Below are 111,034 nucleotides of genomic sequence, written 5' to 3'. Positions count from 1 at the left end.
TCGAGAACCCCTTCGACTCCGCGCCGGAGGACTACGCCGGCCCCGGGGTCGACCCGGTGCAGGTGGAGATCCCCGAGGGCGCGACCGGTGCGATGATGGGCGAGGAGCTCGTCGAGGCCGACGTCGTGGCGTCGGTGGGTGCCTTCAACGCGGCGTTCGAGGCGACGCCGGGTGCCGCCGGCATCCAGCCGGGCACGTACGAGCTGCTCACCCAGATGAACGCCGCCGACGCCGTCGAGGCCCTGGTGGCGAACGAGAAGGTGGAGATCTCGGTGACCATCCCCGAGGGGTTCACCGTCGAGCAGGTCGTCGACAAGGTCGCCTCGGTCACCTCGATCACCCGGGAGGACATGGAGGCGGCGCTGAAGTCGCCGAAGAAGATCGGGTTGCCCGGGGCGGCGGACGGGAACGCCGAGGGCTGGCTCTTCCCGAAGACGTACGCCGTCCAGCCGGGCGACACCGCCGAGGACCTCCTGAAGACGATGGTCGACCAGACGAAGGCTGAGCTGGACTCGCTCGGCGTGTCGGGCGGCGACCGCCAGGACGTGCTGAACAAGGCCTCGATGGTCGAGCGTGAGGCCCAGAACGACGAGGACCGCGGCAAGGTGGCCCGCGTCCTGGAGAACCGCCTCGAGGTCGGCGACGCCCTCGGGATCGACGCCACGCTGGCCTACGGCCTGGGCAAGCCCGCGCACGAGATCACCGTCTCGGAGTGGGAGGACGCCAGCCTGCCGTACAACACGCGCGCCAACGTCGGTCTGCCGCCGACCCCGATCGCGAACCCGGGTGCGGCGTCCGTCGAGGCGGTCGCGAACCCGCCGGAGGGTGACTGGCTCTGGTACGTGACGGTGAACCTGGAGACCGGGGAGACGAAGTTCACGGACAACTACCAGGAGTTCCTCGGTTTCCGGAACGAGTACCAGGAGTGGGCCGCGGAGAACGGCTACTGATGGGCGCTCCTCGTCGCGCGGCCGTCCTCGGACACCCGGTCGCGCACTCCCTGTCGCCCACGCTGCACGGCGCCGCCTACGAGGCCCTGGGCCTGGAGGGCTGGCGGTACACGGCGATCGACACGACGGTCGAGCAGCTGCCCGACGTGGTCCGTGACCTGGACCTCGGCTGGGCGGGGCTGAGTGTCACGATGCCGCTCAAGCACGCCGTGATGGAGCTCGTCGACCACGTCGACCCGCTCGCGGTCGCGGTGGGCGCCGTGAACACGGTGCTGGTCTCCCCGTCGCGGTGCGGGGTGACCCTGACGGGCACCAACACCGACGTCTACGGCCTGGTCACGGCGATCCGGGAGGGCCTGGCGCAGCGGCACGGCACGCACGACGTCGAGGTGGGCCGCGCCGTCGTCCTCGGTGGGGGAGCGACGGCGGCTTCCACGCTGGCCGCGCTCGGTGAGCTCGGCTGCACGACGCCGCGGGTGCTGGCGCGCAACCTCGCCCGGACGGCTCCGCTGCAGGAGGCGGCCGCGCGGATGGGGGTCACGCCCCGCTTCGACGTGCTGGACGTCGCGGCGACGCCCGAGGTGCTGGCCGGGGCCGACGTGGTGGTCTCCACGATGCCGGCGTACGCCGCCGACCCGATCGCCGACGCCCTGCGGGGCCGGGGTGCCGGCACCGCGGGCGTGCTGCTGGACGCGGTCTACGACCCCCGTCCGACCGCGCTGTCGCGGGCCTGGGCCGACACCGGAGGGACCGTCGTCGGCGGTGAGCGGATGCTGCTGCACCAGGCGGTCGAGCAGGTGCGGCTGATGACGGGCCGGACGGCGCCGGTGGCGGCGATGGACGCCGCCCTGCAGTCGGCACTGGTGACCGAGGCCGCCTGAGGCCGGCACCTGTCCGGGATCCGGCCGCCGTGCCGCCGGCAGGCGTGGGCGTGACAGAATCGCAGGCATGCTGCGCTGGTTGACCTCGGGAGAGTCGCACGGTCAGGCCCTGGTGGGCCTCATGGAGGGGCTGCCCGCGGGCGTCGAGCTCGTCACCTCCGACATCCAGGACGCCCTGGCCCGCCGTCGCCTCGGCTACGGCCGCGGCGCGCGGATGAAGTTCGAGAAGGACGAGGTGCGGGTCCTGGGCGGGCTGCGCCACGGCGTCACCCAGGGCGGGCCGCTGGCCATCGAGATCGGCAACACCGAGTGGCCGAAGTGGACCGACGTCATGTCGGCGGACCCGGTGGATCCGGAGGCGCTGCTGGTCGACGCCGGCACCGGCGACGAGCGCGAGATCGCCCGCAACCGTCCGCTGACGCGACCGCGGCCGGGGCACGCCGACCTGGTGGGCATGCGCAAGTACGGCTTCGACGACGCCCGGCCGGTCCTGGAGCGTGCGAGCGCCCGCGAGACGGCGACGCGTGTGGCGCTCGGGACGGCGGCGGCGAAGTTCCTGGAGCAGGCGCTCGGGATCCGGCTGGTCAGCCACGTGACGGCGATCGGCACGGTCGAGGTGCCGCAGGACGCCGACCTGCCGGCACCCGAGGACCTCGCCGCGCTGGACGCGGACCCGGTGCGGTGCTTCCACGGGCCGACGAGCGAGGCGATGGTCGCCGAGATCGACGCGTGCCGCAAGGACGGCGACACCCTCGGTGGTGTCGTGGAGGTGCTCGCCTACGACGTGCCGACGGGCCTGGGCACCTACGCCCACTCCGACCGGCGCCTCGACGCCCGGCTCGCCGGCGCCCTGATGGGCATCCAGGCGATCAAGGGTGTCGGTGTCGGCGACGGGTTCCGCACGGCGCAGCGACGTGGCTCGGCCGCGCACGACGAGATCGCCCGGGACGCCGACGGGCGCATCGTGCGCCGCTCGAACCGGGCCGGCGGCATCGAGGGCGGCATGACCAACGGCGAGGTGCTGCGCGTCTCGGCGGCGATGAAGCCCATCTCCACGGTGCCGCGTGCCCTGGCGACCGTCGACGTCGCCACGGGCGAGGAGGTCACCGCCCACCACCAGCGTTCCGACGTGTGCGCGGTGCCGCCCGCGGCCGTCGTCGCGGAGGCGATGGTCGCCCTCGAGCTCGCGCAGGCCGTCCTGGAGAAGTTCGGCGGCGACTCGGTGGCGGAGGTGCGGCGCAACGCCGAGGCGTACCTGGCCTCGATCCCCGAGCTGCTGCGATGAGCGCGACGCGTCCCCGGGCGGTCCTGACGGGCCCGCCCGGCAGCGGCAAGACGACGGTGGGCCGGCTGCTGGCCGAGCACCTCGGGGTCGCGTTCCGCGACACGGACGCCGACGTCGAGGAGCTCGCCGGCAAGGCGGTGCCCGACATCTTCGTCGAGGACGGCGAACCGCACTTTCGTGACCTGGAGCGTGAGGCCGTCACCACCGCCCTGGCCACCCATGACGGGATCCTCGCCCTCGGCGGGGGCGCCGTGATGGACGCCCACACCCAGCGCGCGCTGACCGGGTACGCGGCCGACGGCGGCACCGTGGTCTTCCTCGACGTCTCCCTGGTCCACGCCGCACCCCGGGTCGGGTTCAACCAGTCCCGCCCGCTGCTGGTCGGCAACCCGCGGGCGCGCTGGGCCGAGCTCATGCAGGCCCGCCGCCCCACGTACGAACGACTGGCGACCCTGCGGGTGCACTCCGACGAGCGCACCGCCGCGCAGGTCGCCTCCCAGATCCTCGAGGAGGTCCGCCCATGACGGTCCGCGTGACCGTGTCCGGTGACACGCCCTACGACGTCGTGATCGGCCGCCACTTGCTCGGCGAGATCCCCTCGCTGCTGGGCGACGGCGTGCGGCGCGTGCTGGTCATGCACCCGGCGTCCCTGCAGGCGACCGGCGACGCCGTGCGCGAGGACCTCGCCGCCCAGGGCTTCGAGGCGTTCGCCGCCGAGCTGCCCGACGCCGAGGAGCAGAAGACCGCCCAGGTCGCGGCGTTCTGCTGGCAGGTCATGGGGCAGGCCGACTTCACGCGGTCCGACGCGATCGTGGCCGTCGGCGGCGGTGCGACGACGGACCTGGCCGGGTTCGTCGCCGCCACCTGGCTGCGCGGCATCCGGGTCGTGCACGTGCCGACCACGCTGCTGGCGATGGTAGACGCCGCCGTGGGTGGCAAGACGGGCATCAACACCGCCGAGGGCAAGAACCTGGTGGGCGCGTTCCACCCGCCCGCGGGGGTGCTGTGCGACCTGGCGGCCCTCGAGTCCCTGGAGCGCTGGGACCTCGTGGCCGGGATGGCCGAGGTGATCAAGACGGGCTTCATCGCGGACGAACGCATCCTGGAGCTCGTCGAGGCCCACGCGGAGCGGATCCGCGAGTGGGCTGGCGCGGACGCCACCGAGGACACCTGGGCGGTGCTGACCGAGCTCATCGAACGGTCGGTGCGCGTCAAGGCGCGCGTCGTGGGGGAGGACCTCACCGAGCAGGGTATGCGCGAGATCCTCAACTACGGGCACACCCTCGGCCACGCCATCGAGCTCGTCGAGCGCTACCAGCTGCGCCACGGCGCGGCGGTCGCCGTCGGCATGGTGTTCGCCGCGGAGCTCGGCCGGCTCGGCGGGAAGCTGGACGACGCCGTCGTGGACCGGCACCGCGAGATCCTGACGGCCGTCGGCCTGCCGACCACCTACCGCGGCGACCGGTGGGACCAGCTGCTGGCCGCGATGCGCCGCGACAAGAAGGCCCGCGGCGACCTGCTGCGGTTCGTCGTCCTGGACGACGTCGCCAAGCCGGTGCGGCTCGAGGGTCCCGACCCGACCGTGCTCGCCGCGGCGTACGCGGAGATCTCCAAGGAGCCGCCGTCGGGCAACCCGGGCGTCACCGTCCAGCTCACCCCCTGATCCTCTCGCCCGACCGCCCGCCGTCCCGTTGTGGGCATGAAATGTGCGGCTCCGAGAGTGTTCCGGGCCGCAGATTTCATGCCCACAACGGGACGGTTCGGGTCAGTGCCAGAGTCCGCGCTCGCGCAGCACGTCGCGCAGCAGGTCGGCGCGGTCGGTGACGATCCCGTCGACGCCGAGGTCGAGCAGCCGGCGCATCTCGTCCGGCTCGTCGACGGTCCACACGTGCACGTGGCGACCGGCCCGGTGCGCCGCGGCCACCGTCGCCGCGTCGACCACGGTCAGCACGCCCTGGGAACGGGGGACCTGCAGGGCGTCGACGTCGCGCAGCGCGCGCCGCACCAGCCCCGGCACCCGCAGCCGGGCACCGGCGAGGAACCCGACCACCTCGCCGATCCCGGCGCTCGTCGCCGTGGGGCGGGACAACCGGGCCAGCGTCGCCCGGCGTCGGCGCGGGGAGAACGACGTGACGCACACCCGGTCGTGGCTGGCCGTGCGCTCGATCGCCGCCGCGGTCGGATCGACGCCGGAGTCACCCTTGACGTCGATGTTGACCCGCAGGTCGGGCCAGGCGTCGAGGAGCTCGTCCAGTCGCGGCACCGGTTCCGTGCCACCGATCCGAGCCCGGGACACCTCCGCCCAGGACAGGTCGGCCACGGCACCGTGACCGTCGGTCGTCCGGTCCAGGTCGGAGTCGTGCAGGGCGACCGCCACGCCGTCGCGCGTCCCGTGCGAGTCGGTCTCGACGTACCGGTACCCCAGGTCCACCGCGGCGGCGAACGCCGCCATGGAGTTCTCCAGGTTCTCCGCGCCGTGGGAGAACCCGCGGTGCGCCAGCGCCGCCACCTCGCCGCGAGCGCCGAAGTACGGGTGCCCGTCCGTCATGTGTCTCCTCCGAGTCGTGCCGACAGAAATTCCGTGACCGCCGTCAGGTACGCCTCCCGCGCGGGCGGCGCCGACAGCAGCAGGTCGTGCACCCCGCCGTCGACGACCGCCTCGGCCACGTCGGGACCGAGGCGCGGCACCAGCGCCGCGATGCGGCGGGTGTCCAGCACGGTGTCCTGAGCGTCCAGGCGGGGGTTGGCGGGGCTGTCCACTCCGCTGGCGGCCGAGCGTCCCACGAGCACCGGGCAGGCGATCGCCAGCCCGCGGGCCAGCCGCAGCTGGGCGCGCCGCACGGCCCGCAGCCAGGCCGCCCGCACCGGCTGACCCTCGGGCTTCTTCAGCCGGGTGTCGAACTCCCAGCGCCCGCCCGCATCGACGTGCTGGTACGTGGCGTACACCGACGGATGCGTGCTGAGCACCGCCAGCGGGCGCATCCGGCCGAGCACGCCCAGCACGCCGGAGCTGACCTGCCGCGACAGCCACGACCCGGTCAGGTCCAGGAACGGCGAGTCCAGCACCAGGGCGTCCGGCCCGCGGACGCCGCGCGCGTGCGTCCACATCGCCGCCGTCAGCCCACCGGTGGAGTGCGCGTGCACCGCGACGGGTGCGCCCCCCGCCCGCGCCCGCAGCACCGCCAGCGCGGCGTCCAGGTCCGCGCCGAACTCCCGCAGCGACGCCGCGAAGTGCGGCGGGGCCCCCGCGGCCGGACCGCCGTCGTCGCGCAGCAGCGACCGCCCGGCGCGGCGCAGGTCCACCGCCCAGCACTCCAGGCCCACCTGCGCGAGGGCGTCGACCAGCTGGGTCTGGAAGAAGTAGTCGTTGTACCCGTGCACGTGCAGCACGTAGCCGCGCGGCGCCGACAGCCCGTCCGCACGCCGCACCAGGGTCGCCGGGCCCACCGGCGCCGACACGAAGCCGTCGAGCAGCCGGTCGGGAACCCAGTCCGTCGTCGGACGGTGCGCATCGACAGTCGGCACCCCCGTACCGTACGACGCCGCACACGTCCCGCGCAGCGCCGGCCCGCGCCGGGCCGGACCATCCCCACCCGGGGCGCACAATGGACCCATGCCGCACCCCGTGCGAAGCCTCCAGCGACGCGCCGGACGAACCCTCTTCGAGAAGGTCTCCGGCGGCGCCGCCGGACGTGTCGAACGCGAACGCATCCACACCAGCCCCGGGCCCCGCTGGTTCGACGACGACTCCGCCGTCGCCCGCGTCCACGGCGACGCCTCCATGTTCCCCGGCGGGCTGCGCGCCCTGCTGCTGCAGTCCCTGCACCCCGCCGCGATGGCCGCCGTCGCCTCCCACTCCGGCTACCGCGGCGACCCCTGGGGCCGCCTGGGCCGCACCTCCACGTTCCTCGCCCGCACCACCTTCGCGACCGCCACCGACGCCCAGGAAGCCGTCGACGTCGTCCGCGCCGTGCACTCCCGCATCCGCGGCACCACCCCCGAGGGCCTCGCCTACGCCGCCGACGACCCCTGGTTGCTGCGCTGGGTCCACACCGCCGAGGTCGACAGCTTCCTCACCGCGCACCAACGCTTCGGCGCCCGACCGCTCGACGCCGCCGGCTGCGACGCCTACCTCGCCCAGGCCGCCACCGTCGCCGACCGGCTCGGCGCCGCTGACCCGCCCCGCACCGTCGCCGCGCTGCACGCCGCCCTCGAGGAGTTCCGGCCCGAGCTCGCCGCCACCCCCGCCTCCGACGACGTCGCCCGGTTCCTGCTCGGCGAACCACCGCTGCCCCGGATCGCCCGCGCCCCCTACGCCCTCCTCGCCGCCGGCGCCTACGGCACCCTGCCCCCCTGGGCGCAGGACCTGCTCCCCGCCCCCTGGCCCCTGCACGGCGACCCCGCCCCCGTCCGCGCCGGCGGACGACTGGCCACCCGGGCCATCCGCTGGGCGCTCGCGGGCGACCCCCCGCCCGTGCGCGACCCGGACGCGGACCCCGACCGGGTGCGCTGAGCGGCGCGCAGCGCGGCGCCACCTCCCGTTCACCCAGGTGCGGCAGACTCGTCCGACATGAGCGACACCACCCCGACGACGCCGTCCGGTGCCGAGTCCGTACCGTTCGACTCCCTGCCCGCTGCCGAACGACGTCGCCGGGTGCGGTCGTGGGCGCTGTGGGACTGGGCCACCCAGCCGTACAACACCGTGATCCTGACGTTCGTCTTCACGGCGCTGTACCTCAACAGCGACGCCTTCCTGGACCCGGCCGTGGCGGCCCTGGGGGAGAACGACCCCGTGCGCGAGCGGGCCCTGGCGGACCTGTCCAGCGGTCTGGGTGCCTGGATCACCGTCGGCGGCGTCCTGGTGGCGCTGCTCGCACCGGTGCTCGGGCGCCGCGCCGACGTGGCCGGCCGGCGCAAGGCGTGGCTCGCCGCGGGCACGGTCGTGCTGGTCGTGGCGATGTTCGGTCTCGGGTTCGTCCGGGCCGACCCGGCGTACTTCGCGCTCGGTGCCGCGCTGGTGTCCCTCGGCAGCGTGGCCTCGGAGATCGCGGGCGTGAACTACAACGCGATGCTGACCCAGGTCTCGACGCCGCGCACGGTCGGTCGCGTCTCGGGCCTGGGGTGGGGCCTGGGGTACGTCGGGGGCATCGTCGCCCTCCTGGCGGTCGTCGTGGCGACCGAGCTCGACTTCTTCGGCATGGACACCTCCGACGGCATGGGCTACCGCGTGATCGCGGTCGGGTGCGGGCTGTGGGCGCTCGCGTTCGCCTGGCCGCTGTTCCGCCACGTGCCCGAGGCCCCGCCCGCCGCCGACCGGCCCCGTGTGGGCTTCTTCGCCGGGTACGCCCAGCTGTGGCGCGACGTCGTCGCGCTGTGGCGGGACGCCCGCACCACGTTCTGGTTCCTGCTCGCCAGCGCCGTCTACCGCGACGGGCTCGCGGGCGTCTTCACCTTCGGGGCGATCGTCGCCGCCGTGTCGTACCGGTTCACCGACCAGGAGGTCCTGATCTTCGGCGTGCTCGCCAACCTGCTGGCCGGCGTGACCACGATCCTGGCCGGCCGCCTGGACGACCGTCTCGGGCCGCGGTCGGTCATCCTGTGGTCCCTGGTGGCCCTGATCACGTGCATCGTCGTGGTCGTCGCGCTCCTCCCGGCGGGCAAGACGGCCTTCTGGGTCGCCGGCCTGACCCTGACCCTGTTCGTCGGTCCCGCGCAGGCGGCGTCCCGGTCCTTCCTGGCCCGCGTGACCCCGGCCGGTCACGAGTCGGAGATCTTCGGTCTGTACGCCACCACCGGGCGGGCGGTGTCGTTCCTGACCCCGGCGCTGTGGACCGCGATCATCGCGCTGACGGGCGCCACGATCTGGGGTGCGCTCGGCATCGCCGCGGTGCTCCTGGCCGGGCTGGTCCTCATGCTGGCTGTCACCGACCCCCTCGAACGCTGAGCCGAGCGGCATCCCGTCCGGCCGTCGCGCGGGGCGCCCGCGCGGCAGGCATGATGCCTCTGTGGGTGAGGTGAGCGACTACGTCGCGTCGTTGCAGGAGCCAGCACGCAGCGCGGTCGGGCGCGTGGTCGACCGCGCCCGCGCCGTCGTGCCCGACGCCGAGGAGGGCGCCAGCTACGGGATGCCGGCCCTGCGCTACCGCGGCAGCCCGCTGATCAGCGTGGTCCGCACCGCGAAGCACGTCGGCGTCTACCCGTTCAGCCCGGCGGTGGTCACGGCCGTGTCCGCCGACCTCGCGGGTTTCCGGGTGACCAAGGGTTCGATCGGCTTCCGCCACGACCACCCCCTGCCCGACGACGTGATCGACCGTCTCGTGGTGCTGCGGCGCGACGAGATCGACGCAGCGGCACGCTGACGTGCCGCGGCTCGACCCGGACGAGTGCCGCCGCCGCTTCGCCGCCGCACGGCACGCCTACCTGGCCACGGCCGACCTCGCCGCCGTGCCGCACCTGGTGCCGATCACCTTCGCGGTGCTCGACACCGCCGACGGCGACGCCGTGGTCTGGGCCGTCGACCACAAGCCCAAGGCGACCCACGCCCTGCGCCGGCTGCGCAACGTGACCGCCAACCCGCGCGTCGCGCTGCTCGCCGACGCCTACGACGACGACTGGGACCGCCTGTGGTGGGTGCGGGCGGACGGCACGGCCACGATCGACGACGGCGGCACGCAGCGCTGCGAGGCCCTCGAGGCGCTGGCCGCCCGCTACGGGCCCTACCGGGACCGTCCACCGGCGGGACCGGTGGTGCGTGTCCGGGTGAGCCGGTGGAGCGGTTGGGCGGCCCGGTCCGTCTAGGCTCGGGGCATGGCTGACACGCGCGTCCTCGTCCTGAACGGTCCCAACCTCGGACGGCTCGGCGTCCGCGAGCCCGAGATCTACGGCCACGCCTCGATGGCCGATCTGGAGGTGCAGGCGGGTGCGTGGGGGAGCGGGCTCGGGATGAGCGTGGAGGTCCGCCAGACCGACGACGAGTCGGAGCTGGTGGGTTGGCTGCACGAGGCGGTGGACACCCGGGCGCACGTGGTCCTCAACCCGGCAGCCTTCACCCACTACAGCTACGCCCTGCGGGACGCGGCGGCGCAGGTGACGACGTCGGGCCTGCTGCTGGTCGAGGTGCACCTGTCCAACCCGGCGGCGCGGGAGTCCTTCCGCCACTACTCGGTCGTGGCCGGGATCGCCACGGGCACGGTCGCCGGGTTCGGGTTCGACTCGTACCGGCTGGCGCTGCAGGCGTTGGCGGGCAAGCTCAAGGGCTAGATCTCGGGTGATCAAGCCTTCAGCCTAGATTGTGTTTGATCAGCCCTCTATACTTGATTCATGATCGTCCTGACGGTGGACCAGCGAGCGAGCACCACCCGCGGCGACCTCGTGCCCGTGGTGCTCGACGTCCTGCACGCCTGCACCCACGGCCCGGACGGGCCCGTGGACGGCCTCGTGCTCCCGTTCGAGCGCACGGTGGGGGACGAGGTGCAGGGGGTGCTGGCGGCGGACCAGGACGGGGCCGAGCTCGCCGTCGAGCTCGTCGAAGAGCTGGTGCGCGACGGCGGCTGGTCCGTCGGCGTGGGGGTGGGTGCGGTCGACGAGCCGCTGCCCGACGCCTCCCGGGCCGCCTCGGGTCCGGCGTTCGTCCGAGCCCGCGCCGCGGTCGAGCAGGCCAAGCGCAAGGGTCTGTCCGTCCCCCTGGCGCTCAGCGGCGCCGAGGGCGAGCCCGCCGCGACGGTCGCCGCCGACGCCGAGGCGCTGCTGCGGCTGTGCGGCGCGGTCACGGCGCGTCGGTCCGTCGCGGGGTGGGAGGCCGTCGATACGCTCGGCGAGCACCCGACGTCGGACGGCCCGCAGCGGGCCGCCGCCGAGGCGCTCGGCATCAGCGAGCAGGCGGTCAGCCAGCGGCTGCGCACGGCGCTGTGGCACGAGACCGAGGCGGTGCGCCCGCTGGTGGTCCGCCTGGTGGCCGCCGCCGACACCGCGGCGACCGCCGCGGACGTCGGGGCGGACGTCGACGACGAAGGGTGACGAGAGTGTCCGAACCGTGGGTGGTCGTGCTGGTCGCCGTCGGAGCGCTGGCCGTGAGCGTGGCCGCCGGCTCGTGGCTGGTCCCGCTGGTGCTGCGGCACGCCGAGTCCACCGAGGTCTCGGCGCGGGCCGAGGCGCTGGCCGTGCTCGGCAACGGCACCTGGATCGGTCTGCTCGAACGCTTCGCGATCACCGGCACCATCCTCGTGGGCTACCCCGAGGGGGTCGCGGTCGTCGTCGCCGTCAAGGCGCTGGGTCGGTTGCCCGAGCTGCGGGAGCACCCCGTGGCCGGCGAGCGGTTCGTCGTCGGCAGCCTGGCCTCGCTGGTCTGGTCGGCCGGGGTGGGCCTCGCGGGCCGGGCGCTGCTGGGCGGCCTGTAGAATGACCCGGGCCGTTCTGCGGCCCCGACCCGAGCGGCGCTCGTCGCCACGGGTCGTCAGGACCTCCCCATCCCCGAGACTCGCCGAGGACGATCAATCACCGTGGCTACCTCCAATGACATCAAGAACGGCACCGTGCTGCGCATCGACGGGCAGCTGTGGTCGATCCTCGAGTTCCAGCACGTCAAGCCGGGCAAGGGTGGCGCGTTCGTCCGGACCAAGATGAAGAACGTGCTCTCGGGCAAGGTCGTCGACAAGACGTTCAACGCCGGCGCCAAGGTCGAGACGGCGAACGTCGACCGCCGTGACTACCAGTACCTGTACATGGACGGCGAGGACTTCGTCTTCATGGACACCGACACCTACGACCAGATCCCGGTCTCCACGGCCGTCGTCGGCGACGCCAAGGACTACATGCTCGAGGGCATGAGCGTCATGGTCGCGATGAACGAGGGCGTGCCGCTCTACGTCGAGCTGCCGTCGTCCGTCGTCCTCGAGATCACCTACGCCGAGCCCGGCCTGCAGGGCGACCGGTCCACCGGCGGCACCAAGCCCGCCACGCTGGAGACCGGTGCCCAGATCCAGGTCCCGCTGTTCCTCGAGCAGGGCACCAAGGTCAAGGTGGACACCCGCGACGGCTCCTACCTGGGCCGTGTGAACGACTGACGTGGGCGCACGCACCAAGGCGCGCAAGCGCGCCGCGGACATCCTCTTCGAGTCCGAGCAGCGCACGGTCGACCCGCTCGTCCTGCTGCAGGACAGGGTGATCGAGCCGCACACCGAGGCGTCCGTGCCGCAGTACGCCGTCGACCTGGTCGAGGGCGTGGTGGCGCACCGCGAGCGCATCGACGAGCTGCTCGAGACGTACTCGCGCGACTGGACCCTGGCCCGCATGCCCGCCGTCGACCGGGCGCTGCTGCGCATCGGCGTCTTCGAGATCCTCTACTGCGCCGACGTGCCGGACGCGGTCGCCGTCGACGAGGCGGTCGACCTCGCACGCCGGCTGTCCACCGACGAGTCCCCGGGGTTCGTCAACGGGCTGCTCGGCCGCGTGCTGGAGATCAAGCCGACGCTGCTCGACTGAGCCGCGCGCCCGCCGGCGACGCGTCGAGCCGGTTGTGACGCAGCCGACGTCCGAGGAGCGGACGTCGGCTGCGTGCGTTCCCGCCCGCCCGGGTACGCTGAGGCCGACAGACACCCTTTAAACCCGTCCCGTGAGGCGGAGAAGGAGTCCCGTTGAGCACTGGACCTGCCCTGCCCGCAGACGGTGGCACCACCGTGCTGGGCGCCGGCGACGTCGCCCGCGCCCTGACCCGCATCGCCCACGAGATCGTCGAACGGTCCAAGGGGGCCGACGACGTCGTCCTGCTGGGCATCCAGACCCGGGGTGTGCCGCTCGCCCGCCGGCTCGCCGAGCGTCTGGCCCAGATCGAGCCCGGCTTCGACCCCGAGGCGGCCACCGGCGAGCTCGACGTCACGATGTACCGCGACGACCTGCACCGGCACCCCACCCGCGCCGTGGGCGTCACCCGCCTGCCCGACGCCGGGATCACCGGACGCACCGTGGTGCTCGTCGACGACGTGCTGTTCTCCGGACGCACGATCCGCGCCGCGCTGGACGCCCTGGGCGACCTCGGCCGCCCCCGCGCCGTCCGGCTCGCCTGCCTCGTCGACCGCGGTCACCGCGAGCTGCCGATCCGTCCGGACTTCGTGGGCAAGAACCTGCCCACCGCGCAGGCGGAGCGCGTGCGGGTGCTGCTGACCGAGGTCGACGGCGGTCCGGACGCCGTCGTGATCGCGGGCCGGGACGCGCCCGACGACGCCGCGGGGGGTGCGCGATGAGGCACCTGCTGTCCACGGCGGACCTGAGCAAGGACGAGGCGGTGCTCCTGCTGGACACCGCCGCCCAGATGGCCGCCACGCAGTCGCGCGAGATCAAGAAGCTGCCCACGCTGCGCGGCCGGACCGTGGTCAACCTGTTCTTCGAGGACTCCACGCGCACACGCATCTCGTTCGAGACGGCGGCCAAGCGCCTGTCCGCGGACGTCATCAACTTCTCCGCGAAGGGCTCCAGCGTCTCCAAGGGCGAGTCCCTCAAGGACACCGCGCTGACCCTGCACGCCATGGGGGCCGACGCCGTCGTCGTGCGGCACTGGGCGTCCGGAGCCGCCTACCAGCTGGCCAACGCGGGCTGGCTGGACGCCGCCGTGCTCAACGCCGGCGACGGCACCCACCAGCACCCCACCCAGGCCCTGCTGGACGCCTACACGATCCGTCGCCACCTGGCCGCGCGGTCCGACCGGCTGCCCGACGGCGCGGTCGACGGCGTCGGTGCCGACCTGGCCGGGCTGAAGGTCGCGATCGTCGGCGACGTGCTGCACTCCCGGGTGGCACGCGCGAACGTCGCGCTGCTGCACACCCTCGGCGCGCAGGTGACGCTCGTCGCGCCGCCCACGCTCGTCCCGGTCGGGGTGGGGGTGTGGCCGTGCGAGGTCTCCTACGACCTGGACGCCACGCTCGACGGGTGGCGGCCGGACGCGGTGATGATGCTGCGCGTCCAGCGCGAGCGCATGTCCGGCGGCGCGGGGGCGTTCTTCCCCAGCACGCTGGAGTACACCCGCTACTACGGGCTGGACGCCCGGCGTCTCGCCCTGCTGGACGACCACGCCATCGTCCTGCACCCGGGACCCATGAACCGCGGGCTGGAGATCTCCGCCGAGGCCGCCGACTCCGAGCGCGCCGTCATCGTCGAGCAGGTCGCCAACGGCGTGGCCGTGCGGATGGCCGCCCTCTACCTGCTGATGGCCGGGGAGGACTCGGCAGAAGGGAACGACCTGTGAGCACCGAGACCTACGTCCTGCGCGCCGCGCGACCGCTGGGGGGCGACCCCGTCGACGTCGTGCTGCGTGGCGGCGTCGTCGCCGAGATCACCGCCCCGGGGGTCGCCGACGCCGCCGACGCCACCGTCGTGGAGGCCGCCGACCACGTCCTGCTGCCCGGGTTGGTCGACCTGCACACCCACCTGCGCGAGCCGGGACGCGAGGACGCCGAGACCGTCGCGTCCGGGACGCGCGCCGCCGCGGCCGGCGGCTTCACCGCGGTGCACGCCATGGCCAACACCTCGCCCGTGGCGGACACCGCCGGCGTCGTCGAGCAGGTGTACCGGCTCGGCGAGCAGGCCGGGTGGGTCGACGTGCACCCGGTCGGCGCCGTCACGGTGGGACTGGCCGGGGAACGGCTCGCCGAGCTGGGCGCGATGGCCGACTCGGCCGCCCGGGTGCGGGTGTTCTCCGACGACGGCAAGTGCGTGTCCGACCCCGTGCTGATGCGCCGCGCCCTGGAGTACGTCAAGGCGTTCGACGGCGTCGTAGCCCAGCACGCCCAGGAGCCGCGCCTGACCGAGGGCGCGCAGATGAACGAGGGCGTCGTCTCGGCCGAGGTCGGGCTGACCGGCTGGCCCGCCGTCGCCGAGGAGGCGATCATCGCCCGCGACGTGCTCCTCGCCGAGCACGTGGGCTCGCGGCTGCACGTCTGCCACCTGTCCACGGCCGGGTCCGTCGAGATCGTGCGCTGGGCGAAGTCGCGCGGCATCGACGTCACCGCCGAGGTCACCCCGCACCACCTGGTCCTGACCGACGAGCTGGCCCGCACCTACGACCCGGCCTTCAAGGTCAACCCGCCGCTGCGGACCGCGGCCGACGTCGAGGCCGTGCGCGAGGGACTCGCCGACGGCACGATCGACATCGTCGCCACCGACCACGCGCCCCACACCCGCGAGGACAAGGACTGCGAGTGGGGTGCGGCCGCGTTCGGCATGACGGGCCTGGAGACCGCGCTGAGCGTCGTGCAGCAGACCATGGTCGACACCGGCCGGCTCAGCTGGTCCGACGTCGCGCGCGTGCTGTCCTCGGCCCCGGCCCGCATCGGGCGCGTCGACGCCGGTCCGCACGCCCAGGGCCGTCCCGTCGCGGTGGGGGAGCCCGCCAACCTGACCCTGGTCGACCCGGCCGCCGTGCGGTCCGTCGACGGCACCCGGCAGGTCACGGCCAGCGGCAACACCCCGTTCGCCGGCGTCGAGCTGCCGGGCCGCGTCGTGGCGACGTTCCTGCGCGGGCGCGCCACCGTGCTGGACGGCGCCCCCGTCGGGGAGGTGGTCCGGTGAACCTGCCGCTGCCCGTGGCCGTCGGCATCTGGATCGTCGTCGGGGTCGCCCTGCTGCTGCTCGTGCTGTGGGGCCGGCGCCGGCTGGCCACCCGCTCGCGCGACGTCGTGCCGGTGCCGCCCGCCGTGCCCGTCGAGGACGGCGCCCTGGGCGAGAGCCTCCTGGGGCCGCTCGAGGCCACCTACGTCTCGACCACGGCGTCGGGCGACTGGCTCGCCCGCATCGGTGCCCACAGCCTGGGCGACCGCGCCCGCGCCGAGGTCACCGTCTACCGCGGGGGAGTCGTCGTCGACCGCGACGGCACCGCCGCGGTCCTCGTGCCCGCCACCTGCCTGCGCGGCGTCGGCACGGCCCCGGGGATGGCCGGCAAGTTCGTCGGTCGCGACGGCCTGGTCGTGCTGACCTGGGAGATCCCCACCGACGGCGCCGTCGACGCGGTGACGGTCGACACCGGCCTGCGCCTGCGCCACCAGGCCGACAACGCCCGCCTCCTGACGGCCGCGGGCGCCCTGATCACCCCCTCGTCCCCCTCCACGCCGAGCGCGAAGGACCCGCAGTGAGCACACCCACCAGCACCGAACCGGCGATCCTCGTCCTCGAGGACGGCACCGTCGCCCGCGGCACCGCCTACGGCGCCCGCGGCGCCACCCTCGGCGAGATCGTCTTCTCCACCGGCATGACCGGCTACCAGGAGACCCTGACCGACCCGTCCTACCACCGCCAGATCGTGGTCATGACGGCCCCGCACGTGGGCAACACCGGCGTCAACACCGACGACCCGGAGTCCGGGCGCATCTGGGTCGCCGGCTACGTCCTGCGCGACCCGGCGCGCCGCTCGTCCAACTGGCGTGCCACCGGCGACCTGGGCGACGAGCTCGCCGCGCACGACGTCGTCGGCATCGCCGGGGTCGACACGCGCTTCCTCACGCGCCACCTGCGCGAGCTCGGCGTGATGCGCGCGGGCATCTTCTCGGGCGAGGCGCTCGCCCCCGACGGCGTCGAGCGCAGCGTCGAGGACCTGGTGGCCGAGGTCAAGGGCGCCCCGCCGATGGCCGGCGCCGACCTGGCCCGCGAGGTCTCCACGACCGAGGCCTACACCGTCGAGCCGGCCGGCGAGCACGCGGGTGCCGAGCCCGTCGCCACGGTCGTCGCCGTCGACCTGGGCATCAAGGCCATGACCCCGGCCCGCCTGGCCGAGCGCGGCGTGCGCGTGCACGTGGTGCCCCAGTCCGCCACCTTCGAGGAGATCGCCGCGCTGCTGCCCGCCGAGGGCCCCGCCGGGGTGTTCTTCTCCAACGGTCCCGGCGACCCGTCGGCGGCCACCGCGGAGGTCGACCTCCTGCGCCGCGTGCTGGACGCCCGCATCCCGTTCTTCGGGATCTGCTTCGGCAACCAGCTCCTGGGCCGCGCCCTCGGCTACGGCACCTACAAGCTCGGCTACGGCCACCGCGGCATCAACCAGCCCGTCATGGACCGCACGACGAGCAAGGTCGAGGTCACCGCGCACAACCACGGGTTCGCCGTCGACGCCCCCGTCGACGCCGTCAGCACGGCGCCCCACGACGACGCCCGCGACGACGACGTGCGATACGGCCGCGTCATCGTGTCCCACCTGGGCCTCAACGACCGCGTCGTCGAGGGCCTCACCGCCCTCGACCTGCCGGCGTTCTCGGTGCAGTACCACCCCGAGGCGGCCGCCGGCCCGCACGACAGCGCCTACCTGTTCGACCGCTTCGTCGAGCTCATGACCACCCGCCAGCCCGTGACCGTCCCCGACAGCGCCCTCGCCGCGCTCGGCGGCACCACCGGCGAGAAGGAGAACTGATGCCCCGCCGTTCCGACCTCTCCTCCGTCCTGGTCATCGGGTCCGGCCCGATCGTCATCGGCCAGGCCTGCGAGTTCGACTACTCGGGCACCCAGGCGTGCCGGGTGCTCAAGGAGGAGGGCCTGCGCGTGGTGCTGGTCAACTCCAACCCGGCCACCATCATGACCGACCCGGAGTTCGCCGACGCCACCTACGTCGAGCCCATCACCCGCGAGGTGCTGACCTCGATCATCGCCAAGGAGCGGCCCGACGCGCTGCTGCCCACCCTGGGCGGACAGACGGCGCTGAACGCCGCCATCGAGCTGCACGAGGCCGGCGTCCTGGACGAGTACGGCGTCGAGCTCATCGGCGCCAACATCCCCGCCATCCGCAAGGGTGAGGACCGCGAGCAGTTCAAGGAGGTCGTCGACGTCTGCGGCGGCGAGTCCGCCCGCTCGCGCATCATCCACTCGATCGACGGCGCCCTCGAGGCGGCCGACGACCTGGGCTACCCGATGGTGGTCCGCCCCTCGTTCACCATGGGCGGTCTGGGTTCCGGGCTCGCCTACGACGAGACGGACCTGCGGCGCATCGTCGGCCAGGGCCTGCACTACTCGCCGGTCACGGAGGTGCTCCTGGAGGAGTCCATCCTGGGCTGGAAGGAGTACGAGCTCGAGCTCATGCGCGACAAGGACGACAACGTCGTGGTCGTGTGCTCCATCGAGAACGTCGACCCGGTCGGCGTGCACACCGGTGACTCGGTGACCGTGGCGCCGGCGATGACGCTGACCGACCGCGAGTACCAGACGCTGCGCGACATCGGCATCGCCGTCATCCGGGAGGTCGGCGTCGACACCGGCGGCTGCAACATCCAGTTCGCCGTCGAGCCGGACACCGGCCGCGTGGTCGTCATCGAGATGAACCCGCGCGTGTCCCGGTCCTCGGCGCTGGCCTCGAAGGCCACGGGCTTCCCGATCGCGAAGATCGCCGCCAAGCTCGCCGTGGGCTACACCCTGGACGAGATCCCCAACGACATCACCCAGGTGACGCCCGCCAGCTTCGAGCCGACGCTCGACTACGTCGTGGTCAAGGTCCCGCGGTTCGCGTTCGAGAAGTTCCCCGCCGCCGACGACACGCTCACGACCACGATGAAGTCCGTCGGCGAGGCGATGGCCCTGGGCCGCAACTTCACCGAGGCGCTCGGCAAGGCCCTGCGCAGCATCGACAAGGGCGGCGTCGACTTCCACTGGGCCGGCGAGGCCCCGGCGGGCGAGGAGCTGACCGCCCTGCTCGAGTCGCTGCGGCGGCCCACCGAGCAGCGGCTCGTGGGCGTGCAGCAGGCGCTGCGCTCCGTCGTCGCCGGTCACGGGACCCTCGAGCAGGTCTTCGACGCCACGAAGATCGACCCCTGGTTCCTGGACCAGATCCTGCTGATGAACGAGGTCGCCGCCGAGGTGGAGGCGTCCGAGACGCTCACCGCCGAGGTGCTGCGCCGCGCCAAGCGGCACGGGCTGTCCGACGCCCAGGTGGCCGCGCTGCGCGGCATGGGACCCGGCGGGGAGTCGGCGGTGCGCGAGGCACGGCACGCGCTCGGTGTGCGCCCGGTCTACAAGACGGTCGACACCTGCGCCGCGGAGTTCGCCGCCCGCACCCCGTACCACTACTCGTCCTACGACACGGAGACCGAGGTGGCCCCCCGCGAGCGCGAGGCGGTCATCATCCTGGGCTCGGGGCCGAACCGCATCGGGCAGGGCATCGAGTTCGACTACTCGTGCGTGCACGCGGCCCTGACGCTCAAGGACCGGTACGAGACGGTCATGGTCAACTGCAACCCGGAGACGGTCTCGACCGACTACGACACGTCCGACCGGCTCTACTTCGAGCCGCTGACGTTCGAGGACGTGCTCGAGGTCTACCAGGCCGAGCTCGCGGCCGGGCCGGTCAAGGGCATCATCGTCCAGCTCGGCGGCCAGACGCCGCTGTCGCTGGCGCAGCGTCTCGCCGACGCCGGGCTGCCGATCCTGGGCACGCCGCCGGAGGCGATCGACGCCGCCGAGGACCGCGGCCTGTTCGGCCAGGTGCTCGCCGACTCCGGGCTGCCGGCGCCCGCCTTCGGCACCGCCCGGTCGCTGGGGGAGGCGCGCGACATCGCCGAGCGCATCGGCTACCCGGTGCTCGTGCGGCCCTCGTACGTCCTCGGCGGGCGCGGCATGGAGATCGTCTACTCCGCCGACCAGCTCACCGGGTACGTCGAGCGCGCCCTGGAGGCGGCCGCGGCCCACGCGGTGACGTCGCGGGCGCCCGGGGTGCTGCCGGCGCCGCTGCTGATCGACCGGTTCCTGGACGACGCGATGGAGATCGACGTCGACGCCCTCTTCGACGGCGACGAGCTGTTCCTGGGCGGGGTCATGGAGCACATCGAGGAGGCCGGGATCCACTCCGGCGACTCGGCGTGCGTGCTGCCGCCGGTCTCGCTGAGCCAGGCCGAGATCGAGCGGATCCGCCGCTCCACCGAGGCCATCGCGCGCGGCGTGGGGGTGCGCGGCCTGCTGAACGTGCAGTACGCGCTCGTCTCGGACGTGCTGTACGTGCTGGAGGCCAACCCGCGCGCCTCGCGCACGGTGCCGTTCGTGTCCAAGGCGACCGGCGCCTCGCTGGCCAAGGCAGCGGCGCGCGTGATGGTGGGCGAGTCGATCGCCGACCTGCGCGGCACGGGGATCCTGCCCGCCGAGGGCGACGGCGGCACGCTCGACCTGGGTGCGCCCCTGGCCGTCAAGGAGGCCGTGCTGCCGTTCAAGCGGTTCCGCACCGCCGAGGGCCATGTCGTGGACACCGTGCTGGGTCCGGAGATGCGGTCCACCGGTGAGGTCATGGGCTTCGACAAGGACTTCCCGCACGCGTTCGCCAAGTCCCAGGCCGCGGCGTTCGGCGGGCTGCCGACGTCGGGCACGGTGTTCGTCTCGGTCGCGGACCGCGACAAGCGCTCGATCGTGTTCCCGGTCAAGCGCCTGGCGGACATCGGGTTCGAGATCCTGGCGACGTCGGGCACGGCGCAGGTCCTGGCCCGCAACGGCATCGCGGCCACGACGGTGCGCAAGTACTCCGACGGCGCGGGCGCGGCCGGCGAGCCGACCGTCGTCGACCTCATCAGCGCCGGCGAGGTGGACCTCGTGGTCAACTCCCCGTCGGGTCAGGGGGCGCGCGCCGACGGCTACGAGATCCGGGCGGCGACGACCGCGGCGGACAAGCCGATGGTGACCACCGTGGACCAGCTCGCGGCGGCCGTGCAGGCGATCGAGGCTGTCCGCGGCGGGCCGTTCGCCGTCGGCAGCCTGCAGGAGCACACGGCGGCGACCGTGGCCCGGCGCGAGGCGCAGGTGGGCGTGTGAGCGCCCCGGCGCCGTTCGGGGCGCGGCTGGCCGCGGCGATGGACGCCGTGGGCCCGCTGTGCGTCGGGATCGACCCCCACGCCGCCCTGCTGGCGGCGTGGGGCCTGCCGGACGACGTCGGGGGCCTGCGGGAGTTCTCCCTGCGGGTCGTCGACGCGCTGGGCGGCGCCGTGGCCGCGCTCAAGCCGCAGGCCGCGTTCTTCGAGCGGCACGGCTCGCGCGGGCTCGCCGTCCTGGAGGAGGTCCTCGCGGCCTCGCGCGCGGCCGGGACGCTGACGATCGTGGACGCCAAGCGCGGCGACATCGGGTCGACGATGGCCGGCTACGGCGACGCGTTCCTCGCGGACGGCTCCCCGCTGGCGGGCGACGCCGTGACGGTGTCGCCGTACCTGGGGTTCGGTTCGCTCGCGCCGGCCCTGGAGCGGGCGAGCGCCTCGGGGCGCGGCGTGTTCGTGCTGTGCCTGACGTCGAACCCGGAGGGTCGCCAGGTGCAGCACGCGGCGGGCGCCGACGGCGTGAGCGTGGCGGCCTCGGTCGCCGCGCAGGCCGCGGCGCTCAACGAGGGTGCCTCACCGATGGGCTCGGTGGGTCTCGTGGTGGGCGCGACGGTGGGGGACGCGGTGCGGGACACCGGCACCGACCTGGACGCGGTCAACGGCCCGCTGCTGGCTCCCGGCGTGGGGGCCCAGGGCGCCGGACCCGCGGAGCTGGCGCAGGTCTTCGGCGCGGCCCGCGGCTCGGTGCTGGCCTCGAGCTCGCGCGGCGTGCTCGGCGCGGGCCCGGACGCCGCCGACCTGCGGCGGGCCGCCGCGGCCGCCGCCGGGGAGGCCCGTGCGGCCCTGCGCCCCGGGGCCTGACGAGGTCGCGTCGCTCACACCGTGCGCCCGGTTCGCCGCCCTTGACCTCCTTTGTCGGGGCGGCGCCGGGTGACGCGGGCCCGCAGAGCCCGTCTCCGATTGCCGCTCGTGCAGGTCGTGGCTACTTTCGAGGGAGCAGTACCCCCTATCGGCTCGACAGAGTAGGTGACTTGCGTGGCTCTTCCTCCCCTCACCCCGGAACAGCGAGCGGCGGCCCTCGAGAAGGCTGCCGAGGCGCGGCGCGTCCGGGCAGAGATCAAGAACCGGTTGAAGTACTCCCAGGGTTCGCTGCAGGAAGTGATCGAGCAGGGCCAGACGGACGACGTCGTGGGCAAGCTCAAGGTCGTCTCCCTGCTCGAGTCCCTCCCCGGTGTCGGTAAGGTGAAGGCCCGGGCGATCATGGAAGAGATCGGGATCGCCGAGACCCGCCGGGTCCGCGGACTCGGTCCGCACCAGGCCCAGGCGCTGATCGAGAGGTTTGGCTGAGATTTCCGCACCACAGGCCGGCGTGCCGGCACCGCAGGAGAACGTCACCGGCGGACCGGCACGCCTGACCGTGCTGGCCGGGCCCACCGCGGTGGGCAAGGGCACGGTCTCGGCCGACATCCGCACCCGCTACCCGCACGTGTGGTTGTCGGTGTCGGCCACCACCCGGCCGCCGCGACCGGGTGAGGTGCACGGCGTGCACTACCTGTTCGTCCAGCCCGAGGAGTTCGACCGCATGGTCGCGGACGGCGAGATGCTGGAGTGGGCGGTGGTGCACGGCCGGCACCGCTACGGCACGCCCCGGGGGCCCGTCGTCGAGCACCTGGCGGCCGGGTGTCCCACCTTGCTGGAGATCGACCTGCAGGGCGCGCGCCAGGTGCGCGACGCCGTCCGGGCCAGCGGCCTGGACGCGCAGTTCGTCTTCCTGGCGCCGCCGAGCTTCGACGAGCTCGTGCGCCGTCTGGTGGGACGCGGCACCGAGGACGCCGAGGAGCGCGAGCGCCGGCTGCGCACCGCCCGCGTCGAGATGGCGGCCGAGGCGGAGTTCGACGTGACGATCGTCAACGACGACGTCACCCGCGCCACCGACGAGCTCGCCCGGCTGCTGCAGGCCGGCCAGGCCGGGGCCGCGGCGTCGGCCTCACCACCGGCGTCGTCCGGGCGGGTAGAATGACCCGCTGAACCCCTGAATCTCCCGGTGACCTGCCGTCACCGGTTCGTCCGTCTGCTTGGAGTGAGACACATGGCCGGAACCACGCCCCAGCCGATCGGGATCACCGACCCGCCCATCGACGACCTGCTGACGCGCAGCGAGTCGAAGTACGGCCTGGTGCTCTACGCGGCCAAGCGTGCCCGTCAGATCAACGCCTACTACGCCCAGCTCAACGAGGGCCTCCTGGAGAACGTCGGCCCGCTGGTCGAGACGCGCAACCAGGAGAAGCCCCTGTCGATCGCGATGCGCGAGATCAACGAGGGCCTGTTGACCGCCGAGCCCGCCGCGGAGCCGGTGGACGTCCCGGCGCGCCTGTCGGCCGACGAGGCCGCGGGCGAGGAGCCCTCGGCCCAGGCGCACGTCGCGGGCGACGAGATCGTCTGAGTCCTGCCCGCCCGACGATGAGGATCCTGCTGGGGGTCAGCGGCGGCATCGCCGCGTACAAGGCCGTCCTGGTGCTGCGCCTCCTGCGTGAGCAGGGCCACGCGGTGCGCGTCGTGCCCACGGCGGCCGCGCTGCGGTTCGTCGGTGCGCCGACGTTCGAGGCGCTGTCCGGCGAGCCGGTGTCGTCCGAGGTGTTCGACGACGTCCCCGGCGTGGCGCACGTGGCCCTCGGCCAGGGCGCCGACCTGGTCGTGGTGGCCCCCGCGACGGCGGACCTGCTGGCCCGCGCGGCGTCCGGTCGCGCCGACGACCTGCTCACCTCGACGCTGCTGACGGCGCGCTGCCCGGTGGTGATGGCCCCGGCGATGCACACCGAGATGTGGGAGCACCCGGCCACCCGCGCCAACGTCGCCACGCTGCGCGAGCGCGGGGTGCACGTCGTCGAGCCGGCGAGCGGGCGGCTCACCGGTGCCGACACCGGTCCGGGGCGCCTGCCCGAGCCCGAGGAGATCGTGCGGGCGGCGCTGGCGGCCGTCGGCGACGTGACGGTCGGCGACGCGGAGGCCGGTGACACGACGGCCGAGGCCGCGGCCGGTGGGCGGCAGCCGGCACCCGACCTCGCGGGTCGGCGAGTGGTCGTCTCGGCCGGGGGCACGCGCGAGCCGGTGGACCCGGTGCGCTTCCTCGGCAACCGCTCCAGCGGCCGCCAGGGCGTCGCGCTGGCCGAGGCCGCGGCCGCCCGCGGGGCCCAGGTGACCCTGGTGGCCGCGAACCTGGAGACGGCGCTGACCGCGCCGCTGGTGGAGGCCGGCGTGCGTGTGGTGGACGTGGGCAGCACCGCCGAGCTGCGGACGGCCGTGCGCGAGGCCGCCACCGCGGCGGACGTCGTCGTGATGGCCGCGGCCGTCGCGGACTTCCGTCCGTCGCGGACCCCCGGGGCGAAGATCAAGAAGACGCAGGGCGAGCCCCCGCCGGTCATCGAGCTGGTGGAGAACCCGGACGTGCTGGCGGAGCTGGCCCGCGACCGGCTGTCACCGGGGCAGGTGGTGGTGGGCTTCGCGGCCGAGACCGGTGACGCGGCGGGCTCGGTGCTGGAGCACGGCCGGGCGAAGGCGCGCCGCAAGGGCGCCGACCTGCTGGCGGTCAACGCCGTCGGGGACGGGCGAGGTTTCGGCGCCGTGGACAACGAGGTGACGGTGCTGGACGCCGCGGGCGACGTGGTCGCCGAGGTCGCGGGGTCGAAGCGCCAGGTGGCGGACGGCCTGTGGGACGCCGTGACGAAGCACCTGTCCGTCATGTGAGAACGTCTCGCGATCCGAGACGATCTGGGTCCGATGATGGCCCGGACCGGGCCTGCGGGCCGTAGGCTGGCCCCATGACCGATGCGCTGCGCCTGTTCACGTCCGAGTCCGTGACCGAGGGCCACCCGGACAAGGTGTGCGACCAGATCTCCGACGCGATCCTGGACGCCCTGCTCGCCCAGGACCCGCACTCGCGCGTGGCGGTGGAGACCATGGTGACCACAGGCCTGGTGCACGTCGCGGGTGAGGTCACCACCGAGGCGTACGTGGAGATCCCGCAGATCGTGCGCGAGGTCGTGCGGGGCATCGGGTACACGTCCTCGGCGATCGGCTTCGACGGCGACTCGTGCGGGGTGTCGGTCTCGATCGGGCAGCAGTCCCCGGACATCGCCCAGGGGGTGGACACCGCCCTGGAGCGCCGCACCCGCGCCGACGACGTCGACCCGCTGGACGTCCAGGGCGCCGGCGACCAGGGGCTGATGTTCGGCTACGCCACCGACGAGACGCCGACGCTGATGCCGCTGCCGGTGTTCCTGGCCCACCGGCTGGCCGAGCGCCTGTCGCTGGTGCGCCGCTCGGGCGAGATCGTGGGGCTGCGCCCGGACGGCAAGACCCAGGTGACCGTCGGCTACGACGGCGACCGCCCGGTCCGGCTGGACACGGTGGTGCTCTCCACCCAGCACGACGCCGACCTGGACCAGGACAAGCTGGCCCGCCAGGTGGCCGACCACGTCGTGGACCCGGTGGTCGAGCGGCTCGCGGCGGACAGCGGCCTGGACGTGGCCGGGCGCGAGCTGATCGTCAACCCGACCGGCAAGTTCGTGGTCGGCGGTCCGCAGGGCGACGCCGGGCTGACGGGCCGCAAGATCATCGTGGACACCTACGGCGGGATGTCGCGGCACGGCGGCGGGGCGTTCTCCGGCAAGGACCCCTCGAAGGTGGACCGTTCGGCCGCGTACGCGATGCGCTGGGTCGCCAAGAACGTGGTCGCGGCGGGTCTGGCGCGACGCTGCGAGGTCCAGGTCGCCTACGCCATCGGCCGCGCTCACCCGGTGGGCCTGTACGTGGAGACGTTCGGCACCGCGACGGTCGACCCGGCGCGCATCGAGGCCGCCATCCGGGAGGTGTTCGACCTGCGCCCGGCCGCGATCATCCGCGACCTGGACCTGCTGCGCCCGGTCTACGCCGCCACGGCCGCCTACGGGCACTTCGGGCGCGAGCTGGACGCGTTCACCTGGGAGCGCACGGACCGTGTCGAGGCGCTGCGTGCGGCGGTGTGAGCACGGCGCGGCGTCGGCGGCTCGTGATCTCATAGGCCCGTGACCTCCCGTGACGAGCCCGAGCAGGGCGCCCTGCTCGGGCTCGACGACGTCGGGGGGCGGCGTCGTGCACCACGCAGCTCCGCGGTGGAGGTCGCCGACGTCGACCCGGTGGCCCGGGTGGTGCTCGACCTGCAGCCGGCGCACCTGGACCGTGAGTACGACTACCTGGTGCCCGCCGCGATGGCGGACGACGCCGTGCCCGGGGCCCGGGTGCGGGCCCGGTTCGGCCCGCAGGACGTGGCGGGGTACGTGGTGGCGCGAGCGGCCACCTCGGACCACGACGGACGGCTGCAGCCGCTGCGCCGGGTCGTCTCGGCCGACCCGGTGCTGACGCCGGCGGTGCTGGACCTGGCCCGGCGGGTGGCCGCGCGCTACGCCGGCACCGTCGCGGACGTCCTGCGCCTGGCGGTGCCCCCGCGGCACGCCCGCGTCGAGGCCGAGGTGCTCGCCCGGCTCGCCGAGTGGGCCGAGGCCGACGGAGCGGCCCGCCCGGCTGCTGACGGCTCCGCGGACCGTGCCGCGCCGGGTGCGGCACCTCGTCCGGCGGCGCCCGGCGGGGACGGCTGGCCCGAGGTGTGGACCCCGTACGGCACCGGGGAGGCCTTCTGCCGGCACCTGCTCGCCGGGCAGGCGCCGCGCGGGGTGTGGAGCCCGCTGCCGGGCCTACAGGCTGCTGCGGACGACGCGCCCGCCCGGGTGCCGCACTGGGCGGCGGCGATCGCGCAGGCCGCGAGGGTGACCCTGGCCGGTGGACGGCGAGCCCTGGTGGTCGTCCCGGACGCCCGCGACGTGGACCGGGTGTGCACGGCGCTGGGCGTGGCCGGCGTCGAGGAGGTGGAGCGGCTCCAGGCGGACGACGGCCCGGCGCCGCGCTACCGGGCGTTCCTGCACGCCCGCCACGGTCTGGCGTCGGTGGTGGTCGGCACCCGCGCGGCGATGTTCGCTCCGGTGCCGGACCTGGGCCTGGTGGTCCTGTGGGGGGACGGCGAGGAGACCCTCGACGAGCCGCACGCCCCCTACCCGGCGGCGCGCGAGGTCCTGGCGATGCGTTCCGAGGCGGAGGGCGCCGGGTTCCTGCTGGGCTCTCCTGGCCGGACCGTGCAGGCGCAGGCGATGCTGGCGCGCGGCTGGGCCGCCGAGATCGCCGCCGCCCGCGCCGTGGTGCGCGCCCGGTCACCGCGGGTGCGTGCCCTGACGTCCGTCGAGCTCGCTCACGAGGGTCCGGGTGCGGCCGCCCGGCTGCCCACGGCGGCGTGGCGCACCGCGCGGACCGCCCTGGACCGGGGGCCGGTGCTGGTCCAGGTGCCGCGCACGGGGTACCTGCCCGTCGTGGCGTGCGCCGCCTGCCGCACCGCGGCGCGCTGCACCCACTGCCACGGCCCGCTCGGGCTCGGCGGGGCGCGGGCGACCCCGCAGTGCACCTGGTGCGGTCGGCTGGCCGGCACCTGGCGCTGCGAGGAGTGCGGTCACGACCGGGTGCGGGCCGTGCGGGTGGGCTCCGAACGCACGGCCGAGGAGCTCGGACGCGCGTTCACGGGGGTGCCCGTGCGGGTCTCGGCGTCCTCGGCCCCGGGCGGGATCCTCGCGAGCGTCGCCGCCGACCCGGCCCTCGTGGTGGCCACCCCGGGCGCCGAGCCCGTGGCCGAGGGCGGGTACGCCGCCGCGCTGCTGCTGGACGCCGCGACCGCCACGGCGGGCACGGACCTGGCGATGGCGACCCGTGCCCTGCACCGGTGGATCGCGGCGGCCGCGCTCGTGCGTCCGGGCCCGGACGGCCAGGTGCTGCTGGTGGGCGACGCCGCCCCGGCACCCACGGGCGCGCTGGTGCGGTTCGACCCGGCCGGGCTGGCCGAGCGCGAGCTGGACGAGCGTCGCGAGCTCGACCTGCCGCCCGCGGTGCGCGTCGCCGCCGTGACCGGCGACCCCGACGCCGTGCGCGCCGTCGTCGACCGCGTCGAGCTGGCCACGCCCGAGACGGTCCTCGGCCCCGTCGACCTGCCCGGCGACGACCGGCTCGAGGCACGCGTGCGGACGGTGCTGCGCGTACCCCTGAGCGACGGCGCCGAGCTCGCCAACCAGCTGCGCGCCTCGCTGGCCGTGCGTTCGGCCCGCCGCGAGGGCGGCACCGCCCGAGTCCAGATCGACCCCCAGGAGATGCTCTGATGGCCACGACGCCCGACCCTGCCGTGGACCCTGCTGTGGACGCCGTCGTCTACGACTTCGGCAACGTGCTCGTCGGCTGGGACCCCTACGGCGCGTTCGCCGGACTCGACCGCGCCGAGGTCGACCGCTGGATGGACGCCGTCGACTTCGGCGCGTTCAACCTCGCCCAGGACGCCGGGCGCACCTGGGCCGAGGCCGTCGCCCACCTGGAGGCCACCCGACCCGAGCTCGCCCCGCTGGCCGCCCGCTACGCCCGCGACTACGCCGGCACGCTCACCGGCGAGGTCCCGGGCTCGGCCGCCCTGGTGCGCGAGCTGCACGCCGCCGGCGTGCCCCTGTACGGGCTGACCAACTGGGCCGCGGACACCTTCCACGCCGCGCAGCCCGCGGCCCCGGTCATCGGGTTGCTGCGCGACGTGATCGTCTCCGGCCGCGTGGGACTGGCCAAGCCCGATCCCGCCGTCTTCCGTCTTGCCGCGCAGCGCTTCGACGTCGACCCCGCCCGCACCGTGTTCGTCGACGACACCGTCCGCAACGTCGAGGCCGCCCGCGCGGTCGGCTTCCACGCCGTGCACTTCACCGGCACGCCCGCGCTGCGGTCGGCGCTCGCGGACCTGGGGCTGCCCGTCGCGCGCTGAGGACCGTCAGGACTCGCCGACGGTGATCGTCCGCGGTCCGGCCGCGGCGGCACGGCGCAGCGCGTCCAGGTCGGCGACGTCGTCGCGCAGGTCGAGGTCGCGACCGGCGGCCTCGAGCACGGGCCAGGTGAGGTCGCCGTCGTCGAGGTCGCCGAGCAGCACCCCGTGCTGGGCGATCCACCACTCGTCCTCGTGCTGGCCAGGACCGCGGGAGGCGAGCACGACGACGTCACCGAGCGCGGCCAGCGCGTCGCCCGCGGCGTCGGCGTCAGCGTCCCCGCCCAGTGTGGCCACCACGTCGATCGAGTCCCCGGGCGCGACGTCGACGCCTTCCCCGGCCGCCACGACCTCGTCGACGTCGACGGTCAGGACGACGTGGCGGGTGTCGGCGTCGCCGGACCAGGCGACCTCGCGCCCGGCGTCGGTGGACCAGTCGGTGGCCTCGCCGCGCTGCCAGCCGGTGATCGCGCCGGCCACGACGAGGTCCGAGTACGCCATCTCGTAAGGCCCGTCGACGTAGGTCACGTGGGGGAGGGTGGCGGTGAGGGACGCCGGGGAGAACGCGACGTCGCCGGACGGGGCGTGCTGCGCCATCGGCTCGGCGAACGCTTCCTCGGGCCCGGCGCACCCGCCCGCCAGGAGCAGGACCGTCGTCCACCCGGCCCCGGCCCGTATCGACCGGGTCGTTCGCGTCGCGCCCTCGCGGCGGTCCACCTCTCGCATGCCCTCTCCCCGTCTCGCCCCGCCCTAGACTTGCACGGTGCGCCTGCTGTTTGCCGGAACCCCCGAACCTGCCGTGCCCGCCCTGAAGGCACTGATCGACTCCGACCACGAGGTCGTCGCCGTGCTGACCCGCGCCGACGCCCGCGCCGGACGCGGGCGCCGGCTGGTGCCCAGCCCGGTGCGCGTCGCCGCCGAGGAGGCCGGCATCGAGGTGATCACCGACGTCCCCCGCGGCGAGGAGTTCGTGTCCCGGCTGGCCGACCTCGACGTCGACGCCGCCCCCGTGGTCGCCTACGGCCACCTGCTGCGCCCCGACGTCCTCGCCGTGCCGCGCCTGGGCTGGGTCAACCTGCACTTCTCGGTGCTGCCCGCCTGGCGCGGCGCCGCGCCGGTTCAGCACGCCGTCCTCGCCGGCGACGAGGTCACCGGCGCCACCACGTTCCTGCTCGACGACGGCATGGACACCGGCCCCGTGCTCGGCACCGCCACCGAGACCGTCCGGCCCCGCGACACCTCCGGCGACCTGCTCGACCGGCTCGCCACCTCCGGCGCCGGGCTGCTCGTTGCCACGCTGGACGCCCTGGAGGCCGGCACCCTGTCCCCGCAGCCCCAGAGCCCCGACGGCGCCTCCTACGCCCCGAAGATCACCTCCCAGGACGCCCTGGTGCGCTGGGACGCCCCGGCGCTCGCGGTCGACCGGCGTATCCGGGCGGTCACCCCGGCCCCCGGGGCGTGGACGACCCTGCCCGACGCCGACGACGGCACCCCGGGGGCGCGGCTCGGCCTCGGCCCGGTGCGCCCGCGCGGCGACGTCGCCGACCTGTCCCCGGGGCAGGTGCGCGCCACCAAGTCCGAGGTGCTGGTGGGCACCGCCACGCACGCCGTCGAGCTCGGCGAGGTACGCCCCGTGGGCAAGAAGCCCATGGCGGCGGCCGACTGGGCCCGCGGCGCCGGACGCGCCGTCGTCGAGACCGGTGCCCCGCTGGGCGGCGCCCGATGAGCGCCGACCGCCCGGGACGCGACCAGCCCCGCGACGACCGCCGCGACGACCGCGGCCGCCAGCGCGGCGCCGCCCGCAGCCGCGGGCAGGGCCACCGCAGCAACCGGGCGCCCTCCCAGCGGCGCCGGTCCACCGACCCGGCCCGCACCGCCGCCTACGACGTGGTGCGCGAGGTGGACGGCTCGGACGCCTACGCCAACCTCGTGCTGCCACCGCTGCTGCGCGAGCGCGGACTGAGCGGCCGCGACGCCGGCTTCGCCACCGAGCTCGCCTACGGCACCCTGCGCCTGCGCGGCCGCTACGACGCGATCCTCGCGCGCTGCGTCAGCCGCCCCCTCGACCAGCTCGACCCCGAGGTGCTCGACGTGCTGCGCCTCGGCGCCCACCAGCTCCTCGGCATGCGGGTGCCCGCCCACGCCGCGGTGTCCGAGACCGTGGGACTGTGCCGCGACCGCGTCGGCGCCGGACCGGCCCAGATGGTCAACGCCGTCCTGCGCGCCGTCGGACGCCGCCCCCTCGAGGACTGGCTCGACGACCTGCGCGCCGACGCCCCCGACGCCGTGACCGGGCTCGCCCGCGCGGGCTCCCACCCCGTGTGGATCACCCGCGCCCTGCGCGAGGCCCTGCACGGCCACGGCCGCGACCCCGGCGAGATCGCCGACCTGCTCGAGGCCGACAACACCCCACCCCGGGTCACGCTCGTCGCCCGGCCAGGCTTCGTCTCCGCGGACACGCTCGACGACGGCGCACCGGACGACGCGCGCCTCGAGCCCGGCGCCTGGGCACCCACCGCCCGCGTGCTCGCCGCCGGCACCGACCCCGCCGACCTGCCCGCCGTCGCCGACGGCCGCGCCGGCGTCCAGGACGAGGGCTCCCAGCTCGTCACCCTCGCCCTGGCCGCCGCACCCCTCGACGGACCCGACGCGCGCTGGCTCGACCTGTGCGCCGGCCCCGGGGGCAAGGCCGCCCTCCTCGCGGCGCTCGCGGGCGAGCGGGACGCCCGCCTCGTGGCCAACGAGCTGCAGCCGCACCGGGCCCGGCTCGTGCGACGCGGGCTGCGTGCCGTCCCCGAGGGAGTCGTGGAGCAGGTACGCACCTCCGACGGGCGCGAGCTCGGCACCGACGAACCCGGCGGCTACGACCGCGTCCTCGTCGACGCCCCCTGCACGGGTCTGGGCGCGCTGCGCCGTCGTCCCGAGTCCCGCTGGCGGCGCACCCCCTCCGACCTCGGGACGCTCACCCGCCTGCAGGGTGAGCTGCTGGGCTCCGCCCTCGACGCCGCCCGGCCCGGGGGAGTGGTCGCCTACGTCACCTGCTCGCCCCACCTGGCCGAGACCCGGCTCGTCGTCGACGACGTGCTGCGCCGCCGCGACGACGCCGAGCGCCTCGACGCCCGCGCGGCCGTGCGCGACGTCCTCGTCCCCGGTGCGGATCTCGACCTCGGGGCCGACGACGGCGGAGCGGAAGGCCTCGACGTCCAGCTCTGGCCGCACGTCCACGGCACCGACGCGATGCACCTGACGCTGCTGCGTCGCACGGCCTGAAGAGCGACGGCTGACAGAAATTCCTTGCGCGAGGTCTGCTGTCGGGATAGTCTGACACTCCATTCGGTCAGAAAAACCTGACAATGGAGGCGGCATGACCACCACCGACCGCTGGACCCACGCCCGCGGCCCCCGCGACCTCGGCCGCTTCGTCCAACAAACCCGCAAGCACCACGGACTCAGTCAGGCGGCGCTCGCGGACGAGCTCGGCCTGACGCGCCAGTACGTCTCCGAGGTCGAGTCCGGCGTCGGCAACCTCTACATCACGCGGCTCTTCGAGATGTTCGACGAGCTGGGGATCGAGGTCCGTCTCGAGCAGCGGGGCAGCGATGATCGCGCCTGAGCTGGACGCCTGGCTCTACGGCGGCCGCGTCGCCCGGTTCTCCGCGCGGGACACCGGGCGCGGGACCCGCCGCGTGGAGCTCGAGTGGGATCCGGGCGCCGTCGACCGCTGGGGGTACGGCTCGCGGGTCCTGTCCCACCTGCTGCCGATGGACCCCGACATCACGCCCGCCCCGGCCCGTGTGAACGCCTGGCTCGACGGGTTGATGCCCGAGGGGCGCGTCCGTGACCACATGGCCATGGACGCCGGCGTCGACCCGGACGATCCGGTCGGCTTCTTCGGCGCCTACGGCGGGGACACCGTCGGTGCGCTGCAGTTCGTCGCGGTGGGTGCCGAGCCGCAGGCCCATGGCCGCGAGGCGGTGCGCCTCGACGACGCCGGCGTGGCCGACCTGCTGCGGGCGAGCATCGCCCGTGCCGGGGGACAGGCGCGCAGCCAGCGGCTCACGAGCTCGTTGCCCGGGATGGAGCCGAAGATCGGGCTCGTGCGCGACGACGGCGCCTGGTGGCGCGCGGCGCCCGACGAGGCGACCACGCACATCCTCAAGGTGGCCCGCGACGCCGACTCGCCGACGGCGGACCTCGTGGACACCGAGGCGGCCGCGATCGACCTCGCGCGCCGGATCGGCCTGACCACCATCCGGGCGCACGTCGAGACGTTCGAGGACGTGCGCTGCCTGGTGGTGTCCCGCTACGACCGCGTCCCCGACGACGGCGCCCCCGGCGGACTGCGTCGCATCCACCAGGAGGACGCCGCCCAGGCGCTCGGGATCAACACCCGCGACCCCGAGCGCAAGTTCCAGCACGGCCGGGCGATCCCGTCGCTGCGGGCGATCGCCCAGGTGCTGCGCGACGACGGCACCCGCCCGGACCGCCTGCTCGCCCTGACGACGCTGAACCTGGCCCTCGGCAACACCGACGCCCACGCCAAGAACGTCTCGATGCTGCGGCGGGCCGACGGGACCGTGTCGCTCGCACCGGCGTACGACATCTCCATGCACCTGCACCACGACCACGCCTCGCGGATCTTCGCCATGGACGTGGCCGGTCTGCGCGACATGGAGGCGATCGCCGGGGCCGACCTCGTGGCCGAGGGGGTCTCGTGGGGCTTGCCCCGACGTCGGGCGGCGCGGGTCGTCTCGACCGCGCTGGACGACCTGCGCGCGGCGCTGGGCGAGATCGACCGGGACGTGCACCCGGGCGTGGGAGCGGCGGCGTGGCGCACTGTGGAGGGACACACCGACGCGCTGCGCCGGGACCTGACCTGACGACCGTTCCGGCACCGCCGGTAGTTCGTACCGGCGGTCAGTGCAGCGTGCGCTGCATCAGCATCGTGCTCACCGAGCGACCGTGCTTGACGCCGACGTCGCGCAGCACGCCGGTGACCTCGAAGCCGAGCCGCCGGTGCAGCGGCACCGATCCTGCGGCGGCCGGGTCGTCCGCGATCACGGCGACCACCTGGCGCACTCCCGCGACCGTGCAGGCGTCCAGCAGCGCCGACAGCAGCCGCGTCCCGACGCCCTCGCCCTGGGTCTGGGGAGCGAGGTAGATCGTGTCCTCGACGGTGTGCCGGTAGGCCGCCTTGGGACGCCACGGGGCGGCATAGGCGTAGCCGACCACCGCACCCTCGAGCTCGGCCACGAGGAACGGCAGCCCGCGCGCGTCCGCGTCGTCGAGGCGTCGCTCCCAGTCCGCGGACGACGGCGGGACCTCGTCGAACGTGACGCAGGTGCCGGTGACGTAGGGCTCGAGGATCGCCGCGACGGCTCCGAGGTCCGCGACGACGGCCCGACGCACGTGCGGGCGCCGCGCGGGACGACCGGCGCCGGGGGAGGGGAGTGCTGCCACGGGGCGAGCGTAGACCGCGTGCGCTCTAGGCTGGCCCCATGCCTGCGCTGATCAACCCCAGCATCCTGTCGGCCGACTTCGCGAATCTCGAGCGCGACCTGCACGCGATCTCGACGGCGGACGCCGCGCACGTCGACGTCATGGACTACCACTTCGTGCCGAACCTGACCCTCGGCCTGCCGGTGTTCGAGCGGCTCGTGGAGGTCTCCCCGGTGCCCGTGGACGGTCACCTGATGATCGCCGACCCGGATCGCTGGGCGCCGGCGTACGCCGAGGCGGGGGCTGCCTCGGTGACGTTCCACGCGGAGGCCGCCCAGGCCCCGGTCCGGCTCGCCCGCGAGCTGCGGCGCCTCGGGGCGCGCGCCGGGGTGGCGCTGCGACCGGCGACGCCCGTGGAGCCGTACCTCGACCTGCTGGCCGAGGTCGACATGATCCTCGTCATGACGGTCGAGCCCGGCTTCGGCGGGCAGTCGTTCATCGACGGCACGCTGCCGAAGATCCGCCGTGCCCGGGCCGCGATCAGCGAGCAGGACCTCGACGTGCACATCCAGGTCGACGGCGGTGTCTCGCGCGACACGATCGAGCGCGCGGCCGACGCCGGGGCGAACGTCTTCGTGGCCGGGTCCGCCGTGTACGGCGCCGACGACGTACCGGCCGAGATCGAGACGCTCAGGGATCTGGCGAGCAGGCACGTGCACTGACGCAGGGCCGCGGTCTCTCGCGCCTGATCTGTCACGGGGGGAGCGGGGCCGCACGCGCACGGTGCTCCGCCGGACGTGGACGGTGCGGGGGAGCCGGGCTCGGACGGCGTCCGCGGTCCCGCCTGACTCGCTGTCCGCCACGACGACAGTCGCTCAGCCGTACCGACGTTCCCATTAAAATAGTGTGCCAAGCGCCAGGGTAAGCCTGTGAGTTCCGTCCCGCACGGCGGAACGAGCCCGGACGACCCCGGGCCCGGCGTCTAGGGTGGTGGCGTGAAGACGTTCGAGTCCCTGTTCGCCGAGCTGACCGAGAAGGCCCGTACCCGCCCCGCCGGGTCGGGGACCGTGGCCCAGCTGGACGCCGGCGTCCATGCGATCGGCAAGAAGATCGTGGAGGAGGCCGCCGAGGTCTGGATGGCCGCCGAGCACGAGTCCGACGAGGCCGCCGCGGAGGAGATCTCCCAGCTGCTGTACCACCTGCAGGTGCTGATGGTCGCCAAGGGGTTCACCCTGGAGGACGTGTACGCGCATCTGTGAGCGCCCGGTGCGTCGTCATCACGACCCGCACCGCAGCGCGCGCTCCGGAACCGCACTCCCGTCGTCGTCCCGTACACCAGAACGAGGTATCCCCGTTGCTCCGCATCGCCGTCCCCAACAAGGGATCGCTGTCCACGCCCGCCACCGACATGCTCCGCGAGGCCGGCTACCGCCAGCGCCGCGACACCCGTGAGCTCGTGCTCACCGACGTCGACAACGACGTCGAGTTCTTCTTCCTGCGCCCGCGCGACGTCGCCGTGTACGTCGGGTCCGGCACCGTCGACGTCGGCATCACCGGACGCGACCTGCTGCTCGACTCCGGAGCCCACGCCGTCGAGCACCTGCCGCTCGGATTCGCCGGCTCGACCTTCCGCTTCGCGGCACCGGCCGGCACCGTGACCACCGTCGAGGAGATCGCGGGCAAGCGGGTCGCGTCGTCCTACACCACGCTCGTCGCCGCGCACCTCGCCGACAAGGGCGTCGAGCCCGCCGCCATCGTGCACCTGGACGGCGCCGTCGAGAGCTCGGTGCGCCTCGGCGTCGCCGACGTCATCGCCGACGTCGTCGAGACGGGCACGACGCTCCGTGCCGCCGGGCTCGACGTCTTCGGCGACCCGATCCTGCGCTCCGAGGCCGTGCTGATCCGCCGTGCGGACACCGACGCCCCGGCAGGCATCGACGTGCTGACCCGGCGCCTGCAGGGCGTCATCACCGCGCGCGAGTACGTGCTGCTCGACTACGACGTGCCGATGGGCCTGCTCGACGCGGCCGTCGCCGTCACGCCCGGCTTCGAGTCGCCGACCGTCTCCCCGCTGCACAACGGCCAGTCCGCCGCCGTGCGGTCGATGGTGCGCCGTGCGGACACCAACCGGGTCATGGACGCGCTCTACGAGGTCGGTGCCCGCGGCATCCTCGTGACCCAGATCCTCGCCAGCCGGTTGTGACGGCGTGACGCACGACGACGGCCCCGGTGCCGCGCTGCGGCCCTTCCGCCCGCTGTGGGCGAGGGTCGCGGTCGCGGTCACCGGGGCCGTCGCCGTCGGGGGGAGCCTGGTGGTCGGGATCGGCGCTCCGGGCGGGGTGCTGCTCGACGCCGGTACCCGCGTGACGTTCGTGGCCTTCGCGGTCGCTGCCGCCTGGTTGCTCTGGCGGCTCGGCGGGGTGCACGCGCGCCCCGACCACGACGGCCTGACGGTGCGCAACGTGATCCGCACCCGACGCGTGGCCTGGCCCGAGATCGTGACCGTCCGAATGACCCCGAACGATCCGTGGGTGCTCCTCGACCTCGCCGACGGCGGCACGCTGGCCGTCATGGGCATCCAGCGCGCCGACGGCGAGCGGGGCATGGCCGAGGCCCGTCGCCTCCAGGAGCTGGTGCGTCAGCTCGGTGAGGCGCCGGACCCCGGCTGAGGGCGGCTCAGCGCCCGCTGTGGGCCGGGCGACGCTCCGTGCGCGGCGCACGCCGCTCCGGGGCCCCCTTGTCCACCGAGATGCGCAGCTGCCGGCCGGCGACGTTCGCCCGCCCGATCTTCGACATGGTCGCGTCGTCGAGCGGCTTGGTGATGTCCACCAGGGAGAAGTTGCCGAAGATGTCGATCTTGCCGATGTCGGCACCGCGCAGGCCGCCCTCGTTCGTCAGGGCGCCGACGATGCCGCGCGGCTGCGCGCCGTGCGTGTGGCCCACCGACACGCGGTAGCGCGTGCCCTCCGCCGCACGGCGGATGCCCCGCGGACGGTCGTCGCGGTCCGCCCGCGGGTGACGACGGGTGCGGTCCCCGTCGCGCTCCCCGCGCTCGGCCCGGTACGTCTCGCGGTTGCGTCCACCCTGCGCCTCGGCACGCTCGCGCTCGTGCTCGGCCTGCGCCGCACGGTGCTGCGGGCCGTCGTCGCCGACCGCGAGCGCCAGGAGCGCTGCGGCGACCTGGGTGGGGTCGGGGGCGGTGCCGTCCTCGGCGGGGGTGAGGTGCTGGGTGAGCAGCTCGGTGTAGAGCTCGAGGCGGCCGGCCTCGAGGCGTGCGGGGACGGTGCCGAGGATGGTGCGGGCCCGGTGGGCGGAGACGTCGCGGGGGGAGGGGATCTCCGCCTCGGTGAGGCGGGTGCGGATGGTGCGCTCGATGTGCTTGAGCTTGCCGCGCTCGGAGGGGGTGACGAAGGAGAGGGCCTTGCCGGTGCGGCCGGCGCGGCCGGTGCGTCCGATGCGGTGGACGTAGGCCTCGGCCTCGCGGGGGAGGTCGAAGTTGACGACGAGGCCGATGCGTTCGACGTCGAGGCCGCGGGCGGCGACGTCGGTGGCGACGAGGACGTCGAGGGAGCCGTTGCGGAGGCGTTCGACGATCTTCTCGCGTTCCTTCTGGGCGACGTCGCCGGAGATGGTGGCGGCGGAGACGCCGCGTTCGACGAGGGCGACCCCGACCTCTTCGGCGGCGGCGCGGGTGCGGGTGAAGACGATGGTGGCGTCGGCGTCGGAGGTGGCCAGGACGCGCACGAGGGAGCCGACCTTGTGGCGGAAGGGCACGACGGCGTACGTCTGCTCGACGGTGGTGACGGTGCTGGACTGCCGGGCGACGGCGATCTGCACGGGGTCGTTGAGGTGGGTGTCGGCGACGGTGCGGATGGCGGGGGGCATGGTCGCGGAGAAGAGGGCGACCTGGCGCTGGGTGGGCGCCTGGCCGAAGATCTTCTCGACGTCCTCGGCGAAGCCCATGCGCAGCATCTCGTCGGCCTCGTCGAGGACGAGGAACTTGACGCCGTCGAGGCGCAGGGCGGAGCGGTCCATGTGGTCCATGACGCGGCCGGGGGTGCCGACGACGACGTGGACGCCGTCGCGCAGGGCACGCTGCTGCGGCTGGTAGGGGGCGCCGCCGTAGACGGGCAGGACGCGCACGCCGGGCAGGTGTGCGGCGAAGGACTCGACGGCGTCGGCGACCTGCATGGCGAGCTCGCGGGTGGGGGCGAGGACGAGGGCCTGGACGTGGCCGCGGGAGACGTCGGCGTCGGGGTCGACGGCGGCGAGCAGGGGGAGGCCGAAGGCGGCGGTCTTGCCGGTGCCGGTCTGGGCGACGCCGGTGATGTCGCGGCCGGCGAGCAGGGCGGGGATGGCCTGGGCCTGGATGGGGGAGGGGGTGGTGAAGCCGAGGCTGTCGACGGCCTGCTGCAGCGGTGTCGGCAGGTTCAGCTCGGTGAAGGTGGGCTGCTCGGCGGCGGGGGCGTCGGTGGGCAGCGTGGAGTCAGGGGTGCTCATGGCGAGTTCGACCGTTCGTCGGGGTGCGGGGGAGTCCTGCGTCGCCGTGGCGGCGAGGCGGTCGCACTGTCCCGGACACACAATCTGCCCCGGCCGCTGGTGGCGGGGCCCTGAACACGCGGGAGGACGACGAACTCCGATGGTGTGTTCCATGGTACGCGGCCTGGGGCGTGGGGCCAGGGTGCGGGCGGTGACCTTGCCCACTGCGTCCGGTGGGTTCGCGGCACTGCGTAGGATGTGCGGGGCAGTGGATCCGGACGCGGGTGGTGGACGTGCAGGCAGGTCGGCAGGTGCGCTCGGCCGTGTGGACGGTCCCGAACGTGCTGAGCATGGCGCGGCTGGCGTTGGTGCCGGTGTTCGCGGTGCTGATCACCACCGGGCAGGACGTGTGGGCGCTGCTGGTGCTGGCGGTCTCGGGTGTGTCGGACTGGTTGGACGGGTACCTGGCGCGTCGCCTGGACCAGGTCACGAAGCTGGGTCAGCTGCTGGACCCGGCGGCGGACCGGTTGTTCATCGTGGTGACGCTGGTCGGGCTGGCGTGGCGGGGCGTGGTGCCGCTGTGGGTGCTGGTGGTCGTGGTGGCGCGGGACGTGATGCTGGCGTGCCTGGTCCCGTACCTGGCGCGGCGCGGGTACGGTCCGCTGCAGGTCGGCTTCGTGGGCAAGGCGGGGACCTTCGCCCTGCTGTACGCGTTCCCGCTGCTGCTGCTGGCGCAGATGCCGGGCGCGGTGGGTCCGGTGGCGCAGGTCGTGGGCTGGGCGTTCACGTGGTGGGGTGTGGGGCTGTACTGGCTGGCCGGCCTGCAGTACGTCGCGCAGGCGCGGCGGCTGGTGCGTGCTGAACCGAGCGAGGACGAAGGGGGTGACGGGTGACCGCCCCGACGAAGCGGCGACCGGACGAGTCGATGACCCTGCTGGTCGAGGTCATGGAACGGCCCCTGGACCCGGGGTACGCGGACGCGGCACGACGGCGGGCCGCGGGTGAGGGGGACCGCCGGGGCGCCGGGGTCCTCCTGCTGGCTCTCGTCGCGGTGCTGCTCGGGCTGATGACCGTCACGGCCGCGCAGCAGCTGCGAGCGCCGGCGGAGGGTGTGTCGGCGCGGACGCTGCTGGAGACGCAGATCGAGGACCGGCAGGCCGAGGTGGACGCGTTGCGGGCGGAGTCGGCGGCGTTGAGCGAGGAGGTCGCGGCGCTGCAGGAACGCGCCCTGGGTGCGGGTGACTCGGAGCTGGTCGAGCAGGTGCGCCTGGACGCGGTGGTGACGGGGGCGGTGCCGGTGTCCGGTCCGGGTCTGGTGGTGACGATGAGCGACGCGACGGAGGTGGCCGAGGGGGTGGCGCCGTCGGACGTGCGGGTGCAGGCCACGGACCTGCAGACGGTGGTCAACGCGTTGTGGGCCTCGGGCGCCGAGGCGATCAGCGTCGGGGGGCAGCGGTTGACGTCGTTGTCCGCCATCCGGCACGCGGGTGCTGCGATCATGGTCGACCTGGTGCCGTTGCCGGGGCCGTCGTACGAGATCGCGGCGATCGGTGACCCGGAGCAGATGCAGACCGAATACGCTCGCACGGGCGTGCCGGCGGACGTGCGGCTGCTGGCAGACCTGTGGGGTATCGAGACCACGATGGAGACGGCGGACGAGCTGGTGCTGCCGAGCGTCGGCAACCAGCTGCGGTACGCCGAACCCGCGGAGGGGGACGAGGAGAACGTGAGCCAGGAGGAGAACCCATGATCGCCGTCGTCGGGCTCGTGATCGGCGTGGTCGCCGGTCTGGTGCTGCAGCCCACCGTGCCGGTGGCGTTGCAGCCGTACCTGCCGATCGCGGTGGTGGCCGCGCTGGACGCCTTGTTCGGGGGGTTGCGGGCGAAGCTGGACGGCCTGTTCGACGACAAGGTGTTCGTCGTGTCGTTCCTGTCGAACGTGCTGGTGGCGGCGTTCATCGTGTTCCTCGGCGACCAGCTGGGTGTCGGTTCGCAGCTGTCGACCGCCGTGGTGGTGGTGCTGGGCATCCGGATCTTCTCGAACGCCGCCGCGATCCGTCGACACCTGTTCAAGGCGTGACGATGGCTGACGAGAAGGACGGTCCCGTGGGCCCGGAGCCCGAGGACGGTGAGCAGCGGCGTCCGTCCGACGAGCTGGCCGGGTCCGCGGGCGGGCAGGACTCGCCGGTCGACCCGCTGGACCTGTCGGTGCCGGTGACCGAGCTGTCGGACCCGGCGACCGGTGCGAGTCCTGGCACGGACGCCGGCGAGGACACCGGTCAGGACGGCGGGTCGACGCCGGAGCCGGTCGACGTCGCCGGGTCGACCACCGTGGATGAGTCGGAGTCCGAGGCGATGCCCGGGGCCGAGGCGTCGGACGCGCCGCCGGCCGACGTCGCGGACGAGCGGGAGCCGGAAGCCCCGGCCCCGCCCGCCACCGGGTGGAGTGCGCTCCGCCGGACCATGCGCCCGCGGCTGAACCGGTCGCAGCTGCTGGCGGCCCTGCTGTGCGCCGCGCTGGGGTTCGCCCTGGTCGTGCAGGTGCAGCAGTCCGCGCAGGACCCGCTGACCTCGGCGCGCCAGGACGACCTGGTCCGGCTGCTGGACGAGGTCACCCAGCGCGCCGAGCAGCTCGAGGACGAGGTCGCCGAGCTGTCCCGCACGCGCGACGAGCTGCAGTCGGGCAGCGGGCAGGCCCAGGCCGCCGTCGACCTCGCGGAGGAGCGGGCGTCGGCCGAGGGGATCCTGTCCGGCCGGCTGCCCGCCGTCGGACCAGGGCTGGAGATCACGATCCGGGACCCGGACGGGTTGCTGGACGCCGCCAAGCTGTTCAACGTGCTCGAGGAGCTGCGCAACGCGGGCGCGGAGGTGGTCGAGCTCAACGACGTCCGGCTGGTGACCTCGACCTGGTTCCTCGACTCCGAGCAGGGCGTGACCGTGGACGGTCAGGCGCTGGACTCGCCGTACCGGTGGACCGTCATCGGGGACCCCGACACGCTCAACCCGGCGCTGGAGATCCCCGGCGGCGCGCTGGCCACGGTGCGGACCGCCGGCGCCCAGGCGACCACGACGGACCACGAGCAGGTCGAGGTGACGGCCGTGCGCGAGCCCGCCGAACCGCAGTACGCGACGCCGCAGCCCCCGGAGGGATGAATCGTCCCGACCACGGTGGTCGTGGCTTCCCGCGGCGGCTGGTCACGGGGTAGGTTGAACGGACGACGGCGCACGTCGAAGGCTCGATCCAGCAGGAGGACTGATGACGGACCCCCGCGCACTCCCGCCGCGCGAGGCAGGAGTCGACACGACGGCGCACCTGGGCAGGGTCGCTGCCTCCGGGGAGGAGCAGACGCCGCGCATCCCGCTGACCGCCGAGGAAGCCGCTGCGGTCTCGGCGCTGCCGCGCCACTCGGCCCTGCTCGTCGTCCAGTACGGATCGGGCGCCGTCGGCGAACGCTTCCTGCTCGACCAGGACCGGACCGTGGCCGGCCGCAGCGAACGGGCCGACATCTTCCTGGACGACGTCACCGTCTCGCGCAAGCACGCCGAGTTCCAGCGCGACGGCGACCGGTTCGTCGTGCGGGACATCGGCTCGCTCAACGGCACCTACGTCAACCGCGACCGCATCGACGCCGTGGTGCTGCACACCGGTGACGAGGTGCAGATCGGCAAGTTCCGCATGTCGTTCCACGCGAGTCCCCAGGCGCCGCAGGACCCGCAGGCACCGGCGTCGTGACCGCCGCATCCGGGGCGGCGCCCGCTCCCGGGCCGGGCGAGACGGCCGAGCCGTGGCCCCGGGGCATCTCCCGGCACCCGTCGATGCGGATCTCCGAGGTGCTGGCCCGTCTGCGGGACGACTTCCCCGCGGTGTCGCACTCCAAGCTGCGCTTCCTCGAGGAGCAGGGGCTGATCACGCCGGTCCGGACCGCCGCCGGCTACCGCCAGTACAGCGCCTCCGACCTGGAGCGTCTCCGGTTCGTCCTGGCCGAGCAGCGCGACTCCTACCTGCCTTTGAAGGTCATCAAGGAACGCCTCGCCGCGATGGACGCCGGCGAGGCCGCCCCCGGGCCCTCGCCGCGCCTCGCCGGAACCGCTTCCGGCCACCCCGGGGCCGGTGAACGACGCCGGTGGACCGTGGACTCCGTGGCCGAGGCGACCTCGACGTCCACCGACCTGGTGCGCGACCTCGTCGCCGCCGGGGTGCTGCGCCCCGTCGACGGCTTCCTCGACGCGTCCGCACCCGACGTCGTCCGCCTCGTCGTGCGCCTGGCCGAGCACGGCATCGAACCGCGGCACCTGCGCCCGTTGCGGTCCGCCGCCGACCGCCACGTCGGGCTGGTCGACCAGGTCGTGGCGCCCTACCGCAGCCAGCAGACCGCCGCCGGCCGGGCGCAGGCCGCCGAGATCGCCGACGACCTGGGAGACCTGCTCGCCCGCCTGCACAGCACCTGGATCCGGCAGGGCACCGCCGAGCTCGGCTGAACTTCCCAGCGCGGGACGGCGGCCGCCGTCGTAGCGTGGATCGCGTGGGAGCCGAGGAGGGGGCGGACGCCCCGATGGTGCCGGTCGACGTCGTCGGGGTGCGCCAGCAGCAGCAGGACCAGGAGATCGTGGTCCTGCTGCTCGACGCCGCCGCCGAGCTCGCCGTCCCGATCGTGATCGGGGCTCGCGAGGCCTCTGCCATCGCCATGGCCCAGGCGGGGGTCGCCACCCCCCGCCCCATGACGCACGACCTCCTGCGCGACCTGCTCGAGGCCGTCGGTGTCGGTCTGGACCGCGTCGAGATCGTCGCCCTGGACGGCGGGGTGTTCTTCGCCGAGCTGGTGCTGTCCACCGGCGTGCGGCTCGACTCGCGCGCCTCGGACGCCATCGCCCTGGCCGTCCGGACCGGCAGCCCGGTCCTGTGCTCGGCGGAGATCGTGGCCGCCGCGGGGGTCGAGGTCGTCGACAACACCCAGCAACGCGAGATGGAACGGTTCCGCGACTTCCTCGACCACGCCACCGCCGAGGACTTCACCGCTCCAGGGGGACCGCACGAGCCCGACGTCGACGACACACCGCCGTGAGCCTCAGGTGAAACCGCACCCCGCGGGCGTACCCTGGAGCGGACCCCTCCACCAGGGGTCAGGGTCGAGATCGCCACGCCCCGGCTCGAGCGCCGGTCCGAGTCGCCGACGCCGCCGTGCGGAACGTCGTCGACGGCCCGCAGGGGCCGACCCAGCGTGGAAGTGACATCTCGGGAGGAACAGTGGACAGCAGGGGCGAGGCAAGCGCCCAGGCCGGGCCGGCACCCGTCGGCGCGCAAGGGCTCCTCTTCGGTGAGGACCTCACCGAGCAGGACTCCGGGACCGGCTACCGCGGGACGACGGCGTGCCGCGTCGTCGGCATCACCTACCGCCAGCTCGACTACTGGGCCCGCACCGGCCTGGTCGAACCGTCCATCCGTGCCGCCACCGGGTCCGGGACGCACCGGCTGTACAGCTTCCGCGACGTACTCGTGCTCAAGATCGTCAAGCGCCTGCTCGACACCGGCGTCTCGTTGCAGCAGATCCGCAGCGCCGTCACCCACCTGCGCGAGCGTGGCGTCGACGACCTCGCGCAGATCACCCTCATGAGCGACGGCGCCTCCGTCTACGAGTGCACCTCGCCCGACGAGGTCGTCGACCTCGTCCAGGGCGGCCAGGGCGTCTTCGGCATCGCCGTGGGCCGCGTCTGGCGCGAGATCGAGGGCACCCTGTCGCAGATGCCCACCGAGTCCCTCGACGACGAGGACGACGAGACGGACACGCTGCGCGCCGGTGACGAGCTCGCGGCCCGTCGCCGCGCACGTCACGCCGGCTGACCGTGCGGCTGACGTCCCACGGGCACGCCTGCGTCCGGCTCGACAGCACCACGACACGCGTCGTCGTCGACCCCGGGGGGTTCTCCGACGTCGCGTCGGCCCTCCACGGCGCCACGGCCGTTCTCCTCACCCATCAGCATCCCGACCACCTCGACGTCGAGCACGTCACCGCGGCGCTGCACGCCGACCCCGACCTCGACGTCTGGGGTCCGGCCGGGGCCCTGGACCTCCTCGACGACGTCGACGCACACCGCAAGCACGCCGTCGAACCCGGCGACATCCTGCGGCTCGGCGCCGCCCAGGTCGAGGTCGGCGGCGGCCGGCACGCGGTGATCCACCCCGACGTCCCCGTCATCGCCAACCGGACCTACACCGTGGAGCTGGACGGCACGACCGTCCACCACCCCGGCGACAGCCTCGACGTCCCCGGCCGGGACCTCGACGTGCTGCTCCTGCCCGTCGCCGCGCCCTGGCTGCGGCTCGCCGACGCCATGGACGCCGCCCGGGCCGCCGGCGCCCGGTCCGTGGTCCCGGTGCACGACGCGATCCTGAGCACCGCGGGTCAGGGGCTGGTGGACCGGCTCCTGGACACGGCGCGCGTGGGTGGCGAGTACGTGTACCGCCGCCCGCGCGTGGGGGAGGCGTGGACCCCGTAGCTCAGAGCAGGGGCTCGAGGGGTTCGAGGACGCGCTCGGCGATCTTGTTGAGCCGCGAGCGTCCCTGCCACTCCTGGTAGGTGAGCTCGCGGGCGTTGGACTCGTCCATGCGGAAGACGTCCTCGAGCTCGGCGGCCAGTCCGGGGTCGACGATCTCGAGGTTGATCTCGTAGTTGCCGGTGAGGCTGAGGCGGTCGATGTTGGCGGTGCCGACCGTGGACCAGCGTCCGTCGATGGTGGCGGTCTTGGCGTGCACCATGGCGCCCTGGTAGAGCATGATCCGCACGCCGCCGCGCAGGAGCTTGGTGTAGCGGCCGCGGGCGAGCCAGTCGGCCAGGGAGTGGTTGGAGCGTTCGGGGACCAGGACGCGGACGTCGACGCCGCGGGCGGCGGCGGCGAGCAGCCCGTTGAGGATGTCGCGGTCGGGGATGAAGTACGCCTGGGTGATGTAGATGTGGCTGGTGGCCCGGTCGATGGCGTCGAGGTAGATGCCGCGGATGGGGAACACCAGGTCGCTGGGGGCGTTGCGTGCGGCGCGCAGGCTGGGCTGCCAGTGCTCGGCACCGACGTCCTGCAGGACGGGCAGCTGGGGGTTGCGCCAGCGGTTCCAGAAGTCGACGAACGCGTTGCGCAGCTCCCACGCCGCCGGCCCCTCGAGCCGCAGGTGGGTGTCGCGCCACTGCGTGGCGTACAGGGCGCCGATGTTGTAGCCGCCGACGAACGCGATCTCGTCGTCGACGACGAGGATCTTGCGGTGGTCCCGGCCGGAGTTGCGGATGCGCAGGGTGAGCAGGCCGGCGCGGAACGCGGGGAAGCGCAGGACCCGTACCTGCGGCGGGAACACGTAGAAGGCCGGGGGGACGACGAGGTTGGCGAACCCATCGTAGATGACGTAGACGTCCACGCCGCGGGCGGCGGCGTCGGCGACGGCCTGCTTGAACCGTTCCCCGGTCTCGTCGGCCTTCCAGATGTAGGACTCGAGGAAGACGGTGTGCTGGGCGCCGTCGATGGCGGCCAGCATGTCCTCGTAGAGGTCCGCGCCGAAGGTGTAGACGGTGGCGCGTGTCTCGTCGACCTCGGTGGTCGAGGGACGGGCGGTGGGGAAGGTCGCGTTGAGCGGGTGGCGCTGGCCGCGGACCTTGTCGGTGATCATCACGGCCGCGCCGGCCGTGAGGGGGACGGCGGCCGCGAGCGCGGCGGCACGCCCGACGAAGCGCCGGACCCGGCGCCAGTCGACCTGGACGGAGACGGGGATGGTGGAGTTTCGTCGTCGCGCGGGCACGCACTCACCGTAGCGACGTCGAGGGCGTCGCGCCTGGCGGCGCGGGTGATTCCGCTCTCAGGGAGCCGCTGAGCGGGTGGGTGCGGATCGCTGCGGCGAGCTCTCCGTCGATGCGGTCGAGGTAGACGCCGGTGGTGGCGATGGAGGTGTGGCCGAGCAGCTCGGCGACGACCTTGACGTCCCAGCCGTCGGCGACGAGGAGGGTGGCGGTGGTGTGCCGCAGGGCGTGGGGGGTGGTGGGGCGCCGGTACGTCTCGGGCATGCGCGCCACGGCTCGGGCCAGCAGGGCACGCACGGCCTGGGTGTCCAGGCGTCGTCCACGCCAGGACAGCAGCAGGGCGCGGCGCGTGTCGGGGTCGTCGGGGCGCCGTGCGGCGAGCTGGGGCCGCAGCGTGGTCAGGTAGTGGTCGACGGCGGCGGCCAGCGGCGGGCTGAGCGCGACGGTGCGTGTGGTGCCCCCCTTGCCGGTGATACGCCACCGGGTCCGGTCGGGTTCGCGCAGCAGGTCGGCGACGTCGGTCCGTACGAGCTCCGAGACGCGGGGGCCGAGCACGACGAGCAGGGCGACGACGAGGCGGTCACGGGCGGCGAGCCGTTGGTCGTGCCGGGTCGGTGTCCGGGTCGGCGTGGTGCCGGCGTCGTGGAGGGTGTCGAGGAGGGCTTCGGCGGCGGCTGCGGACAGCGCCGTGCGCTCGGTGCGCAGCGCCTCACGGACCTTGGCCGGCGGGGCCGCCCACTGCATGGGGTCGGCCTGGACCCAGCAGTGGCGCGTGGCGTGGGCGAAGAACCGGGTGACGGACTGCCGGAACCGGTTGACGGTCGCGGTGCTGCGGCCGGGGCCACGCTTCGCGGCGGGGTCGGCGTAGCGGCCGTCCGGGCCGGCCTGGTAGCGCACCAGCGCGTCGTCGATCTCTTCGCCGGTGACGTCGTCCAGGACACGGTCGGGGCCGAGCAGGTCGGCGAGCTCGGCGACGTCGCGTGCGTAGGACCGTTCGGTGGCGGGGGAGAGGACTGCCCGCACGGTCTCGACGCGCACGGCAGACAGGTAGCGCTCGACGGCCTGGGCGACGGTGATCCGGTCGGGACGAGGGGGTGCGACCATGCGCGGCGTCGCTCCTTTCGCTGGTGACCTGCGACGACGTCGAGAGGATAGTCGGCGCCGCCGACATGCCGGCGAAGGGCGGGCAGGGCGGTGGGCTCTCGACACCCGGCTGATCGGCGAGGTGGGGGAGAGCAGGGTCATGGCGTGACCGGTGGGCGAGGCGTGGAGGCTGGAGCACGGCGCGACGGCGGGGTCGGGGTCGCTGGGGGCGCCGACCGACGTGCGCCTCTGGAGATTCTGAGCGAGAGGTGATGCCGACGGTCGCAAGCATGACGTGGAGCCACCCTGAGACCACTGTGTTGCCCTATACACAATGGTATGACGGCAATATCCGTTTCAGGATAGCCGGAGATCGCGTGATGTGCGAGTGGCTCGGTGAGGCCGCTCATCAGCTTCGTGTCGGCGCCCGGAGCGTGCGAGTCGTCCACGCCAGTGGCTGACGCAGGGCCCACTGGTGGGTCGTCATGGTGCGGGGAGCGCAACGGGCGGCGTCGGGGAGTGCCGGCCACGGCGCGGATCGTTCGTGCCGCATGCGGCGTGCTGGAGGCCGTCCGGGCGGCGCGAGGTCCATCGGCGGTCGGTGCAGCAGCCGCCGTCCGGGCCGGCGTCGGCGTCACGTCAGCCGTCGGCTCCGCGATGCCGACCGGAGCCGAGCCGGTCGTCGTCGTGCGTGCGCTGCGGGTCGGGATGGTCGGTGGCGTCGCCGACACGGAGGTTCCCGGCGGTCAGTGCCTACCGAGGCGCTGCGGGCCACGAGGGGACCGGAGCAGGCATCCCTCAGGGCGCTTCCTTCGCTCGAAATGACATAATGTGCATTATCGGTTTGCGCCATGGTGCATTGATCCTGCGCCGTAACCAGCGTTGTCGTGAGGCTGTCCTGAGGTCTTGACGGACTCCTGACCTGCTTGCGGAGGAACTGATCGGTCCTCGCGCCGACCCTGACGGTTGCCTGAGGTGTGCCGTCGAGGCTCGTGGTCGTCCACAGCACGAGACGACCCTCGGAGCCTCCGATGCACTCCTCGCAGACCAGCGACACCCGGCTCGACCACCCTCGGTCGGTCGCCTCTCACGTCGTCGTGATCGTTCCCGCCCACGACGAGGAAGCCGCTCTTCCCGACACGATCGCTTCGTTGTGGGCGCAGACGTGCCGCCCGGGCCGCGTGTTGGTTGTTTCGGACAACAGCACGGACCAGACCGTCGCTGTGGCCCGCGCCGCTGGCGCCGACGTCATGGAGAGCTCCGGTAACACCGACCGGAAGGCTGGCGCCCTGAACCAGGCCATCGAGACCATCACCGATGAAGAGGTCGTCATGGTCCTGGACGCCGACACCTCCATCGCTCCCACCTTCATCGAGGAAGGGCTGGCGATCCTCGATGCCGAGCCCGCCGTCGCCGCCGTCGGCGGGGTCTTCGAAGGACGCGACCCTGGCGGGTTCCTGGAGCGCTGCCAGGCCAACGAGTATGCCCGCTACGGGGTCCAGATCGAGGTCACCGGTCGGACCGCTGTTCTCACGGGAACCGCGGCGATGGTGCGTCGCGAAGCCCTCGAGGCGGTCGCCTCGGCGCGTGGCACGACGCTGCCCGGACGGTGCGGCGACGTCTACGACCGTCACGCCATCACCGAGGACTCCGAGCTGACTCTCGCGCTGCGTACCCTCGGCCACGAGCTGCGCTCCCCCGCCTTGATGACCTGCACCACGGAGCTCATGCCCACCTGGGGCGACCTCCACCGGCAGCGCGTGCGCTGGTACAAGGGGATGCTCGACAACCTGCTGACCTACGGCCTGACCCGCACCACCGCTCGATATGTGGGTCAGCAGGTCATGCTCGTCCTCGGGACGCTGATGATGGCCTCCTACCTGCTGCTGACCGCACTGACGCTGGTGGCCGGCACCTTCACGGTCTCGGGTCCGTGGGCTGCCGTGGCCCTCGTGTTCCTCGTCGAGCGGCTCGTCACGGTCTGGCCCGCCGGGACACGGGCCCGCCTCCTGGCGGCACCCGTGCTGCCCGAGCTGCTCTACGACCTGGCGCTGCAGCGCGCCTTCGTGCACGCCGTGTGTCTGACCGTGGCGCGTCGTCAGACGACCTGGAACCACGTCGCCGCGGCCGCCTGAGAACCGCTCCCCCGTACCGACCGAACCGCAACACGACCCTCAAGGAGTCCGACATGTACCACTCGACTGTTGCCCAGACCGCTCCCGTGCTGGCTGCCACCGGCGTCTCCGCCGCGTTCCACGTGGTGGCGGCCTGGACGTTGCTCGTGGCTGGACTGGCCTTGATCACCACGGCCCGTGTGCTCCGTCGGCGCCGTCACGGTGCGTCGTCATCGTCGTGACGACGGGCCGGACCGACCGCGGCGTCAGGCGTTCATGGCGGCGATCTGGACCAGGTTGCCGCACGTGTCGTCCAGCACCGCCGTCGTCACAGGCCCCATGGCGACGGGCTCCTGGGTGAATCGCACGCCGAGGGCTCGCAGTCGTTCATGCTCGACACGGACGTTCTCGACGGCGAACTGCGCGGCCGGGATGCCGTCGGCCACCAGCGCGTCCTTGAACGGCGCGACCGCGGGGTGATCGGACGGTTCCAGCAACAGTTCAGGCCCCTCCGGATCGTGCGCGGACACCACGGTCAGCCACCGGTGCTCCCCCATCGGGATGTCGTGCTTGACCACGAATCCGAGCGTGTCGGTGTAGAAGGCGCGGGCGCGCTCCTGGTCGTCGACGAAGATGCTCGTCAGGTGGATCTTCATGAGTGGTCCTCCGGGATGTGAGGTATCGGCCACCGCTCGACGATCCGCCGTAGCGGTGAGGTGTCGAGGCCGTGGAGCTTGTAGCGACCCTCCCGTCGCGTCCTGACCAGCCCGGCTGCCTCCAGGACGGCCAGGTGCTGGGACACGGCCTGGCGTGACATGGACACGTCGTGCCGCACGCTCAGCCGGGTGCAGATCTCGAAGAGTGTCTGCTCGGACTGTTCGGTCAGCTCGTCGAGGATCGCCCGCCGGGTGGGGTCCGCGAGCGCCTTGAACAGGTCGTCGGTCACGATCTTCACTATAGGCAAGTGACTGCTTGCCTGTCTATCAGGAGGGCCCGCCGGGCGTTCCGGTTGCGGGCGGTGGTGCGACGCGCACGATGGGTGCGTCGTCGCCGCTCTCCCGTCGGACAGGAGCCCTCATGGACCTCGGTGCGTTCTCGGTCAGCCTCGCCGTGCAGGACCTGCAGGCCTCACGCACGTTCTACGAGCGTCTCGGGTTCACCGTCTTCGGCGGGAACGCGGACGAGAACTGGCTCATGCTGCGCAACGGCGACCATGTGATCGGGCTGTTCCAGGGCATGTTCGAGCGCAACATCCTGACGTTCAACCCCGGGTGGGACCAGCAGGCGCGTCCCGTGGGCGAGTTCACCGACGTGCGCGAGCTGCAGCGCCAGGTGCGGGGGGCCGGCGCCGAGATCGAGACCGCGGCCGACGAGACGACGACCGGCCCGGCGAGCTTCGTGCTCATCGACCCCGACGGCAACCCGGTGCTCGTCGACCAGCACGTCTGACGCCGCCGGTCACGGCACGCTCCGGCGCAGGGCGCGCTGTGCCCGCGCGACGGTCCGGGCCAGCTCGTGGTCCGATCGCTCCTGGAGCACGGCGAACGCGACGATCTGCAGCGGGATGGTCCCGGCGAAGCCGCGGGCTCGCTGCACGGTGCCCAGGTCCGCGAGTGCCCCGGCGGCCGGCCAGAGGCCGAACGACGTGGCCACGGTGGCGATGTCCTCGGCGGGGTCCTCGTGCGCGGTGAGGTCCCAGTCGAGCAGCGCACCGACTCGGTCGCCGTGCCACAGGACGTTGGTGCTGCCCAGGTCGCCGTGGTTGACGGTGCGGGGAGCGTCGTCGAGGGCGGCGAGCGTGTCGATGCGCCGGTGGGCCTCGTCCTGGACGTCGGCGGGGAGCAGGGGTACGACGCGGTCGCGGAGCGTGGTCTCCCAGTCCTCTCCCCCGCAGAAGGCGCGGCGCGGGGCCAGGTGGGGCTCGAGCGCGGCGGCGTCGATCTGGTGCACGGCGTCGAGCACCTCGCGCAGGGCGCCGGCGTCGGGGCGCGTGGTCGGCTGGGGGCTGCCGTGCAGGCGGCGGGTCGCGACGGCGACGTGGCCGTCGATCTCGACGGGCGCGGCGAGCGACCGGGGCACGTGGAAGGGCACGTCCGGCAAGGCGTCGACGAGGCGTTGCGACCGGAGCACCTCTCCCCCGGCCTGTCGCTGCCGTGCGATGCGGACGGCGGCGTGGTCGCTGAGTGCCACCAGGGTGTTGGACCCGTGCTCGACCCACTCGGTGTGGTGCGGCGGGCGGTGGTCCGCGAGCGCCGTGGTGACGAGGGCGTCCAGCAGGGGCTGGTGGGGGCGGGGGTAGCGGGTCTCGTGGGCCATGTGGTCAGCCGGTCGGGGTGTGCACCATGCGGAGCTCGGTGACACCGTCCTGGACGGTGGTGGTGCCGTCGGGGGTGAAGCCGTGCTTGCGGTAGAAGGCTTGGGCTCGGGGGTTGGGGTCGGCGACCCAGAGTGCCGCGGACTCTCCGGGTTCGATGACGGCCTGCAGCAGGTCGTGCCCGGCGCCGCTGCCGTGGTGGGCGGCGTCGACGTAGAGGTTGAAGAGCTGCCGCGACCAGGTGGCGTCGTCGTCCAGGGGTGGGCCGGACATCGCGAGGCCGACGATGTCGTGGTCGATGACGGCGACGGCGGCGCGGCGGGTGTGGGGCGCGGGGTCGTCGAGGCCTCGGCGCCACTGCTTCTCGCGGGCGTCGACGAGTCCGGGGTCGTCGAGGACGGCGTCGGGCATGAGTCCGCGGTAGGTCTGCTGCCAGCAGCGCACGTGCAGGCGTGCGATGGCGGGTACGTCGTCGAGGACGGGGGCGCGGACCTGGGGCGGGTTCATGCGTCGGCGCCGACGTAGTCGGCCAGGTGCTGCCCGGTGAGGGTGGACCGGTCGGCGACGAGGTCGGCGGGGGTGCCCTCGAAGACGATGCGGCCGCCGTCGTGCCCGGCGCCGGGGCCGAGGTCGACGAGGTGGTCGGCGTGGGCCATGACGGCCTGGTGGTGCTCGATGACGATGACGGTCCTGCCGGCGTCGACGAGCTGGTCGAGCAGGGCGAGGAGTCGTTCGACGTCGGCGAGGTGCAGGCCCGTGGTGGGTTCGTCGAGGACGTAGGTGCCGCCGGGGTCGCCCATGTGCATGGCGAGCTTGAGGCGTTGGCGCTCTCCCCCGGACAGGGTGTTGAGCGGCTGGCCGAGGTGCAGGTAGCCGAGTCCGACGTCGCGCAGGTGCGTCAGGGTGGTGGCGACGGCGGGGACCTTGGCGTCACCGGTGGAGAAGAAGTCGTGGGCGTGGGCGACGGAGAGGTCGAGGACCTCGGCGATGTTCTTGCCGCCGAGGGTGTACTCGAGCACTTCGGCCATGAACCGCTTGCCGCCGCAGTCCTCGCAGGGGGTCTCGACGGTCTCCATGAAGCCGAGCTCGGTGTAGATGCGGCCGTTGCCCTTGCAGGTGGGGCAGGCGCCCTCGGAGTTGGCGCTGAACAGGGCGGGTTTGACGCCGTTGGCCTTGGCGAAGGCCTTGCGGATGGGTTCGAGCATGCCGGTGTAGGTGGCGGGGTTGGAGCGCCGGGAGCCCTTGATGGCGCCCTGGTCGACGACGACGACGCCGTCGCGGTCGGCGAGGTTGCCGTGGATGAGCGAGCTCTTGCCGGAGCCGGCGACGCCGGTGACGACGGTGAGCACGCCGGTGGGGATTTCGACGTCGACCGCCTGCAGGTTGTTCTGGTTCGCGCCGCGGATCTCGAGGGCACCGGTGGGCTGGCGCACGGTCTCCTTGAGGCGGGCGCGGTCGTCGAGGTGGCGGCCGGTGAGGGTGTCGCTGGTGCGCAGCCCGTCGACGGTGCCCTCGTAGCAGATGGTGCCGCCGTCGGACCCGGCGCCGGGGCCGAGGTCGACGACGTGGTCGGCCACGGCGATCGCCTCGGGTTTGTGCTCGACGACGAGCACGGTGTTGCCCTTGTCGCGCAGATCGACCAGCAGGTCGTTCATGCGGGCGATGTCGTGCGGGTGCAGGCCGATGGTGGGTTCGTCGAAGACGTAGGTGACGTCCGTCAGCGCCGAGCCGAGGTGGCGGATCATCTTGACGCGCTGCGCCTCTCCCCCGGACAGGGTGCCGGCCGGCCGGTCCAGCGACAGGTACCCGAGGCCGATCTGGACGAAGGAGTCCAGCAGTGCCGACAGGGTGCTCACCAGGGGTGCGACGTGCGGGTCGTCGATGCCGCGCACCCAGGTGGCGGCGTCGGTGATCTGCAGGCGGCACACGTCGGCGATGTTCTGCCCCGCCACGGTCGCGGACCGTGCGGAGCGGTTGAGGCGGGTGCCGTCGCACGCCGGGCAGGGCCCGAACACGGCGGCGCGCTCGACGAAGCGGCGCACGTGCGGCTGCAGCGACTCCGGGTCCTTGGAGAACACCGACTCGCGCAGCTTCGGGATCAGGCCTTGATACGTCATGTTCATGCCCAGGGCCTTGATCTTGCCCTTGTCGCGGTACAGGAAGTCGTGCCGCTCGGTCTGCGTGTACTCCCCCACGGGCTTGTCCGGGTCGACGAAGCCGGACTCGGCGAACCCCTTGACCATCCAGCCGTCGGCCTTGTACCCGGGCACCAGGATCGCGCCGTCGTTCAGCGACCTCGACTCGTCGACGATCACCGCCAGGTCCAGGTCGGAGACGGTGCCGCGCCCCTCGCACTCGGGGCACATGCCGCCCAGGTAGACCTGCTCGCGCACGACCTTCTTCTCCGTGCCTCCCCCGGCCTTCTCGGTGCTCATCACCCCGGAGGCCTTCGACGTGGGCACGTTGAAGCTGAACGCGGTGGGCGGGCCGACGTACGGCTCGCCGAGGCGGCTGAACAGGTGGCGCAGCATCGCGTGGGCGTCGGTGACGGTGCCGACTGTGGACCGGACGTTGGCCCCCAGGCGCTCCTGGTCGACCAGGATGGCCGTGGTGATGCCGGACAGGTGGTCGACGTCGGGCCGCGGCAGCGAGGGCATGAACCCCTGCAGGAACGTGGAGTAGGTCTCGTCGATGAGCCGGCGCGACTCCGCGGCGATCGTGGCGAACACCAGCGAGCTCTTGCCCGACCCGGACACCCCCGTGAAGACGGTCAGGCGGCGCTTGGGGATCTCGACGCTGACGTCGCGCAGGTTGTTCTCCCGCGCGCCGGCCACGGCGATGACGTCGTGGGCGTCGGCCGGGTGGGTGGATGCGGACGGGCTGGTCGTGGCCATGCGCGGGTCTCCTTCGTCGCGGCGGGGGGCTTCAGGCTAGCGCCGGTCGGTCAGCGGACCTCGTCGATGCGGACCATGTTGCCGGCCGGGTCGCGAAACGCGCAGTCGCGCACACCCCAGGGCTGCTCGGCCGGTTCGGAGACCACCTCGGCGTCCGCGGCCTGCAGCCGGTCGAACGTCCCGTCCAGGTCGGTGGTGGCCAGGATGATCGACTGGAAGCTGCCCTTGGCCATCAGCTCGGTGACGGTGCGACGCTCGGCCTCGGTGACGCCCGGGTCGGCGGCGGGCGGGGTGAGCACGAGCCGCACGTCACGCTGGTCGGGGGCGACGAGGGTCAGCCAGCGCATGGCACCCTCGCCGACGTCCATGGTCAGCTCGAAGCCGAGCAGGTCGCGGTAGAAGGCCAGGGAGGCCTCGGGGTCGGTGTGCGGCAGGAACGTGGTGTGGATGGCGATGTTCATGCCGTCCACGCTAGGCAGGCCGGGGTCGCGACGCTTCTCGATTCCTGATCGGTCGGTCGACCTGCTTGGTCACGCAGGAGGGCAGCTCGGCGGCCCGCGCCGAGCGCGCGCGACGGCGGTACTCCCCCGGCGGCATGCCCACGAGCTCGGTGAACCGGGTCGTGAACGTGCCCAGGGATGACGAGCCGACGGCGAAGCACACCTCGGTCACGCTCAGGTCGCCGCGGCGCAGCAGCGCCATCGCCCGCTCGACCCGGCGGGTCATCAGATAGCTGTACGGCGACTCGCCGTAGGCGGCCTTGAACGTCCGGCTCAGGTGCCCCGCGGACATGCCCACGCCGGCCGCGAGCGCCGGGACGTCGAGGGGTCGGGCGTGGTCGCGGTCGATGCGGTCGCGCACGCGGCGCAGGAGGGCGAGGTCGTGCAGGTGTTGGTCGTGGGCGCTGCGGGCCATGTCTCGATGGTGCCACCGGGTCGGTGGCGGGGGTGGGTCAGTAGCCGGTGTAGCGGCCGGGGCGGTGGTTCATGGCGAGCACGAGGTTGAGCAGGACGGCACCGAGGGCGGACAGCAGCACGGTGGTGACGGGTACGACGGTGAGGGCGACCAGGACGACGGTGGTGTCGAGGGCCATCTGGACGTAGCCGGCGCGCCATCCGAGGCGTTCCTGGGCGATGAGGGCGAGGATGTTGAACCCGCCGAGGCTGGAGCGGTGGCGGAAGAGGATGAGCAGGCCGACGCCGGCGAGGGTGTTGCCGGCGAGGACGCCGTACAGCGGTGGCAGGTCGACGGTGCCGAAGACGGCGGGGTGCAGGACGGAGAAGGCGGACACGAGGGCGATGGCGGCGCCGGTGCGCAGGGTGAAGCTCCAGCCCTTCTTGGTGATGGCCAGCAGGAAGAACGGCAGGTTGACCAGGGCGAAGAGGGCGGCGAAGGGCAGCGGGGCGACGTAGCTGACCAGCAGGGACAGGCCGGCGGTGCCGCCGGTGACGGCGGAGACGGACTCGAGCAGGTACAGGCCGAGGGAGACGACGAAGGTGCCGGTCAGGATGCCGAGGGCGTCTTCGAACCGGGTGTGCTTGACGCCGGTGGTCTCGGGCCCGGTGGGCGCGGGTGGGGTGGAGCTCATGGGTGGTGGCGGTCCTCGTGGGTCCGGGTGCGGGCAGGGGGCACGGGGTGGCCGTGCGGGTGCCATGGTGCCACGGACGACGACGGCCGGACCGGCCCGGTGGGCTGGTCCGGCCGTCGGGCGCGCGCCGGTGGAGGGGAAGGGTGCGGCGCGCGCTGCTGCGCGGGGGTCAGCCGCGCATGTCCATCACGATGCGGCCGTCGATGGCGCCGTCGAGCATCTCGGTGAAGATGTCGTTGATCTCGGCCAGGGGGCGCACGGCGTAGGTGGGGTCGATGAGGCCGCGGGCGAAGAAGTCGAGGGCCTCGGCCATGTCCTTGCGGGTGCCGACGATGGAGCCGCGCACGGTGAGCCCGAACAGGACGGTGGAGAAGATGTCGAGCCCGAACTGCTCGGGGGGCAGGCCCACGAGGGCGACGGTGCCGCCGCGGCGCAGGCCGCCGACGGCCTGGGGGAAGGCCTTGCCGTTGACGGCGGTGACGAGGCCGCCGTGCGCTCCGCCGCCGGTGAGCTCGGCGATGCGGGCGACGACGTCGTCGGTGGTGGCGGCGTTGACGGTGGCTTCGGCGCCGTGCTTGCGGGCCAGGGCGAGCTTGTCCTCGGCGACGTCGACGGCCAGGACGCGCATGCCCATGGCGCGGGCGTACTGCACGGCGATGTGGCCGAGTCCGCCGATGCCGGAGATGAGGACCCACTGGCCGGGCTTGACCTCGGACTCCTTGAGGCCCTTGTAGACGGTGACGCCGGCGCACAGGATGGGGGCGGCGGCGGCGAGGTCGACGCCCTCGGGGATGACGGGGGCGTAGGCGGCGTCGACGAGCATGTACTGGCCGAAGGAGCCGTCGACGCTGTAGCCGCCGTTGGCCTGGTTCGGGCAGAGGGTCTCGCGGCCGGTCTCGCAGAACTCGCACTCGCCGCAGGCGCTCCACAGCCAGGCGTTGCCGACGGTGTCGCCGACGGCCAGGCGGGTGACGCCGTCGCCGACGGCGACGACCTCGCCGACGCCCTCGTGGCCGGGGATGAAGGGCGGGGTGGGCTTGACGGGCCAGTCGCCGTGGGCGGCGTGCAGGTCGGTGTGGCAGACCCCGGAGTAGAGCACCTTGACCAGCGCCTGGCCGGGTCCGGGTTCGGGCAGGGGGACCTCGTCGATGCTCAGCGGGGCGCGGAACTCGGTGACGACGGCTGCCTTCATGCTCATGGTGACCTCCTGGGGTCGGGCGACGACGGTGGACTCGTCGGTGCCGGGCCCGGGCGGGTTCGTCGGCCTGCGGGGGCTCGTCGTCGGCGATACCACCAGTCTATCCCTGTGGTCTGACCACAGCAGGGTGGGTGGCCGTGATCTCGGCCACGCGCCGTCGCGCCGGTCGTCTCCCGGCGCCGAGCGTCCCTACAGGTCCGTGCCCAGGTGGGCGTCGAGGTGGGCCGCCAGGCGCACCGACGCCTCGATCTCGGCCCGGCGGATCGAGACCGACTCGACGTTGAACCCGTACGGGATGGCGTGCCGGCGGCAGAACCGGGCCAGCTCGGCGGCGATCGTGACGCACTGGTCGTAGCTGACCGCCAGCGGGTCGCCGGTGTGGCGCAGGTCGTTGCGCATCCACCCGGGCACGTGCACCCCCAGCCACTCCAGGAACGCCAGGGTGCGGTCCGAGCCGCACACCGACAGGGTGAACACCACCGGCGCCGGCCGTTCGCCGACGTCGCGGCACGCGTAGTGGTAGTCCGAGACCATCGTCTTGGCAGCGCCGACGTCGTAGACCACCTGCGTCACGAAGTAGTCCACCCCGGCCGCCTGCTTGGCGCGCATGCGCTCGTGCTCGTCACCGCGCGAGCCGTGCCGCTCCGGGATCGCCACCGCCCCCAGGTGCAGCCCCGGCGCGTGGGCCGCGCACAGCCGCTGGGCGCGCGACAGGCTCGTGCGCACCGGCGCGTCCGAGGCCGAGGCACCCACCAGCACCGTCGAGACCCGCTCCGGGTCCTGCGCCGCCAGCCATCCGCTGAGCTCGTCCGGGTCGTACTTGCCCACCGACCGGTACACCACCACGGGGCGGTCCCAGCCCGTCAGGTACCGGGTACGGAACTCGTCCGGGTCGATCGTCGGCAGGTACGGGAAAGGTCGCTCGTGCGGGTTGCGGTCCGACTCGTCGTCGATGTCGTACAGCACCAGGGCGTCCAGGTCCAGGCCGCGCAGGCGCTCGCAGGTGCGGTCGGCCACGCGCTGGGCGTCGGCCTCGCTGGTGGCGCGCTTGGGCGGGGTCAGCGCGAACAGCAGCAGCGGGCGTCGGGTGTCCGACGGCGGGACGAACGCGGCCATCGGGTCGCCTCCTCGGGGTGCGGGGCCGGGGTCGGGCTCAGTCTGCCCGGGGTGCCAGGCGCACGGTGACCTCGCCGGCGGCGAGGACGAGCTCCTCCCCCTCGAACGTCAGCGTGGGCGACGAGCCCAGGAACGCCGTGAACCACTCGTCCTGGGCCATCAGGTCCGGCGAGCACGCCATCCGGGTGCCGGCCGGCTCGCCCTCCAGCTCCAGGGTGCCGTCGTCCCAGCGTGCCGGCGCCGTGAAGGCGTTGCAGCCGGGCTGGGTGCCCACCGAGTCCTCGGTGAACGCCAGCACCACGTCCGAGCCGGTCGCCAGCTCGTGCCCGGTCACCTGCACGACGCCGTACGTGGTCCCGGCCGGGTCGGCGTCACCGGCGCAACCGGTCAGCATCCCCGCGAGCGCCAGGACGGCCAGGACGAGCGGGGGGCGTGACGGGCCGGGTCGGCGCAGGGTCGAGGGCACGGGCCCCACCCTACGACCGCGGGCTCACCGGTCGGCCTCGGCCACGGCGCGCACGGCACCGGCCACCGCCTCGGCGACGCGGTGGTCGAACACCCCGGGGATGATGAACGCGCTGTTCAGCTCGTCGTCGGCCACCACGCCCGCGATCGCGAGCGCCGCCACACGCATCAGCTCGTCGGTGATCTCGGTGGCACCGGCGTCCAGCAGGCCGCGGAACAGCCCCGGGAAGGCGAGCACGTTGTTGATCTGGTTGGGGTGGTCGCTGCGCCCGGTGGCCACCACGGCGGCGTGCTCGGCGGCGGCGACCGGGTCGACCTCCGGCGTCGGGTTCGCCAGCGCGAACACGATGGCGTCGTCGGCCATCGTGGCCACGTCCGCACCGGTCAGGATGTCGCCGGCCGAGACGCCGATGAACACGTCCGCGCCCGCGAGGGCCTCGGTGAGGGTGCCGTCGAAGCGTTCGGGGTTGGTGTGCTCGGCGATCCAGTTGCGGTGGGGGTCGTCGTCGAGGGTGCCGGGGTGCAGGGCGCCGGTGCGGCCGTAGGCGATGATGTGCTCGGCGCCCTGGGCGCGCAGCAGGCGGATGATGGCGTTGCCGGCGGCGCCGACGCCGGAGACGACGACGCGCACGTCGCCGATCTTCTTGTGGGTGACCTTCAGGGCGTTGACCAGGGCGGCGAGCACCACGATGGCGGTGCCGTGCTGGTCGTCGTGGAAGACGGGGATGTCGAGCTCGGCGCGCAGGCGGGCCTCGATCTCGAAGCAGCGGGGTGCGGAGATGTCCTCGAGGTTCACTCCCCCGTAGACGGGGGCGATGGCCTTGACGATCGAGATGATCTGCTCGGTGTCGGTGGTGTCGAGGCACACGGGCCAGGCGTCGACGTCGGCGAACTGCTTGAACAGGGCGGCCTTGCCCTCCATGACGGGCAGTGCGGCGGCGGGGCCGATGTCGCCGAGGCCGAGCACGGCGGTGCCGTCGGTGACCACGGCGACGGTGTTGCGCTTGATGGTCAGGCGGCGGGCGTCGTCGGGGTTGTCGGCGATGGCGGTGCACACGCGTGCCACGCCGGGGGTGTAGGCGCGCGACAGGTCGCGGCGGGTCTTGATGGGGGTCTTCAGGGCGATCTCGATCTTGCCGCCGAGGTGCAGCAGGAACGTCGAGTCGGACCACTTGAGCACGTGCACGCCCTCGAGGGCCTCGAGCCGGTCCACGACGCGCTGGGAGTGCTGGGTGTCGACGGTGTCGCAGGTCAGGTCGACGACGAGGCCCTCGGGGGTGGAGTGGGCGACGTCGACGCCGGTGACGGCGGCGCCGGTGTCGGCCACGGCGGTCACCACGGTGCTGGTGGCCTGCTGGGAGGCGGGGACCTGCACGCGCAGGGTGATGGTGTAGCTGGGGCTGGGAAGTGCCACGGTGCCTGCCTCCTGTCGCGGCGCCGGTGCCGCGTGCTCGATGCGTCGGGGCCCCAGTATGGCGCGCACGCCGCCCGGGCGGGACCGTCCGACCGCCGTCGGGCCTGCCGGCGGTGCAGGTGGCGACGTCGTCTCACGAGGCCGGGGGCGGGTAGCGTGCCGGGGTGCCCTCGTCACCCGTCTCGCCCGCCGCCGCGCTGCCCGGCCTGTGCGCGGACCGCAGCGAGGTCGTGACCTCGTGGTTCGGTCACCTGGAGGTGGTCGCCGACCACTCGTGGGGGCTGACGGGCACGCGGGTGCTGCAGCTACGGCTCGACGACGGCACCCAGGTGGCGCTCAAGGCGTTCGGGCCGGCCGACCACCACTTCGCCCGCGAGCTGGCCGCGCACGAGCAGCTGCTGGGGCGCCTGGACGGTGGGCGTGTGCCGCGTCTGCTGCACGCCGACCGCGAGCGCCGCCTCCTGGCGACGGCGTGGCTGCCGGGGGTGCTGGTCGAGGGGCATCGCGCCGAGCGTGCCGCGGACACCTACGCCCAGGCCGGCGGGCTGCTCGCGCGTCTGCACGCGGGCGCCTCACGGGTCGACGGCGATCACGAGGCCGCTGCCGACGCCAAGGCGCTGGGATGGTTGGACGGCGAGCACCGCATCGCCGCCGACGTCGAGGCGCGGCTGCGGGCGGTGATCGCCACGCACGAGCACCCGCCGGTCCGGGTGGTGCCCACGCACGGCGACTTCCAGCCGCGCAACTGGGTGATCGGCCACGACGGGCTGGTGCGCGTCATCGACTTCGGCCGGTTCGCGTGGCGGCCGCCGGCCACCGACCTGGCGCGCCTCGCCGCCCAGCAGTGGATCGGCCGCCCGGACCTGGCGGCGGCGTTCGTCGACGGCTACGGCGCCGACCCGCGCGGCGGACCGGCATGGCGGCGCATCCTCGTGCGTGAGGCGATCGGCACCGCGGTGTGGGCCCACCGCGTCGGGGACGAGGCGTTCGAGGCCCAGGGGCACCGCATGATCGCCGCGGCGCTCGCGGACGCCGAGGCACCCTGAGCAGCCCCGTGACGTCCCGCCGGGGTTCCTAGCGCCAGCCGAGCGCCGGGGCGACGTGGCGCACCACGTTGTCGATGACGTGGGCGTTGTAGTCCACCCCGAGCTGGTTGGGCACCGTCAGCAGCAGCGTGTCGGCGGCCGCGATCGCGGTGTCGCCCGCCAGGGCGTCGACGATCTCGTCGATCTCGCCGGCGTAGGTCTTGCCGAAGCGGGCCCGCCCGCCGTCGAGGACGCCGACCTGGTCGGTGGACTGCGTCTCGAGGCCGAAGTAGGCGCGGTCGCGGTCGTCGGTGATCGGGAAGATCGACCGGGACACCGACACCCGCGGCTGCCAGGGGTGCCCCGCCGCGGCCCAGGCGTCCTGGAACCGTTGGATCTGCTCGGCCTGCAGCGCGTGGAAAGGCACGCCGGTGTCCTCGGTGAGCAGCGTCGAGCTCATCAGGTTCATGCCCTGCGCTGCTGTCCACTCGGCGGTCGCCCGGGAGCCGGCACCCCACCAGACACGTCGGCGCAGGCCGGGCGAGTGCGGTTCGATCCGCAGCAGCCCGGGCGGGTTGGGGAACATGGGGCGCGGGTTCGGCTCGGCGAACCCCTCGCCGTCGAGCAGCTCGAGGAACCGGGCCGTGTGCCGGCGCGCCATGTCGGCGTCGGACTCGCCCGGTGCGGGCACGTGGTCGAAGTGGCGGTAGCCCTCGACCACCTGCTCGGGGCTGCCGCGCGAGATGCCGAGCTGCAGCCGCCCGCCCGCGATGAGGTCGGCCGCGCCGGCGTCCTCGGTCATGTACGCGGGGTTCTCGTAGCGCATGTCGATCACGCCGGTGCCGATCTCGATACGCCGGGTGCGCGCCCCGACCGCCGCCAGCAGCGGGAAGGGGCTGGCCAGCTGCCGGGCGAAGTGGTGCACCCGGAAGTAGGCGCCGTCGGCGCCCAGCTCCTCGGCGGCCTCGGCCAGCTCGATCGACTGGGTCAGCACGTCGGCCGCGCTGCGGGTGGCCGACGACGGATGGTCGGTCCAGTGACCGAACGACAGGAAACCGATGTGCTTCATACGGGCGTCAACCGTGCCCGGCGCGGCGCATTCCCGCTACATCCAGCCGACGCCGTCGACCTCGTGCTCGCGCACGCGGTGCGCGACCATCCGTTCGAGCAGGGCGGCGGGGACCTCGACGTCGTAGGGCAGCTTGACCGACCCCTTGCCCGTGGTCAGACCGGCGCCGGCCAGCTCGGCGGCGAACGACTCCTTCGTGCTCGGGGTGAACACGACGTTCGCGTGCTTAGCGTGTCCCGAGAGCATGAACAGGATCACGCCGTCGGGGTGCACGAACGCCGGCGCACGCCACCGGATCGCCTCGACGGCGTCCGGCGCCGCCCGACGCGCCAGCGTCACCAGCTCGGAGAGCCGGGCGCGGGCCGGGGAGTCGAACTGCTCCAGGTAGGACTCGATGGAGGTCGCCATGCGCCCCAGGCTACGAGCAGGCCCCGGCACGGGCCGGCCCGGCCGGTTCACCGGCGGCCGTGAACGGACGCTGCAGCGTGAACGCGTGCGAGCTCGGGCCGTGGGTCCGCACATGCAGCACCCGGTCCTCGGCCTCGGCGACGTCGGGCAGGTGCCCGGCCGGCACCCACCAGCAGGCCGCGTACGCGGACTGCAGCCGCCACACGAACCCGTCCGCGGCGTCGGCCAGGGCGTTGACCGGGTCGAGGTTCGCCACGAAGTCCGCCAGCTCGACACTGTCCAGCGGGGCCCGCAACTGGGCGACGTTGACCTGGGCGAGCTGCAGCGAAATCGTCACGAAAGTCATCGTGCCACCGCTGCTCCTGCGGACACGGCCTGCTCGCGTGCCGGCGACGCGGGGGGCGGGACGGCGGTCGTGCGACCGAGCCAGCGGGTGCGACGACGGCGCGGCGCTCCTAGCGTGGGCTCATGATCCTCGCCCACGACGTGACCGGATCCGGGCCCGCCGTCGTCCTGCTGCACGCCGGCGTCGCCGACCGGCGCATGTGGGACCCGATCATGGCCGGCCTGACCCAGACGTTCCGCGTGCTGCGCGCCGACCTGCGCGGGTACGGGCAGTCCCCGCTGCCGGCCGAGGACTACGTCGACGCCGACGACGTCGCCGAGACGATGGACGCCGCCCAGTTCACCGACGCCGTCGTAGTGGGCAACAGCCTGGGCGCGCGCGTCGCCTGCGAGCTGACGGCTCGGCATCCGGGACGGGTGCGCGAGCTCGTGCTCATCTCCCCCGACGTCGCCGCCAGCACGCCGGGTGAGGACCTGCGCGCCTTCGCGGCCCGCGAGGAGGCACTGCTCGCCGCCGGCGACGTCGAGGCGGCGGTCGCGCTGAACGTCGCCACGTGGCTGGGACCCGCCGCCGACGACGCCACCCGCGACCTCGTCGCCGACATGCAGCGCGAGATCCTGCACACCCAGCTCGCCGCCGAGGCGGACGCCACCACCCGGGGCGCCCCACCCGCGACGCCCCGGCCCGTCCCCGTCGACCCGAGCGCCATCCACGTGCCCACGCTCGTGGTCACCGGTGCTCACGACCTCGCCCACTGCCGGGCCGCCGCCGACGACCTCGTCGCCGCCGTGCCCGGGGCAGAACGCCTCGACCTGGACTGGGCCGGTCACCTGCCCACCCTGGAGAACCCGGACGCCATCGAGCCGCTGCTGCTGGACGTGCTGCGCGACGACCCCACCGTGCACGCCCCCTGAGCCGGTCACCGCACAGGACGCCACGTGACGGCCAGGACGCAGGCGTCGTCACGGGCGTCACCGTCGGACGCCACCAGCCGCGCCCCCCAGGACGGCGAGGCCGTGTGCGCCACGGCGGCCGAGGCCAGCGCGTTGAGACCCTCGGGCAGCGACTGGTCGCGCCGCTCGACCACCCCGTCGGTGAACAGCACGACCGTGTCCCCCGCGTCCAGGTCGATCGTCCCCTGCGCCCGCACCACCGGCGCGGGGACCCCCAGGGGCGTCGAGCGGCCCTGCCAGCAGTAGGCGCAGCCGCCGAGGGCCTGCACGTGCAGCGGCGGCAGGTGCCCGGCGCACGCGAACGTGAACCGGGACGTCGCCAGGTCCAGCTCGCCGTAGACGAGCGTCGAGCCGAAGCCGACGTGCCGGTCCACGACGAACCCGTGGACCAGGTCGACCACCGCCGCGGGGCCCCGTCCCGGCACCGCGAGCGCCCGCACGGCCGTGCGCAGCTGGCCCATGGCGGTCGCGGCCTGCAGCCCGTGGCCCACCACGTCCCCGACGACGACGGCCAACCGGGTGGGTTTCAGCCAAAACGCGTCGTACCAGTCGCCACCGACCTCCAGGCCCTGCTCCGCGGGCCGGTAGTGCGCCGTGAGCCGCAACCCGGGGTGGCGCGGCAGGTCCACGGTGAGCATCGCGTGCTGCAGCTCGTGGGCGACCGACGCGCTCTGCTCGTGCATCCGGGCGCGGTCCAGGGCGACCCCACCCTGCTGGGCGATGACGTCCAGGGCGTCGACGTCCACCGGCAGGTCGCCGGGACGGTCGTGCACCCGCACCCTCAGCACGCCGTGAGATCCCGCGGCGCCGGCCACGCCCACCTCGAACGTGCTCGCGCCCGTGCGCCGCACCGTCGCGCGGGCCGTGTCCCCCGGGTGCGACAACCGCACCTCGGCGACCGCCGGATGGCGGCTCAACGCGTCGACCAGCGCCCGGCGCACCTGCGCCGTGCCGGCCGCGCGGGACAACCCCGCCGTGGCGTCCTGCAGCCAGTGCAGCCGGTCTGCCCACCGTTCGGCCGCCAGCCGTGCCCGCACCAGCTCCTGGTGGAACTCGGCGCGCTCGCGCACCGCGAGCAACGCCACGTGCACGGTGCCCGCCGCCGTGCCGTCCGCGGTGTCGGTGGCGGCGGTCAGCAGCACCGGCAGCGGGCCCTCCACCGTGCGCACCTCGAGCGCCACCGCCTCGACCGACCCGGCCAGCGCCAGGGCCGGTGCCACGTGCGTGTCCCAGTAGATCCGCCCGCCCACCGTCAGCAGGTCACCGATGCGCCGTCCCGGTACCTCTGCGGGCGACTGCGACCCGGCGCACCGCGGCTGCCATCCCACGAACGTCTCGTTGGCCGCCACGACGTACCCGTCCGCGTCGAGGCGCAGCAACCCCAACGGGGCTCGCTCCCAAGCGTCCCCGCTCACGAACCCGCCGGCGACAACCGTGCCGGACTGAGGAAGTCGTCGACCGCCGCCACCAGCGCCGCCGGCGCGCTCAGCTGCGGACAGTGCCCCACGGCATCGAGCAGCACGAACGACGAACGCGCCAGGTGGGCGTGCACGTACCGGCCAACCGCCAACGGCGCGATCGCGTCCTCACGGCACTGCACCACCAGGCTCGGTTTGCGCACCCGCGCCAGGTCGGCCCGGTTGTCCGACAGGAACGTCGCCCGCGCGAACGCCCGCATCGCCCGCGGATCGGTGCGCACGAACGACGCCGTCAGCTCCTCACCCAGCTCGGGACGCTCCGGGTTCCCCACGATCACCGGAGCCATCGCCCTCGACCAGCCCAGATGGTTCGACTCCATCGTGGCCAGCAGCTCGTCGATCTCCGCCGCGCTGAACCCGCCGACGTAGTCGTCGGTGTCGATGTACCGCGGACTCGGCCCCACCAGCACCAGCCGGTCGACCAGATCCGGCCGCTCGGCCGCCACCAGCAGCACGATCGTCGCGCTGACCGAGTGCCCCACCAGCACCACCGGCCCCAGCGCCAGGTCCTCGAGCAGCTCGACCACGTCCTGCGCGTACCCCTCCAGGGCGGCGTGCCGCGACGGGTCGAACGCCCCCGGGTGCGCCGACCCCGACCCCGCATGGTCGAACAGCACCAACTGGTACCGGTCCACCAGCAACGGCACCACCCGGTGCCACATCGCCTGGTCGCAGCCCAGCCCGTGCGCGAGCACCAGCGTCGGGCCACCGGCACGCCCGAGGACCCGCACGTGGTGCCGCTCGCGAGGACTCACGCGTTCACCCTAGAGCGCCATCCGCACCCCGTGCACGGGTGAACCTCGCCGGTACGGACCGCCGCGCACCAGGCAGGATGGACCCGTGGACATCCTGACCGACTCCCCCACCCGCGCCGACGTGCTCACCCTGCTCGGCGAGCACCTCGACGAGATGCGCGCCACCAGCCCGCCCGAGTCCGTCCACGCCCTCGACGCGGCGGCGCTCGCGGCCGAGCACATCACGTTCGTCACGGCCCGGGACGACGACGGCACGCTGCTCGGGTGCGGTGCGCTCAGCGAGCTGGAGCCCGGTGTCGGCGGGCACGGTGAGCTCAAGTCCATGCGGACCGCGCGCGAGGCCCGCGGCCGCGGCGTGGCCACCGGGCTGCTGGCACACCTGACGGCCGTCGCGGCAGCACGCGGGTACGCCCGCCTCAGCCTGGAGACCGGGGCCGAGGACTTCTTCGCGCCGGCGCGGCGCCTGTACGCCCGCGCCGGCTTCGTCGAGTGCGCGCCGTTCGCCGCCTACGGACCGGACCCCAACAGCGTGTTCCTCACGAGGCGGCTGGCGCAGCCCGCCCGGTCCTGAGGCTTCCCGGCCGGGCACCGGGCCGCTACCGTCGGGCCATGACGACGATCAGCGACCCGGCGGACCGCCGGTTCTCGCCCCTGGTCGGCGGCGAGAAACAGATGCTCCTGAGCTTCCTCGCCTTCCAGCGCGACACGCTGCGCTGGAAGGCCACCGGCCTCGACGCCGCGCAGCTGGCCTTCCGCCACGCCCCGAGCGACCTCTCGCTCGGCGGGCTGCTCAAGCATCTGGCCGTCGTCGAGGCGGGCTGGGTCAACCTGACGTTCGCCGGTGGCGTCGAGGCGCCGTCGTGGCTCCAGCAGTGGCAGCAGGCGGACGACGAGGACTGGACGTTCACCACCGCCGACGCCGACTCCCCCGCACAGCTCTTCGCCTGGCTGGACGAGTCGCAGCGCGTGACCGAGCGGATCGTGGCCGACGCCGACGACCTCGACGCGCTCGCGGTCGACCCGGCCGACGAGGACGGCCCGACCTCGCTGCGTTGGATCCTGCTGCACCTGCTCGAGGAGTACGCCCGACACCTGGGCCACGCCGACCTGCTGCGCGAGGCGATCGACGGCACCGTCGGGGACTGACCGCTCCGGTGGTCGCCGGCGTCGCCGCAGGTCACCGGCTGATCGCTGTCGGCATCGCCCGCTAGGGTCCGGCCATGGCCTACACGGAGAAGCGCGCCTCGGCCGCAGGGACGACGTCGTACGTGGGGCGGTTCCGCGTGGACGGCCGGCTGCGCAGCACCCGGGCGTTCCGCGCCCGTCGCGACGCGCTGGCCGAGGCGCGCCGGGCGGAGGAGGCCGGCAAGCGCGGCGAGTGGATCGACCCGCGTGCCGGCGATCTCACCGTGGCGGCATGGTTCGACGCCTGGCAGTCCGCGCGCGCCGACCGGGCGCCCCGGACCCTGGAGTCCGAGCGCGAACGGTTCCGCTCGCTGGTCGCCCCGACCTTCGGCGGGACCCCGTTGCGTCGCGTCGCCCACGACGACGTCACCCGCTGGGCGGTCGAGATGCGCCCGCCGGGTGGCACGGGAGCCGCCTCTCCGGCGCGGCGCCGTGACGCCGTGCGCCTGCTGGTGGCGCTGCTCGACGCCGCCGTGGACGCCCGGCGGCTGACCACGAACCCGGCGCGCACGCCCTCGGGACGCGTGCCCTCGATGCCCCGGGCTCCGAAGACCAAGCCGCACCGCTACCTGTCCCACGAACAGCTGCGCCGGGTCACCGACGCGATCTCGTCCTCCCAGAGCGCCACCCTGGTGCTGCTGGCCGGTCTCACCGGACTGCGCTGGGGCGAGGTGTCGGCCCTGCGGGTCGGCGACGTCGACCTGCTGCGGCGCCGCATCACGGTCGCGCGGGCCTACACCCGGCTCGACGACGGCCGGCTGCTGCTCGGGGACACCAAGACCCACGCCCGCCGTGAGGTCCCGCTGCCGCGCGTGCTCGAACCCGGGCTCACCGCACTGCTCACCGGCAACGACGCCGCGGCGTTGCTGTTCACGGGGCGCGACGGCGGTCCGTTGCGCCGCGAGTCGTTCGACCGGTACGCCTTCCGCCCCGCGGTGCTGGCGGCCGGCACCGCGGTGGCCACCCTGCAGGACCTGCTCGGCGTCCCCGTGACCGGGGTCCTCGACACCACGACCCTGTCCGCGGTGCACCGGACCCAGGCCGAGCACGGCCTGGACCCCACCGGCGTGGTCGACGCGGCCACCTGGGACGTGCTGGTGAGCGTCGACCGCACACGCCGCGAGGCGATGACCCGCGGGCAGAAGACCGCGCGCACCCGGCGCCTGGCGGCCGTGGCCCGCGTGACGCTGCGAGCCGGCGCCGAGGACTTCGCCACGCTGACCCTGCACGACCTGCGCCACACCGCCGCGTCGCTGGCCATCGCCGGCGGCGCCACGGTCAAGGCCGTCCAGCGCATGCTCGGGCACGAGTCGCCGCTGCTGACCCTGCGTACCTACGCCGGACTGTTCGAGGACGACCTCGACCGGCTGGGCGAGTCGATGTCCGCGCAGTTCACCGCGCAGGACCCGACAGGCGCTGCTCACGATGTGCTCACCGAGGGCATGCACGCGCCGTCCGGCGTCGCCGTCCTGAGCGCTCGCGCAGCCCACTGACCTGCGCTGACGCTTCCTCTCTGCAGCGCAGCGTCGTCGATGCGCACCCGCTTTGGAAAAGCGGGTGTCGGTGGTTCGAAGGCCGGAGTAGTCGTAGTTTGGCGCGATGACGGTGACTACTCCCCCATCCTCGGAACTCGACGGCGAAGATCGCGACATGTCGGCGCCGACCGCCGAGCACGAACCACACGACACCGCCGGGCCGGCCACCGCACGCGAGCGGGTGTTCGCCGCGGCCGACGCCCTGCTCGCCGAGGACGAGCCCGTCACCGTCACGACCGTGCGCGAGCGCGCCGGCTGCTCGAACGCCACCGCCACCAGCCACCTGAGGGCCTGGCGTGCGGCGCGGGCCGCAGCCGAGGCGGAGGCCGCCCGGCTGCCCGACCTGCCGCGCTCGGTCGAGCTGCTCGTGCAGCGTGGAGTGACCGGGCTGTGGGCCGAGGCCGTTCGGCGCGCCCGGCAGGAGCACGCCGAGGAGTCCGCCGGTCTCCGGGCCGACCGGGAGGCAGCCCGCGAGGACGCCGCCCGGCTCGCGCGTGCGGTCGACGACGCCGTCGCCGAGCACGAGGCCGACCGCGACCGCCTGGCGGAGGCGACCCAGCAGGTGCAGCTGCTGACCGGGCGCCTGGAGCAGGCCGATGCTGAGCGTGACCGCGCGGACGGACTGGCCCGCCGCGCCGCCGGTCAGGCCGACGAGCTGCGCGAGGCCCTGCAGCAGGTGCGCGCCGAGGCCGACGTGCTGCGTCGTGATCTCGCGGCCACCACGCAGTCGCGAGCCGAGGCGTCCGAGCAGCGTGCGGCGGCCCGCGCCGACGCCGAGGCCCGGCAGGTGGCCCTGGACGAGGCACGCTCCGCGCTGGAGGCGCTGCGCACCGAGCTGCGCGGCTGCCAGGACGAGCGCGCGGCCGCCGTCGCCGAGCTGGCCGGCGCCCGTGCCGCGGCCGAACGTCGCGACCAGGAGCTGATCACGCTGCGCGACGAACGGGACGAGGCCCGCGCCCGCGCGTCGGAGACGGCGCAGGAGGCCGCGGCGCAGGCTGCGGCGCGGGCCCGCGCCGAGGGCGAGCTGGCCGGGCTGCGCTCCACGCTCTCGAGCACGCCGGAGCCGTGATGGCGGCACCGCTGCTGGAGCGCTCGTTCTCGTGGCGCGGCCGGGAGGTCGCCTGGACCTCCTTCGGTCAGGGACCGCCCCTGGTGTTCTGTCACGGCACGCCGTGGTCGTCGTGGCTCTGGGCGCCGTACGCCCGTGCCCTGGCGGAGGACTTCACCGTCCACCTGTGGGACATGCCGGGCTACGGCGCCTCCTCGCAGCATCGGGAGCACGATGTCCACCTGGGTGTCCAGGGCGAGGTCTTCGCGGACCTGCTGCAGCACTGGGCAGACCTGCGGGGCGGGGCCGGGAGCTGGGAGCCGCACGTGGTCGCCCACGACTACGGCGGAGCGGTCTCGCTGCGCGCGGCGCTGCTGCACGGTGCGCGGTACCGGTCGCTGTGCCTGGTCGACGTCGTGGCGCTGCGACCGTGGGGTTCACCGTTCTTCACGCTGGTCGGTGAGCACGCCGACGTGTTCGCCGCCCTGCCCGCGGCGGTGCACCGGGGTGCGCTGGAGGCGTACGTGCGAGGAGCCGCCCACCGACCGCTGCGCGCGGAGGACCTGGAGGCGCTGGTGGCACCGTGGCTCGACGAGCAGGGTCGGGCCGCCTTCTACCGGCAGGTCGCCCAGGCCGACGAGCGGTGGACCGCGCAGGTCGAGCCGCTGCTCGGCGACCTGGCGATGCCCGTGCACGTCGTGTGGGGCGCCGAGGACGCCTGGATCCCCGTCGACCGCGCACGACGTCTGACCGAGGCGATACCGGGCAGCCGCTTGACGGTGGTGCCCGACGCCGGTCATCTCGTCCAGCTCGACGCTCCCGTCGCCCTGGCCACGGTGCTGGCACGCTGGCTCGCCTCGGTGCGCTGACGGCCCGTGGCGGCGACGGTCAGTACCAACCGCCGCGGGTGTGCTGGAAGATCAGGTTCGTCTCGGTCAGCGCGACTCCCGGGTTGGCCGAGAGGTTCTCGATGACGAAGTCGTTGAGCACGTCCGAGTCGGGTGCGGTGACGTGCACGAAGAAGTCGTGCGCCCCGCCGATGAGGTAGACGTCCAGCACGCCCGGCAGCCGCGCCAGCTCGCGGGCGAACGCCGGCAGGTGCGAGCGGGCGGTGCCCTGCATCCGCACGGCGATGATCGCCTGCAGGGGCCGGCCGGCCAGCGCGGGGTCGACGTCGGCGTGGAAGCCGCGGATCACGCCCTCCTCGCGCAGGCGCCGCACCCGGGTCAGGCACGTCGAGGGCGCGATCCCCACCCGCGCCGCGAGCGCGTTGTTGGGCATGCGGGCGTCCTCGGCCAGCGCGGCGAGGAGGCGGTGGTCGATCCCGTCCAGGTGCACGGTGTCCCGCGCACGCCGCTCCAGACCTGCCCCCCGGTCGGCGCGAGCCCGAACATCCTGCGAATGGGCGGCGCGCCCCGTCCGTGAGATCGAAGATCCTGCGGCCATCGTCACAAAGTACCGAAGATCACGATGACTCGCGCTCTTCCGATGGACGAAGCGGCCAGACTGATGGTGAGCGCCGTCACATCTGGTCGGCGTCGTCGTGCTCCCGACCGAGAGGCCCCCGATGGACGTCGCCGTCCCGAAAGAAGTCAAGAACCACGAGGACCGGGTGGCGATCACCCCCGCCGGTGTCCACGAGCTGACCAGCCGCGGCCACCGCGTGCACGTCCAGGCCGGCGCGGGTCTCGGCGCCGGCATCACCGACGACCAGTACGCCACCGAGGGCGCCCGCATCGTCGACGGCGCCGCCGCGACGTGGGCCGCCGGCGAGATGGTGCTCAAGGTCAAAGAACCCGTGGCCTCCGAGTACGAGCTGCTGCGCTCCGACCAGCTGCTGTTCACCTACCTGCACCTGGCCGCGGACAAGACGCTCACCGAGGAGCTCCTCGCCCGACGCGTCACCGCCGTGGCCTACGAGACGGTCCAGCACACCGACGGGTTCCTGCCCCTGCTCGCGCCGATGTCCGAGGTCGCGGGCCGCCTCGCCACCCAGGTCGGCGCCGCCACGCTGCAGAACGCGGCCGGCGGACGCGGCGTCCTGCTCGGCGGCGTGCCCGGCGTGCCCGCGGCGAACGTGGTGATCATCGGCGCCGGCACCTCGGGCATGAACGCCGCCCGCATCGCCGTCGGCATGGGAGCCCACGTCACCCTGCTCGACACCAACGTCGACGTGCTGCGCGCCGCCGACCGCGAGCTCGCCGGCCGCGTGCAGACCCTCACGTCCAACCGCCTGTCGCTGCGCCAGGCCGTCCTCGAGGCGGACCTGGTGATCGGCGCGGTCCTGCTGCCCGGCGCCAAGGCCCCCGTGCTCGTGCCGAACGAGCTCGTGGCGCAGATGCGGCCCGGTGCGGTGCTCGTCGACATCGCCATCGACCAGGGCGGCTGCTTCGCCGACTCCCGGCCCACCACCCACGACCAGCCCACCTACCCGGTGCACGACACGGTCTTCTACTGCGTCGCCAACATGCCCGGTGCGGTCTCGCGCACCTCCACCTACGCCCTGACGAACGTCACCCTGCCCTACGCCGTGGCGCTCGCCGACGGCGGCTGGCGGGAGGCTCTCGGCGCCGACCCGGCGCTGGCCCGCGGTCTGAACACCCACGACGGCCACGTCACGCACGCGGGTGTCGCCGAGGCGCACGGGCTGGACCACCGTGAGGTCACGGGAGTGCTGTGATCGGGGGACCCGGCCGTGACCGTGTCCGGAGTTACGCCGTGACCCTGCGTCCGTTCGCGGTCCTCGTCGTCACCGTGCTGGCCGGGTGCCAGGCGACGGACGCCGACGACCCGGCAGGTGCGACGTCGGCTGCGGTGGACGAACAGCGCTTCCCCGACGTGCTGGAGGCGACGGTCGAGTGCGAGGGCACGAACTGCGACCTGGAGGTGACGATCAGCTCGCCGTACGACACCCCGGCGCGGTACGCCGACGGCTGGCGCGTGCTCACCACCGACGGCACCGAGCTCGGGGTGCACGACCTGGCCCACGACCACGCCGGCGAGCAGCCGTTCACCCGTACCCAGCGTGACCTCGAGATCCCGTCCCACGTCGAGGTGGTCGTCGTCGAGGCTCGGGACCTCGAGCACGGCTACGGTGGCGGGACCGTCACGGTGACGCTGCCCGACCGGTGAGCTCGCCGGCCGAGGTGCGCGCGACCGTCAGCCCAGGGCGCGCCCGACCGCGCGCAGCAGCCCCGAGGTCCCGACGGCACCGCGCCGGTAGGCGGCCACGGCCGCGCCGAGCGCGACGACGGGGCCACCGTCACCGAGGTCGGCGCGCCACACGTCGCGGTCGAACACCGCGGTGCGCCGGGCCGGACCGCGGTGCAGCCGGCCGGTCGCACGGGTCGGGGTGACCTCGTCGGCGCGGCGACGTGCGGCCGGTGCCAGCAGCGACGCCCGGTAGCGCGCGCCGGGATCCCATCGGGTGGTGCGCACGGGGTCGGCCATGCCCCCATGGTCGCGCCCGCGGCCCGGCCGCGCAACCCTCGTGGCGTCGTCGTGCCTGGTCAGGCGTCCGGGAAGCCCTGCGGGTTGGCCTGCTGCCAGCGCCACGTGTCGGCGCACATGTCGTCGATGGACTTCTCGGCACGCCAGCCCAGCTCGGTGTTGGCGCGCGTGGGGTCCGCCCAGAACGCGGGCAGGTCCCCCGCGCGCCGCGGCCCGACCTCGTAGGCCAGCTCGCGACCCACGGCCCGCTCGAAGGCGTGCAGCATCGCCAGCACCGACGTGCCCGTGCCGGTGCCCAGGTTGAAGGCGCGCACCGGCGTGACCATGGAGTCCAGGTGCTCCAGGGCCGCCACGTGACCGGCCGCGAGGTCCTCGACGTGCAGGTAGTCGCGCTCGCACGTGCCGTCGGCGGTGTCGTAGTCGTCGCCGAACACCGTCAACTTCTCCCGCCGGCCCACCGCCACCTGGGCGATGAACGGCATCAGGTTGTTCGGGATGCCCTGCGGGTCCTCCCCGATCTGCCCCGACGGGTGCGCCCCCACCGGGTTGAAGTAGCGCAGCAGCGCCACCCGCAGCCCCTCGGTGGCGGCGGCGACGTCGGACATGATGCGCTCGATCATGACCTTCGTCTGCCCGTACGGCGAGGACGAGGACAGGTGCTCGTAGTCCTCGGAGTACGGCACCGGGGCGTGCTCGCCGTAGACCGTCGCCGAGGAGGAGAACACCAGCCGCTGCACGTCGTGGCGGCGCATCGCCTCCAGCAGCGACAGCGTCGAGTCCAGGTTGTTGCGGTAGTACGCCAGCGGCTTCGCCACCGACTCCCCCACCGCCTTGAACCCGGCGAAGTGCACCACGGCATCGAACCGCTCGTGGTCGAAGAGGAGCTCGGTCTTCTCCGCGTCCGTCAGGTCGATCGCGTGCACCGGCACGTGCTTGCCGGACAACGCCTCGAGCCGACCGATCACGCTCGGCTTGGCGTTGGAGAAGTCGTCGACCACGACCACGTCGTGACCGGAGGCCAGCAGGGACAGGACCGTGTGGGAACCGATGTAGCCGGCACCGCCGGAGACCAGGACGCGCATGGGCCCGAGCCTACCCGGGCGACCACCGGCCTCCGGCCGCCGCCCGGCTGCCGGACGCCTCAGGCCCCGCCGAGCAGGTCCGCGAAGTCCGGGGTGTCGCCGAACGGGTCGTCCGAACCCCGCGGCGCGGGTCGCGCCGCGACCGCCTCGGCCAGCTCACGGCCCGCCCGGGCCACCCGCCGCTGCAGCGCCTCGTCCTGGCTCGCCCAGTCGTCCGTCGCCGCGAACACCGCCGTCGGGACCACCTGGGTGCGCAGGTAGGTCAGCAGAGGGCGCATCGAGTAGTCCAGCGCCAGCGAGTGCCGCTGGGTGCCGCCCGTCGCGCCCAGCAGCACCGGCATCCCGGACAGCGAGTCCGGGTCCACGATGTCCACGAACGACTTGAACAGCCCCGAGTACGTCGTGGTGAACAGCGGCGAGACGAGGATCAGCCCGTCCGCCCCGGTGACCTTCTCGAGGACCTCCGCCAGGTCGCCCGAGGCGAAACCCGTCAGCATCGCGTCCATGATCGCGTGCGCGTGCTCGCGCAGCTCGACCACCTCGACACGGGTCTCCTGACCGGCCTCCAGCAGGGCGTCGGCGCTCGCCGCGGCCAGCCGGTCGGCCAGCAGCCGCGTCGAGGACGGCTGCGACAGGCCGGCCGTGACCACGACCAGGGTGCGGGTGGTGGTGCTCATCGCGCGACCTCCTCGGCCCGGGTGCCGGTGACGTCGTCGAACCCGTCGCCGACGTGCGTGGCACCGGCGGCGCTCGCGGCACGGGCGGCGGCGACGCGCTCGGCGTGGGTGGGCGGGTTCAGGGGCACGTCGTCGGCGGGCCGCTTGGCCTCGACGATCCGGCGCAGCTCGGGCACGATCTCCTCGGCGAGCAGGTCGATCTGCTCCAGGACGGTCTTCAGGGGCAGGCCGGCGTGGTCGATGAGGAACATCTGGCGCTGGTAGTAGCCGACGTCGTCGACGAACGCGCCGTAGCGGTCGATGACCTGCTGCGGGGACCCGACGGTCAGGGGCGTCTGGGCGGAGAAGTCCTCCAGGCTCGGCCCGTGGCCGTAGACGGGGGCGACGTCGAAGTAGGGGCGGAACTCCCGCACGGCGTCCTGGGAGTTCTTGCGCACGAACACCTGCCCGCCGAGGCCCACGATCGCCTGGTCGGCGCGGCCGTGACCGTGGTGCTCGTAGCGCTGGCGGTAGAAGCGCACCATCTGCTTGGTGTGGTGCATCGGCCAGAAGATGTTGTTGTGCAGGAACCCGTCGCCGTAGTAGGCCGCCTGCTCGGCGATCTCCGGGGAGCGGATGGACCCGTGCCACACGAACGGCGGCACGCCGTCCAGGGGGCGGGGGGTGGAGGTGAAGCCCTGCAGCGGGGTGCGGAACCTGCCCTCCCAGTCGACGACGTCCTCGGTCCACAGCCGGCGCAGCAGGGCGTAGTTCTCCACGGCCAGCGGGATGCCGTTGCGGATGTCCTGGCCGAACCACGGGTAGACGGGTCCGGTGTTGCCGCGGCCCATCATCAGGTCCATCCGGCCACCGGAGACGACCTGGAGCATCGCGTACTCCTCGGCGAGGCGCACCGGGTCGTTGGTGGTGATCAGGGTGGTCGCTGTGGACAGCGTGATGTTCCGGGTGACGCCGGCCAGGTACCCGAGCAGGGTGGTCGGGCTGGAGGCCACGAACGGCGGGTTGTGGTGCTCGCCGGTGGCGAACACGTCGAGGCCGGCGGCGTCGGCGTGCTGGGCGATGGTCATCATCGAGCGCACGCGCTCGGTGTCGTCCGGGGTCCGGCCCGTCGTGGGGTCGGTGGTCACGTCGGAGACGGAGAAGATGCCGAACTGCACGACGGGCTCCTTCCAGAAGTTTCATGCGTTTGCATGTAGCGGGCTCAACCGCACCGGTCCCCCGATTGTTCCCGACGCGCCCACCAGAGGGTGCCCGGTCGACGTGACGTCACCCACACCGCCACCGCCCGACGAGGCCTCGACTTGCGAGCGAGGCCCGTCCTGGCCAGCCTGGTCCTGCCACCGGGCCCTCGCCACCCGTCGGGACCGGTACGCTTCACCGGACCTTCACGCCCGGGCGGAACAACCGCCGTCGGGGGCGCGTTGGATCCCACGGCCCCTTACCCCTCGACCAGTGGAGGACGACATGCCCGACCGCTCCCTGCGCGGCATGAGCATCGGCAGCAAGAGCATGGAGTCCGACGAGGGCGTCGACTTCGCCCCGCGGTTCCAGGCCCACTACGACTGCCCCAACGGTCACACGATCATCCTGCCGTTCTCCACCGACGCCGAGGTCCCCCCGATCTGGGAGTGCCAGTGCGGTGGCGAGGCGCTGCTGCGCGACGCCGAGCGCCCCGAGGCCAAGCCCACCAAGCCGCAGCGCACCCACTGGGACATGCTCCTCGAGCGCCGCACCGTCTCCGAGCTCGAGGAGCTCCTCGACGAGCGCCTCGAGCTGCTGCGTTCCGGCAAGCTGCGCCGCTCGGCCTGAGCCGAGCCGGCCGCCCGCACGCCGGGCCTCCCCCACGAGACGCTGTGGGCATGAAAATTGCGGTTCTCCCGGCGGGGAGAACCGCAATTTTCATGCCCACAGCGTGCGGGTGGTCGAGACCGGTCGCGGCGCGAGGTCAGCCGCGACCGGGACGCCGCACGAGCCCGCCCAGCTGCTCGGCGCGGTACCGCAACCCCCACCGCGTCGTCTTGACCAACGCCTCGGCCACGATCGCCCGCGACATCTTCGAGCTGCCCGCCACCCGCTCCACGAACGTGATCGGCACCTCCGCCACGGATCCGCCACCGCGCAGCACCCGCCAGGTCATGTCCACCTGGAAGCAGTACCCGTGCGACTCCACCGCCGCCAGGTCCAGCGCCCGCAACGCCTCCGCCCGGAACGCACGAAAGCCCCCCGTCGCGTCCCGCACCGCGATCCCGAGCGCCACCCGCACGAAGGTGTTGCCACCCCGCGACAGCACGCTGCGGTGCCACGGCCAGTTCACCACCCTGCCGCCCGGCACCCACCGCGACCCGATCACCAGGTCCGGGGCGTCGTCGGCCGCCACACGTGCCAGCAGCCGCCCCAGCTCCTCGGGCCGGTGCGAACCGTCCGCGTCCATCTCGCACAGCACGTCGTAGCCGCGCTCCAGCCCCCAGCCGAACCCCGCCACGTACGCCGCACCCAGACCACCCTTGCCGGCACGGTGCAGCACGTGCACCCGCACGTCCCGCTCCGCCACCTCCTGCGCCCACCGGCCCGTCCCGTCCGGCGACGCGTCGTCGACCACCAGCACGTCCACGTCCGGCTGCGCCGCGCGCAACCGCTCCAACGTCACCGGCAACGACTCGCGCTCGTCGTACGTCGGGACCACCACCAGCGTGCTCACGCCACCACCTCCGCACGACCACGACGCACCCGGCCCACCAGCCCGGCCACCACGCACCCCAGCGCCAGCACACCCGCGACCCAGCCCGGCCAGTATCCCGCCCGCGTCGCCGGCGTCAGCGTCGTGCGCAACGGCAGCTCCGCCACCACCTGGTCCGCCGTGAACAGATCCGTGCGGGCCACCAGCGTCCCGTCCGGGGCGACCACACCGGAGACACCCACCGTCGAGATCTGCACCGCCGCACGCCCCGTCGACATCGCCTGCATCCGCGTCATCGCCAGCTGCTGCGTCGACTCCGCCGTGTCCCCGAACGACGCGTTGTTCGTCGGCACCACCAGCACCTGCGCACCCCTCTCCACCGCGTCCCGCACGATCTCGTCGTAGGCCACCTCGAAGCAGATCACCGTCGCCAGCGGGACCACGCCGTCACCACGCGGCAGGTCGACCACCGCCGGCTCCGTGCCCGCCAGCATGTCCGTCGAGACCCGGTCCACCTCCGTCGAGAACAACCGCACGAAACCCCGCAGCGGGATGTACTCCCCGAACGGCGCCGGATGCTGCTTCGCGTACCGGTCCAGCACCCCCTGCCCCGACCCCCACAGCAACGACACGTTGTACCGCCCCCCGGTCTCCGGATACTCCTGCGCACCCACCAGCAGCGGCGCACCCACGGCGCTCGCGGCGTCGTCGAGGGCCGCGGCGACCTCCGGTGCCTCCTGCGGGTCGTAGCCGGAGGCGTCCTCCGGCCACAGCACCACGTCGAGCGCGACGTCCCGCTCGGCCAGCGCCGCCGTGCCCGTCAGGTGGTTGTCCAGCACCGCGGACCGGTTCGCGAACGCGTCCCGGCCCGGGTCCGGCACGTTGCCCTGGACGGCCCCAACGGTCAGGACCGGTCCGGCGGTCTCGTGCGTCGCCGTGCCCGCGTCCACGACCTGCTCGTCCAGGTCCTGCGTCGCGACGGGGTCGGCGTCGGCGGCCGGCAGCGGCAGCGCGGCCGGTGCCAGGACGAGGAGGCAGGCCACGCCGGTCAGCACGACGGCGCCTGCCAGCGGCGGACCGGCGGCGGCGCCGTCGCGTGCGGCGCGCCGCACCGCCACGGCCCGGCCGGCGACCAGCACGGCGAGGACGCCGACGAGGGCGACGAGCAGGGAGACCAGGACGGTCCCGCCCAGCCACGCCGCGCGCCCGGTCGGGGCGTCGACCATGGTCCAGGCCAGCCGGCCCCACGGGAACCCGCCGAAGGGGATCTCGGCACGCCACTGCTCCACCGCGACGAAGACCACGGCGAAGGTGGCGGCGTGGCCGAGCGAGCGGGCCACCGACCCGGGGCGTGCGGCGTCGAGCCGCGCCCAGGGTGCCTGGCGGGCCCAGGTCCACAGCGCGCCGAACAGGGCGCCGAACAGCGACTCGAGGACGGCCAGGGCCAGCCACGGCACCGTGTCGGTGGCGAAGTTGGCCCACCAGATGTGCGGCAGCCAGAACGTCAGCATCGCCACGAACCCGACCAGGGCGTTCCAGCCGGCGGCCCGACGGCCGTCGCGGCGCAACGCCAGGTGCAGCAGCCCGACGGCGACGAACGCCAGCGGCCACAGCGCGGCGTCGGGGAAGGACGCCCACAGGCAGACGCCGGCGGCGACGGCCAGCAGCAGGGTCGCCGGGCGGGACGTCAGCACGCCGCGGCGCCGGTCGGCGCGAGGGGCGGTGGCGGGGCCGGCCGGCGCGGGCACGCCGCTCATCCGTCGAGCGCGTCGAACAGCACGACGCCGTCGCGCACGGTGCGCACGCACTCGGGCGCCGGGACGTCGTCGCCCAGCTCGGGCAGCAGCGGCTGCCCGGCCCGGGCCTCGGGGTTCCACTGCGACAGCCGTCCGGGGGCGGACTGCACGGCCAGGTGCTCGGCGCGCCACACGGCCAGGTGGGCGGGTGCCCCGACGCGCAGCTCGCCGGCTCCGGTGTGGTCGAGACCGGCCAGACGCCAGCCGCCGCGCGAGTGCGCACGGAACGCGGCGCGGGCGCTGATGCGCTGGGCGGGGTCGGCGTGCCCGACGGCGGCACGGACCGCCTGCCACGGGTCCAGCGGGGTCACGGGGCTGTCCGAGCCGAAGGCGAGCGGGACGCCGGCGCCGGCCAGGTCGGCGAACGGGGACAGGTTCGCGGCCCGCGGCCCGCCGAGGCGGGCGGTGTACATGCCGTCGGGTCCGCCCCACGTGGTGTCATAGGCGGGCTGGATGGACATCCCGACGCCGTACAGCAGCAGGGAGGCCAGGGCGGCGGCGTCGACCATGAGGGCGTGCTCGACCCGGTGGTGGGCGCTGCGCAGCGTGCCGGGGTCGGCCTGGGCGGCGGCGAGCTCCAGGGCGGCGGTGAGCTCGTCCATGGCGCGGTCGCCGACGGCGTGCAGCGCGCCCTGGACACCCGCGGCCGAGCAGGCCAGCAGGTGCGCGGCGATCTGGTCGGCGTCGAGGTAGAGCCGGCCGCTGCCGGGGTTCTCCGTGCGTGCGCCGGGCTGCGGGGTGTAAGGCGAGCGCAGCGCGGCGGTGCGCGACCCGAGGGTGCCGTCGACGGTCAGGTCCCCGCCGATGCCCGCCAGGAACGGCAGCTCGTCGAGCAGGGTGCGCGCGTCGTCGGGACCCGAGCACAGCTCGGCGCGGTAGGCGGTCACGTGCGGCAGGCCCGCGGCGGCGTCGGCGGTGAGCTCGGCGAGACGCGTCAGCCCCTGCCGGGTGTCGAGGTGGGGTGCGCTCATCTCGTGCACGGCGACGATGCCGCGGGCGGCCGCGGTCCGCAGCGCGGTGCGATAGGCGCGGTCGCGTCGGGCGGGGGCGAGGTCGTGGGCGGCGGCGCGGGCCTGCCCGTAGGCCTCGTCGGCCACGAGACCGCTGCCGTCCCAGGCCGGGCTGCGGTCCAGGCCGGTGCGGGTCGCGAACGAGCTGGACACCAGGGCGGTGTGCCCGTCGACGCGCACCGCCAGCACGGGCCGTCCCCCGGTGGCCGCGTCGAGCTCGTCGAGGAACGGTGCGCGCCGCTGCGGCCAGGCGTGCTCGTCCCAGCCGTGGGCGAGCAGCACCTGCCCGCCGGCCGGGTCGGACGCGTCGAGGGCGGTGGCCGCGGACGCCAGGGCCGACAGGGCGCCGGGCAGGTCGGTCACGGCCGGGGCCGACAGGTCCACCGCCTCGGCCACGAGCCCCGTCTCGAGGGTGTGCACGTGCGCGTCGACGAACCCGGGGGTGACCAGCGCGCCGTCGAGGTCGACGACGTGGTCGGCGCGTGCGGCCAGCCCGGCGGCGGTGTCCTCGGCGCCGATCCAGGCCACGACCCCGTCGTCGACGAGGATCGCCTCGGCGAACGGGTCCGCGGGGGTGTGGACGACTCCGTTGCGGTACAGGGTGGAGGTCACGACCGAGAGCCTAGAGCACCGGGCCGCCCCGCCCGCCACCGGCCGGGGTCACGATGCGACGACGATTACAGGCTGGAGTAGGCCACCACGCCGCGCAGCACCCCGTCCTGCGCGGCCCGGGCACGACGGCGCAGCTCGGGTCCGGGGGCCGCCGCGGCGAGCTGGTCGAGGACGTCGATGATCTGCTTGCACCAGCGCACGAAGTCGCCGGCGGCGACGTCCGTGCCGCGCAGCACCGTCTCGAGGCTGCGTCCCGAGGCCCACCGGTGCACGGCGTCGACCAGCCCGCCGTCGAGCGGGCCGGTGACCTCGAGGCGGTGCGCCGCCTCGAGCGCGGTGACCTCGGACCAGATGCGTTCGGTCTCGAGCAGGGCGGCCGGCAGGCGGGTGCCGTGCCCGACGGTGCTCAGCGGTTCGGACTCCTCGCGGCGTGCCGAGTACACCACGGTCGACACGGCGGCGGCGAGCTCGGCGGCGGTCAGCTCGTCCCACACGCCCTGGCGCAGGCACTCGGCGAGCAGCAGGTCGTCCTCGGCGTACAGCCGGCCCAGGCGCCGGCCCGGCTCGGAGACGGTGACGACGCCGTCGTCCTCGCGCAGGTAGCCGAGCTCGCGCAGCACCTCGCAGGTGCGGTCGAAGGTGCGCGCGATGGAACCGGTGCGTCCCTCGATGCGGCGCACCAGGGTGTCGTGCTCGCGCTGCAGCGTGGCCGCGCGGCGCGCCCAGCGCAGGTGGTCCTCCCGGTCGGGGCAGCCGTGGACCGGGTGGGCGCGCAGGTCGGTGCGCAGCGCGGCCAGGCGTTCGTCGGAGGCGGCGTCGGTGCGGCGTCGCCGGGCGGCGCTGGGTTCGCGGCCGCCGTCGTCGGCGAAGGCTCCCAGGGCGTTGCGCATGCTGGCGGCCAGGTCGCGGCGCGCGTCCGGGCGGCGGGGGTTGAAGCTCTTGGCGATGCGCACCCGCGTGACGCGGCGCACCCCGTCGGGCGTGTCCGCGAGGGTGAGGCGCTTGACCTGCTTCTCCTGGGTGAGCACGGTCGGGCGCGGGCCGTCGAACCCGCCGTCGCCGAGACCCGGGTCTAGCACCACGGCGTACCCGCGCCGCCGCCCGGTCGGCACCTCGACGACGTCGCCGCGGCGCAGCTTCTCCAGGGACGCCACGGCGTCGGCGCGGCGCTCGCCGCGGGCGGCACGCGTCAGCTCCTTCTCCCGGTCGCCGATGGCCCGCTGCAAGTCCACGTAGGCCTCGACGTCGCCGCGAGAGCAGGTCATGGCGCCCCGGTAGCCCTCGAGGGCCTCGGCGTGCGCGCGAGCCTGCTTGGCGAGGTCGACGACGCCGCGGTCGGCCTGGAACTGGGCGAACGACGTCTCCAGGACCTCGCGGGCCCGTTCGGCACCGACCTGCTCGACGAGGTTGACGGCCATGTTGTAGGTGGGCCGGAAGCTGGAGCGCAGCGGGTACAGGCGGCGGGAGGCCAGGCCGGCGAGGGCCACCGGGTCGAGGCCCTCGTGGTCGACGACGACGGCGTGCCCCTCGACGTCGATGCCCCGGCGGCCGGCGCGGCCGGTGAGCTGGGTGTACTCCCCCGGCGTGACGGGCTGGTGGGCGGTGCCGTCGAACTTGACGAGCTTCTCCAGCACGACGGACCGGGCGGGCATGTTGATGCCGAGCGCGAGGGTCTCGGTGGCGAACACGACCTTGACCAGGCCGCGGGCGAACAGCTCCTCGACGGTCTCCTTGAAGACCGGCAGCATGCCGGCGTGGTGGGCGGCGATGCCGCGGCACAGCGCGTGCTGCCAGGACCAGAACCCGAGCACGTCGAGGTCCTCGGGCGGGATGGTCATGGTGCGCTGCTCGACGACGCGGCGGATCTCGGCCTCCTCCTCGGCGTCGGTCAGGCGCAGCCCGGCGCGCAGGCACTGCTCGACGGCGCCGGCGCAGCCCGCGCGGGAGAAGATGAAGTAGATGGCGGGCAGGAGGGCGTCGGCGTCGAGCGCCTCGACGACGGCGTACCGGCGCGGGGTGCGCCGGGTGGGCTGCTGGGGCCCACCGGGTCGGTGTCCGCCGCGTCCCCGGTAGCCGCGGTCGCCGCGTCCGCGGCGCGGACCGGGCCCGCCGGTGCGTCCGTGGGTGCGGAACAGGCGGGCCAGGTCGGGGTCGATGGGCGGGTTGGTGCCCGGGTCGGTGGGGTCGACGTGCCCGGCGTACAGGTCGAACAGGCGCGGGATGCCGCGGGGTTCGGGCGGCGCGGTGATGACGTGCTGCCACAGCGGGACGGGACGACGCTCGGAGACGACGACGGCGGTGTCGCCGCGCACGGTGCCCAGCCAGTCGCCGAACTCCTCGGCGTTGGACACGGTCGCGGACAGCGACACGAGCTGGACGTGCTCGGGCAGGTGGATGATGACCTCCTCCCACACCGGGCCGCGGAACCGGTCGGCGAGGTAGTGCACCTCGTCCATGACGACGTAGGCCAGCCCCTCCAGCGCGGTGGAGCCGGAGTAGAGCATGTTGCGCAGCACCTCGGTGGTCATCACCACCACGGGGGCGTCGGCGTTGACGGAGGAGTCGCCGGTGAGCAGGCCGACGGACTGCGCGCCGTGGCGGCGCACCAGGTCGGAGTACTTCTGGTTGCTCAGGGCCTTGATGGGCGTGGTGTAGAAGGTCTTCCCGCCCTGGGCGAGGGCCAGGTGGACCGCGAACTCGCCGACGACGGTCTTGCCGGCTCCGGTGGGTGCGGCCACCAGGACGCCGCGGCCGGTCTCCAGGGCGACGCAGGCGTCGGCCTGGAAGTCGTCGAGCTCGAAGTCCAGCAGGCGCCGGAACCGGCCGAGCTCGCCGGTCGCGTCGGCCTGGTCACGTGCGGAGCGGGCCCGGGCCGCGGCGTACCGCTCGGCCGGGCTCAGGTCGGCCGTCATGCGGTCAGCCTACGGTGCCGGGCCCCGGCGGGCCGAGGTGCGCGCCGGGCGCGCCGGACGGGCCGCGGGTGTGCGGTGGGACGAGCACGCCCAGCGCCCCGGACACGGCCCGCACCTGCACCGGCAGGGGTGCCAGGGGTTCGCCGTCGCCGTGGGCGAGCGGGTGCCCGCCGCTGGCGGGGTCGTGCGGGCCGGCGGTGATCCGCACGGCGGCGGCGCGCACCACGTGCACGTCGCGGCGGCGCACGTGCCTGCCGGTGAACATGCTGGGGAAGATGGTGGCCGCGCCGCGGCGGGTCAGCACGGGTGCGACCAGCACGTCGAGCAGCCCGTCGTCGACGACGGCGGCTGGTGCCACGCGGATGCCGCCGCCGATGCGGTCGGTGTTGGCCGCGGTGACCACGGCCGCGCGCCCCGCCCAGCGGGCCGTCGACGCGGTGGAGTCGCCAGCGGCGGCGGTCAGCGGCAGTCCGCCGTCGTCCACGACCCCGTCGAACTGCAGCCGGTACGCCCAGGCGCGGAACGCGGCGATCTCGGCCAGGGCCGCGAGCGTGTAGCGGGCGGCGCCCCGCGGTCGGCGCATGGCGTTGGCGCGGGCGTTGACGGCAGCGTCCAGGCCTGCCGAGACGGCGCCCGCCACCCAGCGGGTGCGTCCGCCCGTGCGGACCTCGACGGCGTCGACCCGGCGGACGCTGCCGGCGGCCAGCGCCGCGCACACGTCGGCGACCTCGGCGCCCGTGCTGCGACGCACCAGGCCCAGGCAGGCCGCGAAGTCGTTGCCGGTGCCGACCGGCACCACCCCCAGCGGTGTGCTGGTGCCGGCCACCGCCTGCAGCCCGAGGTGGACCATCCCGTCCCCGCCGACCACCACCAGGGCGTCGAGCAGGCCCGCGGCGCTCAGCCGGGCGGCCGCGGCGACCGCGTCGTCGCCGGAGACGTCCACGACGTCGTGGCCCTCGCCGGACAGCCGCTCGCGCAGCACCGCGCCCACGCGCCGTCCCCGACCGGCGCCCGCCACCGGGTTGACCAGCACCCCGACACGTCCCCCGGAACCGGGCCCGCCGGGCCCGTCGGCGGCCGGTCGCGTCATTCGACGGGAGCGGCCACGCGCCGCCGGTCCACCCGACGGTCGTGCAGGAAGCAGATCCCCGTGGCCACGAAGTACAGCGCGCAGATCGGCCCCGCGATGCCGAACATGCTCAGCACGTCCATCGTCGGGGTCACGATCGCCGCGAACAGGAACGAGACCAGCACCGCCCAGCGCCACCCCGCCAGCCACGTCCGCGCCCGCACCGTGCCCATCAGGTTCAGCACCACCATGAACACCGGCACCAGGAACGCGATCCCGCACGCCAGGATCAGCCGCATCACGAAGCTCAGGTACATCTGGGCGCCCACGAGGTTCGCGCCCCCCTCGGGCACGAAGTCGTTGAGGACCTCCACCACGTAGGGCAGCACCGACCAGGCCAGCCACGCCCCGGCCAGGAACATCGGCACCGCCGCGCACAGGAACCCGTACACGTACCGGCGCTCCGTGCCGGTCAGGCCCGGGTTGACGAACGCGAACACCTGGTACAGCCACCACGGGCTGGACACGATCACCCCGAGGAACAACGAGACCTTGACCCGCATGTCGATCGCGGTGGCGACCCCGTCGAAGTTGAGGCCGATCAGCGCGTCACGACGCTCGGCGGCCTGCTCCAGGGGATGCATGAGCGCGTCCAGCAGCGGGTCGTACAGGATCCAGCCCAGCACGGCGCCGACCAGCAGGCCCAACGCGATGCGCACCACCCGCTTGCGGATCTCGACCAGGTGCTCGCGCAGCGGCATCCGCCCCTCGGGGTCCCGGGGGGTACGCGGCATCGCCGACCTCTCAGGTGTGCTTAGGGTCCGCCGGACCCGACTGCGGCGACTCGGTGCCCGCACCCGCCCCGGAGGCTCCCTGCGGCTCCGCGGCCCGCGCCTCGTCCTTGGGCTCGGCGTTCGCGTTCGACGCCGGACGCTCGGAGGTCGACGCGGAGTCGTCGTCGCCCAGGTCCTTGATCTCCTTCTTGAAGATCTTCAGCGACGAACCCACGCTGCGCGCCACGTCCGGCAGCCGCTTGGCCCCGAACAGCAGCACGACCAGCAGGATCAACGTGATCAGGACGGCGGGGTTTCGGAAGATACCCACGGAATTCAACTCCCAAGGCGCTCGGGCGTGCGGCCTGCACGCCACCCCAGTCTAGGCAGACGACGGCGCGGCACGGAACAGCGGCACGGTCGACGACCGGCCCCGCAGCCCGGGCCGCGACGGACTCAGCCGCTCCCCGCCCGTCGCGTCACCGCTCGCGCGGCACGCCGCCGCTCCAGCCACGTGCTCGACACCCACGTGCGCCACACCAGCGCCTGCCGCTCACGGCGCACCCCCCGGCGCGCCCCCCGGGCACGACGCAGCGCGTGCACCCTGCCCCGCAGCACCGCCCGGTCGGCGAACATCGTCGCCTCGACCGGCACCCGGTCGGCCTCCGCCGCAGCCACCGCCGCCGAGACCCGCTCCCCCGCCCGCGACAGCTCCGTGCCCGCACGGCCCGCCTCGCGCAGCAGCGCCCACCCGGCACGCACGACCGTCCACGCCAGCCACACCAGCAGCAGCACGCCACCGACCGCCAGCACCGTCCAGACCCAACCCCACATGGCGCCCAGCCTAGGCCTCGCCGTACGCCGACAACGCCGCCGACGCCGCCTCGACCACCTCGGCCGCCACCTGCGGCGGCCACACCCCCAGCACGTCCGGGGCGTTCGTCAGCACCAGACGCCGCAACCACGCCGGGTTCGTCACCCGCAACCGCACCTCGAACGACCCGTCCGCCAGATCAGTCACCTGCTCCACCGGCACCTCCTCGGCCACCCACCGCGCCGGCGACGCCAACCGCAGCACCGCCACCGGCGCCGACTCCCCCGCATCCGAGACGACCTGCACCACCGGATCCACGTCCACCCGCTCCGGCGGCACCCGACCCACCGCCACGTCCAGCACCTGCACCGACAGCATCCGGTCCACCCGGAACGTGCGCCGCCCCCCGGCCCGGTGACACCACGCCACCAGGTACGTCGCCCGGTCCTGCGTCAGCAGCCGCCACGGATCCACGTCCCGCACGCTGACCACGTCCGCCGCGTCCACGTACCGCAACCGCACCCGCCGCCCCGCGCTCAACGCCCGCGTCAACGCACCCAGCGCCGCCGCGTCCTCGTCCCCACCCAGGCGCACGTCCACGGCGCTCGCGGCCTCGCCGGTGGCGGCGGTGAGCTTGGCCAGCGCGGAGTCGACGACGTCGGCGCGTCCGGGGGCGGCCTGCACGGCCGGCGTGGAGCGCATGGCCCGCAGCGCGGCGACGAGCGCGACGGCCTCGCGGGTGCCGAGCCGCAGCGGGCGGGTCAGGCCGCGCGACTGGGTGAGCGTGACCATGCCGTTCTCCAGGGAGAAGGCGTCGAAGTCGATCAGGTCGTCGGGCATGTAGCCGGGTGTGCCGCTGACCCACAGCGCGTCGATGTCCTCGCGGATGCGTGCGGGGGTGACACCGAAGCGTTGGGCGAGCTCCTCGACGGGCACGGGGCCGGCGCCGTCGAGGTAGGCGACGATGCCCAGCAGCCGTACGAGGCGGTCGTCAGCGCGTTCGGCCATCAGGCTCCTCCTCCTCGGTGGTCCGGGGCAGCGCGGCGGCGGCGCGCAACCGCCGCAGCACCTCGCTGCGCAGGTCGGCGGGCTCGAGGACGACGACGGCGGCGCCGTGGCCGGCGATCTCGTCGGCCAGCGGCGTCAACGTCTTGAACGGGACGACGACGAGGTCGCGGCCCGCGGGGACGGGCGGGCCGGCGTCGGGTTCCGGCGCGCTCACGGCGCGGGCGCGCAGCGCGGTGGCCCGTTCCGGCGCCACGGCCAGGCGGGCGGTGCGCTCCGCCCCGACGCGGGCGCCCAGCGCGGCGTCGACGTCGACGTCCGCGGGGATCCGGTAGGCGTCGGGGTGCGGCCCGACGCGCACCCGCCCGTCGATGCGGGACAGGCGGAACACCCGCACCGCGTCACGGTCGAGGTCGTGCCCCACGACGTACCAGCCGCCGCCGCGCGCGGCGATGCGCCAGGGCTCGACGCGTCGGGCGCGCACCTGCCCGGTGCTGGCGGCGCGGTAGCGGAAGGTCACGACCCGCCGTTCGGAGATCGCCTCCAGCAGCGGACCGTACGCGTCGCCCGCCGCCCGCACCCGCGGCGTCAGACCCGCCACGACGTCCTCGGCGGCGTCGCCCGCACCGGCCGCCGCGAGCTTCGTCATCGCGCGCGACATGTCGGTGCGCAGCAGCTTGTCCGACCACAGCTGGGCGGCGAGGGCCACCACGCCCAGCTCGGCCGGGGTCAGGTCCACCGGTCCCAGCGCGTACGCCTCGTTGTCGATGCGGTAGCCGACCTCGTCGCTGTGGCCGCTGCCCTCCACCGTCACGATCGGCACGCCCAGGGCGCGCAGCGTGTCCTTGTCGCGCTCGAACATCCGCTCGAACGCGTCCGTCGACGCCGCCGCGCCGTAGCCGTGCACGTTGGCGCGCACCTGCTGCTTGGTCATCGCCGCGGAGGTGTTCACCAGCGCGATCACGAGGTTCAGCAGGCGTTCGTCCGGCCGGGTCGCCGGACCCGACTCGCTCCCAGCACTCATCGGCCACCACGGTAGCCGCCGGTAGGCTCCTTCGGGTGACGACAGGGCCGACGAACCGACCACAGCGCACCCGCGACGACGCCACGCCACCCGGGCCGGCGCACGTCACCTGGCGCACCGGCACCGTGACCCGCCGCGGGCACCACCATCCGGGAGCCCGCGAGCTGACGGTCCGTCTCGACGCCCCGCTGCCCGGCACCGACGTCGTCGACGTGCGGGCCCTGGCCTACACCGACCTCGTCGGCGACCCCGACACCGGCGACCGGCTGGCCCTGAACGTCTCCGCCCTGGCCCGCGGGCTCGGCACCGGCGGGTACGCCCTGGTCGCCGCACCCCTCGACACCGTGCCCGCCGACCCCGCGCCCGGCCCCGGCCACCTCGTCAAGGCCCGCTACACCCCCCTGCAGACCATGGTCCTCGGCGTCGACGAGCAGGAGTCGCCCCACCACGAGCTGCTGCGCGACGCCGACGACCTGGCCGGACTGCCCGTCGTCGTCGCCGACCTGCACTCCGCGCTGCCCGCCGTCGTCGCCGGCGCCCGGCACGCCGCCGCCACCGCCGGCCGGCCCGCCCCCCGCGTCGTCTACGTCATGACCGACGGCGGCGCCCTGCCGGCCACGTTCTCCCGCACCGTGCACACCCTGCGCGAGTCCGGCTGGCTCGACGCCACCGTCACCGTCGGACAGGCCTGGGGAGGCGACCTCGAGGCCGTCACCGTCCACACCGGCCTGCTCGCCGCCCGGCACGTCGCCGACGCCGACCTCGTCGTCGTCACCCAGGGCCCCGGCAACCTCGGCACCGGCACCCGCTGGGGCTTCTCCGGCGTCGCCGCCGGCGAGGCCGTCAACGCCGCCGCCACCCTCGGAGGGCGCCCCGTCGCCTCCCTGCGCGTCTCCGGCGCCGACCCCCGCGACCGCCACCGCGGCATCTCCCACCACTCCCTGACCGCCTACGGCCGCGTCGCCCTGCAGCCCGCCGACGTCGTCGTCCCCCACCCCGCCCCCGCCCTGCAGGAGCTGCCCGGCTGGGGAACCGAGCTCACCGCCCGCGTCCACGACCAGGCCCGCACCCTCACCCCACCCCACCGGCTCGTCCACGTCGACGCCGGCACAGACCTGCTCGACACGCTGCGCACCAGCCCCGCCCGCCTGTCCACCATGGGCCGCGACCTCGACGCCGACCCCGCCGCCTTCGTCACCGCCGCCGTCGCCGGCCAGCACGCCACCCAGCTCCCATGAACCCCCGCACCGCCCGCCACCCCGCCGTCCTGATCACCCTCGTCGCCCTCGTCCTCCTCGGCGCCGCCGCCGCCACCCCCTGGCACCTCACCGTCCCCGCACCCCTGCTGCAGCTCGGCGACGTCCCCCTGCCCCAGCAGGAGCTGCCCACCGCCAGCGCACCACCCGCCCCCGACGAACAACCCCCGCCCGACGACGACGACACCCTGCTCACCGTGCTCCTCGCCCTCGCCGCCGCCGCCGTCGCCCTCCTGCTCTGGTACGTCGGCCGCAAGGTCCTCGACGCCCTGCGCGACGACACCGAACCACCACCCCCGCCCGACCACCTCGACACCGGCGACACCCTGCCCGGCACCGACGCCCCCACCGTCCCCCTGCCCCAGATCGCCGACGCCGTCACCCGCGCCCTCGACCGCCTCGACGCCGCACCCACCACCCACGACGCCGTCATCGCCGCCTGGCTCGTCCTCGAGGACGCCGCCGCCGAGCACGGCACCCGCCGCCACCCCGCCCAGACACCCACCGAGTTCACCCAGACCGTCCTCGACGACACCCCCGCACCACCCCACGACGTCGCCACCCTGCGCCACCTCTACACCCACGCCCGCTTCACCGACCGCCCCACCCCCACCCACGACGTCGACGAAGCACGCCACGCCCTGACCGCCATCGCCCACGCCCTCGACACCCACGACACCACCCACCGCACGCCATGACCCGACGCCACCTGCCCTGGATCCTCGCCACCGGCGCCGCCCTCCTCCTCGCCGCCACCCGCACCCTCGACCCCGCACACGCCCTCCTGCTGCCCGCCGCGCTCCTCGCCACCTGGTACGCCTGGCGCGCCCTCGACCACGGCGACGAAGCCCGCTGGCCGCAACCCCCCGACCAGACCCGCGACGGCGCCCGCCACGACGTCTCCGACCTCGGCTGGGCCGCCTTCACCCGCGACGGCCGCGTCGCAGCCCGCGTCACCCGCCGCGTCCACGCCCTCGCCACCCACCGCCTCGCCCAGCACGGCATCGACCTCGACGACCCCACCCACCACGCCGCCGCCGCACACCTCCTCGGCGACGACGTCCTCACCGGCATCCGGTCCCGCCGACCGCCCACCCCCCGCACCCTGCACCACTGGCTCGACACCCTCGACCGCCTCCCCGACCACCACCCACCCGGAAGGCCCGCATGACCCCCACGCCCACCCCCCTGCCCGTCACCGACGTCGCCCACCACGCCCGCGCCGTCCTCGACGAGGTCGGCACCGCCGTCGTCGGCATGCACGAAGCCCTCGAGACGGCGCTCGCGGCGGTGCTGGCGGGCGGGCACGTCCTGTTCGAGGACGTGCCCGGTCTGGGCAAGACCCTCGCGGCCCGGTCCCTGGCGACGGCGCTGGGGCTCGACTTCGCCCGCCTGCAGTGCACCCCCGACCTCCTGCCGAGCGACGTCACCGGGTCCAGCGTGTTCGACCCGGCGACCCGCGAGTTCGTGTTCCGCCCGGGTCCGGTCTTCACGGGCCTGTTCCTGGCCGACGAGATCAACCGCACCGCCCCGAAGACCCAGTCGGCCCTACTCGAGGCGATGGCCGAGCGGCAGGTCTCCGCGGAGGGCGAGACCCGTCCGCTGCCCCGACCGTTCCACGTGGTCGCCACGTCGAACCCCGTCGAGTACGAGGGCACCTATCCGCTGCCCGAGGCGCAGCTCGACCGGTTCATGGTCCGTCTCGCCGTCGGCTACCCCGACCGCTCGCAGGAGCACGACGTCCTGATGCGCCGCGTCGCACGCCGCACGGAGGAGGCCCCCGTCCGGCAGGTCGTCGACGCCGACACCGTGCGGGCGATGCAGGCCGGCGTGGAGGCCACCGAGGTCGACCCCGACGTGGCGGCCTACTGCGTGGACCTGGCAGCCGCGACACGCCGGCACCCGTCGCTCGAGGTGGGGGCCTCCCCGCGTGGTTCGCAGAACCTGCTGCTGCTGGCGCGGGCGATCGCGGTGCTCGACGGCCGGGACTTCGTGGTGCCGGAGGACGTCAAGCGCATCGCGGTGCCGGTGCTCGCGCACCGCCTGACGCTGACACCGACGGCGTGGGCGTCGGCGGTCCGTCCCGAGGACCTCGTCCGCGAGATCCTGGCGTCGGTGGCGGGCCCCGCGACGGTGCGGGACGCGCCGTGAGCTTCGGGACACCCGCACGCTCGGCCGCCGAGGACAGGGGTCTGCGCCGCCCGGACGAGCCGGTGTGGCGTCGGACGCCGCACGGCGTCCTGGGCGTGGTGGCCGGTGTGGTCGTGCTGGCGCTCGGGCTGCTCGCCGGGCGCGCGGACGTCGCGCTGCTCGGTGTCCCGGTGGTGCTCGGTGTGCTGTGGCGCGCTCGGTCTGCCCGCGGCGAGGACGCGGAGGCGACGGCCACGGAGATCCGGCTGGCCGCGCAGGACGGTCCCACCCGTCCGGGCGAGCTGGGCGCGTCCCTGACGCTGGAGCCACCGCGGGTGGCCGAGCTCGTCCAGGTCCGCGTCGCCGCTCCCGGCCACCGACCGGTCGAGGTGACCGTCCCCGACGGCCACCGCGTCCTCGACCTGCGCCTGGCGACGGTGCGCACGGGCGCGCAGCCGACGTTCGTCGTCGACGTGCGCGGCTACGGCGACGGGGGTGCCGTCGCGGAGGACCCGGTCCGTGCGGCGGCCCCCGACCGGATCGTCCTGCCGACAGCCATGCCCCTGGGCCGGATCCCCCTGCCGTACCGGCTGCGGGGTCTCACGGGCCAGCACACCTCGCGGCGTCTCGGCGACGGCGACGAGCTGCGGGACGTGCACCCGTTCGTGCCCGGTGACCGCCTGCGTCGTATCGACTGGCGCACCACGGCGCGACGCTCGCCCGAGCTGGACGAGCTGTACGTCCGGCGCACCTACGCGACCGCGGAGGCGACCACGATGCTCGTCGTGGACTCGCGCGACGACGTCGGCCCCGACCTGCGCACGTGGCGCGGCAGCGGTGAGCAGCGCGTCGACGAACCGACGTCGCTGGACCTGGCCCGGCACGCCGCCGCCTCGGTCGCCACGGCCGTCGTGGAAGCCGGTGACCGCGTCGGCCTGGAGGACCTCGGGCGCCGGCGACGGCCGGTACCGCCCTCCGGCGGACGCCGGCAGCTGCGTCGGCTGCTGTACGGCCTTGCGCTGAGCAGCCCGGTGGGCACACCGCCGCGACGGCTGCGCGCGCCGCAGCTGCCCGCCGACGCCGTCGTCTACCTGTTCACCACCGCGCTCGACGACGAGTCCGCGCGGCTCGCGCGCACCTGGAAGGACCACGGCCACCGCGTGGTCGTGGTGGACACGCTGCCGGTGGTGCGGCCGGCGTACGGCGAGCACCTGCGGATCGCGTGGCGCATCACCGCGATGGAGCGCGAGGACCGGCTGCGCGCGCTGGTGGCCGAGGGGGTGCCCGTCGTGCCGTGGTCGGGCGCGGCGCGCTCCGCCGCCCCGGCCCGTCTGGAGACCTTGGTCCGCGCGGCGGAACGGCACCACTCGGTGCCGGTGCGCCTGACGTCGGGAGGGACGCGATGACGATGCTGGCCGAGCTGCAGGACCTGAGCCGACGTCGTCACGAGCGGCCCCTGCCCCGGGTCTCGGTGGTTCACGGCCCCTCGGTGCCGGGCGGCGTGCTGCGTGTGCTCGCCGCGCTCGCCGTCGGCGGGCTCGTGCTGCTCACCGCGGCGCGCACGTCGCTGCTGCCCGACCTGGCCCTGTCGGCCGCGCTTGTCCTCGCAATGTGGACGGCGGTCCGTCCAGGACGGGTCCCGAGCCACCTGGCGGTGGTCCTGTCGGCGGCGGTGCTGCTCGGCGCGCAGTCCGCGCCGTTCGACCCCGCCGTGCTCTGGCTCGCGCCGCTCGGCTTCCTCACCGTCCGGCTGGGCTGGTGGGCCGAGCACACGTCGTGGACCGGCCGGGTCGAGTGGGCCGCGCTCCGCGCCACCGCAGGCCGGGACCTGACGATCTGCGGCGCGACCGTGGTGCTGGGTGCGGCGGCCTGGGCGGCCGCTGCCGCGTCCGTCGGAGTGCTGGTGGTGCTCGGTGGGATCGCTGTCGTGGCGATCGGCTGGGCCTTCCTGCCACGATGACGCCGTGACCGACATCCAGATCCGCCCCTTCCGTCCGACCGACCGTGCCGCCGTGGCGGAGATCTGCGTCCGCACGGCCGCCGGTGGCGGCGACGCGCGGGGCGTGTACTCCGACGACATGCTCATGCCCGACGTCTACGCGTTGCCCTACGTGGAGCACTCCCCCGAGCTGGCGTTCGTCGTCGTCGACCACGACGCCGGCACCCCGGGCGACGATCCGCTGACGGTCACCGACGGCCGGCTCCTGGGCTACGTGCTCGCCGTGGCCGACACGGCCGCGTTCGCGAGCTGGTGGGACCGGGAGTGGACCCCGGAGTTCGTCCGCCGGCACCCGGCTCCCGGGCCGACGACGCCCGCGGAACCGGGCTACACCGAGCAGGCGCTGCTGCGTGACGGCGCCGACCCGCAGCGCATGCTGCGCGGCCTGGTCCACGGCGAGCTGGCCACGCACCCCGCGCACCTGCACATCGACCTCGTCCCCGAGGCGCAGGGCCACGGGCTCGGACGACGACTGATCACGACGATCCGCGCGGCCCTGGCCGAGCGTGGCGTGCCCGGGGTGCACCTCGGCTACGACCCCGCCAACACCGGCGCCCGCGCCTTCTACGATCGCCTGGGCTTCGAGGAACTGGCCTCCCACGCCCCGGACCGGCCGCTCCTCGGGATCGCGACCGGCTGACCCGGCTTCCGTGCTGGTGGCACCGGTGCACCTGCGTCGTTCTTGGGTTCGGCGCTTGGCACACTATTTATTTGGAGAACCGCATGACCGGTGCTCCGTCCTCGGCGGTCAGGTCGCCTCGTCGTCCGAAGCGACGACCTCGCGGCCCGGGTCGTGCACGCCGGCCGTCGTCCAGGCCCGGCGCACCTGCTCGAACCGGGTGGGCAGCGGCGGGCGCGTCGCTCCGTTCCTGGCGTTCGTCCGGTGGACGAACCGGCGCCACGACAGCACCAGGCCCTGCCGGGTGATCGGGAGCCCGCTCGAGACCGTGGTGCCGTTGTCGTGCGTGTGGTGCACGGTGAGCAGCAGGGCCCGCGGCACCGAACCCTCCAGCTCCGCGGCCAGCTCGGTGCGCACCGCCATCCAGTGGCGCAGCACCACGACCACCTCCGCGGGGACCCGGTGCCGGCGCAGCGTGCGGTGCTTGCCGTGCCGGACCAGGACGCTCCCCTCCCCCGCCGGCCGGTCGCCGCCCACGCGCCCTCGGGGCGCAGCGGGGGTGCCGAGCTCCAGGTCCTCGGCGCGCACGCGCAGCAGGTCGCCGTACCGGGCGCCGGTCGCCCTCGTCAGCCCGGCGACGACGGCGAGCCGCACCACCTCCGGCTTGCCCTCGGGCCGCAGCGCCTCGACCGAGAGCTCCCGCCAGACCCACTCGGCCTCGTCGAACGAGACCGGAGGGCGGGGGTAGCGGCCGTCCGTGCCGGTCTCCTGCTGCTGTGACGTCATGGTCCGATCATGGCGCTTGGCACACTTTTTCGCCACCCGCCGCGGCATAGGATGTGGCCGATGTCCTCCCTGCCGAGCACGCTGGCCGCCCCCGTCGAGCACGAGCTGGTGGTCAAGAAGTCACGCTTCCTCGCGCTGCTCGCTCCCGTGGGCTCCGCGGCCGAGGCCGACGCCGTGGTCGCCGCCCGCCGCAAGGAGCACTGGAACGCCCGCCACCACTGCGTCGCCGTCGTCCTCGGGTCGCACGCCGACACGCACCGCTCCTCCGACGACGGCGAACCCTCCGGTACCGCCGGCGTCCCCATGCTCGAGGTGCTGCACCAGCGCCGCACGACCGACGTGGTCGCCGTCGTCAGCCGGTACTTCGGCGGGGTCCTGCTCGGCGCCGGCGGCCTCGTGCGCGCCTACGGCAGCGCGGTCGCCGCCGCGCTCGACGACGCGGCGTCGAGCGGTCTCGTCCTCGGCCGTCGCACCATGGTCCCCGTCACGCTCGACGTGCCCCACGCCGACGCCGGACGCCTCGAGCACGTCCTGCGCGACTGGGCCGCGACGCACGACGCCGTCGTCGGCGCCACCGAGTACGCGCAGCAGGCACGTCTGCAGCTCCTCGTGCCACCGGCGCAGGTCGACCGCCTGCACGACGACGTCGCCGCGGCCAGCGCGGGCAACCTCACGCCCCGGGTCGGCAGCGCCCGCGTCGTCGACGCCTGAGCGCTCCGGACCTCAGTCGAGGCCCGAACCCGTGATCGTCGCGCCGTCCGGGACGCTGCCCGCTCCCCCGTCCGGCTCCGGCAGCACCGCGTCGCCACGGGCCGTCACGTCGGCGCCGAAGGTCCAGTCGCCGTCCACCCGCAGACCGCTCGCCCCGCGCAGCGACGGCGGACCGGACGGGAACCGGGCGTCGAACGCCGAGATGGTCTTGTACGTGCCCGACAGCTGGACGAGCGGCGCGTCCGTGCGCGCCACCAGCCGGAAGTCGTCGGTCAGCTCGTAGACGTCCGAGCGCAGCAGGAGCAGGTCGCTGGTCTTCTTGACCGGCAGGAAGCGCTCGCGCCCGACCTCGATCGCCGTCGCCCCCTCGAAGACCGCCACTGCGGCGCCCATCGCGGACTCGATCTGGACCACCTCCGGCGACTCCGGGTCGGTGGGGTCGACCGTCTTGGTGTTGCGGATCAACGGCAGCTCGAGGACGCCGCCGGTGCGCTCCAGCTCCGCGGCGAGCGCCTCGAGGTCGAACCACAGGTTGTTCGTGTGGAAGTAGCGGTGACGCGTCGGGTCGAGCGAGACGTCCATGTCGTCGGGGTGCGTCTGGGCCGTCTCGCGCTGGATGATCCGGCCGTCGGACCGGCGCACCACGAGCTGGCCGCCCTTGACGTCCGCCGGCGTCTTGAGGCACATCTCGGCCGCGTAGGGCGCGCCCGAGTCCGCGAACCACGCCGCCAGGTCGGCGTCGGGCGCGGCACCGAGGTTGTCCGAGTTCGACACGCACGCGTACCGGAAGCCCGCGTCGAGGAGCGCGCGCACGACGCCGCCGGCGTGCAGGGCCGGGTACAGGTCGCCGTGGCCGGGCGGGCACCACTCGAGCGAGGGGTCGGCCGGCCACTCGACCGGCTCGAGGGTGTCGGCGCGCAGCTTCGGCTCGCGGTTCTGCAGGAAGTCCAGCGGCAGACCGTCCACGGCCAGGTCGTCGTAGCCGGCCAGCGCGGCCAGCGTGTCGTCCTGCGTGCGGAAGGAGTTCATGAGCACCAGCGGCAACCGCGCCCCGGTCCGCTCGCGCGCCGCACGGACCTGCCGGACGATCACGTCGAGGAAGCTCAGCGCCTCGCCGTCGGCGGTCCGGCGGACCTCCAGCAACGACTTGGCCCTGTCCATGCCCATGGAGGTCCCGAGGCCGCCGTTGAGCTTGATGATGGCGGTCTTGCTCAGCGCCTCGGCCGCACGCCCGGGCTCGACCTCCAGGTCGGCGTGGCGCGGCAGGTCCGTGAGCGGGTCGACGTCGTCCTCCCGCACCAGCCCGGAGGCGCCCTCCTCCAGCAGCCGGTAGAAGCGGCTGAAGACGTCCACCGCCGCCGGAGCCACCCCCGCGTCCTGCATCTTGTCCCGTGCCAGCTCGAGTCCGCGATCGCTCATGCGCAGCACCCTATCCGGGCTCGACGACGTCCGCGTGAACGTCCGGTGTCAGGAGAACGGCTCGGGGTCGCCGGCGCCGACGCGCGCGACCTCCGGGTACCCGGCCGAGAAGTCGACCACCGTGGTGGGCTCGGCCGGGACGTCCTCGGCGTCCACGACGAGGTCCACCGCGTGGCCCACCGCCTCGTCGACCTGCCACCCCTGGGTCAGAGGTCCGTCGTCGCCGGGCAGGATCAGGGTCGAGCTGAGCAGCGGCTCGCCGAGCTCGTCGAGGATCGCGTGCACCGTCCGCGACTCCGGGATCCGGACGCCCACCGTCTTCTTCTTCGGGTGCGCCAGGCGCCGCGGCACCTCCTCGGTCGCCGGCAGGATGAACGTGTACGGACCGGGGGTGGCCGCCTTGATCGCCCGGAACGCCGAGTTGTCGATGCGGACGAGCTGACCCATCTGGGCGAAGCTCGCGCAGACCAGGGTGAAGTGGTGCTTGGCGTCGAGACGGCGGATCTGGCGGATGCGCTCCGTGCCGTCCCGCTGGCCGCAGCGGCACCCCAGGGCGTACCCCGAGTCCGTCGGGTAGGCGATCAGGCCGCCCTCCCGCAGCACGTCGGCCACCTGGGACACCAGGCGGGGCTGCGGGTCGACGGGATGGATGTCCACGACGCGTGCCATGGGCCCACCCTACGCGCGAGGTGCCGTCAGGGCGCCGTCGCGCAGGTGTGGTCCAACGCCCGGCGGAGCTCGCCCGCGCCGGCGTTCCCGCCGGAGCACATCACGCCGACCGTGCGCCCCGCGAACCGCTCGGGGTGCGCCGCAACGGCGGCGAGCGACGCCGCCCCGGCGCCCTCGGCGACGGTCCTGGCCGCGGTCAGGTACATCTGCTGGGCACGGGAGATCTGGTCGTCGGTGACCAGCAGGAAGTCGTGCAGGTGCGCACGCAGCACGCCCTGGGTCAGGGTGAAGCCGCGCCCGACGGCGAGCCCTTCGGCGCGGGTGCGGTTCGGTCGCGCGCACAGCTCCCCGGTGCGCCACGAGTCGTGCGCGGCCGGCGAGGCGGCGGACTGCACCCCGACGACCCGCACGTGCGGGGCCAGGGCGGCGGCCACGAGGCAGGCGGCGGCGGCGCCCGAGCCGCCGCCGACAGGGACCACGAGGTCGTCGAGGTCGGGCTCCTGCTGGAGCAGCTCGAGCGTGGCGGTGGCCGCGCCGGCGACGAGGGCGGGCTCGTCGGCCGCGCTGACCAGGTCGGCGCCGGTCGTCGCCGCGATCCGGGTCGCCTCCTCGCAGGCGTCCTCGAGCCGTTCGCCGTGCAGCACCACCTCGGCGTCCAGGGCGCGCACGGCGCGTTCCTTGAGGGGGTTGGGCGCGCTCGGCATGACGATGGTGCACCGCACCCCGGCCCGGCGCGCGGCGTAGGCCAGCGCCTGGGCGTGGTTGCCGGTGGAGTAGCCGACGACGCCGGCCGGCGTGGTCGTGCGCGTGGCGAGGAGGTTCAGCGCGCCGCGGACCTTGAACGCGCCGGTGTGCTGGAGGTTCTCGTGCTTAACGACCAAGCGCGTCCCGGCGGCGCCGGCGGTCGCCACGAGCCGGTCGAGCTCGGCGTACCGGGACGCCGGGGTGCGGACCACGTGTCCCGCCAGCCGGTGCTGGGCCGCGAGCACGTCGCCGACGGTGGGCGGTGCGAGTGTCATGCCTCCATCGTCGACCGATCCGTCCGATCGGTCCAATGTCACTTCGGTCGGCTTCTCATAGGCGCGGTCGATGTAACGTGGGGTCCGTGACCGACACCCCGCCCCCTGCCGCACAGCTCGACCTGACCCGCCTGCGCGTCCTGGCCGCCGTCGCCCGCACGGGCTCGGTGACCGCGGCCGCCCGGGAGCTGCACTACGCCCAGCCCTCGGTGAGCCACCACCTCGCCCGTCTCGAGGCCGAGGCGGGCCTGCCGCTGCTCGAGCGGGTGGGCCGGGGGGTGCGCCTCACGGAGGCGGGTCGCCTGCTGGCGGATCGTGCCGAGGAGATCATCGGCCGGGTCGAGAGCGTCCAGCGCGAGCTCGACGCGCTGGCCGGCCTGCGCGCGGGCCGCGCGCGGCTGGCGGCCTTCCCCTCGGCGCTGGCCACGCTCGTGCCGGCCGCCGTGACCCGGCTGCGCACCGCCCACCCGGGCCTCGGCGTCGGCCTGGTGGAGGCCGAGCCGCCCGAGGCGCTGGCGGCGCTGCGGGCCGGCGAGGTCGACGTCGCGCTGGTGTTCGAGCACGACGCCCCCGACCGCACCGAGCGGCGCGCCGACGAGCTGGCCGGGTTCGAGGTCACCGAGGTGCTCGACGACGTCGTCCATCTCGTGACACCTGCCGACGGTGCCCCCGAGGTGGCCGCGACGGCACGGCCGGCGACCGTCCTGCGGGCGGTCCGCTCCCAGACCTGGATCGCCGGCTGCGAGCGCTGCCGGGCCGATCTCGTGGGGCGGTGCGCGACGGCCGGGTTCGCGCCGCGGATCGCCTACGAGACGGACGACTACGTGGCGGTGCAGGCGCTCGTCGCGGCCGGAGCCGGCGTGAGCCTGCTGCCCGGGCTGGCGTTGCGCGCGCACCGTCATCCCGACGTCAGGGCCACCCCGTTGCCGGGGGCGGTCCGGCGCGTCCTCGCGCTGACCGTCGGGGCGCCCGCTCCCCCGGCGCGGGCGCTGGTGTCGCACCTCGCCGCCGCCGGAACCGCCTGAGGCCGCCGCCGCGCGGCGGTCAGCGGCGCAGTCAGCGGCGCAGCAGCACGGTGCGCCGCAGGTCCTCGCCGAGCCGGGGGTCGGGGTCGATGCCGGCGAGCATCGAGCCGTAGACGATCGACTCCCCGATGCGCACGAGCGCGAAGGCGGTCTCCGGCACCGAGAACGGCAGGGAGTCGACGGTGCCGCGCTCGAGCTCGCGCTGCAGCAGCACGCCCCACGCCTCGACGTTGCGGACGTGGACCCTCGCCGTCGCCCCGAACAGGATCCGTGTGGCGTCGGCCGGGTCGACCGCGAGGTACTTCTGCAACGGCTCGAAGGCGCTGACCTGGCGATCGAACCCGCGGGCGACGGCCAGCAGCCGGTCGACACCGACGAGCCCGGAGTTCTCCGCGTCCCGGTCGGCCAGCTCGAGCGTCCGGGCGGCCAGCTGCCACAGCACGTCGCCGAGCAGCCGGTCCCGACTGCCCACGACCCGGTACAGCGTGGCGCGGCTGACCCAGAGGTCCTCGGTGAGCTGCTCCATCGCCAGTCCACCGGAGACCACGAAGCGGTGGCGGGCCGCGCGCAGCGCCGCCGGATAGGCGATCACCCGGCTGCGCGTGACGGTGCTGGTTCCTCGGTCGTCGACCACGTCTCGTCCCTCCTCGTCGACAGGACGGGACCAGCATACCGTCTGGTCGGTCTGCGCGATAGGTTCAGGCCAATGCGTCCTGCCACGCCGCGTTCAGCGCGGCGAACCGCCCCGTGCCCGCCGCCAGCTCGGCCGGCGCGCCGTCCTCGACGACCCGCCCGTCCTCCATCACCAGGACGCGGTCCGCGATCTCCACCGTGGACAGCCGGTGGGCGATGATGAGCGCCGTCCGGTCCGCGAGCAGGTTCTGCAGACCGCGCTGGACCAGCCGCTCACCAGGGATGTCCAGCGAGCTCGTCGCCTCGTCGAGCACCAGGACGGCCGGGTCGGCCAGGAAGGCGCGGGCGAAGCTGAGCAGTTGGCGCTGCCCCGCCGAGACGCGCCCGCCGCGCTTGTTCACGTCGGTGTCGTAGCCCTCCGGCAGCGAGAGCACGAAGTCGTGCACGCCGACGGCGCGCGCCGCCGCCTCGATCTCCGCGTCCGTGGCGTCGGGCCGCCCGAGGGCGATGTTCTCGCGCACCGACCCCGAGAACAGGTAGGCCTCCTGGGTGACCATGACGACGGCGCGGCGCAGGTCGGTTCCCGACAGGTCGCGCACGTCGACGCCGTCCAGCAGGACGCGCCCCTCGGTCGCGTCGTAGAAGCGGGTCACGAGCTTGGCCACCGTGGACTTGCCGGCCCCGGTCGAGCCGAGCAGCGCGACCGTCTGCCCGGCGGGGATCTCCAGGTCCAGGTCGGGCAGCACGACCGGTCCCTCGCCGTACCGGAACCCGACGTGGTCCAGGCGGACCTCCCCGCGGGCACGCGGCAGCGGCGTCGGGTCCGCGGGCTCGACCACGGTGGGCTCCTCGGCGAGCAGCCCCGAGACCTTCTCCAGGGCGGCCACGGCGGACTGCAGCGCGTTGTAGAACATGCCCAGCTGCTGGATCGGCTGGAAGAACCGCTTGACGTAGAGCAGCACGGCCACCAGCGCCCCCACGTCGAGCTCCCCGGCGATGACGCGCCAGCCCCCGTAGGCGAGCGCGGCGGCCACCGTGACGTTGCCGATCAGCACCAGACCGGGCTGGTAGCGGCCGTTGACGCCGAAGATGCGCAGGTTGGCGTCGCGGTACTGCTCGCCCAGCCGGTCGTAGTCCGCCTCGACCGTGGGCTCGCGGCGGAACGCCTGGACGGCCCGCATCCCGGTCATGGTCTCCACGAACTTCACGATCAGCCGGGCCGAGGCGGTGCGCTGCTCGCGGTAGTACTCCTGGGACTTCCTCTGGAACCAGCGGGTCAGCAGCCAGGCCGGCACGAGGGCCACCGCCAGCACCAGGCCGGACCGCCAGTCGACCCAGAACAGGGCCCCGGCAGTGAAGAGCATCAGCATCAACGAGGAGACGACGCCGGTGAGCCCGCCGTCGAACAGCTCGCGCAGCGCCTCCAGGTCGGAGGTCTGCCGGCTGATGACGCGCCCCGAGGTGTAGGACTCGTGGAACTCCAGCGAGAGCCGCTGCGTGTGCCGGAACACCCGGCGCCGCAGCTCGAGCAGCACGCTCTGGGCGACCCGGGCGGCGGCGCGCACGTAGGCGCCGGCGCAGATCCCCCCGAGCACGGCGGCCAGCAGGTAGGCGCCGCCGACGACGAGCAGGCGCGTCGGGTCGCCGTCGCGCAGCGCCGGCAGCGCGGTGTCGATGGCGGCCTGCACCAGCAACGGACCCGCCACCTGCCCCGCGGTGCTGACCACGACGAGGAGACCGGCCCACGCGAGCATGCGCGCGCGGGGTCGCAGCAGACCGCCCAGCAGGCTCAGCGACCTGCGGCGCACCGCCCGCGAGGAGTCGGCGTCGAGGTGCGTGACGTCGTCGGACAGCGCGTCGGTGGGACGGCGTCGTGCCGGGGCGCTCATCGGGCGACCTCCTGGTCGGCTCCGTGCTCGCCCGCGGCCCAGTCGGACTCCAGCGAGGCGATCACGTAGCGGTAGTGGGCGTCGGTGGCCAGCAGCTCGGCGTGCGTGCCGAGGGCCGTGATCCGGCCCCCGTCGAGCACCGCGACCCGGTCCGCGAGCGCCACGGTGGAGGGGCGGTGGGCGATGACGAGGTTGGTGGACCCGGCGAGGACGTCGTGCAGCCGGGCGGTGACGGCTTCCTCGGTGGCGACGTCGAGGGCGGACAGCGGGTCGTCGAGGACGAGGACCTGGGGCCGCGCGGCGATGGCGCGGGCGAGGGCGAGTCGTTGGCGCTGTCCTCCGGACAGGGAGAGGCCTTCCTCGCCGATGCGGGTGTCGAGGCCGTGGGGCAGGTCGTGGACGAACCCGGCCTGGGCGACGTCGAGCGCCTCGGCGAGGCGGGCCTCGCGCTCGGTGGCGGGCAGGGTGTCGTCGACGCCGAGGAGCACGTTGTCGCGCACGGAGGCGGAGAAGAGGGTGGGGTCCTCGAAGGCGACGGCCACGGCGCGGCGCAGGTCGGCGCGGCGCAGGCGGCGCACGTCGACGCCGTCGAGCTCGACGGTGCCGGCGGTGACGTCGTGGATGCGGGGCAGCAGCATGGCGAGCGTGGACTTGCCGGAGCCGGTGAGGCCGACGAGGGCGGTGGTGGTCCCGGCGGGCAGGTCGAGGTCGAGGTGCTCGAGCACGGGTGGTTCGTCGTGGTGGCGGAATGTGACGTCGCGGAGGGTGACGTGGCCGTGGACGTCGGTGCGGTCGACGGGGTCGGTGGGGTCGGTCAGGGGGTTGGGTGTCTCGAGGACCTGGAAGTAGCGGTCGACGGCGGTGCGGGCGTTGAGGGTCATGGACAGGGTCATGCCGAGGTCGACGACGGGGCCGTTGACGATGGCCGCGGTCAGGAAGAAGGCGGCCAGCGCTCCGACGGTGATCTGTCCGTCGGCGGTGAGCCAGACGCCGAGGACGAGGCACACGGCGAGGGTGAGCTCGGGGATGAGGTGCAGGGCGGTGGTGACGGTGGCCTGGTTGCCGGCCTTGCGGATCTCGGTCCGCCGGAGCTGTTCGGCCTGGCCGGTGAACGCGGCCAGGGCGTCGCCGCCGCGGCCGAAGGCCTTCAGGACGCGGATGCCGTGCACGGACTCCTCGACGGTGTTGGCGAGGTCGCCGTTCTGGTCCTGGGAGAGGCGGGCGATGACGCGGTAGCGGCGGGAGAAGCGGTAGGCGATGACGGCGACAGGGACGGCGCCGGCGAGGTAGACGAGGCCCAGCCAGCCGGCGGTGGCCAGCAGGATGCCCACGCCGACGACGACGGTGATGACGGAGACGACGAGCTGCAGCAGACCGAAGACGAGCCAGCGGCGCAGGAGGCCCAGGTCGGCCATGGACCGGCTGAGGAGCTGGCCGCCGGGCCAGCGGTCGTGGAAGGCGGCGGGCAGCTGCAGCAGGTGGCGGAACAGGTCCATGCGCAGGGCGGCCTCGACGCGCGTGCCGGGGTACATGACGAGGTTGCGGCGAACCAGGATGAGGCCGGCCTCCAGCAGGCCGAGGCCGAGGACGGCGAGCGTGGGCCAGACCAGGGCGGTGAGGTCGTGCTCGGCGACGCCGGCGGCCAGCGGTCCCTCGACCAGGACCTGCAGCACGCGCGGGATGGCGAGCGCGGCGAGGCTGGCGCCCAGGGCGGCGAACAGCCCGGCGACGAGGCGCGGCAGGGCCGGGCGGACGGCGGGCAGCAGGCGGCGCACCGAGGCGAGGGTGCTCAGGTGGGCGCCGACGGGTCCGGGGTCCGGGCGACGCGGGCCGGCGTCTGCGGGCGTGCGGGAGGGTGGTGTGGAGGTCGCTGGCATCGATCTCATCTTCCCACCGACCGCCGACATGCTTGCCCCAAGCAGCGCCCTGGGTCACGGTGCCGGGCGCCGGGACCTGGTCGCCGGGGCCTCGGCGCAGGCCCTAGCGTGGACGCGTGACCGGGTTCGACGCGACGCGCTGGGACGCGTACAACGCGCTCCAGGTCGGCAGACCGCCCCGGGACCTGTGCCGCCGGGTGATGGCGCTGGCCGGTCCGGGCGCGGGACGCCACGCGACCGACGTCGGCGCCGGCGCGGGCGTCGAGAGCGCCGCCCTGCTCGCCGACGGGTGGCGGGTCCTCGCCCTGGACCCCGCTCCCGGTACCGCCCGCGTGGTGCCGGCGCAGGTGCCGCCGTCGGACCGCGACCGGCTCGAGGTGCGCCGCGCGGGCCTGCCGACCGCCCTGCCGGCGACGGACCTGCTGCACGCGTCCTTCGCGCTGCCGTTCGTGCCGCCGGTCCGGTTCGCGGACGCGTGGGCCGGCGTGCGCGACGCGCTGCGCCCCGGCGGGTGGCTCGCCGCGACGTTCCTGGGACCTCACGACTCGTGGGCGGGCGACGCCGACCTGTCGGCGCGGCTGACCTTCACCGACGAGCGGGACCTGGACCGCCTCCTGGGCGGGCTCGAGGTCCTCGACCACCGCGAGCGCCGCGCGGACGGGTCGTCGTTCGGCGGGCCGAAGCACTGGCACACGCACGAGGTGGTGGCGCGGCGTGCGCGCGGGCACGAGGGTGCCGGACGGCGCTGATCGGTGCAGGTCGCAGCCCGTACGATGCCGCCATGGATGGTGCGTTGATCGTCGGGGTCGTCACGGGTGCGCTGCTGGTGGTGGTCGCCGCCGTGGCCGTGGTCGCCTGGGCCGTGCGACGCCGTCGGACCCGCCGCGAGCGTGCCACCGAGGCCGAGCTGGAGCGCCTCGGCACCGCGGCCGGCTCGGCGCTGGTCCGCGTGGACGAACGCGCCCGCCTGGCCGAGGACGAGGTGGCCTTCGCCGAGGCCGAGCTCGGCGCGCAGGCCGCCGCGGACGTTACGCCCCGGCTGCGCCGGGCGCGCGAGCACCTGCGCGAGGCGTTCCACCTGAACCAGCTCCTGCACGACTCCGTGCCGGACACCGAGGCCGAGCGCCGCACGTGGTCGGACCGCATCCTCGAGCAGTGCCGAGCGGCCGAGACCCTGCTGGGCGAGGCCGACGAGGCGCTGCGCGCCCGGCGCCGCAGCGCCCGCGAGACGCCCGCGCTCGTGGACGAGGTCGAGGCACGCGCCACCGAGGTCGCCGCCCGGATCGCGCCGGCGCGCGAGCTGCTGACCGAGCTCGGCGAGCGCTACGCACCCCAGGCGCTGCGTCCCGTCGCCGACAACCCCGACCAGGCCGAGCGGCTGCTCGATTTCGCGCGGCGCAGTGCCCGCGCCGCCCGTCGCCGCCTCGACGCCCAGCAGGTCGGCGAGGCCGGTGCGACGGCGCACGCCGCCGAGGAGTCGGTGCGGCGCGCGGAGGGCCTGCTGGCCGCGGTCGGGGACTTCGAGGCGGAGGCGCTGCGCGCCGAGGCCGCGCTCGGCGACATGATCGCGGAGTCGCGCGCCGAGCTCGCCGAGGCCCGTGCACTGCCCGCCGCCCGGCGCGCCGGTGCGGTCGACGACGCCGTGGCGGCCCTCCAGGAGGCGCTCGACGCCCTGCCCGCACCCGGGGAGCCCGGCGACCCGGTCGGATCCCTGTCCCGCGTGCGGCAGGCCAACACCGCCCTCGACGACGCCGTCCGCGAGCGCACCGAGGCCGACGCCCGGCGGCGTCGCGCCTCCGCCCGGCTCGCCCCGGCGCTGGACGACGCCGAGCGACAGGTGGCTGCGGCGCGCTCGGTGGTCGACGACTACCGGGCGCCCGTCGGTCCCGACGCCCGCACCCGGCTGGCCGAGGCCGAGCGCGAGCTGTCCGCGGCCAGGACCACCGAGGACCCGGAGCGCGCGGTCGACACGGCACGGCGTGCCGCCTCGCTCGCGGCCGAGGCCTCGACGCTGGCGCACCGCGACGTGGTGCGCTCCCACCCGGGCCAGCACTGGGGTGCGCGCCACGGCGGGGCCGGGCCGCGCCCGGGCGGTGGCATGGGCGGCTCGGGGGCGTTCGGTGCGGTGCTCGGCGGCATGGTGCTGGGCGGCATCCTCGACGACATCGGCGACCTCGGGGACATGTTCGACTGAGCCGCCGTCGGCCGCGCCTCAGAGGGACGCGGGTGCGGCGGCCGTGCCGCGCTGCCACACATGGTGGTCCACGGGACCGTGCCCGCCCCCGACGCGCAGGTCCTCGCCGTGCGCCAGGGCGGCACTGAGCCACCGCTTGGTCCCGGCCAGGGCTGCCGCCCAGTCGCGGTGCCCGGCGTAGCGGGTGGCGAGCCCGCTCGACAGCGAGCAGCCGGTGCCGTGGGTGTTGCGCGTGCGCACCCGCCGTGCGCGGGTCTCGACGACGTCCCCGCCGGGGTCGACCAGGGCGTCCGGGACGACGTCGCCGGGCAGGTGGCCGCCCTTGGCCACGACCCGCACGCCGTGCCGGGCCGCGAGGCGTGCGGCCTGGTCGAGGACGGCGCCCCAGGTGGTCGCGACGGGCTCGTCGAGCAGCACGGCCAGCTCGGGGACGTTCGGGGTGACGACGTCGGCCCGGTCCAGCAGGGACAGGACCGCACGTTCGGCCTCGCGCGCCAGGAGCCGGTCGCCGGAGGTCGCGACCATGACGGGGTCGAGCACGACCGGCACCGAGGCCGCCCGCGCGAGCCAGGCCCCCACCACGGCGGCCACGTCCGCGGTGGCGAGCATCCCGATCTTGACGGCGTCCAGGGTGATGTCCTCGCTGAGGGTGTCGAGCTGACGGGCGAGGAACGCCGGCGGCGGGACGTGGACCGCGGCGACGCCCCGGGTGTTCTGGGCCGTCAGGGCGGTGATCGCCGCCATGCCGTACCCGTCGGCGGCGGCGATCGACTTCAGGTCCGCCTGGATGCCGGCGCCGCCCGAGGGGTCCGACCCGGCGACGGCGAGGACCCGCGGCACGGGCGACGCGCACGACGGCGGGCCCTCCGCCGCGGTCGTGGGGGCGGGTCGGTGCGCCATGGCGACATCCCTTCGTCAGTGCGAGCTGCATCAGGTTCGACGGGTGTGCTCTCAGCGCCCGGACGGACGCACCCCGTGTCGTGGCGCCACCGTAACCGCTGCGCCATCGCCGGGGCGAGGACCGGTGATTGTGCCGGTGCGTGCCCGCCCGGCCGGGCGGCAGGCTGGGCGCGCAGCCACGGCACGACGCCGTCGGCCCGGACGTCACCGACGTCGTCCGGGCGGCGCGTGCCCCGTCAGAGAGGACGAGACGTGCAGCACTCCACCACCGGCGGCACGCGCCGCCGCATCACCGGGCTCCTGGCCTCCGTCACCGTCGCCCTGGGCCTCGGTGTGGCGGCCGGGCCCGCCGCCGTCGCCGCCGACAACCCGTTCGAGCGCGGACCGGACCCCAGCGAGTCCAGCATCGAGGCCTACCGCGGGGCGTACTCGGTCTCCGAGCAGTCCGTGTCGCGCTGGGTCTCCGGGTTCGGGGGCGGCACCATCCACTACCCGACCACCCGCAGCGACGGCACCTTCGGCGCCGTCGTGGTCTCCCCCGGCTACACGGGCACCGAGAGCTCGATCTCGTGGCTCGGCCCGCGCCTGGCGTCCCAGGGCTTCGTGGTGCTCACCATGGTCACGAACTCGATCTACGACTACCCGGACTCGCGTGCCCGCCAGCTCCAGGCCGCCCTGGACTACCTGACCAGCAGCTCCAGCGGGGTCGCGGACCGCATCGACCCCGACCGCCTCGCGCTGATGGGCCACTCGATGGGCGGCGGCGGCACGCTGCGCGCCGTGTCGGAGAACCCCGACATCAAGGCGGCCATCCCGATGACCCCGTGGCACACCGACAAGACGTGGCGCGAGGTGACCACGCCGACGCTGATCTTCGGGGCCGAGAACGACACGGTCGCCCCGCACTACTCGCACGCGGAACCGTTCTACGACTCCCTGCCGTCGAGCCTGGAGAAGGTCTACCTGGAGCTCGACGGGGCGAGCCACTTCGCACCGAACTACAGCAACACCACGATCGCGAAGTACTCGATCTCGTGGCTCAAGCGGTTCGTGGACGACGACACCCGGTACAGCCAGTTCCTGTGCCCGGGACCGTCGTTCTGGGACGGCGACGTCCAGACCTACGAGAGCACCTGCGACTTCTGACCCCGACCGCCGAGCGCCCGCTGTGCACCCGCACAGCGGGCGCCGTCGTGCCGGCCGGGGGTCCCTAGTCTCACGACATGACCACGACGACCACGTCACCGCGGGCCGACCTGACCCGCGGGCTGACGCTGCTGGCCGACGGACCGGCCGGTGACGCGCACGCCACGCTCTGCCTCGCCAGGGACGTCCCGGAGGCCGACCCGCAGGAGTCCCGCGCCGCCGCGCTCGCCGCGGTGCAGGCCGCGTGGGCGGCGGGCGAACCCGACGCGTGCGTGGCGGCCCTGGCCGCGGCCCGTCCCGTGCTGGCACGGTCCGCGGTGGGACGGCGGCGGCCCGACCCGGCGGGCGACTACGTCGACGGCATGCTGGCGCTGCTGACCGGGGACCCCGGGTCGGCCGCCCCGGCGTTGGGTCGCGCGGTGTCGACCTGCCGGGGCGGCGACGACGGCGACCTGCTGCTGCTCGCAGCGGCTGCCGCGCTGCTGCTCGGGGACGTCGAGGCCGCCTGCGAGGTCGGCGCGCGCGCGCTGGCGGCGGCGCGTTCCGTCGGCGACGAGACCCGGGTGGCCCGCGCCACCGAGTACACCGCGTACGCCGAGCTGCGCGCCGGTCGGCACGCGCTGGCGCGCGAGCACGCCCTCGTCGGGCGACGGGCCGCCGTGCGCACCGGCCGGTCCAGCACCGCCGCGCACCTGGACGCCGTGCTGGCCCTCGCCGCCGCGGTGCAGGGGCCTCGCGCCGACGTCGGCCGGTACGCCGGCCGGGCGCTGTCCACCGCCCGCCGGCACGGGCTCGCCCAGCCCGTCACGCTGGCGGAGTGGGCGTCGGCCCGGGCGGAGCTGGCGGACGGCAGGCCCGCCGAGGCGGCGGCACGGCTGTCGTCGCTGCTCGCTCCGGCGGGTGGTGCGCACTTCGCCCTGCGGGGCCTGGTGCTGCCGACCCTGGTCGAGGCCGCCGTCGCGGCGGGCGACGACGCCGCGGGGCACGACGTCGTGCCCGAGCTGGCGGCGTGGTCGCGGTCCGCGGCCGACCCGCAGGGTCCGGCGCTGCTGCTGCGGTGCCGCGCCCTGCTGGCCCGCGGCGAGGTGACCGACGACCTCTTCGAGCGCGCTCACGCGGCGCACCGGGAGTGCGCCGGCGACTTCGAGCGGGCACGCACCCTGGACCTGCACGGCGCCTGGCTGCGCCGCCGACGTCGCCCGGTGGACGCCCGGGCCCGGTTGCGCGACGCCGTCCAGCTGTACGACCGGTGCGGTGCCGAGCCCTGGTCCCGCGCGGTGCGCGCCGAGCTGCGGGCGGCCGGGGCGGCGCCGGACCGGGCCCCGGGAGGCGGCGCACCACCGACGTCGCTGGCCGGTCTGACCCCGCACCAGGAGCGCATCGCCCGGTGCGTGGCAGCGGGCGACACGAACCGCGAGGTGGCCGCGCGGCTCTCGGTCAGCGTGCGCACCGTC

General features: G+C 74.3%; 117 protein-coding genes and 1 riboswitch (2 of these 118 only partly in view). Of the genes, 70 read left to right on the top strand and 47 right to left on the bottom strand.

Translation table 11 applies throughout. From position 1 onward, the window contains the following. The 5 genes from mltG to aroB all read left to right on the top strand — a co-directional run. Positions 1-950 carry the 3' portion of an endolytic transglycosylase MltG gene (gene mltG / locus HDG68_RS04575; RefSeq protein WP_172149724.1) on the top strand. 208 nt of this gene lie to the left of the window's left edge, so 950 of the gene's 1,158 nt are visible here — the last part of the coding sequence; the start codon falls outside the window, past its left edge; the stop codon is at positions 948-950. Further along, positions 950-1,831, top strand: coding sequence for a shikimate dehydrogenase (locus tag HDG68_RS04570; protein WP_172149722.1), 882 nt, complete (start codon positions 950-952; stop codon positions 1,829-1,831). The genes mltG and HDG68_RS04570 overlap by 1 nt, the downstream gene beginning before the upstream one ends. A 67-nt stretch (positions 1,832-1,898) precedes the next feature. Continuing rightward, positions 1,899-3,116 (top strand): chorismate synthase, encoded by a 1,218-nt coding sequence (gene aroC / locus HDG68_RS04565; protein WP_172149720.1) that lies wholly within the window; start codon positions 1,899-1,901, stop codon positions 3,114-3,116. Next, positions 3,113-3,640 (top strand): shikimate kinase, encoded by a 528-nt coding sequence (locus HDG68_RS04560; protein WP_172149718.1) that lies wholly within the window; start codon positions 3,113-3,115, stop codon positions 3,638-3,640. Before aroC ends, HDG68_RS04560 begins: the two co-directional genes overlap by 4 nt. After that, positions 3,637-4,779, top strand: a complete 1,143-nt coding sequence (aroB, locus tag HDG68_RS04555; RefSeq protein WP_172149716.1) for a 3-dehydroquinate synthase — start codon at positions 3,637-3,639, stop codon at positions 4,777-4,779. Before HDG68_RS04560 ends, aroB begins: the two co-directional genes overlap by 4 nt. Before the next feature lie 102 nt (positions 4,780-4,881). On the opposite strand, the gene HDG68_RS04550 is transcribed toward aroB, so the two are convergent. After that, a complete protein-coding gene (locus HDG68_RS04550; protein WP_172149714.1) occupies positions 4,882-5,664 on the bottom strand; it encodes a glycerophosphodiester phosphodiesterase family protein in 783 nt (260 codons plus the stop codon). Further along, a complete protein-coding gene (locus tag HDG68_RS04545) occupies positions 5,661-6,641 on the bottom strand; it encodes an alpha/beta hydrolase (protein ID WP_343037431.1) in 981 nt (326 codons plus the stop codon). The genes HDG68_RS04550 and HDG68_RS04545 overlap by 4 nt, the downstream gene beginning before the upstream one ends. 88 nt (positions 6,642-6,729) lie before the next feature. On the opposite strand from HDG68_RS04545, the gene HDG68_RS04540 reads away from it, so the two are divergent. The 23 genes from HDG68_RS04540 (at position 6,730) to HDG68_RS04430 (ending at position 28,730) form a co-directional block, all read left to right on the top strand. Continuing rightward, positions 6,730-7,629 carry an oxygenase MpaB family protein gene (locus HDG68_RS04540; protein WP_172149710.1) on the top strand — a complete coding sequence of 300 codons (900 nt, stop codon included), beginning with the start codon at positions 6,730-6,732 and terminating at the stop codon, positions 7,627-7,629. A 57-nt stretch (positions 7,630-7,686) separates the two neighbouring features. Continuing rightward, entirely contained in the window at positions 7,687-9,060 is a 1,374-nt protein-coding gene (locus HDG68_RS04535) for an MFS transporter (RefSeq protein ID WP_172149708.1), read from the top strand. Positions 9,061-9,121: 61 nt separating this feature from the next. Next, positions 9,122-9,475 carry a DUF1801 domain-containing protein gene (locus tag HDG68_RS04530; RefSeq protein WP_172149706.1) on the top strand — a complete coding sequence of 118 codons (354 nt, stop codon included), beginning with the start codon at positions 9,122-9,124 and terminating at the stop codon, positions 9,473-9,475. Between the two features lies 1 nt (position 9,476). After that, positions 9,477-9,914: a TIGR03668 family PPOX class F420-dependent oxidoreductase gene (locus tag HDG68_RS04525; RefSeq protein ID WP_172149704.1), complete on the top strand. Its 438-nt coding sequence runs from the start codon at positions 9,477-9,479 to the stop codon at positions 9,912-9,914. 9 nt (positions 9,915-9,923) lie between these two features. Beyond that, positions 9,924-10,376: a type II 3-dehydroquinate dehydratase gene (locus HDG68_RS04520; protein ID WP_172149702.1), complete on the top strand. Its 453-nt coding sequence runs from the start codon at positions 9,924-9,926 to the stop codon at positions 10,374-10,376. 60 nt (positions 10,377-10,436) lie between these two features. Further along, on the top strand, positions 10,437-11,132 hold the full coding sequence (locus tag HDG68_RS04515) for a hypothetical protein (protein ID WP_172149700.1): 696 nt from the start codon (positions 10,437-10,439) through the stop codon (positions 11,130-11,132). A 5-nt stretch (positions 11,133-11,137) separates the two neighbouring features. After that, the gene (locus tag HDG68_RS04510) at positions 11,138-11,512 is read left to right on the top strand and encodes a hypothetical protein (RefSeq protein ID WP_172149698.1); all 375 of its coding nucleotides are present in this window, start codon (positions 11,138-11,140) and stop codon (positions 11,510-11,512) included. A 102-nt stretch (positions 11,513-11,614) separates the two neighbouring features. Then, a complete protein-coding gene (gene efp / locus HDG68_RS04505) occupies positions 11,615-12,178 on the top strand; it encodes an elongation factor P (protein WP_172149696.1) in 564 nt (187 codons plus the stop codon). A 1-nt stretch (position 12,179) separates the two neighbouring features. Continuing rightward, positions 12,180-12,596, top strand: coding sequence for a transcription antitermination factor NusB (nusB, locus tag HDG68_RS04500; protein WP_172149694.1), 417 nt, complete (start codon positions 12,180-12,182; stop codon positions 12,594-12,596). Positions 12,597-12,748: 152 nt separating this feature from the next. After that, on the top strand, positions 12,749-13,354 hold the full coding sequence (gene pyrR / locus HDG68_RS04495; protein ID WP_246253561.1) for a bifunctional pyr operon transcriptional regulator/uracil phosphoribosyltransferase PyrR: 606 nt from the start codon (positions 12,749-12,751) through the stop codon (positions 13,352-13,354). Further along, on the top strand, positions 13,351-14,352 hold the full coding sequence (locus HDG68_RS04490) for an aspartate carbamoyltransferase catalytic subunit (protein ID WP_172149692.1): 1,002 nt from the start codon (positions 13,351-13,353) through the stop codon (positions 14,350-14,352). The genes pyrR and HDG68_RS04490 overlap by 4 nt, the downstream gene beginning before the upstream one ends. Beyond that, a complete protein-coding gene (locus tag HDG68_RS04485) occupies positions 14,349-15,674 on the top strand; it encodes a dihydroorotase (RefSeq protein ID WP_172149690.1) in 1,326 nt (441 codons plus the stop codon). Before HDG68_RS04490 ends, HDG68_RS04485 begins: the two co-directional genes overlap by 4 nt. Beyond that, the gene (locus tag HDG68_RS16935) at positions 15,671-16,234 is read left to right on the top strand and encodes a PH-like domain-containing protein (RefSeq protein WP_172149688.1); all 564 of its coding nucleotides are present in this window, start codon (positions 15,671-15,673) and stop codon (positions 16,232-16,234) included. Before HDG68_RS04485 ends, HDG68_RS16935 begins: the two co-directional genes overlap by 4 nt. Beyond that, positions 16,231-17,499: a glutamine-hydrolyzing carbamoyl-phosphate synthase small subunit gene (gene carA, locus HDG68_RS04475; RefSeq protein WP_343037430.1), complete on the top strand. Its 1,269-nt coding sequence runs from the start codon at positions 16,231-16,233 to the stop codon at positions 17,497-17,499. The genes HDG68_RS16935 and carA overlap by 4 nt, the downstream gene beginning before the upstream one ends. Further along, positions 17,499-20,867 (top strand): carbamoyl-phosphate synthase large subunit, encoded by a 3,369-nt coding sequence (gene carB / locus HDG68_RS04470; protein ID WP_172149686.1) that lies wholly within the window; start codon positions 17,499-17,501, stop codon positions 20,865-20,867. The genes carA and carB overlap by 1 nt, the downstream gene beginning before the upstream one ends. Continuing rightward, a complete protein-coding gene (pyrF, locus tag HDG68_RS04465; protein WP_172149684.1) occupies positions 20,864-21,724 on the top strand; it encodes an orotidine-5'-phosphate decarboxylase in 861 nt (286 codons plus the stop codon). The genes carB and pyrF overlap by 4 nt, the downstream gene beginning before the upstream one ends. Positions 21,725-21,898: 174 nt before the next feature. Continuing rightward, positions 21,899-22,210: an integration host factor, actinobacterial type gene (gene mihF / locus HDG68_RS04460; RefSeq protein ID WP_172149682.1), complete on the top strand. Its 312-nt coding sequence runs from the start codon at positions 21,899-21,901 to the stop codon at positions 22,208-22,210. 22 nt (positions 22,211-22,232) lie between these two features. Continuing rightward, positions 22,233-22,883, top strand: coding sequence for a guanylate kinase (gene gmk, locus HDG68_RS04455; RefSeq protein ID WP_343037429.1), 651 nt, complete (start codon positions 22,233-22,235; stop codon positions 22,881-22,883). A gap of 69 nt (positions 22,884-22,952) precedes the next feature. Continuing rightward, a complete protein-coding gene (gene rpoZ / locus HDG68_RS04450) occupies positions 22,953-23,306 on the top strand; it encodes a DNA-directed RNA polymerase subunit omega (protein WP_172149678.1) in 354 nt (117 codons plus the stop codon). A 17-nt stretch (positions 23,307-23,323) separates the two neighbouring features. Continuing rightward, the gene (gene coaBC / locus HDG68_RS04445; protein WP_172149676.1) at positions 23,324-24,607 is read left to right on the top strand and encodes a bifunctional phosphopantothenoylcysteine decarboxylase/phosphopantothenate--cysteine ligase CoaBC; all 1,284 of its coding nucleotides are present in this window, start codon (positions 23,324-23,326) and stop codon (positions 24,605-24,607) included. Between the two features lie 74 nt (positions 24,608-24,681). Continuing rightward, positions 24,682-25,887 carry a methionine adenosyltransferase gene (gene metK / locus HDG68_RS04440; protein WP_172149674.1) on the top strand — a complete coding sequence of 402 codons (1,206 nt, stop codon included), beginning with the start codon at positions 24,682-24,684 and terminating at the stop codon, positions 25,885-25,887. A 39-nt stretch (positions 25,888-25,926) separates the two neighbouring features. Then, entirely contained in the window at positions 25,927-28,092 is a 2,166-nt protein-coding gene (locus tag HDG68_RS04435; protein ID WP_172149672.1) for a primosomal protein N' family DNA-binding protein, read from the top strand. After that, positions 28,092-28,730: an HAD family hydrolase gene (locus HDG68_RS04430; protein WP_172149670.1), complete on the top strand. Its 639-nt coding sequence runs from the start codon at positions 28,092-28,094 to the stop codon at positions 28,728-28,730. Before HDG68_RS04435 ends, HDG68_RS04430 begins: the two co-directional genes overlap by 1 nt. Positions 28,731-28,736: 6 nt before the next feature. Here the strand turns inward: HDG68_RS04430 and HDG68_RS04425 are convergent, their stop codons facing one another. Further along, entirely contained in the window at positions 28,737-29,453 is a 717-nt protein-coding gene (locus HDG68_RS04425) for a hypothetical protein (RefSeq protein WP_172149668.1), read from the bottom strand. 37 nt (positions 29,454-29,490) lie between these two features. On the opposite strand from HDG68_RS04425, the gene fmt reads away from it, so the two are divergent. From fmt to HDG68_RS04405, 4 genes are all read left to right on the top strand, one after another. Then, positions 29,491-30,453 (top strand): methionyl-tRNA formyltransferase, encoded by a 963-nt coding sequence (fmt, locus tag HDG68_RS04420; RefSeq protein WP_172149666.1) that lies wholly within the window; start codon positions 29,491-29,493, stop codon positions 30,451-30,453. After that, entirely contained in the window at positions 30,450-31,997 is a 1,548-nt protein-coding gene (locus HDG68_RS04415) for an RsmB/NOP family class I SAM-dependent RNA methyltransferase (protein ID WP_172149664.1), read from the top strand. Before fmt ends, HDG68_RS04415 begins: the two co-directional genes overlap by 4 nt. A 94-nt stretch (positions 31,998-32,091) precedes the next feature. After that, positions 32,092-32,340 carry a helix-turn-helix transcriptional regulator gene (locus HDG68_RS04410; RefSeq protein WP_172149662.1) on the top strand — a complete coding sequence of 83 codons (249 nt, stop codon included), beginning with the start codon at positions 32,092-32,094 and terminating at the stop codon, positions 32,338-32,340. Further along, a complete protein-coding gene (locus HDG68_RS04405) occupies positions 32,327-33,607 on the top strand; it encodes a type II toxin-antitoxin system HipA family toxin (RefSeq protein WP_172149660.1) in 1,281 nt (426 codons plus the stop codon). The genes HDG68_RS04410 and HDG68_RS04405 overlap by 14 nt, the downstream gene beginning before the upstream one ends. A gap of 37 nt (positions 33,608-33,644) precedes the next feature. Here the strand turns inward: HDG68_RS04405 and HDG68_RS04400 are convergent, their stop codons facing one another. Further along, a complete protein-coding gene (locus tag HDG68_RS04400; RefSeq protein WP_343037428.1) occupies positions 33,645-34,187 on the bottom strand; it encodes a GNAT family N-acetyltransferase in 543 nt (180 codons plus the stop codon). Between the two features lie 38 nt (positions 34,188-34,225). Here HDG68_RS04400 and rpe point away from each other — a divergent pair, with 38 nt between their 5' ends. The 4 genes from rpe to HDG68_RS04380 all read left to right on the top strand — a co-directional run bounded on the left by rpe (position 34,226) and on the right by HDG68_RS04380 (position 36,835). Next, positions 34,226-34,888 carry a ribulose-phosphate 3-epimerase gene (rpe, locus tag HDG68_RS04395; protein ID WP_172149658.1) on the top strand — a complete coding sequence of 221 codons (663 nt, stop codon included), beginning with the start codon at positions 34,226-34,228 and terminating at the stop codon, positions 34,886-34,888. A gap of 273 nt (positions 34,889-35,161) precedes the next feature. Further along, complete coding sequence (locus tag HDG68_RS04390) at positions 35,162-35,425, top strand: phosphoribosyl-ATP diphosphatase (protein WP_172149656.1); 264 nt, start codon at positions 35,162-35,164, stop codon at positions 35,423-35,425. A 95-nt stretch (positions 35,426-35,520) separates the two neighbouring features. After that, complete coding sequence (hisG, locus tag HDG68_RS04385; protein ID WP_172149654.1) at positions 35,521-36,369, top strand: ATP phosphoribosyltransferase; 849 nt, start codon at positions 35,521-35,523, stop codon at positions 36,367-36,369. A gap of 4 nt (positions 36,370-36,373) precedes the next feature. Continuing rightward, on the top strand, positions 36,374-36,835 hold the full coding sequence (locus tag HDG68_RS04380; protein ID WP_343037427.1) for a PH domain-containing protein: 462 nt from the start codon (positions 36,374-36,376) through the stop codon (positions 36,833-36,835). 7 nt (positions 36,836-36,842) lie between these two features. Here the strand turns inward: HDG68_RS04380 and HDG68_RS04375 are convergent, their stop codons facing one another. Then, a complete protein-coding gene (locus tag HDG68_RS04375; RefSeq protein WP_172149652.1) occupies positions 36,843-38,666 on the bottom strand; it encodes a DEAD/DEAH box helicase in 1,824 nt (607 codons plus the stop codon). 272 nt (positions 38,667-38,938) lie between these two features. Between HDG68_RS04375 and clsA the strand changes: the two genes are divergently transcribed. From clsA to HDG68_RS04330, 9 genes are all read left to right on the top strand, one after another. Beyond that, on the top strand, positions 38,939-39,538 hold the full coding sequence (gene clsA, locus HDG68_RS04370; RefSeq protein WP_172149650.1) for a cardiolipin synthase ClsA: 600 nt from the start codon (positions 38,939-38,941) through the stop codon (positions 39,536-39,538). Continuing rightward, positions 39,535-40,395 (top strand): DUF881 domain-containing protein, encoded by an 861-nt coding sequence (locus tag HDG68_RS17315; RefSeq protein WP_343037426.1) that lies wholly within the window; start codon positions 39,535-39,537, stop codon positions 40,393-40,395. The genes clsA and HDG68_RS17315 overlap by 4 nt, the downstream gene beginning before the upstream one ends. Then, the gene (locus HDG68_RS04360) at positions 40,392-40,724 is read left to right on the top strand and encodes a small basic family protein (protein ID WP_172149648.1); all 333 of its coding nucleotides are present in this window, start codon (positions 40,392-40,394) and stop codon (positions 40,722-40,724) included. Before HDG68_RS17315 ends, HDG68_RS04360 begins: the two co-directional genes overlap by 4 nt. A gap of 2 nt (positions 40,725-40,726) precedes the next feature. Continuing rightward, positions 40,727-41,797, top strand: a complete 1,071-nt coding sequence (locus HDG68_RS04355; protein WP_172149646.1) for a DUF881 domain-containing protein — start codon at positions 40,727-40,729, stop codon at positions 41,795-41,797. A gap of 103 nt (positions 41,798-41,900) precedes the next feature. Then, positions 41,901-42,377 (top strand): FHA domain-containing protein, encoded by a 477-nt coding sequence (locus HDG68_RS04350; RefSeq protein WP_172149644.1) that lies wholly within the window; start codon positions 41,901-41,903, stop codon positions 42,375-42,377. Further along, a complete protein-coding gene (gene ftsR, locus HDG68_RS04345; RefSeq protein ID WP_343037425.1) occupies positions 42,374-43,123 on the top strand; it encodes a transcriptional regulator FtsR in 750 nt (249 codons plus the stop codon). Before HDG68_RS04350 ends, ftsR begins: the two co-directional genes overlap by 4 nt. 74 nt (positions 43,124-43,197) lie before the next feature. Next, positions 43,198-43,707, top strand: a complete 510-nt coding sequence (locus HDG68_RS04340; protein ID WP_172150327.1) for a bifunctional nuclease family protein — start codon at positions 43,198-43,200, stop codon at positions 43,705-43,707. Positions 43,708-43,889: 182 nt separating this feature from the next. After that, positions 43,890-44,483: a MerR family transcriptional regulator gene (locus HDG68_RS04335; protein ID WP_172149642.1), complete on the top strand. Its 594-nt coding sequence runs from the start codon at positions 43,890-43,892 to the stop codon at positions 44,481-44,483. 2 nt (positions 44,484-44,485) lie between these two features. Continuing rightward, positions 44,486-45,139, top strand: a complete 654-nt coding sequence (locus HDG68_RS04330) for an MBL fold metallo-hydrolase (RefSeq protein ID WP_172149640.1) — start codon at positions 44,486-44,488, stop codon at positions 45,137-45,139. 1 nt (position 45,140) lies between these two features. On the opposite strand, the gene HDG68_RS04325 is transcribed toward HDG68_RS04330, so the two are convergent. Both HDG68_RS04325 and HDG68_RS04320 read right to left on the bottom strand, forming a co-directional pair. Continuing rightward, positions 45,141-46,421, bottom strand: coding sequence for a phospholipase D-like domain-containing protein (locus HDG68_RS04325; protein WP_343037424.1), 1,281 nt, complete (start codon positions 46,419-46,421; stop codon positions 45,141-45,143). Between the two features lie 4 nt (positions 46,422-46,425). Next, entirely contained in the window at positions 46,426-47,523 is a 1,098-nt protein-coding gene (locus tag HDG68_RS04320) for a tyrosine-type recombinase/integrase (RefSeq protein WP_172149638.1), read from the bottom strand. Between the two features lie 1,010 nt (positions 47,524-48,533). Here HDG68_RS04320 and HDG68_RS04315 point away from each other — a divergent pair. Beyond that, positions 48,534-49,637: a glycosyltransferase family 2 protein gene (locus tag HDG68_RS04315; protein WP_172149636.1), complete on the top strand. Its 1,104-nt coding sequence runs from the start codon at positions 48,534-48,536 to the stop codon at positions 49,635-49,637. A 245-nt stretch (positions 49,638-49,882) separates the two neighbouring features. Here the strand turns inward: HDG68_RS04315 and HDG68_RS04305 are convergent, their stop codons facing one another. Both HDG68_RS04305 and HDG68_RS04300 read right to left on the bottom strand, forming a co-directional pair. Further along, the gene (locus tag HDG68_RS04305) at positions 49,883-50,272 is read right to left on the bottom strand and encodes a VOC family protein (RefSeq protein ID WP_172149632.1); all 390 of its coding nucleotides are present in this window, start codon (positions 50,270-50,272) and stop codon (positions 49,883-49,885) included. Next, positions 50,269-50,562 carry a metalloregulator ArsR/SmtB family transcription factor gene (locus HDG68_RS04300; RefSeq protein ID WP_172149630.1) on the bottom strand — a complete coding sequence of 98 codons (294 nt, stop codon included), beginning with the start codon at positions 50,560-50,562 and terminating at the stop codon, positions 50,269-50,271. Before HDG68_RS04300 ends, HDG68_RS04305 begins: the two co-directional genes overlap by 4 nt. A 131-nt stretch (positions 50,563-50,693) precedes the next feature. Between HDG68_RS04300 and HDG68_RS04295 the strand changes: the two genes are divergently transcribed. Further along, positions 50,694-51,065 carry a VOC family protein gene (locus tag HDG68_RS04295; protein ID WP_172149628.1) on the top strand — a complete coding sequence of 124 codons (372 nt, stop codon included), beginning with the start codon at positions 50,694-50,696 and terminating at the stop codon, positions 51,063-51,065. A gap of 9 nt (positions 51,066-51,074) precedes the next feature. On the opposite strand, the gene HDG68_RS04290 is transcribed toward HDG68_RS04295, so the two are convergent. The 10 genes from HDG68_RS04290 to HDG68_RS04245 form a co-directional block, all read right to left on the bottom strand. Beyond that, on the bottom strand, positions 51,075-51,932 hold the full coding sequence (locus HDG68_RS04290) for a phosphotransferase (protein WP_172149626.1): 858 nt from the start codon (positions 51,930-51,932) through the stop codon (positions 51,075-51,077). A gap of 4 nt (positions 51,933-51,936) precedes the next feature. Next, positions 51,937-52,437: a GNAT family N-acetyltransferase gene (locus tag HDG68_RS04285; RefSeq protein ID WP_172149624.1), complete on the bottom strand. Its 501-nt coding sequence runs from the start codon at positions 52,435-52,437 to the stop codon at positions 51,937-51,939. Further along, positions 52,434-54,824: an ATP-binding cassette domain-containing protein gene (locus tag HDG68_RS04280; protein ID WP_172149622.1), complete on the bottom strand. Its 2,391-nt coding sequence runs from the start codon at positions 54,822-54,824 to the stop codon at positions 52,434-52,436. The genes HDG68_RS04285 and HDG68_RS04280 overlap by 4 nt, the downstream gene beginning before the upstream one ends. A gap of 50 nt (positions 54,825-54,874) precedes the next feature. Next, positions 54,875-55,285, bottom strand: coding sequence for a VOC family protein (locus HDG68_RS04275; protein ID WP_172149620.1), 411 nt, complete (start codon positions 55,283-55,285; stop codon positions 54,875-54,877). 10 nt (positions 55,286-55,295) lie between these two features. Continuing rightward, positions 55,296-55,739, bottom strand: coding sequence for a helix-turn-helix transcriptional regulator (locus HDG68_RS04270; protein ID WP_172149619.1), 444 nt, complete (start codon positions 55,737-55,739; stop codon positions 55,296-55,298). 37 nt (positions 55,740-55,776) lie between these two features. Then, the gene (locus tag HDG68_RS04265; protein ID WP_172149617.1) at positions 55,777-56,412 is read right to left on the bottom strand and encodes a YitT family protein; all 636 of its coding nucleotides are present in this window, start codon (positions 56,410-56,412) and stop codon (positions 55,777-55,779) included. Positions 56,413-56,581: 169 nt separating this feature from the next. Then, on the bottom strand, positions 56,582-57,610 hold the full coding sequence (adhP, locus tag HDG68_RS04260) for an alcohol dehydrogenase AdhP (RefSeq protein WP_172149615.1): 1,029 nt from the start codon (positions 57,608-57,610) through the stop codon (positions 56,582-56,584). A gap of 189 nt (positions 57,611-57,799) precedes the next feature. Continuing rightward, the gene (locus HDG68_RS04255) at positions 57,800-58,726 is read right to left on the bottom strand and encodes a methylenetetrahydrofolate reductase (RefSeq protein WP_172149613.1); all 927 of its coding nucleotides are present in this window, start codon (positions 58,724-58,726) and stop codon (positions 57,800-57,802) included. 37 nt (positions 58,727-58,763) lie between these two features. After that, the gene (locus tag HDG68_RS04250) at positions 58,764-59,192 is read right to left on the bottom strand and encodes an META domain-containing protein (RefSeq protein ID WP_172149611.1); all 429 of its coding nucleotides are present in this window, start codon (positions 59,190-59,192) and stop codon (positions 58,764-58,766) included. 24 nt (positions 59,193-59,216) lie between these two features. Beyond that, positions 59,217-60,605 (bottom strand): NAD-dependent malic enzyme, encoded by a 1,389-nt coding sequence (locus HDG68_RS04245; protein ID WP_172149609.1) that lies wholly within the window; start codon positions 60,603-60,605, stop codon positions 59,217-59,219. Between the two features lie 164 nt (positions 60,606-60,769). Between HDG68_RS04245 and HDG68_RS04240 the strand changes: the two genes are divergently transcribed. After that, positions 60,770-61,651: a phosphotransferase enzyme family protein gene (locus HDG68_RS04240; RefSeq protein WP_343037423.1), complete on the top strand. Its 882-nt coding sequence runs from the start codon at positions 60,770-60,772 to the stop codon at positions 61,649-61,651. Between the two features lie 28 nt (positions 61,652-61,679). Here HDG68_RS04240 and HDG68_RS04235 read toward each other — a convergent pair whose 3' ends face one another. Genes HDG68_RS04235 through HDG68_RS04225 form a run of 3 tightly spaced genes read right to left on the bottom strand, consistent with a single transcriptional unit; the run spans position 61,680 to position 63,453 of the window. Continuing rightward, a complete protein-coding gene (locus HDG68_RS04235) occupies positions 61,680-62,699 on the bottom strand; it encodes an LLM class flavin-dependent oxidoreductase (protein WP_172149607.1) in 1,020 nt (339 codons plus the stop codon). A 36-nt stretch (positions 62,700-62,735) separates the two neighbouring features. Then, positions 62,736-63,107, bottom strand: coding sequence for an iron chaperone (locus HDG68_RS04230; RefSeq protein ID WP_172149605.1), 372 nt, complete (start codon positions 63,105-63,107; stop codon positions 62,736-62,738). 10 nt (positions 63,108-63,117) lie between these two features. Further along, a complete protein-coding gene (locus HDG68_RS04225; protein ID WP_172149603.1) occupies positions 63,118-63,453 on the bottom strand; it encodes a DUF3291 domain-containing protein in 336 nt (111 codons plus the stop codon). A 122-nt stretch (positions 63,454-63,575) separates the two neighbouring features. Here HDG68_RS04225 and HDG68_RS04220 point away from each other — a divergent pair, with 122 nt between their 5' ends. Beyond that, entirely contained in the window at positions 63,576-64,367 is a 792-nt protein-coding gene (locus tag HDG68_RS04220; RefSeq protein WP_172149601.1) for an alpha/beta fold hydrolase, read from the top strand. A gap of 5 nt (positions 64,368-64,372) precedes the next feature. On the opposite strand, the gene HDG68_RS04215 is transcribed toward HDG68_RS04220, so the two are convergent. Together HDG68_RS04215 and HDG68_RS04210 are read right to left on the bottom strand one after the other, a co-directional pair. After that, positions 64,373-65,791 carry a PP2C family protein-serine/threonine phosphatase gene (locus tag HDG68_RS04215; protein ID WP_172149599.1) on the bottom strand — a complete coding sequence of 473 codons (1,419 nt, stop codon included), beginning with the start codon at positions 65,789-65,791 and terminating at the stop codon, positions 64,373-64,375. A 26-nt stretch (positions 65,792-65,817) separates the two neighbouring features. Further along, entirely contained in the window at positions 65,818-66,639 is an 822-nt protein-coding gene (locus HDG68_RS04210; RefSeq protein ID WP_172149597.1) for an alpha/beta fold hydrolase, read from the bottom strand. A gap of 85 nt (positions 66,640-66,724) precedes the next feature. On the opposite strand from HDG68_RS04210, the gene HDG68_RS04205 reads away from it, so the two are divergent. The 5 genes from HDG68_RS04205 (at position 66,725) to HDG68_RS04185 (ending at position 71,276) form a co-directional block, all read left to right on the top strand. Beyond that, positions 66,725-67,210 (top strand): GNAT family N-acetyltransferase, encoded by a 486-nt coding sequence (locus HDG68_RS04205; protein WP_343037422.1) that lies wholly within the window; start codon positions 66,725-66,727, stop codon positions 67,208-67,210. A 38-nt stretch (positions 67,211-67,248) separates the two neighbouring features. Further along, the gene (locus HDG68_RS04200) at positions 67,249-67,785 is read left to right on the top strand and encodes a DinB family protein (RefSeq protein ID WP_172149595.1); all 537 of its coding nucleotides are present in this window, start codon (positions 67,249-67,251) and stop codon (positions 67,783-67,785) included. A gap of 74 nt (positions 67,786-67,859) precedes the next feature. Continuing rightward, positions 67,860-69,317, top strand: a complete 1,458-nt coding sequence (locus tag HDG68_RS04195; protein WP_172149593.1) for a tyrosine-type recombinase/integrase — start codon at positions 67,860-67,862, stop codon at positions 69,315-69,317. Between the two features lie 157 nt (positions 69,318-69,474). Continuing rightward, a complete protein-coding gene (locus tag HDG68_RS04190) occupies positions 69,475-70,428 on the top strand; it encodes a coiled-coil domain-containing protein (protein WP_172149591.1) in 954 nt (317 codons plus the stop codon). Beyond that, positions 70,428-71,276, top strand: a complete 849-nt coding sequence (locus tag HDG68_RS04185; protein ID WP_172149589.1) for an alpha/beta fold hydrolase — start codon at positions 70,428-70,430, stop codon at positions 71,274-71,276. The genes HDG68_RS04190 and HDG68_RS04185 overlap by 1 nt, the downstream gene beginning before the upstream one ends. A 19-nt stretch (positions 71,277-71,295) precedes the next feature. On the opposite strand, the gene HDG68_RS04180 is transcribed toward HDG68_RS04185, so the two are convergent. Then, a complete protein-coding gene (locus tag HDG68_RS04180) occupies positions 71,296-71,745 on the bottom strand; it encodes an Lrp/AsnC family transcriptional regulator (protein ID WP_343037421.1) in 450 nt (149 codons plus the stop codon). A 229-nt stretch (positions 71,746-71,974) separates the two neighbouring features. Here HDG68_RS04180 and ald point away from each other — a divergent pair, with 229 nt between their 5' ends. Together ald and HDG68_RS04170 are read left to right on the top strand one after the other, a co-directional pair. Further along, entirely contained in the window at positions 71,975-73,087 is a 1,113-nt protein-coding gene (gene ald / locus HDG68_RS04175) for an alanine dehydrogenase (RefSeq protein WP_172149585.1), read from the top strand. Positions 73,088-73,125: 38 nt separating this feature from the next. Further along, positions 73,126-73,539 (top strand): hypothetical protein, encoded by a 414-nt coding sequence (locus tag HDG68_RS04170; RefSeq protein ID WP_216647994.1) that lies wholly within the window; start codon positions 73,126-73,128, stop codon positions 73,537-73,539. Between the two features lie 27 nt (positions 73,540-73,566). On the opposite strand, the gene HDG68_RS04165 is transcribed toward HDG68_RS04170, so the two are convergent. From HDG68_RS04165 to HDG68_RS04150, 4 genes are read right to left on the bottom strand one after another with little or no spacing between them, the layout of a single operon-like run. Beyond that, a complete protein-coding gene (locus tag HDG68_RS04165; protein WP_172149583.1) occupies positions 73,567-73,857 on the bottom strand; it encodes a hypothetical protein in 291 nt (96 codons plus the stop codon). Positions 73,858-73,916: 59 nt separating this feature from the next. After that, positions 73,917-74,939 (bottom strand): UDP-glucose 4-epimerase GalE, encoded by a 1,023-nt coding sequence (galE, locus tag HDG68_RS04160; RefSeq protein ID WP_172149581.1) that lies wholly within the window; start codon positions 74,937-74,939, stop codon positions 73,917-73,919. A 59-nt stretch (positions 74,940-74,998) separates the two neighbouring features. Continuing rightward, the gene (locus HDG68_RS04155) at positions 74,999-75,616 is read right to left on the bottom strand and encodes a CE1759 family FMN reductase (RefSeq protein ID WP_172149579.1); all 618 of its coding nucleotides are present in this window, start codon (positions 75,614-75,616) and stop codon (positions 74,999-75,001) included. Continuing rightward, complete coding sequence (locus HDG68_RS04150; protein ID WP_172149577.1) at positions 75,613-76,773, bottom strand: CE1758 family FMN-dependent luciferase-like monooxygenase; 1,161 nt, start codon at positions 76,771-76,773, stop codon at positions 75,613-75,615. Before HDG68_RS04150 ends, HDG68_RS04155 begins: the two co-directional genes overlap by 4 nt. A gap of 307 nt (positions 76,774-77,080) precedes the next feature. Between HDG68_RS04150 and HDG68_RS04145 the strand changes: the two genes are divergently transcribed. Next, a complete protein-coding gene (locus HDG68_RS04145) occupies positions 77,081-77,425 on the top strand; it encodes an RNA polymerase-binding protein RbpA (RefSeq protein WP_172149575.1) in 345 nt (114 codons plus the stop codon). Positions 77,426-77,561: 136 nt separating this feature from the next. On the opposite strand, the gene HDG68_RS04140 is transcribed toward HDG68_RS04145, so the two are convergent. The 10 genes from HDG68_RS04140 to HDG68_RS04095 all read right to left on the bottom strand — a co-directional run bounded on the left by HDG68_RS04140 (position 77,562) and on the right by HDG68_RS04095 (position 89,308). Continuing rightward, positions 77,562-78,314 carry a glycosyltransferase gene (locus HDG68_RS04140; RefSeq protein ID WP_172149573.1) on the bottom strand — a complete coding sequence of 251 codons (753 nt, stop codon included), beginning with the start codon at positions 78,312-78,314 and terminating at the stop codon, positions 77,562-77,564. Further along, positions 78,311-80,050, bottom strand: a complete 1,740-nt coding sequence (lnt, locus tag HDG68_RS04135) for an apolipoprotein N-acyltransferase (RefSeq protein WP_172149571.1) — start codon at positions 80,048-80,050, stop codon at positions 78,311-78,313. Before lnt ends, HDG68_RS04140 begins: the two co-directional genes overlap by 4 nt. Beyond that, a complete protein-coding gene (locus HDG68_RS04130; protein WP_172149569.1) occupies positions 80,047-81,711 on the bottom strand; it encodes an amidohydrolase family protein in 1,665 nt (554 codons plus the stop codon). The genes lnt and HDG68_RS04130 overlap by 4 nt, the downstream gene beginning before the upstream one ends. Before the next feature lie 65 nt (positions 81,712-81,776). Further along, complete coding sequence (locus HDG68_RS04125; RefSeq protein WP_172149567.1) at positions 81,777-84,623, bottom strand: DEAD/DEAH box helicase; 2,847 nt, start codon at positions 84,621-84,623, stop codon at positions 81,777-81,779. Between the two features lie 4 nt (positions 84,624-84,627). After that, positions 84,628-85,713: a diacylglycerol/lipid kinase family protein gene (locus HDG68_RS04120; RefSeq protein ID WP_172149565.1), complete on the bottom strand. Its 1,086-nt coding sequence runs from the start codon at positions 85,711-85,713 to the stop codon at positions 84,628-84,630. Next, complete coding sequence (tatC, locus tag HDG68_RS04115) at positions 85,710-86,486, bottom strand: twin-arginine translocase subunit TatC (RefSeq protein ID WP_343037420.1); 777 nt, start codon at positions 86,484-86,486, stop codon at positions 85,710-85,712. Before tatC ends, HDG68_RS04120 begins: the two co-directional genes overlap by 4 nt. A 10-nt stretch (positions 86,487-86,496) precedes the next feature. Continuing rightward, on the bottom strand, positions 86,497-86,796 hold the full coding sequence (gene tatA, locus HDG68_RS04110; RefSeq protein WP_343037419.1) for a Sec-independent protein translocase subunit TatA: 300 nt from the start codon (positions 86,794-86,796) through the stop codon (positions 86,497-86,499). Between the two features lie 125 nt (positions 86,797-86,921). Continuing rightward, complete coding sequence (locus HDG68_RS04105; protein ID WP_172149563.1) at positions 86,922-87,299, bottom strand: hypothetical protein; 378 nt, start codon at positions 87,297-87,299, stop codon at positions 86,922-86,924. A gap of 10 nt (positions 87,300-87,309) precedes the next feature. Further along, positions 87,310-88,287, bottom strand: coding sequence for a helix-turn-helix transcriptional regulator (locus HDG68_RS04100; RefSeq protein ID WP_172149561.1), 978 nt, complete (start codon positions 88,285-88,287; stop codon positions 87,310-87,312). Then, entirely contained in the window at positions 88,271-89,308 is a 1,038-nt protein-coding gene (locus HDG68_RS04095) for a helix-turn-helix transcriptional regulator (RefSeq protein WP_172149559.1), read from the bottom strand. The genes HDG68_RS04100 and HDG68_RS04095 overlap by 17 nt, the downstream gene beginning before the upstream one ends. A 125-nt stretch (positions 89,309-89,433) precedes the next feature. Between HDG68_RS04095 and HDG68_RS04090 the strand changes: the two genes are divergently transcribed. From HDG68_RS04090 to HDG68_RS17530, 7 genes are read left to right on the top strand one after another with little or no spacing between them, the layout of a single operon-like run. Continuing rightward, the gene (locus HDG68_RS04090) at positions 89,434-90,546 is read left to right on the top strand and encodes a DUF3866 family protein (RefSeq protein ID WP_172150313.1); all 1,113 of its coding nucleotides are present in this window, start codon (positions 89,434-89,436) and stop codon (positions 90,544-90,546) included. Then, positions 90,543-91,262, top strand: coding sequence for a DUF4129 domain-containing protein (locus tag HDG68_RS04085; protein ID WP_172149557.1), 720 nt, complete (start codon positions 90,543-90,545; stop codon positions 91,260-91,262). Before HDG68_RS04090 ends, HDG68_RS04085 begins: the two co-directional genes overlap by 4 nt. Further along, positions 91,259-91,735, top strand: a complete 477-nt coding sequence (locus HDG68_RS04080; protein ID WP_172149555.1) for a hypothetical protein — start codon at positions 91,259-91,261, stop codon at positions 91,733-91,735. Before HDG68_RS04085 ends, HDG68_RS04080 begins: the two co-directional genes overlap by 4 nt. Beyond that, positions 91,732-92,715, top strand: a complete 984-nt coding sequence (locus tag HDG68_RS04075; RefSeq protein WP_172149553.1) for an AAA family ATPase — start codon at positions 91,732-91,734, stop codon at positions 92,713-92,715. The genes HDG68_RS04080 and HDG68_RS04075 overlap by 4 nt, the downstream gene beginning before the upstream one ends. Next, positions 92,712-94,100, top strand: a complete 1,389-nt coding sequence (locus tag HDG68_RS04070; protein ID WP_343037418.1) for a DUF58 domain-containing protein — start codon at positions 92,712-92,714, stop codon at positions 94,098-94,100. The genes HDG68_RS04075 and HDG68_RS04070 overlap by 4 nt, the downstream gene beginning before the upstream one ends. Then, the gene (locus HDG68_RS04065; protein ID WP_172149552.1) at positions 94,097-94,654 is read left to right on the top strand and encodes a hypothetical protein; all 558 of its coding nucleotides are present in this window, start codon (positions 94,097-94,099) and stop codon (positions 94,652-94,654) included. Before HDG68_RS04070 ends, HDG68_RS04065 begins: the two co-directional genes overlap by 4 nt. 4 nt (positions 94,655-94,658) lie before the next feature. After that, entirely contained in the window at positions 94,659-95,333 is a 675-nt protein-coding gene (locus HDG68_RS17530) for a GNAT family N-acetyltransferase (RefSeq protein ID WP_172149551.1), read from the top strand. 108 nt (positions 95,334-95,441) lie between these two features. On the opposite strand, the gene HDG68_RS04055 is transcribed toward HDG68_RS17530, so the two are convergent. Further along, entirely contained in the window at positions 95,442-96,098 is a 657-nt protein-coding gene (locus HDG68_RS04055; RefSeq protein ID WP_172149550.1) for a hypothetical protein, read from the bottom strand. A gap of 60 nt (positions 96,099-96,158) precedes the next feature. On the opposite strand from HDG68_RS04055, the gene HDG68_RS04050 reads away from it, so the two are divergent. Continuing rightward, positions 96,159-96,809: an IMPACT family protein gene (locus tag HDG68_RS04050; RefSeq protein ID WP_343037417.1), complete on the top strand. Its 651-nt coding sequence runs from the start codon at positions 96,159-96,161 to the stop codon at positions 96,807-96,809. Positions 96,810-96,821: 12 nt separating this feature from the next. Here HDG68_RS04050 and HDG68_RS04045 read toward each other — a convergent pair whose 3' ends face one another. Genes HDG68_RS04045 through HDG68_RS04035 form a run of 3 tightly spaced genes read right to left on the bottom strand, consistent with a single transcriptional unit; the run spans position 96,822 to position 99,916 of the window. Further along, positions 96,822-98,228, bottom strand: coding sequence for a UTP--glucose-1-phosphate uridylyltransferase (locus HDG68_RS04045; protein WP_172149549.1), 1,407 nt, complete (start codon positions 98,226-98,228; stop codon positions 96,822-96,824). Positions 98,229-98,276: 48 nt separating this feature from the next. Further along, on the bottom strand, positions 98,277-98,897 hold the full coding sequence (locus tag HDG68_RS04040; protein WP_172149548.1) for an L-threonylcarbamoyladenylate synthase: 621 nt from the start codon (positions 98,895-98,897) through the stop codon (positions 98,277-98,279). 26 nt (positions 98,898-98,923) lie between these two features. Further along, a complete protein-coding gene (locus HDG68_RS04035; RefSeq protein ID WP_172149547.1) occupies positions 98,924-99,916 on the bottom strand; it encodes a threonine ammonia-lyase in 993 nt (330 codons plus the stop codon). An 86-nt stretch (positions 99,917-100,002) separates the two neighbouring features. On the opposite strand from HDG68_RS04035, the gene HDG68_RS04030 reads away from it, so the two are divergent. Then, positions 100,003-100,941, top strand: a complete 939-nt coding sequence (locus tag HDG68_RS04030) for a LysR family transcriptional regulator (RefSeq protein ID WP_343037416.1) — start codon at positions 100,003-100,005, stop codon at positions 100,939-100,941. A 31-nt stretch (positions 100,942-100,972) separates the two neighbouring features. On the opposite strand, the gene HDG68_RS04025 is transcribed toward HDG68_RS04030, so the two are convergent. From HDG68_RS04025 to HDG68_RS04015, 3 genes are all read right to left on the bottom strand, one after another. Then, positions 100,973-101,575 carry a QsdR family transcriptional regulator gene (locus tag HDG68_RS04025; protein WP_172149545.1) on the bottom strand — a complete coding sequence of 201 codons (603 nt, stop codon included), beginning with the start codon at positions 101,573-101,575 and terminating at the stop codon, positions 100,973-100,975. 64 nt (positions 101,576-101,639) lie between these two features. Beyond that, positions 101,640-103,463 carry an ABC transporter ATP-binding protein gene (locus tag HDG68_RS04020; RefSeq protein WP_172149543.1) on the bottom strand — a complete coding sequence of 608 codons (1,824 nt, stop codon included), beginning with the start codon at positions 103,461-103,463 and terminating at the stop codon, positions 101,640-101,642. Continuing rightward, the gene (locus tag HDG68_RS04015; RefSeq protein WP_172149541.1) at positions 103,460-105,340 is read right to left on the bottom strand and encodes an ABC transporter ATP-binding protein; all 1,881 of its coding nucleotides are present in this window, start codon (positions 105,338-105,340) and stop codon (positions 103,460-103,462) included. Before HDG68_RS04015 ends, HDG68_RS04020 begins: the two co-directional genes overlap by 4 nt. 116 nt (positions 105,341-105,456) lie before the next feature. Here HDG68_RS04015 and HDG68_RS04010 point away from each other — a divergent pair, with 116 nt between their 5' ends. Together HDG68_RS04010 and HDG68_RS04005 are read left to right on the top strand one after the other, a co-directional pair. Beyond that, positions 105,457-106,089 (top strand): methyltransferase domain-containing protein, encoded by a 633-nt coding sequence (locus HDG68_RS04010; RefSeq protein WP_172149539.1) that lies wholly within the window; start codon positions 105,457-105,459, stop codon positions 106,087-106,089. A gap of 32 nt (positions 106,090-106,121) precedes the next feature. Continuing rightward, the gene (locus tag HDG68_RS04005) at positions 106,122-107,534 is read left to right on the top strand and encodes a hypothetical protein (protein ID WP_172149537.1); all 1,413 of its coding nucleotides are present in this window, start codon (positions 106,122-106,124) and stop codon (positions 107,532-107,534) included. A gap of 18 nt (positions 107,535-107,552) precedes the next feature. Here HDG68_RS04005 and thiD read toward each other — a convergent pair whose 3' ends face one another. Beyond that, entirely contained in the window at positions 107,553-108,434 is an 882-nt protein-coding gene (gene thiD / locus HDG68_RS04000) for a bifunctional hydroxymethylpyrimidine kinase/phosphomethylpyrimidine kinase (protein ID WP_172149535.1), read from the bottom strand. Beyond that, positions 108,425-108,520: riboswitch (TPP riboswitch) on the bottom strand. It overlaps the preceding gene by 10 nt. Before the next feature lie 166 nt (positions 108,521-108,686). Here thiD and HDG68_RS03995 point away from each other — a divergent pair. Together HDG68_RS03995 and HDG68_RS03990 are read left to right on the top strand one after the other, a co-directional pair. Next, on the top strand, positions 108,687-109,580 hold the full coding sequence (locus tag HDG68_RS03995; RefSeq protein ID WP_172149533.1) for a poly(ethylene terephthalate) hydrolase family protein: 894 nt from the start codon (positions 108,687-108,689) through the stop codon (positions 109,578-109,580). Positions 109,581-109,657: 77 nt separating this feature from the next. Continuing rightward, positions 109,658-111,034 carry the 5' portion of a helix-turn-helix domain-containing protein gene (locus tag HDG68_RS03990; protein WP_172149531.1) on the top strand. 96 nt of this gene lie beyond the right edge of the window, so 1,377 of the gene's 1,473 nt are visible here — the first part of the coding sequence; it begins with the start codon at positions 109,658-109,660; the stop codon falls past the right edge of the window.

This window comes from Isoptericola chiayiensis (genome assembly GCF_013149805.1).
GTDB classification, from domain to species: Bacteria; Actinomycetota; Actinomycetes; order Actinomycetales; family Cellulomonadaceae; genus Isoptericola; species Isoptericola chiayiensis.
This window is presented reverse-complemented; position numbering and strand designations above follow the sequence as displayed.

What these genes read in the sequence shown, in the direction of transcription:
- HDG68_RS04255 (WP_172149613.1), bottom strand. Translation starts at nt 58,726, where the DNA reads ATGGCCGCGTTCGTCCCGCCGTCGGACACCCGACGCCCGCTGCTGCTG.
- HDG68_RS04005 (WP_172149537.1), top strand. Translation starts at nt 106,122, where the DNA reads ATGGATGGTGCGTTGATCGTCGGGGTCGTCACGGGTGCGCTGCTGGTG.
- HDG68_RS04190 (WP_172149591.1), top strand. Translation starts at nt 69,475, where the DNA reads ATGTCGGCGCCGACCGCCGAGCACGAACCACACGACACCGCCGGGCCG.
- thiD (WP_172149535.1), bottom strand. Translation starts at nt 108,434, where the DNA reads ATGGCGCACCGACCCGCCCCCACGACCGCGGCGGAGGGCCCGCCGTCG.
- lnt (WP_172149571.1), bottom strand. Translation starts at nt 80,050, where the DNA reads ATGAGCGGCGTGCCCGCGCCGGCCGGCCCCGCCACCGCCCCTCGCGCC.
- HDG68_RS04275 (WP_172149620.1), bottom strand. Translation starts at nt 55,285, where the DNA reads ATGAACATCGCCATCCACACCACGTTCCTGCCGCACACCGACCCCGAG.
- HDG68_RS04020 (WP_172149543.1), bottom strand. Translation starts at nt 103,463, where the DNA reads ATGAGCGCCCCGGCACGACGCCGTCCCACCGACGCGCTGTCCGACGAC.
- HDG68_RS04320 (WP_172149638.1), bottom strand. Translation starts at nt 47,523, where the DNA reads ATGGTCGCACCCCCTCGTCCCGACCGGATCACCGTCGCCCAGGCCGTC.
- HDG68_RS04220 (WP_172149601.1), top strand. Translation starts at nt 63,576, where the DNA reads ATGATCCTCGCCCACGACGTGACCGGATCCGGGCCCGCCGTCGTCCTG.
- HDG68_RS04550 (WP_172149714.1), bottom strand. Translation starts at nt 5,664, where the DNA reads ATGACGGACGGGCACCCGTACTTCGGCGCTCGCGGCGAGGTGGCGGCG.
- HDG68_RS04045 (WP_172149549.1), bottom strand. Translation starts at nt 98,228, where the DNA reads ATGAGCGATCGCGGACTCGAGCTGGCACGGGACAAGATGCAGGACGCG.
- galE (WP_172149581.1), bottom strand. Translation starts at nt 74,939, where the DNA reads ATGCGCGTCCTGGTCTCCGGCGGTGCCGGCTACATCGGTTCCCACACG.
- HDG68_RS04405 (WP_172149660.1), top strand. Translation starts at nt 32,327, where the DNA reads ATGATCGCGCCTGAGCTGGACGCCTGGCTCTACGGCGGCCGCGTCGCC.
- HDG68_RS04375 (WP_172149652.1), bottom strand. Translation starts at nt 38,666, where the DNA reads ATGAGCACCCCTGACTCCACGCTGCCCACCGACGCCCCCGCCGCCGAG.
- HDG68_RS04570 (WP_172149722.1), top strand. Translation starts at nt 950, where the DNA reads ATGGGCGCTCCTCGTCGCGCGGCCGTCCTCGGACACCCGGTCGCGCAC.
- HDG68_RS04155 (WP_172149579.1), bottom strand. Translation starts at nt 75,616, where the DNA reads ATGAGCACCACCACCCGCACCCTGGTCGTGGTCACGGCCGGCCTGTCG.
- HDG68_RS04520 (WP_172149702.1), top strand. Translation starts at nt 9,924, where the DNA reads ATGGCTGACACGCGCGTCCTCGTCCTGAACGGTCCCAACCTCGGACGG.
- HDG68_RS04425 (WP_172149668.1), bottom strand. Translation starts at nt 29,453, where the DNA reads ATGCGAGAGGTGGACCGCCGCGAGGGCGCGACGCGAACGACCCGGTCG.
- ald (WP_172149585.1), top strand. Translation starts at nt 71,975, where the DNA reads ATGGACGTCGCCGTCCCGAAAGAAGTCAAGAACCACGAGGACCGGGTG.
- HDG68_RS04085 (WP_172149557.1), top strand. Translation starts at nt 90,543, where the DNA reads ATGAACCCCCGCACCGCCCGCCACCCCGCCGTCCTGATCACCCTCGTC.
- HDG68_RS04295 (WP_172149628.1), top strand. Translation starts at nt 50,694, where the DNA reads ATGGACCTCGGTGCGTTCTCGGTCAGCCTCGCCGTGCAGGACCTGCAG.
- rpoZ (WP_172149678.1), top strand. Translation starts at nt 22,953, where the DNA reads ATGGCCGGAACCACGCCCCAGCCGATCGGGATCACCGACCCGCCCATC.
- HDG68_RS04225 (WP_172149603.1), bottom strand. Translation starts at nt 63,453, where the DNA reads ATGACTTTCGTGACGATTTCGCTGCAGCTCGCCCAGGTCAACGTCGCC.
- rpe (WP_172149658.1), top strand. Translation starts at nt 34,226, where the DNA reads ATGCCTGCGCTGATCAACCCCAGCATCCTGTCGGCCGACTTCGCGAAT.
- HDG68_RS04050 (WP_343037417.1), top strand. Translation starts at nt 96,159, where the DNA reads ATGTCCTCCCTGCCGAGCACGCTGGCCGCCCCCGTCGAGCACGAGCTG.
- metK (WP_172149674.1), top strand. Translation starts at nt 24,682, where the DNA reads ATGACCGATGCGCTGCGCCTGTTCACGTCCGAGTCCGTGACCGAGGGC.
- HDG68_RS04540 (WP_172149710.1), top strand. Translation starts at nt 6,730, where the DNA reads ATGCCGCACCCCGTGCGAAGCCTCCAGCGACGCGCCGGACGAACCCTC.
- HDG68_RS04410 (WP_172149662.1), top strand. Translation starts at nt 32,092, where the DNA reads ATGACCACCACCGACCGCTGGACCCACGCCCGCGGCCCCCGCGACCTC.
- HDG68_RS04080 (WP_172149555.1), top strand. Translation starts at nt 91,259, where the DNA reads ATGACCCGACGCCACCTGCCCTGGATCCTCGCCACCGGCGCCGCCCTC.
- HDG68_RS04350 (WP_172149644.1), top strand. Translation starts at nt 41,901, where the DNA reads ATGACGGACCCCCGCGCACTCCCGCCGCGCGAGGCAGGAGTCGACACG.
- HDG68_RS04120 (WP_172149565.1), bottom strand. Translation starts at nt 85,713, where the DNA reads ATGACGCGACCGGCCGCCGACGGGCCCGGCGGGCCCGGTTCCGGGGGA.
- HDG68_RS04105 (WP_172149563.1), bottom strand. Translation starts at nt 87,299, where the DNA reads ATGTGGGGTTGGGTCTGGACGGTGCTGGCGGTCGGTGGCGTGCTGCTG.
- HDG68_RS04095 (WP_172149559.1), bottom strand. Translation starts at nt 89,308, where the DNA reads ATGAGTGCTGGGAGCGAGTCGGGTCCGGCGACCCGGCCGGACGAACGC.
- HDG68_RS04280 (WP_172149622.1), bottom strand. Translation starts at nt 54,824, where the DNA reads ATGGCCACGACCAGCCCGTCCGCATCCACCCACCCGGCCGACGCCCAC.
- HDG68_RS04200 (WP_172149595.1), top strand. Translation starts at nt 67,249, where the DNA reads ATGACGACGATCAGCGACCCGGCGGACCGCCGGTTCTCGCCCCTGGTC.
- HDG68_RS04100 (WP_172149561.1), bottom strand. Translation starts at nt 88,287, where the DNA reads ATGGCCGAACGCGCTGACGACCGCCTCGTACGGCTGCTGGGCATCGTC.
- HDG68_RS04535 (WP_172149708.1), top strand. Translation starts at nt 7,687, where the DNA reads ATGAGCGACACCACCCCGACGACGCCGTCCGGTGCCGAGTCCGTACCG.
- HDG68_RS04285 (WP_172149624.1), bottom strand. Translation starts at nt 52,437, where the DNA reads ATGAACCCGCCCCAGGTCCGCGCCCCCGTCCTCGACGACGTACCCGCC.
- HDG68_RS04165 (WP_172149583.1), bottom strand. Translation starts at nt 73,857, where the DNA reads ATGGCCGACCCCGTGCGCACCACCCGATGGGATCCCGGCGCGCGCTAC.
- aroC (WP_172149720.1), top strand. Translation starts at nt 1,899, where the DNA reads ATGCTGCGCTGGTTGACCTCGGGAGAGTCGCACGGTCAGGCCCTGGTG.
- HDG68_RS04430 (WP_172149670.1), top strand. Translation starts at nt 28,092, where the DNA reads ATGGCCACGACGCCCGACCCTGCCGTGGACCCTGCTGTGGACGCCGTC.
- HDG68_RS04075 (WP_172149553.1), top strand. Translation starts at nt 91,732, where the DNA reads ATGACCCCCACGCCCACCCCCCTGCCCGTCACCGACGTCGCCCACCAC.
- HDG68_RS04125 (WP_172149567.1), bottom strand. Translation starts at nt 84,623, where the DNA reads ATGACGGCCGACCTGAGCCCGGCCGAGCGGTACGCCGCGGCCCGGGCC.
- HDG68_RS04355 (WP_172149646.1), top strand. Translation starts at nt 40,727, where the DNA reads ATGGCTGACGAGAAGGACGGTCCCGTGGGCCCGGAGCCCGAGGACGGT.
- coaBC (WP_172149676.1), top strand. Translation starts at nt 23,324, where the DNA reads ATGAGGATCCTGCTGGGGGTCAGCGGCGGCATCGCCGCGTACAAGGCC.
- HDG68_RS04015 (WP_172149541.1), bottom strand. Translation starts at nt 105,340, where the DNA reads ATGCCAGCGACCTCCACACCACCCTCCCGCACGCCCGCAGACGCCGGC.
- HDG68_RS04185 (WP_172149589.1), top strand. Translation starts at nt 70,428, where the DNA reads ATGGCGGCACCGCTGCTGGAGCGCTCGTTCTCGTGGCGCGGCCGGGAG.
- HDG68_RS04235 (WP_172149607.1), bottom strand. Translation starts at nt 62,699, where the DNA reads ATGAAGCACATCGGTTTCCTGTCGTTCGGTCACTGGACCGACCATCCG.
- HDG68_RS04065 (WP_172149552.1), top strand. Translation starts at nt 94,097, where the DNA reads ATGACGATGCTGGCCGAGCTGCAGGACCTGAGCCGACGTCGTCACGAG.
- adhP (WP_172149615.1), bottom strand. Translation starts at nt 57,610, where the DNA reads ATGAGCATGAAGGCAGCCGTCGTCACCGAGTTCCGCGCCCCGCTGAGC.
- HDG68_RS04230 (WP_172149605.1), bottom strand. Translation starts at nt 63,107, where the DNA reads ATGGCGACCTCCATCGAGTCCTACCTGGAGCAGTTCGACTCCCCGGCC.
- HDG68_RS04040 (WP_172149548.1), bottom strand. Translation starts at nt 98,897, where the DNA reads ATGGCACGCGTCGTGGACATCCATCCCGTCGACCCGCAGCCCCGCCTG.
- carB (WP_172149686.1), top strand. Translation starts at nt 17,499, where the DNA reads ATGCCCCGCCGTTCCGACCTCTCCTCCGTCCTGGTCATCGGGTCCGGC.
- HDG68_RS04340 (WP_172150327.1), top strand. Translation starts at nt 43,198, where the DNA reads ATGGTGCCGGTCGACGTCGTCGGGGTGCGCCAGCAGCAGCAGGACCAG.
- HDG68_RS04560 (WP_172149718.1), top strand. Translation starts at nt 3,113, where the DNA reads ATGAGCGCGACGCGTCCCCGGGCGGTCCTGACGGGCCCGCCCGGCAGC.
- HDG68_RS04195 (WP_172149593.1), top strand. Translation starts at nt 67,860, where the DNA reads ATGGCCTACACGGAGAAGCGCGCCTCGGCCGCAGGGACGACGTCGTAC.
- HDG68_RS04035 (WP_172149547.1), bottom strand. Translation starts at nt 99,916, where the DNA reads ATGACACTCGCACCGCCCACCGTCGGCGACGTGCTCGCGGCCCAGCAC.
- HDG68_RS04055 (WP_172149550.1), bottom strand. Translation starts at nt 96,098, where the DNA reads ATGACGTCACAGCAGCAGGAGACCGGCACGGACGGCCGCTACCCCCGC.
- HDG68_RS04490 (WP_172149692.1), top strand. Translation starts at nt 13,351, where the DNA reads ATGAGGCACCTGCTGTCCACGGCGGACCTGAGCAAGGACGAGGCGGTG.
- HDG68_RS04290 (WP_172149626.1), bottom strand. Translation starts at nt 51,932, where the DNA reads ATGGCCCACGAGACCCGCTACCCCCGCCCCCACCAGCCCCTGCTGGAC.
- tatC (WP_343037420.1), bottom strand. Translation starts at nt 86,486, where the DNA reads ATGCCGCGTACCCCCCGGGACCCCGAGGGGCGGATGCCGCTGCGCGAG.
- HDG68_RS04270 (WP_172149619.1), bottom strand. Translation starts at nt 55,739, where the DNA reads ATGGCCCGCAGCGCCCACGACCAACACCTGCACGACCTCGCCCTCCTG.
- HDG68_RS04145 (WP_172149575.1), top strand. Translation starts at nt 77,081, where the DNA reads ATGCCCGACCGCTCCCTGCGCGGCATGAGCATCGGCAGCAAGAGCATG.
- aroB (WP_172149716.1), top strand. Translation starts at nt 3,637, where the DNA reads ATGACGGTCCGCGTGACCGTGTCCGGTGACACGCCCTACGACGTCGTG.
- HDG68_RS04360 (WP_172149648.1), top strand. Translation starts at nt 40,392, where the DNA reads ATGATCGCCGTCGTCGGGCTCGTGATCGGCGTGGTCGCCGGTCTGGTG.
- HDG68_RS04515 (WP_172149700.1), top strand. Translation starts at nt 10,437, where the DNA reads ATGATCGTCCTGACGGTGGACCAGCGAGCGAGCACCACCCGCGGCGAC.
- HDG68_RS04265 (WP_172149617.1), bottom strand. Translation starts at nt 56,412, where the DNA reads ATGAGCTCCACCCCACCCGCGCCCACCGGGCCCGAGACCACCGGCGTC.
- HDG68_RS04415 (WP_172149664.1), top strand. Translation starts at nt 30,450, where the DNA reads ATGAGCGCCGACCGCCCGGGACGCGACCAGCCCCGCGACGACCGCCGC.
- HDG68_RS04315 (WP_172149636.1), top strand. Translation starts at nt 48,534, where the DNA reads ATGCACTCCTCGCAGACCAGCGACACCCGGCTCGACCACCCTCGGTCG.
- HDG68_RS04305 (WP_172149632.1), bottom strand. Translation starts at nt 50,272, where the DNA reads ATGAAGATCCACCTGACGAGCATCTTCGTCGACGACCAGGAGCGCGCC.